Genomic DNA, 111,220 nt, shown 5'->3' on the forward strand with positions numbered 1-111,220 from the left:
CCAACCCGGGGAGCCGGAGCCTCGCCCGGCTCTCGGGGAGAGTGTGCACCCACCACGCCAGGGGCCACGCTCCCCCTCCGGCCGAGCGGAGAGGGAGCCGCTGGGACGCGGCTACTTCGGGTGCTACTTCAGTGCGCTCCCCGCCAGCCACTGGGCCCAGGAGACGTTCCAGTCGCTGTATCCGTTTCCTGGTGCCACCGTCTCCTTCGAGCCGACGACACGCACCACGTCACCGGGGATGACGTCCTGGAAGAAACGGCGTGCCGTACCGTCGTCGGCCAGTCCCACGCATCCGTGGGTGACATTGCTCCGGCCCGCGTAGACGTTCGCCTTGGCGTTCTGGTGGACATAGGTCCCCGATGTCGTCAGGTGGACCGCGTAGTCGTAGTAGCCCTTGTAGGCGTCGCCGTATCCGACGGTCCGTGAGTCCATCAAGACCCGGCGCTGCTTGTCGGAGACCACCATGACGCCGTTCCACGTGTCCATCCCGGGCGCGCCGGCAGTGATGGGGATGCGCCGCTCACCCTCGGCGGTCACGACGGTCATCTCATGGCTGCGGACGTCGACCGTGGCGACCAGCGAGCGCCCTATGGTGACATGCCGGGTGGGCTTCGAGCCGACACGCACGGTGATCCGCGTACCGGGCGCGTGGAAGGTGCGGGGCCGGTAGTCGACCCGCTGTCCGTCGAGCAGACTGCGGTCCTTGACCCAGCTCCACGATCCCTCGACCGAGGGTGTGGACCGTATCGCCAAGGCCCTTTCGACGCGGGCTCGTTCGGCAGGCGGTACCGGCCGGTCGAACGTCACCGACACGGGCATGCCGACGCCGACGACCTGCCCATCCGCGACGTTGACGTGTGCCCCCTTGATCCATTCCGGCTCCGCCGGCCGCGCCTGTCTCGTCGGCTCCGTCGACCCGGTGGGCGCGGCCGACGAAGGCGCCGCGACGCCCTGTCCGGCGCCCTTCGCGGTTCGGGCGTCCGGCCCGTCCTGCTGTCCCGAACATCCCGTCACCGTACCCAGAAGGCAGACAGTCACGATTGCCCAGAAGTACGTGCCGCGGCTGACCCAGCCGCCTGCGACCCCCGTGTTCACGGTCGATCCTTTCGTTGTGCTTCCATGTACACGGCCTGTACGCACGGCGGGACAGCCGGGTTGCAGCGGATGCGGATTTTCTTTCCGGGACTTCCCGGCAGCACCACACGGGGCCGGCGCAGCGCATGACGGAGGAGGAGTTCGACGCCTTCTACGCCTCCACCTTCCCGCGGTTGATCGGGCAGGTGTTCGTCGTAACCGGGGACCTGTCAGAGGCTCAGGATGTCGTCCAAGAGGCGTTCGTGCGCGCGTGGGACAAGCGGCGTGACCTCCTGGCCGACGGGGCGCCGGAGGCCTGGGTCCGCACCGTGGCGGTCCGGCTCGCGGTCAGTCGGTGGCGTCGCGCACGACGCTGGCTGGAACTCGTGCGGCGCACCCCGCCTCCCGAGCACGTTCCGGGCCCCGGCCCTGAGCACACCGCTCTGGTGGAGGCACTGCGCGCGCTCCCGGAGGCGCAACGCATCGCGATCGTCCTGCATCATCTGTGCGACCTGAGCGTGGAGCAGGTAGCCTCCGAGACCGGTGCGGCGGTGGGCACCGTCAAGGCTCGCCTCTCACGCGGCAGAGCCGCCCTCGCTCTGTCCCTGGATCCGGAGCGGGCCGCCGTCCGACGAGACCGAAGCGGTGAGAAGGAGGACGACCGTGTCCGATGACCTCACCGACTCGCTGCGTGCTCTCGAGCAGCGTCATCGCACGGCGCCACCGGTGCGGGGAGCGGAGATCCGCCGACGGGGCGAGCGCCGTGGCCGCCGCCGCCGGGCGGTGTACGCCGCCACGGCGGTGATTGCCGCGCTGGCCTTGGCCGGCGGCATCACGGCGGCCCTCACTGGCCCGGACTCGTCGCACCCCGCACTGCCCGCGGCCACCGCGACACCGCGGGCGACGGCGACACCGCGGGCGTCGGCGACGGTCGACCTCGCGAAACGCGTGATGACCCTGGATGGACGCCAGTTGCCGATCTCCGCCGGCGCCACACACACCCCCACGCCGACCGGCCGTCTGACCGTCACCGCCAAGTACCGGACGAAGGAGATGAGCAGCGAGGACATCGGCTTCGGCGAGAAGTACCGAGTCCGCATGCCCTGGGTGGTCGAGCTACGCGCCCCCGACGGCACCACCACCTACCTCCTGGCCCTGACGTACGACGAAACCGCCCCAGGCAAACGTGACGTCACCCATGGCTGGATAGGTCTGCGCTCGGCCGACGCGAAGTGGTGCTTCCAGCGGCTGCGCCCCGGCGACGTCATCCGGATCGACGGCACCGCCGGGCCGACCGCGGGCTGAGGCCCGGTCCTCTCCCCGACCGCCTACGGCCACTGAGAACATCGGGCCCCATCCAGGCGCGGCCCGGTAAGGCCAGGGTTGTCGCCAGGTCCGGAGCACTCCAGAGAACCCTTCCGGATTGCTGTCACATCTGCGTGGGCCGATCCGTCAGTGCTGTGAAGACGCCAACCAGGCCGAAGCGAAGGAGAGCAGCCATGACGAACACCTCCATCTCCCGGATGCCCAACCCGGCCGAGTTCGTGCCCGAGCTGAACGACATCAGCGCCGCCCTCTTCCGGGCCACGGGCAACCGCTCGGTGCCACGCACCACGATGAACCTCGTCCACCTGCGCGCCGGGCAGATCGTCGGCAACACCTACCTGACGATCCTGAACACCGGCTTCCTGCGCAAGGCCGGGGAGTCCGAGGAGCGCATCACCGCCGTCTCCTCCTGGCAGGACGCCCCCTACTTCACCGACGCCGAGCGCGCCGCCCTCGCCCTGGTGGAAGCCACCCTCCAGCCCGCCCCGCACGGCAAGGAGCGCGTCCCCGACGACCTGTACGCCGAGGTGGCGAAGCACTACGACGAGAAGGCGCTGGCCACCCTGACCATCGCGATCGGCCAGATCAACTTCTTTATCGCCCTGGCCGTCATCGGCAAGCCGCAGCCGGTCAGCTCCCTCGCGGACGAGCAGTGGGACTGACCTGTCTGCCGCGATGGCCGAGTAGACGGAATCGGAGTTGCTGGTCGACCTGCGGGGTCGGTCGATCGCGACGCTCGATGACTTCTGGGACGCCGTCACCAAGTTCGGCGGACTGCGGGAGTGGTTCGGCCGGAGTCAGCGGCGGGTTCACGTCCGGGCAGGACTGAGGTATGTCGGCAGTCGCTTCGAGGGTCTCTACGATGGACCGCTCATGAACTGCAAGGCACTCGAAGGGAGACAGGGTGTGACGAACCAGCGGCAGCGTTCCCGGCGCCGGGGGCACGGCGAGCTGGAGGTGCTGGTCCTGTCGGCCCTGCGTGGCGCGGACGGTCCGGCGAGCGCGGGCTGGGTGCAGGAGCGACTTGGCGGGGACCTCGCCTACACCACCGTGATCACCATCCTCACACGGCTGCTGGCCAAGGGTGCGGTGACCCGTGAGCGTGCGGGTCGGTCCTTCGCATGGACGCCCGTGTCCGACCAGGCCGGGCTCGCCGCGCACAAGATGCGCAAGCTGCTGGACGGCGAGAGCGACCGGGAGGCGGTCCTGGCCAGTTTCGTCACCTCCCTCGAGCCGGACGACGAACGCCTCCTGCGAGAACTGCTCGGCCGGACGGGGGCGGAGAGGGCGGACTGAAGCCTCATAGGGTGTTCGTCCTTCCTCCGCGACCGCGCTGCTGTCCTGCTTCGAACCGGCAGAGCGCCGTGGCCCGCGCGATCGGCAAAGCGGCTCTGGTCTCCCGCAGCACTCCGGTGCCCCCTCCGTGCGGGCTTCGCCACGCCTGGGCCCGTACCGCGCCGGGTGGCCGCCCTCCTCGGCCCAGTGCCCGTGCCGCGCAACTGGCCGTCCGAATTCACGGCTCTGGGGATGGCGGCGTAGGCGGTGGCCGCCAGAATGGCCGTATCAGCGCCATGTCCTCCGCGAACTCCGCCCTGACACTGGCCTTCATCCTGCACACGACGACGCCTCTCTGGAGACCGCCCGAACCGGGCGGCACGTCGGTCCGGTGCCCTGAAGGCAGCGGCCCGACGCGCGTACCGCGCTCACTCAGAGGTCGAACTCGTGCGGCGGCAGGTCGAGGGTGAAGCACGCCTCGCGAACCACAGCCTGTTCGGTCTTGTCGAAGTCACCGTCGGCACCGCCGATGACAATCCCGATCTGGATGACGGCGCGAGCCTCGGCGGGCTTCTTCTTCGCCTTGGCGATCTCCTGCAGCACGCTCACCTTGCCGAAGGCGAAGTCCGCCGTGAGCTTGTTGAGGTTCTCGTCGAAGCGCCGCTGCAGATCTGCCGCGTCGAAGTTCTGCAGCACCTCGTTGGTGGCGATGAGTTGGGCCACGCGCTGCCTCTCCGAGGGGTCGATGGTCCCGTCGGCAGCGGCGACCAGCGCACACATCGCCATGCTCGCGTCTCGGAAGGCGCCACTCTTGAGGTCGTTCTTCTTCGCCACGAGCTGGGTCTGCATCGTCGATGCGGACTCCTTGATGCGGTCCCACAGGGCCATGAGAGCTCCATACAGTCGGTCGAGGGGCCCGGCCCACTCCGTGGCGCGCCGGCGCTCGTTCAGCATCTACAGCAACGTAGAAACTAGTGGCTCGGCAAATAAGTTCCGGTGCTTTCCGGTGAGTCGTCCGTGCCGGTCTCGTGGCCGACGGCGTGCTGCTCCACCCAGAACTTGGCTCCACCCTCACCCGCATCAAGCTGGGGCTGACGCTCGTCCTCACCCTCAACAGCCTCCAGGCCGGGCTCCCCAGGATGCGCACGGAACGAGTGATGCTCAGGCTACCGTCCCCGTCGGCCCTGGGCGGCCGGGGCCGGGCCGCCGAGGTCGGCCTGCCGCAGTGATCACGGTCATCGGACGAGCTGAGGCCGCACTCCCCGCCGCAGGTGGCGGCGATGGTCCGGGCGACCGTCGGTCTCGGTCATTCTCGCGGGATCCCAGCTGGCTGGTGCATCAGGCGGTCGAGCAGGAGGATGCAGAGGCCCTGGCCCGGTTGCTGCCCGTCGGCTCCGATCCCGATGAGGTCTTCAGCAACATGACGCTGCTGACGCACGCAATCGACGTCGTGGGTGACGGTCCGACACCATGCTTGATCAGGGACTTACTGGCGGACAGACTGCTCTCCATGGGATCAGTAGGCATGACCGCCAGAGCGCAGATCGGGAACCGGCGATGAATGCCCGCCTGCCCTCCTTTCGCTATCACCCAGATCCCCTCGCAAGTGGGTCCATCCGCGCGGCCCCCGAGACGTGCGCCTGCTGCAAGCGCAACAGGGGCTGGATCTACACGGCCACCTTCTACACGGCCCAGGACGTCAGCGGACGATTCTGCCCGTGGTGCATCGCAGACGGGAGCGCTGCTGAACGATTCGCGGGTGAATTCACCGACTCCTACGGGCTCAACGGTGTCAGTGAGGACATCTTGCATGAGGTCACCCGCCGCACCCCTGGCTTTCACGCCTGGCAGGATCCGCACTGGCTTGTGCACTGCCAGGACGCGGCCGCCTTCGTGGGCGAAGTCGGGTACACCGAGCTGGCGGCGCATCCCGAAGCCCTCGACCAGCTACGGGCCGACATGCGCATGGCCGGTTGGCACGACGAAAACCAGCTTGAGCACTTCCTGGCCAACCTGGGTGAGGGGGCGACCGCCATGCTGTTCCGCTGCAACGTCTGTGGCGCCCCTCTCGCCTACGCCGACGCATCCTAGAAGTCGTCTGCTTGGGCGAGTCGTCGGTAGCAGATGAGGGTGCAGGCGATGCTGGTGAAGGCCAGGAAGTGGCTGGCCTTGCGTTCGTAGCGGCGGTGGAGGCGTCGGCATCCGGCGAGCCAGGCAATGGTTCGTTCATCGCCGCAAGTGGTTGTAGTCGTAGCCCTTGTCGCCATGGAGCTTGCCGGGCCGGCGTCGCCGTCGGCCGCGCCGGGACCTGATCGGCGGGATTCCCTGGACCAGCGGGATGAGAGCCTGGCTGTCGTGCGTGTTTGCGCCGGAGATGCCGACGGGCAGGGCAGACCGGTCCAGCTCGCCGCGGGAGCCGGGCTCGTCGAGGACCAAGCGGTGGAACTTCGCCCACACCCTGGCCATCGACCACTCCGTGAAGCGCCGTTGAGCTGTCGCTCCCAACGGCCCGAACGAGACGGACGGCAGCTGCTGCCAGGTGCAGCCTGACGTGGCCACGAACACGATCGCAGCCAGCACCTCCCGGTCACCATGCCGACGTCAACCTCCGCCTCACGGTCGGGTCGGCCCCTCCGGCACCACCCGCTGAAACAGCTCCCACAGCTCATTCGGCACCAACGGCACAACGATCCCCACCGCAGCAACCTAGCGACATGCCAAATGAGATGGCCTGTAAGCCTGTCCGACGGTCACTGCTCAGCGAAAGAGTTCCCGGGCCCGGTGTGCGACCTCCTCGGGCGTCAGGTTCTCCAAGCGGGTGAGGAAGATCCAGACATGGCCGTAGGGGTCTCGCAGTATGGTCGTGCGGTCCCCGTGGAACTGGTCGGCCGGTGGCTGCAGTAGTTCCGCGCCCGCCGCGACGGCCCGCCGTGCGAGCGTGTCGACGTCATCGACGAAGACGTGCAGGCCCACTGTGGTGCCGCCTACGGTGGTCGGTGCGCTGAAGGTCGGGCCCTCGGCGTCGCCCAACATGATGGTGGATCCCTGGATGCTGACCTCGGCGTGCACGATACGTCCGTCCGGGCCCGCCATGCGGAACAACTCCTTGGCGCCGAATGCCTCGGCGTAGAAGTCGATCGCGGCAGCCGCACCGTCGAGCATGACATGGGCGATCACGGCGTTGCGGTATGCCTCGGGAACGTTGGTCGTGGTCATGGGGATGTCCTCCTTGGTGGGCTGGCAACGACCTTGAAGGTAGGACCTCAATCAAACTTGAGGTCAAGCGTTGATCGATGGGCAGCCGAGCAGGACCTTGTCCGAAGCCAGAGGCGTATCGCGGCGACGGTGCCCTGTAGGCAGTGCTCGGTGAGCCCGGCACGCTTCGTTGAAAGCAGGTCCGAGGTGGTCGACGGTGCGCCGACTGCTGACTTCGAGACTCCGAACAGTGGCGCGCCAGCTGCCGCAGAGTCAGCGCATCACCAGGCCCGCGCCCTTGCATGGCTTATCTACCGACACGGCCCAGACGTCGTATGAAGGTGGGGGGTGGGGGGACGGTAAGATACCTCCAGTCCCGAGCTGGGTGCCGGGGCCTGTACGACCCACCCCCCATGGCCGCGAGTCCCTCACGATCTCCGTCCGGCCCATCACACCGCACCGTACCCCGAGCCACTGACAACACAGTTGTTCCAGAGGCGAAAGGCTACGAAGTACCTGCACAGCAGCCTGCCCAGGTACCCAATCGAGGCTCCGAGCGCTGTTTGTAGGCGTCGCGGAAGAAAGCTGGCGCCTTGCCGCCGCGGCGTCCCTTGCGAAGTCGGTGGCCGCGCCTTGTCGGCCAGGACCACATTGGGCCGGGTGCGGGGCCACCCCCGTCGGCGGGGAACGCGGAGGCGAGCCATCACGTCGGGGAAGGCAGGTGTGTCGCCAGCCTGCCCGGCAGTCAGCACGAAAGGCCAGCGGCCGGCAGCGGTCGTCGGCTGCGAGGTGGACCTTCGTCGTCAGTCCTCCGCGGGACCGGTCGATGGCACGGTCGTGCGGCTCGCCGACCGTGCGGTTCCGTCACGAACCCAACTGGACGGCGTGACGGGGGACCGCATACCGAGCCACTGCTCGGCGCCCCATGCCTCGAACCGCTCTACCTCGGTGAACCCTAGCTTCGCCGCAAGGCGCATCGAGCCGACGTTGGCGGTCTGAGTGGTGAGCACTACCGGCTCGCCGGGAAGGGCGCCGTCGAACCAGCCGAGTGCCGCCGCGCACGCCTCGGCGGCGTACCCGAATCCCCACGCCCGCGGCAGGAACAGGTAGCCGAGATCGGCCTTCCCCACGGCAGCCGGGCGACGGTGCCCGGTTGCCCTCCTGAGCAGGATCTGGCCGATCATCGCCCCGTCGAGATCAACGACGAAACTCCCGGGCCACCGCTCGGGCACCTCAGGCGTCTCGCGCTCAAGCTCGTCACGAGGGCGGGGACCGCCGAGGTAGGTGTTCACCTCTGGCGAGGCGAGCAGCTCGATGAACGCCGCACGGTCCCGTGCCTCGGGCTCACGGAGCACGAGCCGCTCGGTCCTGATCGGCTCAGGCGGCCAAGCCGCGAGTCCCAGATCTTCCATCCGCGCACGCTAACAGATGGTCAAACCAAGCTCGCCGCTGGACATGTTCATGCAGAGGTTCGTTCCATCGAGCGAGAGTCGTATCCGAGCGACTTGGCGGATGAGCAATGGGCGTTGATCGAGCCGATGATCACGGCGTGGAAGCGGGAGCGGGTCGCACGGTCGGCGACCGGCGATCCCGGGGGTTGCGATCTCCACTTCACGCTGTGGCGCGAGGACGGGCTCGACCAGCAGATCCAGGAACTGCTGCGCTGCCAGGTGCGGGAGAGGGCCCGCCGATTAGAGGACCCGTCCCTCGTGGTTATCGACACGCAGTCCGTGCGCGCGACCGCGGGGGTCCCGAAGGCCACGACGGGGCTGGACGCGAACAAGAGGACTCCGGGCCGCCGCAAGCGGGGACTGGCCGTCGACGTCCTGGAGCGGATCATCGGCGTCGTCGTGCAGGCCGCCTCGGCCCACGACAACGCCGCCGGACATCCACCGCGAACATGGCCCGCCGCCTCACCACGCCCGCACCAGCCTGGCGCGATGACTTCGTGGCAGCCGCGTGAACGTCATCGAACTCCTGGCAGATCTCCAGATCCGGCAGGACGCGGCCGCCACCCCGGCTGGCGAACTGCGCGAGCAGATAGAGCACTTGAACGCTGCTCTGGCCGAGGCCGAATGCGCGTCTGGCGGAACTTGTCACGACCCGGAAGGTCATCGCGGAACTCGCCCCGACCGGGACCGAAACCGAACCGCCTGAGTTGACCACCCCCTACCAGGTCATCCTGAACGCCTTCGGCCCGGAGGGGGTGGTTGCGACCGAGACTCGTGGTGGGCGCAAGCCGTGGGAGGTTGACGATGGGCCGTGGGAGCGTATCGAGCCGCTGTTGCTGGTGATTGAGCGGCGCTTCCGGTACCCGGGGCGTCGTAGGCTCGAAGACCGGCGGGTTCTGTGCGGCATCCTGTTCGTGCTCTACACCGGCATCCCCTGGCGCTACCTCCCGCAGGAACTCGGCTTCGGCTCCGCGATGACCTGATCCGTCCCGGGCGTCGGTCGACTCGAGCCATCTGCGTGCGATGAAAGGTGGTGCGGCCACCGGCCCGTCCCCGGTGGACCGGGGCAAGACCGGCAGCAAGCACCACCTGATCGCCGAGGCCCACGGCATCCCGCTGGCCACCACGCTGACCGGCGGAAACCGCAACGACGTGACCCAGCTGATCCCACTGATCCGAGCCGTCCCGCCGATCCGAGGCAAAGGCGGCCAACCGCTGCGCCGCCCGAAGCACCTCTACGCCGACCCCGGCTACGACCACGAGAGCAACCGCGACCAGGTCCGACGGTTCGAAATCACCCCGCACATCGCCCGACGCGGCACCGAACACGGCTCCGGACTCGGCCTACACCGCTGGGTCGTGGAAGGCGCCATCGCACTACTGCACTGGTTGCGCCGCCCACGCGTCCGCTGGGAGATCCGCGACGACATCCACCAGGCCTTCATCACACTCGGTTGTGCCGTCATCTGCTGGCGACGGCTGAGGCCCCCGCTCGGATTCCAGTCCAAAGTAACGTGGAATCCCAAGTGGCGAACCAGCACCCAGCACAAGGAGGCGGAATGCTCGCTAACTCGTCGGCGCTGGCGGCCGGAAGGCGTCATTCGGTCGGACGGCGCTTGGATGGAACCGTTCTCGCCGTGGGCAATACCGCAGCCGCTGAATGTCGTGTCGAGCGGTGGGAAGACGTCGTCGCGGTAGCAGCTGGCAACGTCCATACCGCGATGAACACGGGCAGGTCTCATACGGTGGGACTCCGGTCGGACGGCACGGTGCTGGCAACGGGGTGGAATGGCGATGGGCAATGTGATGTCGCCGGATGGCGAGGCGTCACGGCCGTGGCGGCGGGCTGGCGCCGCACGCTCGGGCTACTCGCGAATGGCCGCGTGCTAGCAGTTGGCCGGAGTTCAGAGGGACAGTGCGACGTGCAGTCCTGGCGAGAGATGGTCGTCCTCTCGTGTGGTGATTGGCACTCGGTCGGCGTCCGGTCGGACGGTTCTGCACTGGCCGCGGGGAACAACCGACGACGGCAGTGTGCCGTTGAAGGGTGGCGTGACCTATCCGCCATCGCGGCCGGATGTCTCCATACCGTCGGCCTCAGAGCCGACGGGCGGGTAGTGGCGACCGGAGACCCGGCAACCGGGGCGTGCGAGGTCGATGAGTGGGAAGACGTGGTGGCGCTCGGTGCGGGCAGCTACCACACCGTCGGGGCTACTGAGTCCGGACGGGTCCTGGCAGCGGGAGACAACAGCTACGGACAGTGCGAAGTCGGCGATTGGCGCGACATCGTCGCCGTGGCGGCCGGTTCGACGCACACCCTTGGCCTGCGTACCAACGGCACAGTGGTGAGCGCAGGAAACAATGCCGACGGACAGTGCGAAGTCGATGCCTGGTCCGGAGTCCAGCTTCCATAGGCCTCCGGGCCGTCCACCGCGCACTGACGTCCCGTCATTCCCGACCCGCAGACGCCTCATTCTGATTCCAGTCCTCAACGCCGCTCTTCGCGGGCTGGAACCGGCACGGCCGCCGGCCGCCACTCTCGCCTGATCAACCCGAACACCCACGAGTCGGATACCTCGCCGTTCACGATGCAGTCCTCCCGCAACGTCCCTTCACGCATGAATCCGATCTTCTCCAGGACCCGGGCAGATGCCACGTTGCGCGTATCGGTCTCGGCCTGAACTCGATTCAGGTCCAGTGTGTCGAATGCCCACTGCAGCAAGGCGTGCGCGGCCTCCGTCGCACGCGCTGCGGTAGTCCGGGTTCCATCCGGTCAGACCGCACCAGCCGACGAAGGCCCCGTCAGAAGCGCGGTCGATGGCCACCCGGGCCCCGGTGCCTTCCTCCGCCATCTTCCGGCACATGTCGATGAAGCGTTCGGCGCGGGCCCGTTCGTTCCACGGCGGGGAGTCCCAGTAGCGCATCACGTAGGTGCTGCTGTGCAGGGCGAAGAGCAGGTCCGCGTCGGCGTCGGTGAAGGGGCGCAGTCGCAGGCGAGCCGTGTGCAGTATGGGGGTGGCCAAAGTCATGCGCACCATCTTGTGTCCTCATGAGGCGGGCAGAACACCGAATATCCGATCCCGGTCCAATCCTCACGACCAAGGCTCCGTCTACCAGCAGATCGTGCACGACTTGACGACCTCTAACGGCACACCTGAACCAACGATCAGGTGATCCGAACGAAAACGCCCTAGGTCCGTCGTTCTGACGAATAGCCAGCTCAGGCCTCGCCACCGACCCGCTCACCGGTTGGGACGACCGCATCGGCCGGAGCCCGGCGAGTCTCCACGACCAACGGCACATGCAGGAGATCGCTGACGTTCGCCGCCAACTCATGAACAAGCGGCAAGAGCGACACAAACTCCAGAACCAGGTCGATGCAGCCGCTGCGGTCGTTCCGCCTTGCTCGCGGAGAGCGCAGCCCTGTGCGTGCAGGCCACCAAACGAGCAGCCGCCGTCATCCCTCTCGACCGCGCCCTCAGCGCGCAAACTCGGGGGCCTTCTCCCTGGGCAACGTGCGCATTGTTCGCAGCGGTGACAAGAAGTTGGGGAGGACGCTCAGGGTCATACCGGCTGCACCGATCCACAAGGTGCCTGCTGCACCGAACACAGAGCCCGAGGCTCCACCCAGCAGCCCACCGAGAGGAATGCCACCCCAGGAAATGAATCGGGCTGTTGCGCTCATCCGGCCCAGAATCCGATCCGGTGTCAGGGCCTGTTGGATGCTTGATTGAGCCACAACGCGGACCACTCCGCCGAGCGAAAGAGCCACGAGTCCGATCGCGGCCACATAAACGCTCCAACCCGGTCGCGTCAACGGCATGAAGGCAGTCAGCGGACAGGTGATCAGTGACGCGAGCCAGATGACCGGGCCTTGCCCAAGCCGTTTAGCGACCGTGGTTGCCAACAGGGCGCCCAGCAAGGCACCGCACCCCATCCCCGACAGAATGAGGCCAATGCCGAAGGACTGGAGACCTATCTCCCGCTCTAGAAAGACCAGCAACATGGTTTGATACATGACCAGGAAGAGGTTGAATATCGCGTCCCCCAGGATGATTGCACGTAGGGCGGGGTCCCTCAGGACGAACTTCAGCCCCTCCTTGATCTCTCGATCCAATCGAGGGTGTTCACTTGGCTGCGGCTTCTGTTCGCGTTTCCGGATAGTGATCGCGAGCAGCCCGGACACAGCCATCCCGGCTGAACTCACCAAGAGCGTTGCAGGGGCTCCGAACAGACCGACCAGCGGCCCTGCCACCGTCGGCCCGCCGACACTGGTCACCGAGCGTATCGCCGACAGTTTTGAGTTTCCTTCCAGGAGATTGGCGCGTCCCACCAAGTGCGGGAGATAGCTGACGTACGCGACATCGAAGAAAACAGTCAACACTCCATGAACCAAGGCAACCGCGTAGAGCCACCAGAGAGTGAGAAGGTCGGCCCACCACGCCACGGGTATCGTCAGGAGGACCAGCGCACGACCGAGATCAGTGCTGATCATCACCGATCGCTTCCGCCACGCGCCGGCAGGCAGCCCGACCAGGAGCGAGCCTGCCGTAGTCATCGCGGCCAGCAATCCGACCTGGAATTCGTCGGCCTGCAACGCCGCGATAGCGACCAGAGGCAAGGCCAGGAAGATGACGCGGTCACCCAATTGACCGAGCGCGGTGGCGGCAAACAATCGCCCGAAGTCCCGATCGCGTAAGAGGCCGAGCCGGGAGGATTTTGGCATTCGAATACCCTACTGTCGAATTGTGTGAGGTTTCATCAACGACTTCAACGACTACGGACGGTCGACGCCGAACTCGTAGACCACTTCCCGGCGCACGTCCGGAATGACCATGTCGGCCGTTTCGACCGGACGTCCGTCCGTGTCATAGATGGTCCGCTCGATCTGAAGTACGAGGTCCCCCACGCTGATCCCCAGGAGGTTCGCCTGGGCCTGGGTGGCACGAGCCGGGCGCGGCACCTCGACCACAGTCGAGATGGCCACACCGATGGAGCGCATGCGCTCGACCACCCCTTTTCCCGCCAAGGGGCCCGTCTCGGGCAGCACAATCGGCGTTCCACCCGTGATAGCCATCGGCTCCCAGGATTCGGAGAGCTGGACGGGTTGCCCGTCGGCGAGGAACTCGTAGTGCGTATTGACGCAGAGGTCTCCGGGACTGATGGCGAGCCGCTCGGCGATTCCCTCGGGGGCGGGGAGGCGCACCTGGCTGTGTGAATCCCAGGCGTTGGCCCTGCCCCGCTCTCTCCTGTCGGGCCAGAGGGAAAGACCCTCCCGACGTTCGCGGTGCCGCGAGCGGACCAGCCGTAGGCGTTCGCGCGGCATGCGGACGTAGGTGCCCGAGCCGGCGCGTCCTTCGAGGAGACCGTCGATGATCAAACGGTCCATGGCCCTCTGCATGACGTTTCTTCCGACCCCGTACTCCTCGGCGAGCCGCGCCCGGGACGGCAGGCGCTCCCCGATCTCCCATTCGCCCGCGAGAATCCGTGCGCGCAAGACGTCGGCTACTGCGAGGTACGGCGCCTCTCGGGGCATGGGCGATCCTCCGGTTGTACTGCGCTACCGCAGCTGGTGTTCCCAGGGGGTGTTGGCAAGCTACTGCACCAGGTGAAAGCTGCTGGAGTAGAAATACGCTCAGCGCTCATGGGCCGACGGAGGAGGTATGCGGCATCGTGCCGGGGGTCGCCCGCCGCGGCACTCGGCGTCGAGTCGGGCCGGCACCTTCGCTGGATGATCGCTTCGCGGGAGAAGTCCTCGTTAGGGTGCGTCGTGCCTGCTCGTGGGGCTTCGCATGGGGCGGATGACCGCCTTGCCGGAGTCGAGGTCGACAGAGCTGGGCGGTGCACCGGATTCGGCGTCGTCTCGGAGGATGAGTTGGCGTTCCCGCTCCTGTTGGACGTGCCGCTGTGATGGATGGAAGAGCTCACCCCACGCCTCGACGGTTGATGCTCCGCCGCCGCCATGCCTGCGCCGACGCCAGCCGACCCACGCAAAAAGGACCAGCCACAGGGCGATGACGGCACTGCCAATCGTCAGCAGCAAAGGATTCTCGCCTCCCGGGCGCCGATGTTTCCTGCTGACAGTCTGCTGACCAACACAGCTCGTCCGGCCACACGATGCCCCTTGGTAATGTGCGGTGGACGCTGATCATCCGTCCTGGGGGGAACAGAATGACTCGCGCACGTACGGCACTTGTCCTCATTGATCTGCAACGGTGGATCGTCGACATGCCGTGGCAGCCGGTCGGCGGCGATGTCGTGACCGAAGCCTGCGGAAGGCTGCGCGAGCACTTCGTGAACACCGGCTCCTCGACCGTGGTGCTCGTCCGGTACGTACGAGCCGACGGCACCGACGGCGGGATCGGCGCCGCCCCCAACCAGTTGGTCCCCGGTCTTGAACCGCGTACCGGCGAACACCTGGTGACCAAGCACGGCCTCGACGCCTTCGAGGGCACCGACCTCCACGACCGCCTGCGCCGCGAAGGCGTCACCCAGGTCGTGGTCGCCGGACTGTCCACCGCACACGGCGTCGCGGCCACCGCAACGACCGCGGTGCGCCTGGGCTACGAAGTGGTCGTCGTCTCCGACGCCACCGCCAGCGTGGACGAGGCGCAGCACCGCGAGGCGCTCGACCGGCTCACCGCGCTCGGCGCGCGCACCGCCCTGGTCTCGGACCTCGTGGCCGCAAGCGTCAGCGGGAACTGACCTCGCGGCGGCTACCGGGGCCACCGAGGGCCGGAAGCTTCGACCAAGACGGCACTCTTTGGAGAGGCTGCCGAGCGGGTATCGCAGTGAAACCCGCTCGACCTCCTCAACCCGGTGACGAGAACATGGACAGATGCCGTCGACCGAATCAGCAGCCCGCGAGCTTCAGGACCTTGCCGTTCTCTGGAGCATCGGCGAGATCCGTGCGGCAGACGTCGTTGCTGGTGCCTGTGATGCACTCGTGGCAGGCCTCGACAGTCCTGCCCTGCGGATGTTGGCCGCGTGCACACGCGCGGAGGCGGATTACGACGTCCCCGAGCTCCTACCCCCGGCACTCGATGAACTGGGCCTCACCTTCTACCCGGCCGGCAGCGTCGCCGGACGGCAAGCCGTCGTACGAGCACTTGCCGCCCGGATGCTGGCCGGCGAGCTGACCCCACGGGAGCTGGCCTTCCGGATCCACCAGCGCTTCGGCCACGATCTGCCCCTGGCCGAGCGACTCGCCGAACTGGACGACGAGTACGACATCCTCGAATACAGCGACAGGACAATGGCACAGCTCGACGCTGACGTCACGGCCGAAGCCCTTCGGCTCGCTCAGCATTCTCGTGTCACACCCGAACCCATGGATTCGTCGGCCCGGCAGCTCGGTCTACGCGGCGACCAAGACCGCGCTGGAGCTGCTGACCCGCGGCTGGGCGGTCGAGCCGGCACCTCGCGGAATCCGCGTGGTCGCAGGCCGGCGGGCGCCGAAGATCTGTGACCTCGTAGGAGATCCAAGGCCGGGCCCTCGATGACTACGGGCAGTCGTAGCGGTATGTGAAGGGACGCCCTGGGCAAGTGTGGCATTCGAAAAGGTACACACCGCCCAGGTCACCCAGCACCAGACCCGGCCCCTTGTCGGGTGTGGGGCCCTCTTCGACCGGGGTCCAGGCGTGCCGGGACACGGCATCGGCTTCGGTGCTCGCCACTGTCAGCAGGTGTTCCATGCGATTCCCGCATCCAGTGCAGTTCGGCCATTGCGGGTCCTGACACCAGCCGGGGTATCCGACCATCTTTGTGCCGGGCGCGGTGGAGAGGTGGCTCTGGTAGTCCCAGCCCGTCTCCTCGTCCAGCTCCAGGAAGCGGAACTCCAACTCGTCCCACATGTCGTCATGCAGGTCCCAGTAGGGGTACTCCGTCACCAGCTCCGGATGTACTCGGCAAGGACGCGGGACGTAGTTCTCCCGCCTCTCAGCTGGGCTTGGCGGCGCCTCCAGCACCTTCCGGACCGCGCCGGCGTTCCGCCATTGGACGTGAGGAACGACCCAGCGGTAGCCGCTGTGCTTCCGTGGACACCACAGGACTTGGAGCAGATCGCGCCCGTCGGGAAACGGGACGATGTCAGGAACGCTACTGCGGTAGATCTGCACGACCGGCACCATCGGCGACCCTTCGTGCTCGGGACACAGCGGCCAGGCCTCCTCGGCCGGCCACAGCAGCGGGCCTCCGACCGAGCTGTCTCGGCACGTCGGCACACCCGCTCGCGGGTGAAGCCTCACGGTCTCCTTCCGGAGGGGCGCCACCTCGGGAAACAACTGTTCAACATCCACTGGACGCGGCGGTGTATGTCGGGTCACGTCGCCAGGCTACGAGAGAACGGCGCGCCCGAACCGGCCGGTCCCGCGCGTTCCGCGGAGGAGGCTGCTCACCCCTCACCAAGGCCATGAGCTCGCGTGGGTGGGTGATCGAGGAGAGACTGGAAGGGGTATCTGCGCCAGGTCGTGCCGTGGTCCCTGACCGTGGAGAGCGGCTGGGCTGGACTGAGAGCGCCGTCGTTCCTGCCGCGGTTCGAGGAGCACCGGCGTGAGCGCGGGGAGGAAGAAGCATGACTGCCTCGTACGAAACCATCAGCACCAGGTTGGAAGGCAACGTCCTGTCCGCCACCTTCGACGGCCCCGCCGATCAACCTCATCGGTCCCGAGGTCGTGCGCGATCTGGTCGGACTGCTTGGGGAACTCTCCCACCCGGCCTCTGCCCGGGTGGTGGTCTTCGACAGCGCGGATCCCGACTTCTTCTTCCGCACGTCGACCTGACCAAAGTGCCCGAGTACACCGCTGAAGCCGCGAAGGCCGGAAGCCCGGGCGATGCCTCCTTGGGGATGCTGTTCCGCAAGCTGAGCCAGATCCCGGCCGTCACTGTCGCCAAGCTGCGCGGCCGAGCACGGGGGGCGGGCAGCGAGTTCCTCCTCGCCTGCGACATGTGCTTTGCCTCTCGGGAGTACGCCGTCCTGGGCCAGCCCGAAGTCGGCATCGGCGCCCCAGCCCGGCGCCGGAGCGATCCAGCATCTCACCCGTCTGCTGGGCCGGGGCCGAGCGCTCGAAGCCGTACGGACGTCGGCCGACGCGCGGCAGGGCACCGGATCCGGCCTGCCGACCGACGTGTTGCGTGCCTGTCGCCGCCAGCCCGGGGCGGCTGACGTCTAGGTCGTGTTCGCCCGGGACCAGGTCGACTTGGTGCGCAACGGTTCGGCGGACATCGCGCTGACCTGCGACCACAGCGGTCTTAGAACCCCTGACGGAATACCCCCGTGCTGCCCTCCGTTTCCTGGTGGCTCGGTCCGGCCGCGTATGCCAGCGGAGGCGCGATTGCCTGGGCGTCCGCTCCCTCGCCGACCCACAGGGCGATGAACAGCGCGGCAGTAGCTTCCAGGAGTACCGCACGTTCGAGACCGCCGCCGGCCACGGGTTCACAACCCACGTCCCGCACCAACTCACGCACGTGTGCGAGGGCCCTCTCGTCGTCCCCGCAGACCGGAACAGCCAGCGGTCGCCCGTCGAAGACGGGCGACCGCATGCGCCACACGTCCTCGTGGCAGAGGTTGAAAGCCTTGACCACGTGGGCTCCCGGTGCCGCCGCGGCAAGTTGCTGCGCGGCTGAGGGGCCTCCTTCCGTCAGCAGCCGAAAGCCCTGTCCGACTGGGTTGGAGCAGTCGAGCAGCACCTTGCCCTCCAAGGCCGCGTGCAGGTCCCGCGCCACGTCTACTCCCGCCCCGAAGGGCAGCGCGGCCAACACCACCTCCTGAGCGGACTCGGCCGCCGCGCGCAGGCTGGCATGCTTCGCGCTGCCTCCGATGCGCGTCGCGAGCCGCTCCGCCTTGTGTGGGTCCCGCCCCCCGATGATCACCTCGTGCCCCGCCCGCACCCAGTGGGTGGCGAGAGCGTCGGCCATGTTGCCCGTGCCCAGTACACCGATTCTCATCACGCGGTCCCTCTCCGTACCTGCTTCGACCGTTCACACCCACGCTAGACAGCCGTCCGGGCACCATTTGGTACGTGACGACCGACGCCTTCCTCGCCGACTGCCGCGCCCGACTCGCCTTCGACCTGCTCTCCAACACCTGGAATGCCGTGGTGCTCTGGGCGCTGCGCGACGGCCCCAGGCGCCCGATCGAACTGCGGGAGCGGATCGGGGGCATCAGCTCCAAGGTCCTCACCGAGACTCTGCGCCGGCTGCAGTTCAACGGGCTGGTCGACCGGCAGGCACACCCCGACGCACCATCACGGGTCGAGTACCGACTCACCGCCCTGGGCCGGACCTTGCTGGCGCCCATCGACGCCGTCGGCGCATGGGCCTTCGAGCACGGCGATGAGGTTATGGCAGCCCAGGAAGCGGCCTGCACTTCCGCCCCGCAGCCCCCTCCTGCTACTTGCTAGACCGATCAACAGCGTGAACGCAAACGTCGCCAGCAGATGAGCGCACAGCCCAGAGTGAGGAAAGCTTCGTGGATGTCGTCACGGATCTCCCAGCGGATCCGCAGGCGGCGGAACCAGTGCAGGTTGACGAACGCAGCAACGGCTCGATCCGCCCCCACAGGTCATCCGTCACCATCCACGGAGGACCGTTCCCCTTCCCCATGACTCGTTCAACGAGCCAGCCAGGAAGGGGATATGGCTACGACCAGGCTTTCCATTAGGTGCTCTGACTCCCGCAGCTGACGGCCTGGAAAATAGGGTGCGGTCGACTGAGCTGGGGTGATAGGTAAGCGATGTGACAGAGAGTCTTGAGTTTTCCGCCCTGCTGCAACTGATCGACGAGCGGTCGGCCGCGTTCCGGAGTGCGGTTGCCGCCGCGCCCAGCCTTGACGCGCCGGTGCCGTCCTGCCCCGAGTGGACGTTGTTCGATCTGGTGCAGCACCTGGGTACGGGCCAGCGCTGGTGGGCCGCGATCGTCGCCGCGGGCCCGGCCGAGGCTCCGCCGGCCAAGGATGCCGCGGAGGCGCCGCGCGAGCTCGAGGCGCTGCTGGCCTGGTACGCCGAGTCGAACGAGCTGCTGCTGAGTGCGCTGCGCGAGGCGGGCCCGGAGCACAAGTGCTGGACGTGGTGGGGCGCCGGCGTGTCGCCGGCGAATGCCTGGGGCGTTGCCCGGCGCCGGGTGCACGAGGTGCTGGTGCACACCTACGACGCCCAGCTCGCCGCAGGCGCCGTGCAGCCGATGCCGGCGGACATCGCGATCGACGGCGTGGCCGAGTTTCTCGACACCTGCAACTCCACCCCGGCGGCCTGGCCGCACGAGGCCGCCACCATCCACTACCACGCCACCGAGGGCCGCTCCTGGCTCCTCGCGTTGGACGGCACCGGCGCCTGGCCCGCACCCCTCACGGACGACGCCGCGCCCCCCTCCGCTTCGGCCACGGGCACGGCCGAGCAGCTGCTTCTCTTCGTCTGGGGCCGCCTCACGCTGAGCGACCTGCAGATCGAGGGTGACCAGCAGGTGTTCGAGCAGCTGATCGCCTGGGAGCCCGAGGAGTAGCCAGTCAATACCGCCAGCGGACGGCCTTGATGACGTCCGCCTCGGTGAACATCGCGAACAGCGCCGCGTCCGCGCGGCGGACGGCCAGTACGGCCTCGTACAGCTCGGGCCCGAGCGCCTCCCGCAGCACTGCCGACCCAGCCAGGAGGGGGATATGGCTCGTCCGCCGCGCCGTCCGCCCTGGCAATGCCGCCCCGTTCGGCGGCACCGTGCATCGGCCCCGGTGTCCGGCACCGCCGTTGGTCAGTGCCCGAGCGCCCGGCCTATCGTGTACGGCTGCGGTCCACGCCGGGACGGCCCGACAGGAGGGGATGTGGAGTGCCGGACGCGTACGACTTCATGCTGAACGCTGAGCTGGGCAAAGCGTTCGACGTGTGGTCCGGCTATCTGAACGCCCGCACCGGCGAGGACCCTCAGGTCCGTGCCCGACTCCGCGCCATGCTGGAGTCGGCCCGTGCGGCGGTGGACGAGGGGGATCTCGCGGCTGCGCGCGCCTTGGTGGCGGACATGTACGACGAGGCCCGAGAAGCCGGTCTTTCCTGTGCTCCCGCACGCCCCCACCCCTGCGAGGCCGACCGGCAGGCGCGTGACTACGCCAAGGACGAACTGCGGCACGTGTTTCCTGTGGACCTGCGCGAGGAGCTCGAGAGCGTAGCGATCTATCTGCGGGTTACGGGCCGCCGCCTCCAGACCGCTCCCGGGCTCGATGCCGCTACCCGCGAGGACATCCTCTACATCACCGCCCGCGCGGGGATGGCCCTCGACCTCGCTCACCCGGCAGCAGCGCGTCGCGAACTCCAACGCCTCGAGGCAATTGCGCGACGCTGCGACGTGGAGCCCTGAGCATCGAGGACCCTGACGAGTTCCTCGTCTGACGTGGTGCATCCCCCCTCGCGCCCAACACGCTTGCGGGGGCAGGCGCAGTGAAGGCTCGCAAGCGGCTCCGTGACGCGGTGAATGAGGCGTGGGTTACATACCGGCCGCGGGGTGATGAGAAAGCCGCGCGGCCTACGTATTGCCTCCGAGAGAAGAAAAGTGGCCCGTCAGAAACAGGACACGCTGAGGAGGATGCGGTGGGATGCAACGACGCCGACCCTGAACGGACTCCCGCCTCAGACCCTGACATCGCGCAAGAGGTCAGGGATTCCTTCCAAGCCGTGCTGGACGCCTTGGACGCCGCACGCGCAGAGCTCCGCCTCGACGAGCAGCAGGAACTCGTCGAGGGCCCGCCTCAGCCCCGGAGCCGACACGGATCCGGCCGGACACTGCCCGTCAGACATGTGTCGTCAGGTACGCAACCAGAGCGTCCGGGGCCTCCCAGGCCAACTGCCGCCGAATCGCTGCGGACTGACGGCCGACGCCAGGCCGACACCCCGCAGGCTGACGTGGCGGAGCCGACGGGGTTGCCCAGGGGACTGGAGGTCGTCCCGCCTCCGCCGATGGGAAGGCCGCCGACGGCCCCTGGACCGGTCCCGGAGGCCGTCACACCACCAGCGGCCTTCTCAACTCCGGCGCCTCAACAGGTAAGCGCGCAAAGCAGGAGCCCCCAGCCGGACACCTCATGGTCGGACATCCCCCAGCATCCGACCGTCCCGTTCGACCAGCCCGCCACCGCGTCCTCAAAGGGGTCTGCGTCATCCGTCCGCGCGCACGGGAGGAAGGCCAGTGGTAACCGGCGGCGATTCACCAGCCGCAGGGACCTGCGCGTCGCCGCAGTCTTCGGGCTGGGCGCAGCGAGCGGATTGGCCCTCGCCTCTTGGCTGCTGATCTACCACAACGGCGAGCCGACGGCCTCCTCTCCGTCTTCCGGGCACAGGGAAAGCCCCCTGCCGGCGAGTTCCGCGCCGGAGGACCCCTCTCCCCCGGCTCCTGGGCAGACCAACCGGCCGCAGCCCGGAACACCGGATCCGCCGCTCCCGGAAATCCCGGGCACGGGCCTCCTGCGCCAAGGGGACACCGGCCATGGAGTCTACGAGTTGCAGGTACGTCTCCTGCAGATCCCGCACATCTACGACGGCGGGGCGATCGACGGCCGCTACAGCGCGGAGGTCCGAGCGGCCGTGACTCTGTTTCAGGATCGGTACGGTGTCCGCGGCGACGAGAGCGGGGTCTACGGCGACAACACGCGGTTCGCCCTCATGCTGCGGACCAAATAGCAGGCTGAGAAGGTCGGGGTCCGCTCATGACCGGCGTCCTGATCCTCATCTTGTGCGAACCGGCGCTCCACTGTCACGACCATGAGCGGGTCCCAACATCAGTGCTGAGTGGGGCGCGCCGGGCGGTCGCGGCCGACCGTCAGCTGTGCCGGGCGGTACGGGACGTACGCCGCTCCGTCCAGACCGAGAGCGGTGGCGGACCGCTGGAGCGCGGCCGAGGTAGCGACGTCGTCCCAACGGCCGGTGCTGACGCGGTGTTCGAGCGCGTGCAGGGCGGCCACGGTCTCGGCGGTGGTGAACGTGCAGTGACCCTGCCGCTGGACGTACGCCTGCCGCAGCAGAGCACCGTCGCCGGAGGCGCGCACGCGGGCGGCGAAGCGGTTCTCCTGTTCCACCGGAACGAGGCTGTCGGCTGTGGTGTGAATGTCGAGCAAGGGTACGTCGAGTCCCTGGCCGGCGGAGGATGTCTGCTGTGCGGTGCGGACGGCGGCGGGATCGGCGGTGATCGTGGCTCCCTCGGTCAGCGCGTACAGGTCGGCGCGCAGGTCGAGGCCGGCTGCCTGGTAGAGGGCGTGGACCTGGGGTGCGTGTTCGGAACCGGCGAGCAGACGGGCGTAGTCGACGCCCCGGTTCCAGGAGTTGTTGCCGCCGACGGACTGCTCCACGGCGTACCGGCCGCCCTCGACGAACGACAGGATGCCCTGCGCGAACCAGTCGTACTGCTGCTCCTCCTGGCCCGCCCAGTCGGTCGGGGCGGGGCGGTCCTTTCCGGGCGCCCAGGCGGGCAGGTTGAGGAACGCGGCGGCCAGCGCGATCCGGGCGCGGCCCTGCGGGGTGCCTTGGGCGGCGGTGACCGCCTTGGTGAGCAGGTCGGCGGTGGCGGAGGCTTCGGCGGAGCTGCCGAACCGCACGAGTTTGACGTCCTGTCCGGGCAGCAGCAGGTGGGCGATGGTGTACTCGGCGTCCAGCTGGTAGTTGTCCAGGTCCGTGCCGCCCGCGACCAGTCCGCACTGACCGAGCGCTCCGTCGATGCGCCCGCCGCCGTCCCGGGCAAGCTGCGCGTTGACCAGCCCGCCCATCGAATTGCCTATGGCCAGCGTGTGCCGCGGGGTGCCGATCTGCGCGGTGACGGCGTCGAGAGTGGCGAACTGGTCGCGTTCGGCGCTGTTCAGGGCCCACATCGAGCCATGGGGGTCGTACGACGACCCGGCCATCGCATAGCCCTCGGCGAGCAACTCGGTGCGTACGGCGTCGGTGGGGGCGTCCCTGGCGACGGTGGGGCCGAAGCCGTGGCTGAACAGCAGCAGGGTGCCGTTCCAGTGGTCCGGGACATCCGCGACCCAGGTCGCGCCGTCGGAGAGGGTGCCGGTGAGGTGGGTGGGGGCCGCCGTGTCCGCCTGGGCGGCCGGCACGGAGAGAGTGGCGAGGGCTACGGACGCCAGCGTGGCCAGGGCGATGCGCAGACGGGTGCGGGGGGTACGGGGATGGGTGCTGACAGGCATGGGGGCGGCTCCTTGAGGGCGGCGACGTGGGGGTCGGAGCAGATACTCAGTGCACTGAACGAAGGCGTCCCGGAATGTAGGGCATTTTCGTGGCGACCGTCAAGAGAGTGCACAACGTTGGTCGCTTGGAGGCGTGACACGCGCGGCAATCCGCCCCGGCCGAAGTCCCGGTGGCGGCCGATCAGTTCGCGCAGAAACCTGGTGCCGTCAATCAGCGCCTCGCTGGAGGCCGCCCGGCCCCGGCCTGAGCTCGCCACGGTGAACGGCCATGGCCGTTCACGGGGAATCCCCTACAGGGGAGAATTCCCTCGCCCTCACAGCGCGCCCGTCCGCTGCCCTGCTGGCAGCCATGTCTCCGCGATCTCCTTTTCGAGGAGGACCATCACCATGTCCGATTCCGGCCGCCCCAGCGTTGCCGGGAAACACCGCTACAGGGTCCAGAGGTGAAGGGCGTTCTCGGTGTCGGAGACGGTGTACCAGGTGCCGTCGCCGAGGGCCTTGGGCAGACCGGTCACCTCGAAGGGGTAGGTGAGCTGGTCGGTCAGCCGCATGCGGACCGTGCCGACGAGCCAGTGCCGGCCCGTGCCGAACTCCTCGTCGCTCTCGACTGTCCCGACGATGACGGTGTCCTCGTTGAGGAAGCCTCCCTCGTAGTCGAAGAACGCCTGAGTCCCGTCGTCTTCGTAGGTCTCGTCGTCTTCGTAGGTCTCGTCGTCCTCGGGTTCGACCGCGGGATGCCGGGGAACCGCGGACGCGCTCAGCTCCGCTTCCAGCGAGCCGTCGGTGACCCGATGAACGGCAAGAGTGTCCTGGTCGTGGGTCACGGTGAGCAGGCGGTCACCGGTGGGGCTCACCGCCAGCAGGACACGGTCCTCGTCGTCGAAGCGATCGACGGCAAGGGCGTGGCCGTCCCAGCGTCCCCATCGCAGCGGGGAGCCCTCTTGTCCTTCGCCGATGCTCAGACCCATCTGGCCGGGGTCCGGGTGTGGAACGTGGACGGAACCCGCGGCCGCCGTCCGTGTCCGGGCCCGGGCGAGCACCGTACCGTCCACGGCGTTGATGACCAGCCACTCCTCCGCTCCGCGGCCGCGGTCGGGCTCCTCGTGCGCCAAGGGGCCGTGGATGTGGGCCCACACGAGCGCCCCGTCCGCGGAGAAGGCTGCCGAGCCGCTGCTCGCGTACCGATGGTCCCGGTCGTCGCCGTACTCGGTGAAGGCCGCGTGCCCCACGCAGCCCGCCCAGCAGCGGTGCCGCAGCTCCCACCGCACGCTCCCCGCCCGGTCGACGGCGCGCAGCGCGTGCGCTCCCGCGAAGACAGCCAGATCACCGGCGGGAGACACCGCGTATTCCCCGAACCGGCGCGGCCAGGGTGCCGGAAAGCGGACGGTCGAGGGCGCGGCCGACGGCTTGAGTTCCTGCACGATCAGCTCCGTGTCCCCTCGCTGTACGAGCAGCCGCGTTGCGGGCCGCCGCTCCAGGTACGGGGCATCGTCGGCTCCCGAGAAGGCCAGAGGGGCGGCGATCGTGGTCACGAGTCGAGCAAGCTGCGGCACGTAGGACTCCGAAGGGCGGGGGACTCTTGCCGGGACCCTACGGCAAGCTGCTGACAGTGCCGATTCGATGAGTGCCCATGGCGTACCTGGGCCGGGGTGCCCCGGAAGCCGGTCCAGGACGAGCAGCAATCACCCGCCTCAAGCGGCACAGGGCCGTGGCGACCCGGTACGACAAGCTCGCAGTCAGCTACGAAGCCACCGTCCGGATCGCCGCCATGCATGACTGGCTCTGAGCCCGTGAGTCTAAGGGACCCTGGGCCGGGTCAGTATCCGATGGCCTCCCGGAGAAGCAGCACGGTGCCGCGTCCTGGGTGGGGTTCCGCGTTGAGGATGAGCAGGCGGTTGACGGCGCTGGGCATCCCGTACACCGCCTGGGCGCGGGCGTTCTCCAGCGGGAGGGCGTGCTCCTCGACGCGGCGCAGCGCTGTGCTCAGGTCAGGCACCACCTTCTGCGCGCCGACGATCCAGACCGCGTGGGCGGCGCCGCCCGCGTTGGCAGGGAGTTGGCTGCCGCTGCCCGAGGCAAGAACGAGCGAGCCGGTCTCGGTGACCGCGGCGACGCTGTTGACGACGAAATCGGGGCCGGCGAGCAGCTTTCGGATCTCGTCGGCGCCGGTGGCACGGTCGATGGTCTGGACGCGCGGCCTGATGGCGTCGTATCGGCCGCTGGCGTTGATGTCCTCGTCGATGCCGGACAGTCGGAGGGTCTCACTGGCTCCGGTGAGCACGCTGGCGCCCTCGGGGACCAGGTCCTTGATGCGGACGCGCGCTTCTGCGGCGTCGTCGAGGATCTCGGCGGCGAAGCCGCCCGCACGCAGCGCGGCGGCTGCCCGCTCCAGTCTTTCGGGCGATGCCGGGTCGGCGAAGGACGCGGCCGGAGCCGGGGTGTCCGTGGCGTCTGCCGCGCTGGTTCCGGAGCGCCGCGCCGCGTGGGGCGCCGTGCCCGCCAGCGGGGAGGTGTCGAGGTACCTGACCTCGTACACCCGCTCGGCGAACTTCCAGCCCTCCACGGTGCGCTGGTAGCGGTCGTGGTAGACGGCGTAGTTCAGACCCTGGCGTCCGTCCAGGGTGCGCGCGAGTTCTTGGATGTAGGCGCGGCCGGTCGCGGTGTCGCCGTCGAGCAGGATCGTGCCGGGGTGTGTGGTCTGTACGAAGAAGTCCCACTGGCTCTGCAGCCACTCGCCCCCGGCACGGATCTCCTCGCGGCCGACCTGCTCGGCGGGGATGTTGGGCATGCGCAGGGCACCGTCCGGTGTGAACAGCGACGCCAGGCGGGGCCGGTCGCGCATCATCGCCGCGTCGGTGAACTCGCCCCGCAGTGCCTCGATCTCGACGCGGTCCGCGATGGCCTGGAAGTCGTTCATCGGAGTCCCCTGTTTCTCTTGTTGTCATCCTCACCGGTACGACAACGCAGCCCTTCGGAATGTGAGGCGGCGCGTCGGCCTCACATTCCGGTGCGCTGTCTTGTCGTAACGGGTAGAGGCACAAACGCGAGCGAGGGAGACGGCCACACCATGACCACCAGAGCCGAGACCGGCGACGATCAGAGCGATCCGGGCCTCAGCGCGATCAGGAGCGAGCGGCGCCAGCTGATCAACCTCGGCTACCGACTCCTCGGGTCCCTTGCCGACGCCGAGGACGTCGTGCAGGAGACCTACGCCCGCTGGTACGCCATGTCCGCACAGGAGCAGCAGGCCATCGAGTCGCCCGCCGCCTGGCTGATGACGGTCGCCAGCCGCATCTGCCTCAACCTGCTCGGCTCGGCGCGGGCCAGGCGGGAGACATACGTGGGCGACTGGATCCCGGAACCGCTGCCCGAGCCCACGGAGTGGGTCACCGGGCGCTCCGGCGTCGGCGGGATCGACCCGGCCGATCGGGTCACCCTCGACGAGTCAGTGACGATGGCCTTCCTGGTCGTTCTCGATTCGATGACCCCGGCCGAGCGCGTCGCGTTCGTCCTGCACGACGTCTTCCGCTACCCCTTCGGCGAGGTCGCCGAGATCGTCGGCCGCACTCCGGCGGCGTGCCGCCAACTGGCCTCGTCCGCACGCCGTCGCATCCGCACTGCGCAGACCCCGGCGGGCCCGGCTGCCGGGCAGGCCGGCATCGTCAGGCAGTTCAAAACGGCGTGGGAGGCCAAGGACATCGACGCCCTGATCAGCCTGCTCGACCCCGACGCCACCGCGACCGCCGACGGCGGCGGGCTGGCCGTCACCCACCTGAACCCGATCGTGGGCGGTGAGCAGATCGCACATGCCTACGCCGAGATCGCCCGTGTCGCGGGCGAACGCACGTTCCTGGAGTGCACGGTCAACGGCCTGCCCGGCTTGGTAGCGCAGCAGGACGGCCACATCGCGACCGTGTTCGCGTTCGAGATCGCGGGCGACCGGATCAGGCGTATCTGGGCGGTGCGAAACCCCGAGAAGCTGCGTTCCTGGCGGATCAGCTGAGACGCGATCCGACACACCGCAACGATCGGATGCGCCCAGCACCAGCCCGCACCGACGACGGCACACGGCTGCGCTCGCGCTTCCTCGTCGGCTGCGACGGCGGCCGCCGTGGGGTGAGCAAGCTGCTCGGCGCGGGCTGCTGCTCGTCACGTGGCGTGGGTCGGTGAAGACCAGCAGGGTCTGCTCGGTCAGCTGCCCAGGTGGTTCGGCGCTGCCGTCAGCTGAGCGCGCAGTCGCGGCCCGAAGGGACGGGGCCTTGATCGAGACGCTGGGGTGCGCACGGCCTAGGTACGTCCCCGCGTCACAAACGCAACGACCGTCCCGATCCCCGCGATCACCAGCCCGATCCCACCGAAGACCAGCGGCAGCAACCACAGCTCGGCGAACCCGTTGATCCGCGCGTCCTCGGGGGAATCCGCACGGTAGAGGACCTCGACCCGCTCACCCTCCTCGTACGCCGGTGGATTGGACCCCATAGAGCCCCGGAACGTCCTCGGTGTGCCGTCCACCGACGTGAACTCGACGATCGGGTACGCCACGGGCTCGTCGTTCACCCGCTTCTTGCGAGATGCGCCGTCGTGGTCGTCCCGCCACACGAGGGACAGCACCGTGCCCTGGGCACGCTCCGCGTCCGCCAGGAACGAGACCGACATCCCCGCAAGGATCAGCCCGATGACCAAGAACAGCCCCCCGAACGCGATCGCCCCGAACGTGATCCACCGGCGAGCACCCTGCCCACGCACCTTAAGCTGCACTACATCCCTCTCACTTGTCCCGAGTGAGAGGGACGCTATCCCAGACAGCCCGGTCGCCGTGCTCCCGCCCCGGGCGGTTGGACACCGGGCCGCCGTTCAGGAATCGTCCACCCCGGCACCGGAATGGCCGACTACGACGCTCAGGAGGGCAGGGTGGACGCGAGACGTTCGTCGGGAGTACGGCCATTCGATGAGACGACCTGGTGGTGGATTCCGCTCGGCGCCCTTGTCATGCTGGCCTTGAGCTGGGGGATCGCCGGGCTCATCGAGGGCGGTTGCGAACGGGGCCCGAGAGGCGGCTGCATTGCGTCGAACGGCTACAAGTGGCATGGCTGGATCGTTTTTCTCGCGGTGCTGCCCTCGTACGTGGTGGTGATCACCGGGCTGGCCACTGACCGCTGGCCGCCTACGCTTGGCGTCGTCGTAGGCGGTACCGCTGGTGGGACGTATGCACTCACGCAAGGACAGACGATGCCGAGCACGGTCACTGGGGGCGTCATGTTCGCCCTCGCCGTCGCGTCCCCTGTGTTGACATGGCATCGCCGCCGACGTGGAGCTCACTCCCGCACCTAGGTATCCGTGCGCCCGCCCCGGCCTCTCACAGTCCGAACAGCTCGGCCGCGTTGTCGTGGCACACCGCCCGCAGCCACTCCTCTCCGAGGCCCAGCCGCTCCAGGGCGTGGAGCTGATGCACGTACGGGTAGGGGATGTTGGGGAAGTCGGTGCCGAGCAGGATGCGGTCGGCGAGCCCGGCCAGCCGGGGCAGGGCCCGGCGGGGGAACGGCATGAACCCCTCGGAGAAGTCGGTGAACGCCATCGTGGTGTCCAGCCGCACCTCCCCGTACCGCTCGGCGAGGCCGAGGAACTCCTCGTACTCGGGCATCCCCATATGCGCGACGACCAGCCTCAGCCGGGGATGCAGCGCCAGCACCTGTGCGATCGGCTCGGGGCCGGTGTGCTTGCCGGGCGCGGGACCGGAGCCGCAGTGGATCACCACGGGGATCTGGGCCTCGGCCAGCAACCCCCATGCGGGCTGGAGGAGTTCGTCGGCCGGGTCGTACGCCCCCACCTGCACATGCGCCTTGAAGACGCGTGCGCCCGCCTCGACGGCCTCCCGGACGTATGCCTCGACGCCCGGCTCGGGGTGCAGGGTGGCGGTGTGCAGACAGTCGGGGGTGCGGCGGGCGAAGTCGGCCGCCCAGCCGTTCAGCCACCGGGCCATGCCAGGCTTGTGCGGGTACAGCATCGCGGTGAAGGCCCGTACGCCGAACTCCCGGAGCAGAGCCGCTCGTTCGGCCTCCTCATGCCGGTAGGTGATCGGCCACTCGAGCCCACCGGTCAGCGGTCCGAGCGCGTCGAAGTAGTCCCAGACTTTGCGCAGGACGCGCTCGGGCATGAAGTGCGTGTGGACGTCGACCAGCCCGGGAAGACCGAGCCGACCCCAGAACCGGCGCACCTCACCGGCCTCCTCACCCAGAGGGACCTCACTCATGGCCCCCCGCAAACCCGTGGCTGCGCTCGACCTTGGTGACCTGCGTACAGGTACGGTGATCGTTCATGTCGCCCACGATCGGCTGTGGTGAGGTGGCGGGTCCACTCCTTTGCGCAAGGTATCGGTGAGGGATCCATCACCTGGGCCTCCGGCTGTGAGAAGTTCCGGTACGGCGAATAGGTCGGGCGGCGGCGGGCGTGCGGGCGCAGGAGCCTCCAGTGCCGCATCGCCCTGCGTACGTGGGAGCGTCCGTCCTTGTCCTCAGCCGTGATCCCCCGGGCTGTCTGTGACTCCGTGGCACGGCGGGTCCGTTGTCGTACCGCTCCCGGATCCGAGCCTCAGCGGGTGGAGCGGCCGTGCAGGACCAGCGCCCAGGCCAGGCAGCCGAAGGCACTGGTGGAGGCCACGGCGCGGACGATGTTCCAGCCGACCCAGGTGGATTCGAAGCGCTCGCGGACGGTGGCGAGGTCGCCGATACGGTCCGGCCGGCCGGCGTCGGCCAACTCGTCGTTGAGCGGGACGTTGACCGCCGCGGTGATGACGAACATCGCCAGGTACAGCACCAGCGCGGCGATGACGAACGCGAAGACCCCGCGATCGCCGCCGGTCCACTGCGCGGCGGCGGCGAGTCCCAGCGCGACGAGCGCTCCCAGGAAGCAGGTCATGAACCAGCCGTTGAGGATCGCCTTGTTGATCTGCTGCATCGCGGTGACGAACGTGTGGTCGTCGCCGCGGTGCAGGCCGGGCATGACGGCGTAGGAGAAGGCGGCGAACAGACCGGCCATCAGGCCTGTGGCCACTGTGGCCGCCAGCAGGGACGGGGTGGCGAGTACTCTCACGTCATTTCCTCGTGTAGGTGACGATGCTGACGCCGGAGTCGAAGTCGCGGCGCGCGGTCGGCAGAAAGCCGGTGGGGGCGAACGGGCCGTCGAACAGCGGGATGCCGCTGCCGACGACGACCGGATTGTGCTTGATGATCAGTTCGTCGATCTCCTCGCGGAGCGCGGCGGCCAGCTTGCCGCCGCCGGCGAGCCAGATGCCCATGCCGTCCCGCTTCTTCAGGTCGCGCACCAGTGCGGCCGGATCGTCGGCGACGATCTCCACCTCCGGGTCGGCGGAGTCCAGGGTGCGGGAGACGACGTACTGCTTCAGGTGGGCGTATGGGCTGGTGATGCCTGCCTTCAGGGCCGGCTCGTAGGTGCCGCGACCCATGATCACGGTGTCGAAGTGCCGGTGCGGGGTGGCGGTCAGGCCCAGCGGCCCGCGGACGTGCACCGGCATGGTCTCGGGATACTCGGCGAGGATCGCTTCCCGGACCTCCCCCTCGAAGGGGAGGAAGTCGTAACTACCGTCCGGGCCGGCGATGTAGCCGTCGATGCTGGCAGCGACGTAGTAGGTGAGTTTGCGCATTCGGTCCCTCTTCCCTGCGACGACGCGGTGGGGCGGCACCTGTCCGGCCCCTCGATTCCACGTCATTTGATGTACTGTACTTGAAGTGGTTTGAACGTAGTACTGCATCCGCAGTGGTGTCAACGAGATTCTCAGGAGCTGTCGATGCGTCAGAACCCGGCCCGCCGCACCGTCTTGCTCGATGCCGCCATCGAGGTCCTCGCCCGCGAGGGCTCCAGGGGCCTGACACTGCGCGCCGTCGACAAGGAGGCGGCCGTGCCCACCGGGACGGCGTCCAACTACTTCACCAACCGTGCCGACATGCTGGCCCAGGTCATGGGACGCACCCGCGAGCGTCTGACCCCCGATCCGGCCGAGCTGGCCGACACGATGACCGCCGAGCCGTCGCACGAGCTGGTCAGGACCCTGCTGCTGATGCTCGTCGATCGCACGCGCCGTGAGCGCAGCAGCCACCTGGCCATGCTCGAACTACGCCTGGAGGCCACCCGGCGACCCGAACTCCACACGGAGCTGACGCGGTTTTTCACCGCCGAGCTCGACGCCAACATCGACTTCCACCTGCGTTGCGGCCTGCCCGGCGACCGCACCGGGGTGGTCCTGCTCTATCTGGCCATGCTGGGGTTGATCGTCGACGACCTGACCGTCCCGGAACTCCTCACGCCGCACCGGCTCGACGCCCTCATCGACGCGATGGCAACACGCCTCCTCCCGGCAGAAGCCGCCTGAAAAGGCCGCCCAGCAACCCCTGCCCCCGAGGCCGCGTGACCGCGAGCCGCCGGAGCCTTGCCGAATCGGCAAACGCACTCGTCTCGTCCACAGGGTCTTCCGGATGATCGGCGTTGGGCCGACGGAACGGCGGCAGGGCGTCGTCCTGAGGCTCAGCAGACCAACGGTCCTGGAGGAGACGCATGCCGCAGCAACTCACGGAGATGACACATCGGTTCGTCCCGTCGCCGGGAGGCCGGGTCCACCTCGTGGAGCAGGGAGCCGGGCCGCTGGTGCTGCTCGTACACGGCTTCCCGGAATCCTGGTGTTCCTGGCGCCACCAGCTGCCGGTGCTCGCGGCGGCGGGATACCGCGCTGCCGCCATCGACGTCCGCGGCTACGGCCGCTCCTCCAAGCCGGCCGCGACGGATGCGTACCGGATGATCGACCTGGTGGAGGACAACGTCTCGGTGGTGCACGCCCTGGGCGAGGAGTCGGCGGTGATCGTCGGGCACGACTGGGGCGCGGCCATCGCCGCCAACTCGGCTCTGCTCAGGCCGGAGGTGTTCCGGGCAGTGGGGCTGCTGAGCGTTCCTTACACCCCGCGCGGCGGGCTCCGCCCCAGCGACGTCTTCGCTCAGGTGGGCGGGGACGAGGAGTTCTACGTCTCGTACTTCCAGGAGCCGGGCCGCGCCGAGGCCGAGATCGAACCCGATGTACGCGGCTGGCTCGCGGGTTTCTACGCGGCCCTGTCCGCCGACACCATGCCCGCACCCGGCGCTCCCGACCCGCACTTCGTCAGCAAGGCCGGGACGCTGCGTGACCGGTTCCCCATCGGGCGACTGCCTGCCTGGCTCAGCGAGGACCACCTCGACTTCTACGCTGAGGAGTTCGAACGGACCGGTATGACCGGGGCGCTGAACCGCTACCGGAACATGGACCGCGACTGGGAGGACCTCGCCGCCTTCGACGGTGCTCCCATCACTCAGCCGTCCCTGTTCATCGGCGGCGGCCTGGACGCTTCCACGACATGGCTGGCCGACGCGATCAAGGCGTACCCGGTCACGCTGCCGGGCCTGATCTCCTCCCACCTCCTCGACGGCTGCGGCCACTGGATCCAGCAGGAACGCCCCGACGAGGTCAACCGCCTCCTCACCGAGTGGCTCACCCTCCTGCCCGCCTGACGCCACTCGCGCGACATCGCCCCGGACACAGCTGATGCCCGCCAAAGGCGCGGCGGGCATCAGGGGAGGCAGGGGTGTCAGCGGTGGGTGAGCATGCCCTCGCGCAGCCGGGCGAGTGTGCGCGACAGGAGGCGGGAGACGTGCATCTGTGACACGCCCAGGCGCTCACCGATCTGGGCCTGGGTGAGTTCCTCCACGAACCGCATATGGATGATCTGCCGGTCCCGTTCATCGAGCTCGGCGATCAGCGGCGCCAGAGTGTGGAAGTCCTCCACCAGCTCCAGGGCCGTGTCTTCTGCGCCGATGAAGTCCTGAAGGACACTCTCGCCGTCCTCGCTGCCGCTGATCGCGGCGTCCAGGGAGGAGGAGTTGTAGCCGTTGGCGGCCAGGCGGGCCTCCCGCACCTCTTCCTCGGGCAGGCTCATCAGCTCCGACAGTTCCTTCACCGTCGGGGTGCGGCCCAGACGGCTGCGCAGTTCCTCCGTTGCGCGCGCGAGCTGGACGCGGGCTTCCTGCAACCGGCGCGGGACGTGGACCGCCCAGGTCGTGTCACGGAAGAACCGCTTGATCTCACCCACGATGTAGGGGATGGCGAAGGAGGTGAACTCCGCCTCCCGCGACAGGTCGAACCGGTCGATCGCCTTGATCAAGCCGATCATGCCGACCTGGACGATGTCCTCCATCTCCTCCGGCCCGCGACTGCGGAACCGGCCGGCCGCGTAGCGCACCAGGGACATGTTCATCTCGATCAGCGTGTTGCGGGCGTAGCTGTACTCGGGCGTGCCCTCCTCCAGCACCGCCAGCTGATCAAAGAACAACCGCGACAGTTCACGGGCATCCTTCGGCGCCACCTTGGAGGGATCGGCGACCTCCGGCAGCTCAGCTGTCTGCGTGTCCATCGCCGTCGCGCTCATAAGCGCCATGCTGTTCCCCTCCCGAAGTCGATCCCACCGCTGACTGAAGCGGTCGATGACGCACCGCCTACCCCCTCATCCTGCACCCACGCCTGCCATCTGCGTGAATATGCCGGCGCGGGCGAGCCGGGCCATGGACAGCACATCGAACAGCCCGTCTCCGGTTTCCACCTCTTGACGGTGGTGATGTGACCGGTCACAATCCTCACATGGATGTGACCGGTCACACAGGCGGCAGCCGCCCGGGGCACGGACAGGAACCCCGGAAGGCCGCCAGCATTCGTGACGTCGCTCAGGCGGCGGGCGTCTCCTACCAGACCGTTTCGAGGGTCATCAACGACCACCCGAACGTCCGCGAGGAGACGCGCAAGCGGGTCGAGGAAGCCATCGAAACACTGGGCTTCCGTCGCAACGCCACCGCGTTGGCACTGGCCAGCGGCGTGACCAGGTCCGTCACCGTACTGACGTCGAACACGACCCTCTACGGCTATGCGGCCACCCTGCAGGGCCTGGAGGAAGCGGCTCGTGCCGCGGGCTACGCACTCGGGGTGAAGGTGCTGACGCCCGAGGACGACCTGGGCCGCACGATCTCCTCGGCCGCGGCCGACAGCGGTGGCCTGATGGTCATCGGCTTCGACCGGCTCGGCGCGTCGGCTCTGCGCCGGGTCCCGGCGGACGTGCCGTGTGCCGCGGTCGTCGAAGCGCCCCTACACGGCCGGAGACCTCCCCGCCCGGCCGTGTGGGCCGACGACCGTGAGGCGGCCCGCGCCGCCACCGCGTACCTGCTCCAGCTCGGCCACGAGAGCGTTCACTACGTCGCGATCCCGACGTCGGTGGGCACCCGGCGCTCCGAAGGGCCGCGCGCCCAGGGCTGGCGCACGGCCCTGGAGGAGGCCGGCATCACCCCGCCCGACCCCCACGGCGGCAAGGGCTGGGACGCGCAGGCCGGCTACGACGAGGGACGACAACTCGCCGGCGACCCGGGCGTCACGGCGATCCTGTGCGGCAACGACGACCTGGCGCTGGGCGTGCTGCGCGCCCTGCATCACGCCGGGCGGTCCGTGCCCGAAGACGTCAGCGTCATCGGTTTCGACGACGCCCCGCACGCGGGCTTCCTCACGCCGGCCCTGAGCACGGTCCGCATGGACTTCCAGGGACTGGGCCGCGACGCGTTCGCGCTCCTGCGCGGCCAGTTGGAAAGCGGCTACCAACCTCCCGCGCGCACCTTCGCCGGTACCGACCTCGTCGTCCGCGAAAGTACGGGGGGCACAGCGGTATGACACCGACGGCACGATCGGCCACCGGTCCCCGGCCATCGCCCACCTTCACCGCACGGCACTGCCAATGGCCATGCCCACCCGGCCGGTTGCGTCAAGGTTCCGCGCGGGGTCTTGCTCCCTCGGTGGCCCATGTGCACGCTCGCGAAGCTCGATCGATCATCTGGGCTACTTGACCAGCCGGAAGGCGGGGTGCCCCACCCAGGCCCGCAGGAACTCCGCCGTTCCCAGCGCCATCCAGTCGTCGTCCGCGATCCCCAACACCCCCGGAAGGCCGGCGACGACCGACTCCTGTCCGTCCAGCAGCTCGGCTTTGGCCACGCCCCCGATGACGTCCATGACAGCGGCGGTCAGCAGGGCGGTGGCCACGTGGTCGATCTCGCGATTGCAGCCGGCGCTGACATTGACGGCATGGGTCGGCCTGAAGCCGAGGATGGCCTCCACCTCGGGCTCGTCCGCGTGCTCAGCCTCGAAGACGCTCTCGTCGCCGACACCCGGCCCCATCAAGTAGACCAGGAAGGGCCGACGCCAGTCCTCGCGTTGCGGATTGAATCCCACCAGGGCCGTGAGCTCCTCGTCCGCGGAGGTGTTGCCGAGGAGTGGAAGCGGGAACGGCTTTCGCCAGTCCCCGTCTCGCCTGTCCTCGACGCCCAGTCGCTCTGCGGGCACGTTGACGTCGAAGAACCCGGGCCGCTTCTCGTCGAAGTGGGAGGAGAGCTCCACCATCAACGCGCGGAACTCCCGCAGAGCAGCCGGAGAGAGCGGCTCCGCCAACTCGATCACCAACGTCGGACCGGACATGCTGGAAGCCTAGTTCGATCGGCTCCCCACCCCAGTGAACCTATGCGGTCAGAGCACTAGGCAGCCAGGAACCCCTCGACCTTGTGTCGCAGATCAGGCGGCAGGTCGGTCAACCGCGAGACGATCGCGCGAAGCTCTCGGCAGAGCCCAGAAGCCTCGGCCCAGACTGCTGGGCTCCTGGTGAGGACCGCGGACAGCAGATCGCCCTCGTACATGTCTCCCTCTGCCATCGGGTCGTCCCGCAGTACCTCCAGGGCCAGGGGCAGGAGATGGGGCAGCCCCACGTCCTGCCCGATCAACAAGCGAAGGTCCTCGACGGTCAGCTCGCCGACCGGTCGACGCCGCAGGGCGTGCGCGGTGGTAACGAGACGGCTCGCGTCGGCCGGCGGAGCCGGCCAGCGGTCGCGTTCGAGTTCCTCGAGGGAGCGGTCACGATTCAAGGGGCGCGTCACCAGGCGATTGTCCTATGCGGAACAGACTGGGCAGATCGAGGGGGAGATCGAGGGGGGACACCTCCTGGCATGATCAACGGAAGCCGGATCCAGATGCCAGGTGGGAGCCGCCGATGGATATGACCGAGTCAGGACATGCCGTGCGAGTCTCCGCGTACGCGGCCGCGGGCACACGGCTGTCCCTGTTCAGTGACCGTCAGCTCCACAAGGCGGTGGCCGCCGCTCCGAGTCTTGGTTCCGGCATCGGCGGCAGGTCGGCGGAGATGGAAGTCGACGGGATACCGGTCTTCGTCAAACGGGTTCCGCTGACGGACATCGAGTTGCGGCCGGAGCACGTACGGTCGACGGCCAATCTTTTCGAGCTTCCCCTCTTCTACCAGTACGGGGTGGGATCGGCGGGCTTCGGTGCCTGGCGTGAGCTGGCCGCGCACATCATGACCACAGGCTGGGTACTGAAGAACGAGTACGCGGGGTTCCCGCTGCTCTATCACTGGCGGGTTCTGCCCGACACTCCCCCGGCCGGTTTCGTGGACGCGTTCGGGGGCGTTGAAGGGGCCGTCGCGCATTGGGAGGGGGCACCGGCCGTGCGCCGTCGGCTGGAGGCCGTAGGAGGGTCCTCCCACAGCCTGGTTCTCTTCCTGGAGCACCTGCCCCGGACGCTCGCCGCGTGGCTCGGCGACAACCGTGCTACGGCTGGTCCGGAGTCAGGAGGCGAGTCGGCCTATCGCTGGGTCGAGGATGAGTTGCTGCGGGGGACACGGTTCATGAGCGCGCGCGGACTGGTCCACTTCGACGCGCACTTCGCCAACCTGCTCACCGACGGCCGGCAGGTCTATTTCGCGGACTTCGGGCTCGCCCTGAGCCGCGACTTCGAACTCTCGGCGGAGGAGGACGCCTTCCTGACCGATCACCTTGTGTACGACCGCTCCTACGCACCGACGCACCTGCTTCGCCATCACCTGCCCGACGATGTGCGCGGTGGTACCGAACCCGGCACCCTCCTGCGAGCATGGGTCGACGGCCACCGACCCGACCGGATCTCGCCCGGCATCAGCGCGATCATCGACCGCCACGCCCCGCACGCCGTCGTCCTGGACGACTTCCATCATCGACTGCTCACACAGAGCAAGCGCACTCCGTTCCCCGCGGCAGAGATCAAGCGGGCCCTGGCCGGCGCGGCAGACAGGCCTTGAACGCAGGGAGGCCCCTGTCCCACCCGGCGTGAACTGGGTGGGGCAGGGGGCCTCTTTGTGCGGGTGCCTGCGAGGGTCTGGAAGGGCGCCGTCTCCTCACACGTGCGGGCGGCGGCCCTTCTCCTGGTGCGGGAACGTCTGGTCCGCGCCCGGCGGCGTCGGCTTCGGCAGCGTTGCCACCTCTTCCTTCGCCTTCTCGAGCTGCTCCGCCGTGTCGTCGGGCAGACGGGGCGGGCGGGGGCGGGCGTACTGGCCGGGACGCGGAAGCCGCCGCCTATCGGGAGGCCCTCGTCGGCATGATCCACGACACGGTCGGCAAGCGGTCGTTGCCGGCGTCGTCCTCGAAGGTGCCCTCCGGCTGGGGGCGTACGCCCCGCTCGTAGAGGGCCGAGCCCGGCTGCGCGTTCTTGAACGTCGCGAACTGCTCCGGCATGTTGCAGCCGGGTCGTTGCCCCGACTTGGGAGGGGAAACCTGGGAGAGACCCGATGGTCTCACTGCGATGGACACGGCTGATCGCCAAGCGTCCGATCATCATGGCCCCGGCGATCGCCGTCAGCCGGCGGAGGGTGAGGCCGTCAGGTCCTGGTCGGCGGCCCAGGACGACAGGATGCGCAGCCGCTCGTGGGTGGCGGAGCCGGGCAGGGCCGTCCACACGGTCAGGTGCTGGTCGGGGTCCGTGCTGGCGGTGAGGGTGTCCCAGTCCAGGACGAGTTCGCCCACGACCGGGTGGTTGAGGGTCTTCGTCCCGACGGTGCGGGCGGCGACGCGGTGATCGCCCCACCACCGGGCGAACTGCTTGTCCCGCATGGACAGTTCGCCGACCAGCTCGATGAGGCGGGGGTCCTCGGGGTATTTCGCCGCTTCCATCCGCAGCTGGGCCACGGAGATCTGTGCGGAGGTCTCCCAGTCGGCGTACAGGGTGCGCATGGCCGGGTCGGTGAACTGGATCCGGGGATAGTTGCGGTGCTTTTCCGGGATGCGGGAGAAATCGGTGACCAGCGCGGCGGCCAGCGCGTTCCAGGCCAGGATGTCCCCGCGTCGGCCCTGCACGACGGCCGGGGTGGCGGTGAGGTCGTCCAGGACTCGCTGCAGCTGCGGTTGGACCTTCTGCCGGCCGCGGCGGCGGCGCGTGGTGGTCTTGCCGGCGAGCTGGAAGAGGTAGCCGCGCTCGTCGTCGTCCAGGTGGAGCACCCGGGCGAGCGTGTCCAGCACGGGAGCGGATGCCTGCATGCGGCCTTGTTCGAGCCGGGTGTAGTAGTCGGTGCTGATGCTGGCGAGCTGGGCGACCTCCTCGCGGCGCAGTCCGGCGACCCGGCGGGGCCGGCCGGTGTCGGGCAGTCCGACCGTGCGCGGGCTCAGCTCCGAGCGGCGCTTCTTAAGGAATTCTCCCAGTTCGTTGAGGGGGACGTTGCTGGTCATGCTTCCCAGCATGACACCGCTCGCACCCGGGAAAGGGGGGGAGAATTCCTTCCCAGGATGTTCTGTTCCCAGGATGTATTTCTCCGCTTTTCGCGCCCGCTCTCGCATGCAAGGCTCGATTGTGAGCAGCTGTTCCTGACCCAGGCTGCGGTACACGGACCCTCGCACGGAAAGAAGCACCCTCATGCGCGGAGCAGTCATCTACGCCCCCGGCGACGTGCGCTTCGAGAACCTCGACGACCCGAAGATCGTCCAGCCGACCGACGCCGTCATCCGCACGGTCGCCACCTGTGTGTGCGGCTCGGACCTGTGGCCCTACCGCGGCCTGGAGCCCATCGGCGATCCGCACCCGATGGGTCACGAATACGTCGGCATCGTCGAGGAGGTCGGCAGCGAGGTCACCTCGGTCAAGCCGGGCCAGTTCGTGGTCGGCTCCTTCGCCACCTCGGACAACACCTGTCCGAACTGCCGTAACGGCTGGCAGTCCAACTGCCTGCACCGCGAGTTCATGAGCACCTGCCAGGCAGACTACGTCCGCATTCCCAACGCCCACGGCACCCTCGTCGCCACCGACGAGCACCCGGACGGCGACTTCGTGCCCAGCCTGCTCGCCGTTTCCGACGTGATGGGCACCGGCTGGTACGCCGCCCTCGCCGCCGAGGTCAAGCCCGGATCCACCGCCGTCGTCGTCGGCGACGGCGCGGTCGGCCTGTGCGGCGTCATCGCCGCCAAGGAGCTCGGCGCCGAGCGGATCATCGCGATGAGCCGTCACGAAGCCCGCCAGAACCTCGCCCGTGAATTCGGCGCCACCGACATCATCAGCGAACGCGGCGAAGAAGGCATCGCCCGCGTCAAGGACCTCACCGGCGGCATCGGCGCCGATGCCGTGCTGGAGTGCGTCGGGACCGCCGAGGCCATGCGGCAGGCGCTGCACTCGGCCCGGCCCGGCGGCAACGTCGGCTTCGTCGGCGTCCCGCACGAGGTGTCGATCGACGGCCAGGAGCTGTTCTTCTCCCACGTCGGCCTGCGCGGCGGCCCGGCCCCCGTCCGCCGCTACCTCCCCGACCTGATCGACCGGGTCCTCTCCGGCCGGATCAACCCGGGCAGGGTCTTCGACCTCACCCTCCCCCTGGAGCAGGTCGCCGAGGGGTACCGGGCGATGGACGAGCGCCGTGCCGTCAAGGCCCTCCTCACGCCCTGATCGTCGAACCTCCCGTAGCCGGGGCCGGGTGGCGGAAGAGGCGTTCAAAGCGATGCCGCACCTCACGGACGAGACGTGCTCGGCCGGCGATCCTCGGGTCGTCGAGCGGCTCCGTCTGGAGTACGAGGCCTGCCTGGCCGCCGTACACGCCCGTGGCACCGGGGCCGCGGGCGATGATCCGGCGCTGTGCCACGACCATTTCGCGGGGGCGGCGTCGATCTGTCCGCCTCGCGGGGCGCAGTGATCCGGCCGGAGGCGCCACCATGCCGGTCCGGGGTCACGACGGCTCGGACCGTACGATCACGACCGGGCAGCTCGCGTGCTGCGACACGTGCTGGCTGACGGAGCCGAGCAGGGCACGCGCGAATCCGCCCCTGCCCCTGCTGCCCACGACCAGGGCCTCAGCGCCCTCGGCGGCACGCAGCAGGATGTCGGCGGGATTTCCGTGCGCCAGGCGGGTCCGGACCGAACCGGCCGCGTCCGCGCCGAGCACGTCGGTCAGCTCCTGCCGCATCCGCTGCTGGGTTTCGTCCTTGTCGACGTCCACGTCCACGGCGGGCCCCGACCAGCCGTACAGGCCCGGAAGCTCCCATGCGGCCACCGCGTCCACGGTGCCGCCCACGAGACCGGCGTAGCGCACGGCCCAGCGCAGGGCCGCGTACGAGGACGCCGAGCCGTCGATCCCGACCACGATCCTCGGCGTGGAGACATCCCTGTCCATGCGTCCCACCTCTCCTGCGGTGCCTGCGCTCGCCCGGCCGGTGCACCTCTCCTCTCCACGCTGCGCGAGGCATCGCCGGAGCGCCAGAGAAGAGCGTCCAGCGGCATGACGGACCCGATCCGACCGTCTACGACCTCCCCGGCCGGAACATCTAGTCCGGCTCCATGTAGGGGCGGCGAAAGACCGGGGCCTGGCTGACGGCGCGCGGGCGAATCGCTGCCAGTGCCTGGACGACCGCTGCCTCCAGGGAGCCGCTGGTGTCGACCCTGACGGCTTCCGGCCACGGTGGCTCCGTCGCCGCCATGGCCGTGGCCACGTCGCGGTCGGCGTCGGACGCCCCGGGGGCGCGGGTGGCGAGACGGGCGGCCATCGTCCCGCCCGGTACCTGGCAGTGCAGGGCCACCAGGTCGGCGTGGGTGCGTTCGGCCATGCGCAGGGCGGCTTCGCGCTGTCCCGCGTCGTGCCAGGTGGCGTCCAGGACGACGGACTCACCCCGGGACAGCAGGGCTGACGCGCGGTCAAGCAGGGCGGCGTATGTCTTGCCGGTCCATTCGGGTGAGTACAGGCCCTCGCCGTAGGCCGCGGCCGCCGACTGCTCGGCCGGGATGCCCGCCAGCTCCTTGCGGACACGGTCGCTGCTGAGCAATGTGACGCCCAGCCGATCGGCGAGAGCGCCGGAAAGCGTCGACTTGCCGCTGCCCGGAAGACCGCCGACGAGCGTCAGGCCGACAGCGGAAGCGCGCAGGTGACGCGAGGTCGTGGTGATCAGCCGGCGGGCCGCCGCCGCTGCTCCGGGTGTGCTCTGCCGAGCCTGGATCATGGAGACCTTGGCACGGACGAACGCGCGGTAGGCGACGTAGTGGTGACGCAGGGACGGCGGTGCCGGATCCCCGGAGTACTCGCTGTATGCGGCGAGGAAGAACACCGCTGACTCCGGGGCGCCGAGCTGTTCCAGGTCCATGGCCAGGAAGGCGGCGTCGTCGAGGCCGTCGACGTAACGAAGGTGGTCGTCGAACTCCAGGCAGTCCAGGACGCGCGGGCCGTCGTCGAGGCAGAAGATGTCCTCGGCGAGCAGGTCCCCGTGACCGTCGACCACCCGCCCCTGCTCGATGCGCATGTCGAACAGCGACTCGCGGCCGGCCAGATAGCGGCGCACCAGACGCTCGATCTCCGCCACGCCGTCGGGGGCGCCACCGTCTTCGGACAGCGCGCGTACCTGGGCGAAGCTCGCTTCCCAGCGCGACGACAGCGCGTCGCGGGTGCCCTGCTCCACCACGTCCGGGCTCCGGGATGCGCGCGCGTGATGCGCGGCGAGCAGCCGGGCGACGGCCCGGAGAGCATCGTCGACGGCCACGCCTTCCCGCACCAGCTGGGAGAGGCGGCGGTCGATGGGCATGCGGCGCATCACCACGACCGGTTCGGGTACGTCCGTGTCCGGGCTGCGGAATTCGCCCACGCCGAGGTAGACGTCGGGAGCGAAACGGCGGTTGAGGGTGATTTCCCGCTCACACGCGGTGCGCCGCGCCGTCACGGTCGTGTAGTCGAGGAACCCCAGGTCGACCGGCTTCTTCAGCTTGTAGACGCGGTTCCCCGCGAAGAACACCACCGCGGTATGGGTCTCGCGCACCTCCGCGCGCGGGTACGGCGGAATCCCCGGGGCGGTACCCGACTCGGTCATGAGGGACGACGGCGACAGGGCACGACGACCGCGGCGGGGCCGCTCCTGGCCGCACGCACCAGGGTCACGACGTCTCGGGGCATGGGCTCTGCGACTGTGCGGTGATGCATGTTCGCCTCTCGTCCAGGTGGAGAAAGCCGATGATGGTCACCGGTCAAGGGCGTCACGCGATGCGGAGGCATCCCGCGCGTGTCACGGTGACTACAGCAGCATTCTGAGGAAACGGGGGCGATCATGCGAGCTCAACTGGGCGATCTACTCGTTGTCGAAAGCCCTGCCACCGGTGCCACCAGGCGCGACGGTGAAATCGTCGGACTCCATCACGCCGACGGTTCGCCTCCGTACGACGTCCGCTGGTCGGACACGGATGAGGTGACCCTCGTCTTCCCCGGTCCCGACGCGCACATCCGGCATGTCGAGCACGGACCCGCGAGCCCGAGTCCCTCCCGGCCGGACACGGCCGGCGGGACCTCGACGGGCAGGACGCGCAATCCCGGGGACATCGGCCGACGTGTCGCCGCCGAGCGCACCCGCCGGGGTCTGTCGCGGGCCGAGGCAGCCCGCCGCGCCGGAATGGCGCCGGAGTACCTGGCATACCTCGAAGAGCAGCCGGCCGACCCGACGACGGCTACTCTCATCCAGCTGGCCGACGCTCTGGGCACCAGCGTCACAGCCCTTCGCGGGGGCGGCGTCGATCTGCCACCCGGCCAGGGCGAGGCGCTCCGGCACCCCCGGCTGCGGGACCTCGGCACCGACGAGTGCCGCGCCCGGCTCTCCGCGCACGGCGTGGGGCGCGTCGCGGTGTCGACGCCGGACGGCCCGGCGGTGGTGCCGGTGAACTACGACGTCATCGACAACGCGATCGTCTTCCGGACCGCACCGGACTCGGTCCCGGCAGCCGCCGTGGGATCGGAGGTCGCCTTCGAGGTCGACCATGTGGACGAGGTCATGAGCCAGGGCTGGAGCGTGCTCGTCATCGGAACGGCGCGGGTGGTCACCGAGCCCGAGACGGTGCGGAAGTACGCCGACCGCGCCCACACCAAGCCATGGGCCGGGGGCGAACGCGAGATGTGGGTCGCGATCCAGCCCACTCGCATCACGGGACGCGGCATCACTTCGGCCGCGGAGTGAGCGAGGGCGCGCGCCAGGCGCACGGCGGCCGGGACGAGCGAGGTGTCCGACCTTCAGCAGATCGCCACGGCTGACGGTGAGGACGGCGGATGTCGGAGTGGACCTGGGAGTACGAGGGCTACGACCCCGCTGCCGAGCGGCTGCGGGAATCACTGTGCACGCTCGGCAACGGCTACTTCGCCACCCGGGGCGCGGTGCCCGAGAGCAGAGCGAGCCTCGTCCACTACCCGGCCACCTACGCGGCCGGGATCTACAACCGTCTGGAGTCGACCGTAGCGGGACACCGGGTGGTGAACGAGGACCTGGTCAATCTGCCGAACTGGCTGCTCCTCCGGTTCCGCCTCCGCTCGGCCGACGGACGGGCGGGTCCCTGGTTCTCTCCCGACAGACGGCGGCCGTTCGACCACCGGCACACGCTGGACCTGCGCCGCGCCACTCTGACGCGCACGTTCCGCATCCAGGACGAAAAGAGGGGTGTGCTGCGCGTGGAGCAGCACCGGCTGGTGCACATGGCGGATCCTCACCTGGCCGCGCTACGGACCGTCTTCACCGCCGAGGAGTGGTCGGGGGAGATAGAGGTCGAGTCCGTCCTCGACGGTGAGGTGACCAACGGCAACGTGCACCGCTACCGTTGCCTCAACCGTCAGCACCTGGCCGAAGTCAGGACCGGAGTGGCCGGGGCAGGCACCACCTGGCTGCGGTGCCGCACCAGCACGTCCGACATCGGCATCGCCATGGTGGCGCGCACGGTCGTCGTCGGGCGGTCGGCCACCTCGTCGGAACTCCGTCCGTCCGGGCGCCGTGCGGTGCACCGGCTGGTGATACCGATCGCTCCGGGGCGGCCCGCCGTCGTGGAGAAGACCGCGGCCCTGCACACCTCGCGTGACCCGGCGATCAGTGACCCGCTCGGGGCGGCGCTCGACAGGGTGAGCGCGGCACCCTGCTTTCCGGAACTCCTGGAATCCCACGCCGCGGCATGGGCGCGGCTGTGGCGGTGTGCGGACGTCCAGGTGCCCGGGGAAGCGGGCCGAGTGCTGCGCCTGCACCTGTTCCATGTGCTGCAGACGCTGTCGCCGCACACCGCCGAACTGGACGTCGGGGTCCCGGCCCGCGGGCTGCACGGTGAGGCGTATCGGGGGCACGTCTTCTGGGACGAGCTCTTCGTGCTGCCATATCTGAACCTGCACTTTCCGGAAGTCTCGCGGGCGCTGCTGGACTACCGCCACCGGCGCCTGCCGCAGGCGTGCCGCGCGGCCGGCGCGGCGGGCAGGTCGGGGGCCATGTATCCGTGGCAGAGCGGCAGCGACGGGCGTGAGGAAACCCAGCAGCTGCATCTCAACCCCCGTTCGGGTCGCTGGCTGCCGGACAACTCACGGCTTCAGCACCACGTGGGGTCCGCGGTGGCGTACAACGTGTGGCAGTACTGCGAAGCGACCGGCGACACGGAGTACCTGCACACCAAGGGCGCCGAGATGCTGCTGCAGATCGCCCGCTTCTGGGCGGACACCGCGCGGTTCGCCCCCGAGCTGGGCCGCTACCGTATCCGAGGTGTGGTCGGCCCCGACGAGTACCACGACGGGTATCCGGACGCCGAACGGCCGGGCGTCGACGACAACGCCTACACCAACGTCACCGCCGCCTGGGTCCTCGGCCGCGCTCTGGACGTCGTACGGCGCCTCCCCGTATGGCGTCGCCAGGAGCTGTTCGAACGTATCGGGCTGGACGGCGGTGACCTGCCGAAGTGGGACGACATCTCCCGCCGGTTGCTCGTACCGTTCCACCAGGGCGTCATCAGCCAGTTCAACGGCTACGGCGACCTCGCCGAACTGGACTGGGACGCCTACCGCGCCCGCTACGACAGCATCCGGCGGCTGGACCGCATCCTCGAGGCTGAGGGCGACACCGTCAACCGGTTCCAGGCCTCCAAGCAGGCCGACGTCCTGATGCTCGGCTATCTCTTCTCCCCCGGTGAGCTCAGGGAGGTGTTCCTCCGTCTCGGATACGAGCTGGACGACGAGCTCTGGCGCCGGACCGTGGACTACTACCTGCGACGCACCAGCCACGGCTCCACGCTCAGCAGTCTCGTCCACGCCTGGGTTCTCGCCCGGGTCAGCAGGTCCGAGGCCTGGACCTACTGCCAGGAAGCCCTGGAACAGGATGTCGCCGATCTCCAGGGCGGCACGACCGGCGAGGGCATCCACCTCGGTGCCATGGCCGGGACGCTGGACCTGGTGCAGCGCGGCCTGACCGGCCTCGAGACGCGCGAGGATGCCCTGTGGCTGGACCCGGCGCCGCTTCCGGAGCTGTCCGAGTACGGATTCTCACTGCGCTACCGCGGTCATTGGGGCGTAGGTGTGCGGTTGCGGAACGGAGAACTGCGGATCGGCGTCCCCGACTCGGAGGAATCACCGATCCGCGTAGTCCTGACCGATCGGGTCGTGACGATCGCACCGGGGCAGACCCATGTGGGTTCAGGCCGGTAGTCCGCGGGACCGCTGGGAGCTGTTCGTCATGCGCCGCGCGATTGGCCGGACTGCGCGGGTTCGGCGGCGTCGGGCACGGACAGAAGGGACTCGGCACCGCCGTCGAGCATGCGGGCCATCTCGGCCGAGCGCGGGAGCATCGACTTCTCGTAGCTGAGCACGGCGTCGTCGACGGTGGAGGAGTGGACGAGTGCGAGGGCGAGTTCGCTGGCGTCGAGCATGGCGAGGTTGACGCCGACGCCGAGCGGTGGCATGAGGTGGGCGGCGTCTCCCAGAAGTGTCACGCTGGGCGAGTGCTCCCATGTGTGCGGCACCGGCAGGGCGAAGAGCGGACGGTCGACGTAGGCTCCGTCGTTGTCGGTGATCATCCGGAGTATCTGTGGTGACCAGGCCGCGTACTCGCTCAGCAGGTGCGCGCGGATGCCCTCGGTGTCCTCGGGACGGAGTCCGTTCGCCGTGAGCCAGTCCACGGGGACGCGCCGCATGACGTAGACACGCATGTGGTCGCCGCTGTTGCGCTGTGCGAACAGGCCGCGCCGGCCGTCGGCGACGTGGGTGCTGCCCTTGCCGACCAGTTGGGAAAGCTCGGGGTGTGCGGTCTCCATGTCGTCGAACCATGCCTCGAGGAAGCTGACGCCGGTGTAGCGCGGTGTCGCGGGCGACACGGCGGCGCGGACGCGGGAGGAGGCGCCGTCCGCACCGATCACGAGATCCGCCTCGACGGCCGTCCCGTCGGTGAACGTCAGCGTGCGCGGCCCGTCGGCCGGTCCGCTCACCGATTCGAGAGTGCGTCCCCACTGAACCGTCCCCGCCGCGAGTGAGCGCAGCAGAAGATCGCGAAGCTGTCCGCGGTCGATCTCGGGGCTTGCCGTTTCACCCTCCTCCGGCAGATGGTGGGCGAGGACGCGCCCCGCGGAGTCCATGCGGCGCATCTCCTGGCTCTCGAGCCTGGCGAGCGCGAAGAACTCCTCCAGCAATCCCGCTTCACGGAGTGCGAGCTGGCCGTCTTCCTCGTGCAGGTCGAGTGAGCCTCCCTGGTTGCGGGAGCTCGCGTCCGGATCGCGGTCGTACACCGTCACCGCGATGCCGTGCCGCTGCAGGATGCGTGCGCACGTGAGGCCTCCCGGGCCGGCGCCGATGATGCTGATCCGCGCGTTCACGGGCGTCGGAGAGTCCACGGTGGATTCCTTTCGTCGGTGGGGTGCCCGGTGCCGCCACGGCGCGGCGATGCCCGGTGCCGCGCCCCCACGGGGCGGCAACCCCTGCGGAGACCACCAAAACAGAAACGAGTCCATAAGTGCAACCGTTACAGTTTCTGCTCCATTCCACTTGTGGGATAGAGTGGCGGCATGCCCGACTCCCCGCCCATAGGCCGTCGCGAGCGCAAGAAGGCCGCGACGAGGCAGGCCATCGCCGACGCCGCCCTGGAGCTCTTCCTGGAGCACGGTTTCGATCGAGTGAACGTCCGCGACATCGCCGAAAGAGCCGACGTGTCGACGACGACCCTCTTCGCCCACTTCCCGAGCAAGGAAGCACTGGTCTTCGACCGTGAAGAAGTCGTCGACGCGGAACTGGCCGCCGCCGTCCGCGAACGGCCCGCCGGCCAAGACGTGGTCGAGGCGCTCCGCGCCCACGCGCTGAAGTCCTGGGTGCCGATCGCGTCGGACCCACGTCTGGAGCGGTTCACCGCACTGGTGGACCAGACGCCGGCTCTCCGCGAGTACGCGGAGCGCATGTGGATGCGGCACGCGGGCACCCTCAGCGCCGTGATCGCGGAGGAACTCGGCCGAGAAGCGGATGATCTCGCATGCTCGGCACTCGCACGGTTCGTCCTGGAGATCCCGACCTTGGCCAAGGGCCGGCATGATCCACGCGCGACTGTGGAGACGGTGTTCGACCTGCTGATCCACGGTTGGCGGTCGCAGAACGATGCCGGGGGTGCGAACACGGGCTCCTCCTAGCCCGGTTCCGTCGCCATGGCCGACGGAGGCTGCCCGAGCGCAACCGGTGCTTCCGCCCAGTTCATGGCCCCCTCGCGTCCGTACTGTCAGACTGGCCGCATGGCACGTGAGCAGTCGAACGGCAACTGCGGCATGGAACTGGGTGCCTTCCTGCGCGCCCGCCGCGAGGGGAATCACCCCCGAGGAGGCCGGGCTGCCGACCGGGCCGGGAGTGCGGCGCACGCCCGGCCTTCGCCGGGAGGAACTGGCCACGCTCGCCGGCATGAGCGTCGACTACTACGTCCGTCTGGAGCGCGGCCGGGAGACCAACCCCAGCCCCTCCGTCGTCGACGCGCTCGCCCGCGCGCTGCTGCTGGACTCTGCCGAACACGAGCACTTGCGGGCCCTGGTCACCCGGGCCGCGGGCGTCTCCGCGCCGGAGCCGCCGTCGGCGGTTCGTGACCGGGGCTGCCCAGGGCCATGATGGAGACCATGCTGCCCGCCAGGCTGGTGATCTACCCGAACCCAGACCTGGAGATCCGTTTCTCGTGGGCGACGAACACGATGCGCGCGTTCAGGGAGCGGCGAGGCATCGTGCCGGTGCTGGCACTGTCGGTTGGTGGCGATGCACGAGCCGACGCGCTCCTGTCCTCCTCAGGGATGAGCGCTGAATGCTGCGTGGGTATGACAGCGCGGCAGGTCTCGGCGCCGGGCCGCGGCTGCCCCGGCGGTTGGTTCCCCTACCGGTGTTCGGGGTTCTCGTAGTCGTGGCGGCAGCCGGCGTCCCAGGCGGTGCGCTGGTTGCCGTGGGCGGGGATGCCGCCCAGGTCTTTCAGCGCCCGGGCCAGGTGGAGCAGGTTCCAGGTCATGAAGGTGGTGTTGCGGTTGGTGAAGTCGTTGTCCGGGCCGCCCGAGCCGGGGTCGAGGTAGGAGGGGCCGGGGCCCGCCTCGCCGATCCATCCTGCGTCCGCCTGGGGCGGGATGGTGTAGCCCAGGTGCTGCAGGCTGTAGAGGACGTTCATGGCGCAGTGCTTGACGCCATCCTCGTTGCCGGTGATCAGGCAGCCGCCGACGCGGCCGTAATAGGCGTACTGACCGGCTTCGTTGAGCAGGCTGGAGCAGGCGTAGAGGCGTTCGATCACCTGCTTCATCACGGAGCTGTTGTCGCCCAGCCAGATCGGGCCGGCCAGCACGAGGATGTCGGCCGCCATGACCTGCTGGTAGAGGTCCGGCCAGGCGTCCGTCTCCCAGCCGTGCTCCCTCATGTCGGGCCACACACCGGTCGCGATGTCGTGGTCCACCGCCCGTACGACATCGACGTGCACTCCCTGCGCGTCCATGATGGCGGTGCTGCGGTCGATCAGCCCCTGGGTGTTGCTCGTCTCCGGGGAGCGTTTGAGGGTGCAGTTGAGCACGAGGGCACGCAGGTCGTCGTAGCGGGCGGGGGGCGCGTCGTTGGCGGGCGACGAAGCGGTCACACGGTCCTCCCATGGCCCGGCCGCAGCACGGTGCGGCGGCGCGTACACATCCAGACCCACCGTGCGGGACGACTGCGGCGGACGCTATCGCGATGCCTCCGAACGGCCCCGGCATGGCCCCGACGCGACTGCTCGGGCCCGGGTCGATACGGCTGGGGGCGGGGAGGTCGGGTCAGGGTTCTCGCCGCGGAGGCCGGGGCTGTGGGTGGGCGGGGCCGACCGTGTCCGCCGTCCCTGGTGACGGCGTCGGACCGCTCTGGTCGGTTGCCGGGGGCGGGGCGAGTGCCGCAGGGGCCGCGGGGATCAGGCGGTGGGCGGCGAGGCCGCCGAGGACGGCCCAGAACGGTGCGCTGATGCCGAACGCTGTGATCCCCGAGGCGGTGATCACGAAGGTGATGACCGCTGCCTCGCGGCCCTCCGTGTGGGTGAGGGCGGAGGCGAGGGCGGAGCCCAGGGTCGGGAGGAGTGCCAGGCCGGCGATGGCTTGCAGGAGGAGTGGGGGTGCGGCGGTGAGGAATGCGGCGGCGAGACCGGCGCCGAGGCCGAGCACGATGTAGACGATTCCCGTGGTGACGGCCGCCAACCAGCGCCGCTCGCGGTCCGGATGAGCGTCGGGGCCCGCGACGAGAGCGGCTGTGATCGCGGCGAGGTTGACCATGAAGACACCGCCGAGGGAACCGACGGTCGTGGTGAGCCCTGTGCTGACCAGGATGGTGCGCATCTCCGGTCGGTAGCCGAAGTGGCGGAGCACTGCGTGCCCGGGGATGTTCTGGGAGGCCATCGTGATGATGTAGAGCGGCACCGCGATCCCGACGACCGCACCCCAGCCGAAGGCGGGTGGCGTGAGGACCGGGGCGGGTAGCAGATCGGCCGCTGCGCCCGACGGTCCGGAGGACCGTATGAGGAGGCCCGCCACGGCGGTGAGGAGCGCGCCTGGTGTGGCCCAGCGTCTGGCGTAGCGGGTGAGCAGGGCCCAGACCCCGATGACGGGCAGGGCCAGCGCGGGGAGTTGGGCAGCGGCACGTACCGGGGCCAGGCACAACGGAAGCAGGACGCCCGCGAGGAGGGACGTCGCCAAAGGCACGGGTATCGCTGCGATCAGGCGGCCGAGCCGCCCCCACACTCCGGTGAGCAGGACCAGTACACCGCTGATCAGGAAGGCGCCGACGGCATACCGGTAGCCCCCGGCCTGGTGGCCCGCACCGACGAGGAGCGCCGCGCCGGGTGTGGACCAGGCGATGCTGATGGGCTGCCGGTAGCGCAGACTCAGCCAGATGCCGAGCCCGCCCATGGCGAGGCAGAGCAGGAGCAGTCCGGAGACGGCTTGGTGCTGGTCCGCACCGACGGCCCGAAGGCCGCTGAGGACAAGCACGAAGGAGCTGGCGAACCCGACGATGGCGCTGACGAGACCGATGACGAGGGGCTGGCTGCTGGCGGGTAAAGGCATCGAAAGCTCCGTTCCATTTATGGAACACTATGCCTCGTGTTCCGTTTACGGAACAGGGCCTTGGAGGAATACTCGACGCCATGGACAGATCGTGGACAGACGACGCCGCGGAACGGACCGGGGTACGCCTCCGCCAACTGCGCGCCGCTCGGGGGCTGAGTCTGTCCGAGCTGGCCCGCCGGGCAGGGATCGGCAAGGCGACTCTCTCACGACTCGAAAAGGGGACCCAGAACCCCACCGCCGAGACGTTGTACGCGATCGCGGGCCAGCTCGGTGTGCCACTGGCCGCTCTCCTCTCCCCGCCCGGCGCCGACCCCCAAGCCGTTCCCGAGGTACATGGGACAGCAGTGTCCGCGACGCTGCTCGAAGTCTTCCAGGACGCCGGTGTGAGCACAGAGCTCTACCGCTTACACATCAGACCCGGCGCCGTTCAGACATCCCCCGCGCATGCGCCCCGGACAGTCGAGTACCTCACCGTGTTCACCGGCACCGCACGCGTGGGCCCCGCCGACTCACCGCTCACCGTCCGAGCCGGAGAACACACGTCCTGGTCCTCCGACCGCCCGCACATCTACGCGGCACTGGGTGAAGAGGAAGTCGAAGCCAGCCTGCTGATCAGACACCTCCTCAGTGACCCGCATGGCCACTGACGTCGGCTGCGCGTCCCCGGCATCCCCAAGGGCAGGCGCGGACTTACGCTGCGGTCCGGTCAGGCAGTGCGGCCGAGACCGCACGACGGGACCGGCGCACGGTCACATCCGCCGCACATACGCGGCCCGCCACTCCGGCGACGGGTCCGACCCCAGCTCCGTCCAGTACTCCCGGCCATCAACGATCTTCCCGCCCCGGACCGTCCAGAACGACACCGCACGGTGGACCCCCAACGTGTCATGAGGGACTTCCACCTCGGAAACCACCACCTCGCCGTCGGCCACGAGCCGCAGAACCCTGATCGCCCACCCCTCCGGATACTCCGCGTTGACCTTCACGAAGTTTCCGCGGCCCTCGATCCGCTCGCCGCTGACCGGCCACTCCACCACCAAGTCCTCGGCCAGCAACTCACCAAGCCCCTTCCAGTCCCGGGCCTGCATGCGATCCCAAAATCCCTGAACGACCTTCGACGGTTCCATAAACGCATCCTGGCAGGCCCCACTGACAAGCGCCGACCCGTGGGGGCCCGACCACTTCCTGCCTGGGGCGGGATCGCCCACAGCGTGCCGTGCGGTTATGCGGGGATGAAACTCGGCCACCAGGGTGGGACATTCCCCGGGCATCGAGGGGCGGGGTAGGAGTCCGCCATGCCGAGCCACGTCACCAGGAACCACGAGACGCACACGGTGAAGACGAGCCCTGCGGTCAGTGCCGCGCTTCGGTGACGTCTTCCCAGGGTGCCGTACAGGACGGCCCAGGAGACGGCTACGGCGATCCATATGAGAGGGGCGAGAAACAGCAAAGTCATGCTGTTGGCCGATGCGTTGGCGCCGACGTCACACGCCGCCCACACCCTCCCGATCGTGGCGATGGAGACCACGGAGGCCAGCCCCCCGAAGAGGACGCCGCACCGAATTCCTCTGGACCAGGGTCTCGGAGGTCTCGCCGACCCAGCTTCCACCATCGCCAATCTCCCCTCGTCGAAAGGGTGGAGACTACCGAAATGCTTGAAGCGGTGAGTACGCAAGCGAGGGGGGCGCTCGGGCCGACCGGCGACGGTGGGTATGCCGTCGATGCACGGCCTGGTCGAGGAGATGGCGGTCGAGGCCCCGTGTCGGCGGACCGTCGACGGGTCGCCGCGGTCGCTGCCGTCACTGTCCCCGACCGTCCGCTTCTCCCTCGACCGGTTCTCCAGAGCCCGGCCGTTCAGGACGAGCCCGTGGGCCGCGTTGCGGGGATCAGGTCCCTCAGCGGCGTCCCGCTTCCCCAGCGTTCGAGGAGCGGGCCGTCGATGAGCCGGATGTCGTCCTGGCGTCGGGCCCAGTGGGCGTCACGGCGGCTGAAGGTGCCGCGATGCACCACCAGGCGCCAATGAGGGCCAGGCTTCGGCCGTCCCGCGGCGCCCGCGCCGGCCGGAGCGGGTGTGTCCTCGTCCGGCAGGGGCTCGGCAACCGGGCGGAACGCCACTTCGAGACGGCGTCCGCGGGCATCGCGGGCGCACAGCCGGGGCCGGTCCGCCGCCGGCAGGGGCAGCACCCGCCAGCCGTCCCGGCGCAGCATCCGGGAGACGGCCAGTACCAGCCCGGGAGTGTCCAGTTCCGCGATCTCCTCGGGGGTGTAGTAGCCGAGACGGCGACGGGCGAGCGGGCGGTGCCGGCGCCATCCGGCCGCGACCATCACGGTGACCAGACCTACGGCCACCACGAGTCCTCCGATCCCCAGGACCCGGTAGACCGCGGCCAAAGCGGCGACCACGGCGCACACGAGGGTCACGAGAGCGACGAGAGCCGGCAGCACCTCGCGCAGCTCGGGTCCGTACCGTCCTTGCGCCCGCAGTTCCCGGACCGTACGACGACGCCGTGAGAGCCAAGACCCACCCGCTCCGGCCCGCCCCCGCCTACGCGACACCAGGTCCAGCCCCCCAAACCCCCGCGCACCTCGTTTTGAGGGGATGGATACCCGCTCCGGGCGGGCCATCCGCGGCATGGGAGGGATCCGGCCACACTCCGGCCGAACCGCTACCCACCCAGGAGGACTTGGGGTCCCGCCGGGGCGTTCGGCCGTCGTACGGACGTTTCTGCGGGGCATGGTCCGGAGCGGGCCGCCGGAGCGGATTTCGAGGCGCCGCCCCGCCGGTCGCGGGCCCGGGACGCGCCGCTTAGCGTGGAAGTCAGGACGCGTCCGGGCGGGCGACGGCACGGCGGGCGCGGGGCCCTGCTCTGAGAGGTCTCCCAGTGGGTACCGTCTCGTTCCTCCTCATCGTGGTCGTTGCGACGGCCTTGGCCTTCGACTTCACCAACGGGTTCCACGACACGGCCAACTCGATGGCGACGTCGATCGCCACCGGGGCCCTGAGACCGCGCGTGGCCGTCGCCGTCGCGGGGCTGCTGAACCTGGCGGGCGCGTTCCTGTCCACGGCGGTCGCCAGGACCGTCTCCGGCGGCATCGTGGACGACGCCAGAGTGTCCCTGGTGATGATCTTCGCCGGGCTCGTCGGCGCCCTCCTGTGGAACCTGCTGACCTGGCTCGCCGGGCTGCCGTCGAGTTCGTCGCACGCGCTGTTCGGCGGGCTGATCGGCGCCGTGTGGGTCGGCGCCGGCGGATCCGCGGTGCAGTTCGGGGTGATCGTCGAGAAGATCGTGATCCCTGCCGTCCTCTCACCGCTCGTCGCCTGCGCCGTGGCCGTGCTGGCGACCTACTTCGCGTACGTCATCACCCGGCGGGCGGCACCCGGCCAGGCGCGGCGCGGATTCCGCAGGGGGCAGATCGGTTCGGCGTCGCTGGTGGCGCTCGCCCATGGCACCAACGACGCGCAGAAGACGATGGGTGTCATCACCCTGGCCCTCATCTCCGCCGGGGTGCTCACCCACGACGCCGGGCCGCCCTGGTGGGTGGTGGCCACCTCCGGGCTGGCGATCGCGCTCGGTACGTACACCGGCGGCTGGCGGATCATCCGCACCATGGGCAAGGGACTCACCGACATCGAGGCGCCGCAGGGCTTCGCGGCCGAGACCAGCGCGACGGCCGTGATTCTCGCCTCGTCCCACATGGGGTTCCCCCTGTCGACCACGCAGGTGTGCACCGGCAGCATCCTGGGCGCGGGCCTGGGCCGCAGGATGGCCCAGGTGCGGTGGGGCGTGGCTGGGCGCATCGCACTGTCCTGGCTGCTCACGCTGCCCGCGGCGGCGGCCGTCGGCGGCGCGGCGGCCTGGCTCGCCGGTCGTGGCACCGTGGGCGTGGCCCTGGTGGCCGCCGCCGCGGCCGCCTCGGCGGCCGGGTTCTGGGCCCTGTCCCGCCGCCGCCCCGTGACCCCGGACAACGTCAACGAACTGCCCGACCGACTGCCCGAGCCCGCGGCGCGGACCAGGGCGTGAGGGCCGGGCGGCCGTCGCGTCCTGCGGCGAAAGGAGGCGGGACGATGAACATCCACTGGGACACCCTCGGCGGTGTGTTCGGTGTGAGCCTCGGGATCACGCTGCTCACGGTCGTGCTGTTCTCCCTCGGCATCGCCGCCTGGCCCCGCGGCGACGGCGGCGAAGGCGCCCGCGGCTCCAGCCGGTCGGCCGCCACCGTGGCGGCGGTGCTGTGTTTCGGCGCGTGCCTGGCGGTCGCCGCCTACGGGCTCGCCCTGATCGTCGGCGGTTGAGGGGATCACCGCCGGGACCGCAGGACCTGGCAGACGGCAGTCACCGGCATCAGAACCGGCAGCGAAACCGGTCTGCGAGGATGGGGCGTATGGCCGTGCGAAGCAGGAACCAGGTGATGGTGACCGGCCGGGCCGGGGGGCCGGTGGTGATGCTGGCGCACGGGTTCGGGTGTGACCAGAACATGTGGCGGCTGGTCGTGCCGCTGTTGGAGCGCGATTTCACCGTGGTGCTCTTCGACCATGTGGGGGCCGGGCGTTCCGATCTGTCGGCGTGGAGCGCGGAGCGCTATTCCTCGATGGAGGGCTATGCCGAGGATGTGCTGGAGATCTGCCGGGAGCTGGCGCTCGGCCCGGTGACGTTCGTGGGTCACTCGGTGAGCGCCATGATGGGCGTGCTGGCGGCGGCGTGGGAACCGGAGGCGTTCGCAGGACTGGTGCTGCTGGCCCCGTCTCCGTGTTTCATCGACGATCCGGCTGCCGGCTATCGGGGCGGCTTCAGCGCCGAGGACATAGATGAGCTCCTTGACTCGCTGGATGCGAACTATCTGGGCTGGTCGGGCGCCATGGCGCCGGTGATCATGGGCAATCCCGAGCGTCCGGAACTGAGCGAGGAGCTGACCAACAGCTTCTGCCGCACCGACCCGGACATCGCCCGCGTCTTCGCCCGGGTGACGTTCCTGTCCGACAACCGCGAAGACCTCGCCAAGGTCACCGTGCCCACTTTGGTCGCCCAGTGTTCCAGAGACGCGATCGCTCCTGCGGAGGTCGGCGCCTTCGTCCACGCGCGGATTCCCGGAAGCCTGCTGGTCACGCTGAACGCGACCGGGCACTGTCCCCAGCTTGCCGCCCCGGAGGAAACGGCCGCCGCCATCGCCGCCTTCGCTGGAGTGGCGCGATGATGTGCAAGACCAGCGGCGACGAGAGCGGCGAGAGGCCGGGCCCCGAAGAACGGGCTCGTGACGGCCAGGCGGCGTTCTCGGCTCTGCTGGAGGACAGCGTCGAGGAACTGTACGAGCACGCGCCGTGCGGCTACCTCTCCACACTGCTGGACGGCACGATCGCGAAGATCAACTCGACGCTGCTGGGCTGGCTCGGCTACGACCGTGGCGACCTGGTGGGCCGCAAGGCGTTCTCCGACCTGCTCACCGTGGGCGGCCGCCTCTACCACGAGACCCACTTCGCCCCCCTGCTGGGCATGCAGGGCGAGATCAGTGGGATCGCCCTGGAGCTCAAAGCGGCCGACGGCAGCCGCCTGCCGGTGCTGGTGACCTCCAAAGTCAAGAACGGCAGCGACGGGCAGCCGCTGCTGATCCGCACCACCGTCTTCGACGCTCGCGACCGCCGCGCGTACGAGACCGAGCTGCTGCGCGCCCGGCAGGAAGCGGAACGTGAACGCGAGGAACTCAAACGCCTCAACACCGTCCTGCAGCAGACTCTGCTGCCCCCGGCCCTGGCGAATGTCCCCGGCCTGGACGTGGCCGCGCACTATCACATCGCTTCCAGCGACATGGTCGGCGGCGACTTCTACGACCTCTTCCCGCTCGCCGCCGGAACGTGGGGACTGTTCCTGGGCGATGTGTGCGGCAAGGGAGCCGCCGCTGCGGCCGTCACCTCCCTGGCCCGCTACACGCTGCGCGCCGCCGCCGTCTACGATCCCGACCCGGCCGCCGTCCTGAGCAACCTCAACACGGTGCTCAACCACGAGTACAACGGTCACGACCCGCGGTTCTGCACCGTCATCTTCGGACTGCTCACCCCCGACACCGATCAGGGCGGCTTCCGCATCACCCTGGCCAGCGGCGGCCATCCCCCGGCTCTGCTGATGCGCGCCGACGGCAGCGCCGACTACCTGCCCACCCCCGGCGGCCAGCTGATCGGTGTACTGTCCGACGCCCACATCGCCACCACCACCGTCCGCCTCGATGCCGGAGACACCTTGCTGCTCCACACCGACGGCCTCACCGAAGCCCACATCGCCCAGACCGCACAGGCCACCGACGGCACCCGCTACGGCGACGAAGCCCTCCTCGACTTCGCCCGTGCCCTGGCACCGACCACCGCCGCCGACGCCATCACCGCGATCATCGACCTGCTCGACACCTTCGGCACCGGTGTGGAAGACGACACCGCCGTCCTTGCCATCAACGTGCCCCGACCCACCAGTGAAGAGCAGCAGTGAACCAGCTCACCATCCGCACCCGCGCCACCTCCGCCGGGCCCGTCATCGAACTCACCGGAGAGCTCGACTACGACAGCGCCCCCGAAGTACGCGCACTGTTGCCCAGCCTGACACTCCGAGCGGGTCAGCAACTCGTCATCGACCTGGCCGGCATCACCTTCTGCGACTCCAGCGGCATCACCGTCCTGATCGCCGCCCGCAACCACACCCTCGCCGCCCAGGCAGGCATCGCACTGGCCGCCGTACCCGACCGTGTCAGCCGGATCTTCCACCTCGTCGGACTGGAACAGGTCTTCCCCACCCACCCCACCGCACAGGCAGCCGAAGCCGCTTGGACAGCCTCCATCCCCCACCCCTGAACAACACGAGCCGTATGGTCGTCGCCGGGTAGGTCGTCAGGCACGTTCAAGGCGCCGCTCTGGACACACCGTCCTCGCTGAGCCGGGCCGCGGAGATCCGGAAAGAGGCAGGACATAGCCGAAGCGCCTTGACCTCAAGTGAGGTTGAGTTTTTACGGTCGGTCTCCTCGAACCAGCGCAAGCGAAGGCGAAGGGACCAGCCGTGGAGTACTCGCACAGCGACGCCGAACTGATCCAGCAGCCCATCGGCTACTGGAGTTGGGCCGCTTTCCATGCCGTCGTCACCCGCACCCGGGCCGCCCTCGCCGAGATCGGCATCACCCAGCCGCAATGGTGGGTCCTCGCGCAGGTCGCACGAGCCGACACGGTCAAAACTCGCCACGAGGTGTCCAGCCTCCTCCGGAACTACCTCGACACGGGCTCGGCGACCATGGAGTCGGAGATCGACAGGACCATCGCCCAGGCCTGGATCACCGAGGATTCCGAGGGACGCCTGAACATGACGGCCGAGGGCAGGGCGTTCTACGACAGGGCCGCGGCCCTCCAGGACGAGTTGCGGGCGGAACGGAACATCGGCATCTCCGACGAGGAATACCTGACCACCCTCAAGGTGCTCCAGCGATTCATCCACAACACGGGCGGCCAGGCCTGGCACCACTAGGTTCTCGAAGGCCCGTCCAAGGCGAATGTGGCTTGATACCACCGCAGTAAACCGGAAACAGAGGCAACCCGCGCGGACGGCGGCGGCGACTGACAGGTGAAATCCCGACTCCCATCACCATCAAGGGAGTTCACCATGCGCACACCCCTCGGGCGTCTGGTCACCCTCCTCGCCGCCCTGATCGCGTTGGTCGCCGTGCCCGTCACGACGGCGTCCCCGGCGCAGGCCGCCGACGAGTGGAACCCGCCCGCGAATCTCGTGCAGCCCCTCTACGAGGTGTGGAGGCACGTCGAGTCGACATATCCTGACCTCTACGGCTTCCGCAACTACGGCTGGGACCAGGTCATGGCCACCAAGGGAAGCATCAACTACTGCGTCCGCTGGGAGTCCGAGGCCCCGGTCAGCGCCGCCCTGCGCGACCAGATCCACGCCGCGCTGATGAAGCAGTTCGCCAAGTGGACGGCCGCCATGGTGGACAACGGCAAGGGCCACAACGCCTGGCCGTACACGACGGTGCCGGTCAACATCGTCGGCTGGGCGGTGAAGAACCGCTCGACCCTGCAGTGGACCGACAACTCCGTCGACATCTACGCCGGAAACCTGGACGGCGGCGGAGCACCGCAGTGCGCTCCGGACTGCGGCCGCTCTTCCACCAGGAAGGCAACTACGCCAAGTGCCCGGGCGGAGCGGCCCACCACTACGACCAGTCGCTGTGGCTGACCAAGGGCTTCCAGGGCGGCGCCGGCGGGGACTGGGGCCAGCGCGTGGGCCAGGAGTACTTCACCGGCGCGCTCAACCAGGACAACATCCACATCTACCTGCACGAAGTCGGCCACACGTTCGGCCTGGACGACTTCTACGACTGGACCCCCACCGGTCAGTGCTGCTTCCTCATGAACGCCGGCACCGCCACCCGGATCACGGACTTCGACACATGGATGCTCCGCGACTTCTGGCGCCATGTGAAGAACCGCTACGGCCTCTGACGACGGCCGCGGCCGGCCGCGGGTGACCGCGGGCAGGGGCGGCGACCGGAACGCCCCCGGACCGGGAAACCCGCAGCCGCCCCACCCAAGAACCGGAGCACGTCCGGCAAGTCCCCGGCTGCCCCGTACACGCGGACTTGCCGATGCCTTGACGATCCGTTCCATGGACGTTCAACCGGCTGTCCCTGCCTGCGCCGTGTACCGCGCCTAGGTTCCTTCACTGTTGCGAAAGAAGGGACTCATGGACGCACTCCTCGCCATCCGGGCTCGCGGGATCACCAAGTGTTTCGGCGACGTCGTCGCACTCGACGGCATCGATCAGGATGTGGCGCAGGGGCAGATTCACGGCCTGGTCGGGCCGAACGGCGCCGGCAAGACGACACTGCTCGGCCTCCTGCTGGGCCTGGCCGTCACCGACAGCGGCCGTCTCGAAGTCCTGGGTACGCCGGTCGGGCGGGCGCTCGCCGCTCCCGACGGTGTCGCCGGCTTCGTGGACGGCCCCGGACTCTACCCCTCGCTCACCGCCAGGCAGAACCTCGCCGCGCTGGCCGCTCTTCGCGGCAGTGACGCGCGGACAACGGGAATTGACGACGTGCTCGACGAGGTCGGGCTCACCGATGTCGCCGACGACCGGACCCGCGGATTCTCCCTCGGCATGCGCCAGCGGCTCGGGCTCGCCGCCGCCCTGCTCACCAAGCCCCGGCTGCTCGTGCTCGACGAACCCGCCAACGGCCTCGACCCGGCCGGCAAAAGCTCTCCAGCGACCACACCGGTGGCCCGGCGAACGCCACCGCCCAGGTCGCGGACAACGATCTCGCCACCGGCAGGATCGTCGACGAGATCTCGCACAGCAAGTACTGGAAGAACTCGGCGATCTTCGTGGTCGAGGACGACTCCCAGGCCGGCCTCGACCACGTCGACGGCCACCGTGCCCCGATCCAGATCATCAGCCCCTGGGCCCAGCACGGCGCCGTCGACAACCATTAATACTCGCAGATCACGATGATCCGGACCATCGAGCAGATCCTCGGGATCCACCCGATGAACCAGAAGGACAGCGCGGCCAGTCCCATGCGCGGGGCGTTCACCCAGCACGCGGACCTCACGCCGTTCCAGGCGCTGCCCAACCGGATCTCGCTCACCGCGGGCCTGTCGACCCCGCCCGCCTGCGGTGTGGACACCCCGGCACCGCAGGACCCCAGCGCGGCTGCCGTGCCGTCGGCGAAGGTGCCCGCCGACAAGCAGGCGCTCGCGGCCCAATGGGAAACCTGGAAGTCGAAGCAGCGACTGACCGGTCCGGGCGCCGTGCCCGACTACGCGAACCCCGCCCAGATGAACCACTTCACCTGGTACCAGACACACGACTGGAAGAAGCCGTACCCGGGCAAGGACAAGATCCTCGCACCGAAGGACGTGCCCGGCGCCTACATCCCGTCGTCGGAGTCCGACGGCTGACACAAGCTGATCGCGCCAAGGGGTCCCTGGCAGGCTTCACCGCCGGCCGGGGACCCCTTCGAACATAAGCATCGCGAAGTGAGTGTGCGGATGCGGTTGTCACGGGAACATCAGGTGCCAGCCGTGCTGAGTGGTGTCGACGGTCAACTTGCCGACCATGTCAGCGTCTTCGACATGGAAGGTCCAGGTAGGTCGGCTGCTGTTGAAGAGCGTCAACACCCGGCCCAAACCCCTCGACAGCCTAGCCCACACACGGACGACCCAACCCGAATCGCAACCAGTGAGCAGCTCCATGACCCATGTAGTGGGTAGCATCCGGCTCAACACCTCAGGAACAAGGAGTGTGAACCGCCGTGGCTGATGCAAACCCCAGCGCCGCCATCCAGGACAGGTACGCGCAACAGGTCGCAGCCGACCTGGACAAGAACCGTGCGGAACAGCGGGAACTCAACGAGGAGGTGGCAGCCCTGCAGAAGCGGCTGGAGCAGCTCCGCACAGACGAAGGGTGGCTGGCCGACATCCAGGACTCCCTGTCTGCCGCGAAGCCGGCCGGCCCGAACACCGATGTCCCGCAGCCGAGGCAGGAGCAGTCCGAAAGCCCGGCGCCCGCGCGGAAGAAGGCGGCACGGGCGGGAGGAAAGGGCGGTAAGAAGACCACGCAGAGCAAGCCCGCCGCCAAGGCTCCGGCAAAGGCACCGGCAAAGGCACCGGCGGCCAAGAAGACGACTGCCGCAAAGACCCCCGCGGCGAAGGCAACCACGGGGCCTGCTCTCGGTGATCTGCTCAAGGCCATCCTGGACAGTCACGCCGGTCTGCCGCGCACGGCCGGTGAAGTCCGTGACGAGTTGGAGCAGAAGCACCCGGACCGTGCGCGGGACGTCAACGTCGTACGCAACACCCTCGAACGACTCGTCGCCAAGAGCGAAATCGAGCGGACACGGCAGAAGCGCACCGTGCTCTACACCAGCACCCACGGGCCTGAGTCGGCCACCGGTGAGGGTGGAACAGCCGCCCAGGCAGCGGCGACCGACGCAGTCGACGCCAACAAGGCTGCCGCGTCGGCGTAGTTACCGTCACTGTACGGCGGAGCCGAGCACGGGGGTGGTCGTGGCCGGGGGGCCACGACCGTCGGCGGCGTCACATCTTGGCGCCGAAGTCCTGGGTCCACCACGGGCCGCCCGAACCCCTGTGGACACCCACGCCGATGTCCTTGAACGAGCAGTTGAGGATGTTGGCGCGGTGCCCGGGGCTGTTCATCCAGGAGTCCATCACCGCCGCTGGGGTCTGCTGGCCCTTGGCGATGTTCTCCCCGTACGTGGACCAGCGGTAGCTCGCGGCGGTGATGCGCTGCCCCGGGTCGGCGCCGTCCGGATTGCTGTGGTCGAAGAAGTCACGGGCGGCCATGTCGTCGGAGTGGCCCTGCGCGGCCTTCTCCAGTTGCGGGTCCTCCGTGAGCGGACCGCACCCGGCTGCCGCCCGTTCCTTGTTCACCAGCGCGACCACCTGCGCCACGGTGCCCGAGGGCGCCGACTGCGCCGACTGCGCCTGCGGCGTGCTGGACGGACGACGGGTCGGCTGGGCGGATCGTTCGGGGGTCGACGGGCTCTTGCCTGCGGGGCGGGGCGGCTTGGAGACGCTCGTCTTCCTCGGTTTCGACGCGGTCGGCGACGGTGATGCCGACACCGACGGAGAGGTCTCGGCGGCACGGGTTGCCGAGAGGTCGACGACGGGGTCGCCGACGGTTCGCGCGGCGGCCGCCCCCTCGTTGCCGGTCCCGGAGTCCGTGCCGAAGTACCAGAGGCCGCCACCCGCCACACAGGCCGCCACGACGGCGCCGCCGACGGCCCTGCGCCGGATGCGGCGGCGTCGACGGGCCTCGCCGCGGGATGCCGCGCGGCGGACTTGGGCGCGGGTCCCGGTCCGCGGGCCCGGTCCGGCTTGGTCCCCGGTCGCGTCGAGCCGTGACGCCGAGCCGGCCGGGGCCATGTCACCGGCGGCGGAGCGTACCTGCGCGAGCAGCGCGGACGAAGCCGCGACCAGCGCCAGTCCGGCCAGCAGTCCCTCGGCGGGCATCAACCCGCTCCACAGGCCGGAGCAGCGCACGCAGCCGCGGGCGTGCCGGGCTATTCGCTTGCGCCAGAGCGCCGAGGGCCTGCCGTCCCACGCGGCCACCGCATCACGCAGTTCGTCGCACGGCGGCTGTGCGTCGAGCGCCCGCACCACCACCCGGGCCGCCTCCAGCTGTGCCTTCATCCGTTGCACCCGGACCGCCGTGTGCTGGGGCGACAACTCCAGGGCCGCGGCGACCTCGGCCCGGGTCAGCTCGCCGGCGCACTCCAGCCACCACAGCGACAGCAGCCCCCGGTCGTCCGGGTCCAGCCAGCGGGTGGCCCGCGCGGTCTCCTGCCGCTGGCCGGAGAGTTGGAGCCGCAGCATGGTCAGGTCCACGAAGTCGGCGCCCGGATCCGCGAGGTCTCCGGCGTCCTCCACGGCGTCCGGCGCCGGCTGCCGGTCCTGCCAGTGCGCCCGGACCTCGTTCATCGCGATCGCCACGAGCCAGGAGCGGAAACTCTCGGGAGTACGCAGACCGCCCAGCGCGCCGAGGGCGCGGAGCATGGTCTCCTGCACCACGTCGTCGACATCGACCGAGCCGTTCAGAGCCCGCCCCACGATGTTGTAGACGAGCGGGAGGTAGGCGCTGACCAGTGCGTCCTGGGCCTCCGGGTCGCCTGATCGGGCAGCCTTCACCAGTGCCGCCGTGTCCACCGTGTGCTGTGTACTCATCAAAAGCGTCCCTGTCCCTCGACTCCGAACGATGGTGTCCGACACCTGGGAGATCGCTCGGTGAGTCTCGGATAACAGTTCTTCGGACTCCTGTTTCACGAGAGGTTCACCGCACCGACGCAGCGATCACAACGGAGGAGGTTACGTGAGGGGGTTCGTCCGCCGGAGCCGAGGTACGGCGTCCGGGCCGGTATCGGCGGCCGGCTGTGAACGCCGGGGCGGAATGGTCCCGCGCCGTCAGGCGCCGCTCGGGCCGGTGCGGTGGTGGAGGCGGCCGGAGAGCCTGCGGTACGCGGCGCCGAGCACCGCTGCCTGGAACAGGGCGCCGATGACGACGCCGGCCCACGGGAGCGCGTCCGGCAGCGCCAGGAACAGCCAAGAGGTGGGAGCCGTGACCACGAACGCCCACACACCGGCGAAGCTGGCGTCCTGGTGCTCGACGAACAGCAGGTCCACGCCGACCCAGCACAGGACGGCGGCGACCACCGCCAGATAGCCGAGGGCCGCCGGATTGAGCAGGTGATGACGCACGGCTGTGCCGAAGGAGCGCTGCGAACCGTTCATGTCGAACCTCCTGGGATCTCGTCTCCGGTCTCCCACGATCTCGCGCGCCTGCCACGGCGGCGTGAGTAGCCGTACTCATGTTCGCGCGCACGGCTACCCAGCCGAACGATCGTCCCGGTCAGCGGGTGGCCAGGAACTCGAGGGTGTCGATCACACGGTTCGAGAACCCCCACTCGTTGTCGTACCAGGCGACCACCTTCACGTGACGGCCGTCGACACGGGTGAGGGCCGAGTCGAAGATCGACGAGGCCGGATTGCCCGTGATGTCGGAGGACACGAGCGGATCGTCCGAGTACTCGAGGATGCCGGCGAGCGGCCCCGCCGCGGCGGCGCGGTACGCCGCCAGCACCTCGTCGCGCGTCACCTCGCGGGCGACGGTCGTGTTGAGTTCGACGATCGAGCCGACCGGGACCGGTACGCGGATCGAGTCGCCCGACAGCTTGCCGTCGAGGTTGGGCAGCACCAGGCCGATCGCCTTGGCGGCGCCCGTCGTGGTCGGCACGATGTTGACGGCGGCGGCGCGTGCGCGGCGGGCGTCGCGGTGCGGACCGTCCTGCAGGTTCTGCTCCTGCGTGTAGGCGTGGACCGTCGTCATGAAGCCGTGTTCGATGCCGGCGAGTTGGTCGAGCACCGCGGCCAGCGGTGCGAGCGCGTTGGTCGTGCACGAGGCGTTCGAGACGATGGTGTGCAGGGCCGGGTCGTACGCGTCGGTGTTGACGCCGAACGCGAGGGTGACATCGGCGCCGTCCGACGGCGCACCGACGAGTACCTTCCGCGCGCCCGCGTCGAGGTGGGCGCGTGCGGCCTTGGCCGAGGTGAAGCGGCCGGTCGCCTCGAGCACGATGTCGACGCCGAGTTCGGCCCACGGCAGCTGGGCCGGTTCGCGCTCGGCGAGCACCCTGATGCGACGGCCGTCGACGACGAGGGTGTCTCCTTCGGCGGTCACGGGGCGGCCGAGCCGGCCGGCGGTCGTGTCGTAGGCGAGCAGCCGGGCGAGGGTGGCGGACTCGGTGAGGTCGTTGACGGCGACGACCTCGAGATCGCTGTCGCGTTCGAGCAGTGCCCGCAGCACATTGCGTCCGATGCGGCCGAATCCGTTGATGGCGATACGAGTCATGAGTGGTTTTCCCCGTCCTTTCGGTTCACCACCAGGTTCGCGCGCGGCACCCGGCCCTGACAGCGGCGTGATCGCCATGGTTCAAAAGGATCGCGCCACGTGGTGGCGGGCTACTCGCCGTGGGCGAAGGTGCGCCGATACTCGCTCGGTGTGGTGCCGAGGATGCGCTGGAAGTGCAGCCGCAGATTCGCGCCGGTGCCGAGACCGACGTCGGCGGCGATCTGCTCGACGCTGCGCTCCGAACGCTCGAGCAGCTCGCGGGCCATATCGATACGGGCGCGCATGACCCACTGCATCGGCGTGTACCCCGTGTCTTCGGCGAAGCGCCGCGAGAACGTGCGCGGCGACACCGCCGCATGCCGGGCCAGCACCTCCAGGGTGAGCGGCTCGCGAAGCCGGTGCAGCGCCCACTCGCGGGTGGCGGCGAACCGCTCACCGAGCGGCTCGGGCACGCTGCGCGGCACGTACTGCGCCTGGCCGCCGCTGCGATAGGGCGCCGCGACCAGGCGCCGGGCCGCGTGGTTCGACGCGGCCACCCCGAGGTCGCCGCGCAGGACGTGCAGGCACAGGTCGATGCCCGAGGCGGCACCGGCCGACGTCAGCACGCTGCCCTCGTCGACGAACAGGACGTTCGCGTCGACGTGGACGAGCGGATGCTTCGCCGCGAGCGCCCGCGTGTAATGCCAGTGCGTGGTGGCGCGTTTGCCGTCGAGCAGGCCCGTGGCGGCGAGCGCGAAGGCGCCTGTCGAGATGGCGGCGAGCCGCGCGCCCCGGTCGTGGGCGGCGATCAGTGCGTCGATCACGGCCCGCGGCGGGTCGTCGCGGTCCGGGAACCGGTAGCCGGGGATGAAGACGATGTCGGCCCACGCGAGCGCGTCAAGGCCGTCGGCCACGTGGTACGACATGCCGTCGCCGCCGGTCACCGGACCGGGTGCCGCGCCGCACACCCGTACCTCGTACGGCATGCTCGCCCGGGTCGTGAACACCTGCGCGGGAATGCCGACATCGAGCGGCTTCGCTCCCTCGAGCACAAGGACGGCGACACGACGCAGACGGGTGGATGACACGGGGAACAGGGTACGAGGCCCCACGTCCGGCGCGGTGAACTCCCCCGTCGGGCAGGTGCGGTCAGGCCTCGGCCTTCTTCATCAGCTCCACCAGGCTGGAGAAGCTGTCCGTGGCGTGGCCGGCGTCCATGCCGCGCCGGACGAGGTCGACGACCGCGGCCGGAAGGGTGGTGTCGACGCCCGAGTCGGCGTTGGTGTGCAGGACATGCTCGACGCCGGCCATCCCCATGGCCAGTCGGTCCACGTCGCCCAGGTGCTCTCCGGCGTCGATGCGTTCGGCGTAGAAGGTGAAGAACCCGGGAAGCGAGTTCGCGGTGTCGGTGGCGTGCTGCAGGATGTCGGCCGCTGCCAGACCGTTCGCGTGGGCGAGGGCGATCGCCTGCCAGTAGCTCAGCATGGAGGTCCAGAACATGACCATGCCGATCTGGTAGAAGAGCGCGGCCAGTCCCGGGTCCTCCCCCCGGTAGTCGGTCCGGCCTGTGACGACTTCGAGCACCGGCCGGTACTTGTCGAAGGCTTCTCGCGAACCGCTGTAGAAGGTGGACGACGCGGGTCGGCCGATCCCGGAGGGCGGCACGGTGACGCCTCCGGTGAGCTGTACGGCACCTCGCTCGGCCGCCCAGCGGGCGGCGGCCCGGGCCCGCTCGGGGGTATCGGAGCTGAGATTGACCAGGACCCGGCCGGAGAGCGCCGTCGCGGCCGGCTCCAGCACGTCGTACATCGCGGCGTAGTCCGTGAGACTCAGGATCACGACCTCGTTCGCGGCGAGGGCCTCCTCGACGCTCGACGCGAGGACCGCGCCGCGGGCCACCAGGGCGGCCGCGCGAGACGCGGTGCGGTTCCACAAGGTGACCGCGTACCCACGGTCCAGTAAGGCCGCGGCCATGGCCTGGCCCATGGGCCCGAGTCCGACGACGGTGACCGACTGCTTGGTGCTGCTCATGACGAGTTCTCCACCCCTCACTAAAACGATCGCTCTATTTAGAGCGCGACGGCAACGTATCACAGCGCTAGAACGAACGCTCTACCCAGTCGACCGATACGGTGTCCGCATGCAGAACAGCACCCGGGACCGGATCGTCGTCGCCGCATCACGCCTCGTGCAGCGCCAGGGCTACGTCGGCACGGGAATCAAGCAGATCGCCCAGGAGGCACAGGCCACCCTCGGCTCCGTCTACCACTTCTTCCCGGGCGGCAAGGAGGCCGTCGCCGTGGCCGGGATCAAGTACAGCAGTGAGGAATTCGCGACGCTCCTGCGGAAGGCGCTGGACAGCGTCGACGACCCGGCGGAGGCGGTGCTGACCTGCGCCCGGCAACTCGCCGTAGAGCTACGCGAGTCGGGCTGGATCGACGGCTGCCCCGTCACGGCGGCAGCCCTGGAGACGCTCGGAACCGACTCGGAGATCCAGCGGACGTGCGCCGAAGCACTGCGCAGCTGGGAGCAGTTGGTCTTCGACAAGCTGATGCGCTGCGGCTTCCCGGCCGAGAGCGCCCGCGAGCTGGCGACCACGGTCATCGGCGCCCTGGAGGGCGCGGAAGTCACCGCCCAGGTCAACCGCAGCGAGGAACCGCTGCGGGCCACGGGCCGGCAACTCGCCCGCCTTGTGCGCTCGTACGAGGTCTAGCCGGTGACTCCGTCCACGACGGCGGCCGTCAGCCGCCTGCTGCTGCACTATCTGAACGCACCTGTTGCCGCGTACTGCCGCCTGCGCGGAGTCCTGCCCGCCCCCGGCGCCGTACGGATCGCCATCCGCGCCGGAGACGACGAGACCGGCATGAGCTTCCTGTACGAGATCCCCGACAACACGGTGGCCCCCGACCGCATCCCCGGCATTCTGCGCACCGTCCTGACCGGACCCCAGCTCTACAGCAGCAGCGACGTCGGCGAGGCCATGGGGATGACGCTCATCCGCCTCCGCCCGGCGGAGATCACCCCGGCCCCGGAACCCGAGGAGGGCCGGGCACTCACCGTCCTGCGCGCCCTGTCCGACCCCGGCGACGACGAGAACCCCTTCCTGGTCGGCTTCCTGCTGCACGGCGACGGCCTGATGCGCCTGTACGTGCGGCGCCCCGACCGCCCCGGCATCATCGGCACGGACATCCGCCTGGCCCACACGGGCACGGCACTGATCGCCGCAATCCCCACCCTCATCGGGGAAGAGCGGCACCGGCAGCCGGCACCGGACGACCCGCACTGCGATTTCCTCGTGGACCTGACCGACCGGTAGGGCGGTGACGGAGGCGTGGCCGGCCACCGCGCGGGTCAGGTCAGGGACGCGGGGCGGGCGGCAGGTGGACCGTCATGATCAGGTGGCAGGTGTCGGCGCCCGCGCCGCGGTAGGTGTGCGGGGTGTCGCCGTCGAACGTGGCGGTCTGCCCGGCTTCGACGGTGTGCTCGGTGCCGTCGACGACCAGGGTCATCCGGCCGGAGGTGACACTGACGGTTTCGACGACGCCGGCCTGATGGGGGTGGCTGGGGTACTCCTCGTCGGGCTCCAGTCGCCAGCGCCAGACCTCGACCGGGGCCGGGCCTGAGGTCGTCAGCATGAGCCGGGCCTCGCCGCCCCGCTCCCCCGTCCACAGCGGTGCCACGGCGTCGGCGGCCACGACGCGGACGCGGCCTTCGGCGGGCCCCTGCATCAGGGCGGACACCGAGATGCCGAGGGTGTCGGCCAGCCGGACCAGGGTGGCCAGGTTGGGATTGCCCTGGGCCTTCTCCAGCCCCACCAGGGCGCCCTTGCTGACCTGGGCGCGTCGGCTGAGCTCGTCCAGGGACAGGCCCGCGCGGGCGCGGGCGGCCTTGACGTTGTTCGCGACCGTCCGCAGGGCTGCGGCTGCCTCGCCCACCTGATCACCTTCCTCACTGCTGGACCATTCGATTGCACCGTTCGGTCGTTCGGTTGTAACGATCGGTCGGTTCAATGTACGGTGCGGTCGTTCCGTTGAATGGTAAGGGATTGTGCTGTGATCGCTCTGCTGCTGGCCCTCGGTAGCTCACTCGCCTACGGATGCGCCGACTTCCTCGGCGGGCTCGGTGCCCGGAAAGCCCATGTGCTGCGCACCGTGATGGTCGCCGCCCCGGCCAGTCTCGCCGTCGAACTGCTGCTGTGGCCCGTACTCGGTGCCTCGTTCAGCCCCGCGGCCCTGGGCTGGGGCTCCGCGTCCGGGGTCGCCTCGGCCGCCGCGTTCGCGCTGCTCTACAAGACCCTGGCGATCGGTCCGATGAACGTGCTGTCGCCGGTGACCGCGCTGGTGTCCGCCGCGCTGCCGGTCGCGGTGGGGCTGCTGCAGGGCGAGCACCTGGCCACCGCCGGACTGATCGGCCTGCCGCTGGCGCTGGTGGCGGTGGTGCTGGTCAGCGCCGGACACGGCACGGGCTCGGCGCGCCCCTCCCGTACGGCGCTGCTGCTGGCCTTCGGCGCGGGCGCCGCCATCGCCCTCCAGCTCGTCTTCCTGCACCAGGCGCCGTCCGACAGCGGGGTGGCCCCGCTGGTCGTGGGCCGGGCCGTCTCCTCGGTTGTCACCCTGGCCGCGGCCGGGCTGATGCGCCGCAAGCTGGGCGCCGAGCGACCCGCGTACGCCATGTCGGCCGCCGCTGGTGTGCTGGACTCGCTGGCGAACCTGCTGTTCCTGCTCGCCGCCCGCGGCGGGGACCTCACCGTCGTCGCCGTGATCACCGCTCTCTACCCGGCCGGCACGGTCCTGCTCGCCCGCGCCGTGCTCGCCGAACGCATCCACCGCGGTCAGCTCGTCGGCCTGGGTACCGCCGCCGTCGCCGTCGGCCTCCTCGCCCTGACCTGAGCAGGCCCGCAAGAGCGAGGAGAAGCACATGCTGGTCCACCCCTGGGACGCCGGCCTCGACGAAGACGAACGGCAGACCTGGATCGCCGACGGCCATGACTTCGGACAGCTGAGCGTCAACGGCCTGCCCGGCCACCCGCCCACCGTCGTCCCCACCCACTTCACCTGCGACGACCGCCACCTCCTCATCCACCTCGCCCGGCCCAACCCGGTCTGGAAGGCGATCGAGCACGACCCGAACGTCGTCCTCACCGTCATCGGCGACTACGCCTTCATCCCCGGTCCCTGGCGCGCCAGGGCCGACACCCCGCCCACTGACGGCGTACCCACCAGCTACTACGCGGCCGTGCAGTTCGCCTGCCGCGCCGACATCGTCGACGAGCCCGAGGCCAAGGCCGAGCTGCTGCGCCGCCAGCTCGCCCACTTCCAGCCCGACGGCGACCACGCTCCCGTCGCCGTCGACCGGCCGCCCTACGGCCGGACGCTGCCCGGCATCCGCGGTCTGCGCCTGGAAGTCACCGACGCGGTGGCCAAGTTCAAGTACGACGACCACAAACCCGTCGAGCACCGCACCGCCGTCGCCGGCCGCCTCACCGCACGCGGCCGGGGCCTGGACGTACCCACCGCTCGCCAGCAGCTGCGCCGCCTGGACCGCATCGGCCCCTGGAAGCCCTGACTCCCGCACTCACCTAGGGAACGGAAACCCGCTCATGCCCGCCTTCCGCATCGCCCCCGCCGTCGCAGACGCCTTTCCCGACACCCTCATCGCCCTGGTCACCGCCACCGGTCTGCGCGGCCGTGAGCCCTGGTCCGACACCGCCGCCGCCCTTGAGGACCTGGAGCAGCGGCTCGCCGACGGCACCTGGCAGCCCGCCGACGAGACCGATCCCCGTATCGAGGCGTGGCACACCGCCTACCGCTCCTTCGGCACCAACCCCCGCCGCATCCGCCCGAGCGTCGACGCGCTCGGCCGCCGCTTCGCGAAGAAGGAGACGCTGCCGCGCATCAACCCGGCCGTCGACTCCTACAACGCCGTCTCCGTCGCTCACGGCCTGCCCGCCGGCGCCTTCGACCTGGACCATGTCACCGGCGACGTCGAGATCCGCCACGCGGACGGCACCGAGTCCTTCACCCCGCTCGGCGAACCCGACACCGTCGAGAACCCCAAGCCCGGCGAGATCATCTACGCGGACACCACCGGCGTCCTGACCCGCCACTGGAACCACCGCGACGCCCACCGCACCCGCGTCACCGAGGGCTCCACCCACGTCGCCTTCGTCCTCGAAACCCTCCACGCCACCCGTGACGGCGACCTCCTCGAGACCGCCGCGCACGAGTTGCGGAGCCTGCTCATCCCGCACGCCGAACAGACCGCCGTCCACTACCTCGACCCGGCACAACCCCAGGCCACCGCCTGAGGGACCGTCGATGCCCACGGGACCGGCTTCAGGACCCGTGTCGGGAGGGCGGCCGGGCCTGAACGGGACATCGACGGCTTGGCTACGCTTGGCACAAGCGCCCATTACGGGGTATAGCGGACAGTTTGCTAAGGAACCACAGATGGGTCTCGGTACCAGCCTTCCGGCCGTGAAGCGTAGGTCCCTCACCCGTGCGTCTGTGGCGATCGCGGTTGCCGCCTGTGTGACCCTGGCCGGGGCCTGCGGCGGGGACGGCAAGGGCGGGGGTGACAGCCTCACCGTCGGCGTGCTGCTCCCGGGCGGCGGGGCCTCTCGCTTCGGGCAGTTCGACGGGCCCCTGATCGAGAAGAAGCTGAAGCAGCTGTGCCCGCACTGCCCGGCGGCGACCCTCGCCGCCACGCCCGACCCGGCGGTCCAGCGGCAGCAGCTCGAGTCCATGATCACCAGAGGTGTCGATGTCCTGATCGTCGCCGCCATCGACCCCCAGCTGCTGCGCCCGTCGGTCGAGGCCGCGCACCGGGCCGGTATCCCGGTCGTGGCCTATGACCGGCTCGCCCAGGGCCCGATCTCCGGTTACATCACCTTCGACGGTGCGCAGGTCGGCAGGCTTCAGGGCGAGGCGCTCCTGAAGGCCATGGGCGCGAAGGCGGACGGCGGCCAGATCGTCATGATGAACGGCGCCACGATCGACCCCAACGCCGACTGGTTCAAGCGGGGAGCGCTCTCCGTCCTCAAGGGCAAGGTGAAGATCGGCAAGTCGTACGACACCGTCGGATGGCGGCCGGAGAACGCCTTCGTCGACATGAGGGGCGCCATCGCCGCTCTGGGCGCGGGTGCCATCGACGGTGTTCTGGCCGCCAACGACAGCCTGGCCGGCGCCGTGGTCTCCGCCCTCAACGCCGCCGAGGTCAGGCCGCTGCCCCCGATCACCGGCCAGGACGCCGACCTCGCGGGCGTGCAGCGCATCATCCGGGGCGACCAGTACATGACCGTCTACAAGCCTTTCAAGCCCGCGGCCGACGCCGCCGTGGAGATGGCCGTCGCCCTGGCGCGCGGCAAGGCGGTCGGGTCCATCGCCACCGGCACCGTGGACAGCGCCACCACCAAGGACATACCGGCGGTTCTGCTCCCATCGGTCTCGGTGACCGTGGGCGACATCAAGAACACCGTCATCAAGGATGGTATGTACACCATCAATCAGATTTGCACCCCGACGCTCAGGTCCGCCTGCGACAAGGCCGGACTCACCCGATGAGCTCCGCTCGGCCGAAGGAGGTGGCCCCGTGCCGGTTCAGCCCGTGCCGGCGCCGTCCGCGGGCCGGCGGAAGGCCGTCGCGGTCCCCCGCCCGTTACTCGGCGCGCCCGAACCGCCCCTCGGCCGCGGCGACGACAACGGCCTGTTCGACGTGAACACCACCTCCGAGGAACCGATCGTCTCCTCCCCCGCCGGCGCGGCGGACCCTGCCGCCGATCACCGCCCGACACGCCCGGAGACAGCATGGCCATGAAGGCGAGGGGGACCGAGGCACGCACCGCTGACGCCGCGCCCGTCCCCGACAGACGCCTCGACGGACGCCGGTCGTACGCCGGACGTCTCAGGGCGTACGTCGGCGCGGTACGTCACAGAGTGCACGAACGTGAACTCGCCTCGGCCCCGGCCCTGCTCGCCCTCGCCGTGACCTGGATGGTCTTCCAGGGCCTCAACGACCACTTCCTCTCGCCGCGCAACCTGTCCGTGCTCAGCGTGGACATCGTCGGAACCGGCATGGTCGCCGTCGGCATCGTCTTCGTGCTGCTGATCGGCGAGATCGACCTGTCGGTGGGCTCGCTCGCCGGCCTGGCGGGTGCCCTGTTCGCGGCGCTGAACGTGAACCTCGGGATGCCGGAATGGCTCGCCGTGCTCCTCGCGGTGATCTGCGGTGCGACCGCCGGGGCCTTCCAGGGGTTCGCCTTCGCCAAGATCGGCGTACCCGCGTTCGTCGTCACCCTCGCGGGCCTGCTGGCCTGGAACGGCGTGATGCTCTACCTGCTGGGGCCGGACACCTCCGTCAACTTCAGCGAGCAGGGGCTGGTCGCCATGCTGACCAGCCGCTACTTCAACGCCGCCGTCGCCACCTACGGCCTGGCGGCGCTCGGAACGGCCGCCTACCTCCTCGTCTCCTACCACGACCACAGGCGCCGCAGCGCCGCCGGGATGCCGTGCCGGCCGGTGCGGGAAATCTGGGCGCGTACGGCCCTCCTCGCGGTGGCCGCGTTCGCCACCGTCTATGTGCTGGGCCAGTTCGAGGGCCTGCCGCTGGCGCTTCTGCTGTTCCTCGGAGTCATCGTCGCCTCGGACGTCCTCCTGCGCCGCACGCCCTACGGCCGGCAGGTCCTGGCGCTGGGCGGTGACGTGGAGGCGGCCCGGCGGGCCGGCGTCCAGGTGGCACGCGTGCGGATCTCGGTGTTCATGGTGTCGGGGACCTTGGCCGCGGTCGGAGGCCTGTTCGTCGCGTCGCGGCTCACCTCGGCAAGTCAGGTTCCGGGCTCCGGCATACTGCTGATCAACGCCATCGCCGGTGCCCTCATCGGCGGCACCAGCCTGTTCGGCGGACGGGGCTCGACCTGGTCCGCGCTGCTGGGGGTGCTCATCATCCAGTCGATCGCCTCGGGCATGGCGCTGCTGGGAGTCGAGCCCCCGGTCCAGTTCATGATCACCGGCGGGGTGCTGTTCATCGCGGTGGTCTTCGACTCGTTGACACGGCGCGCCGCGGAGTCGCACGGACGGGCCTGAGGGACGTCAGATCACCGGCCACCCGGCCAGGGGTCCGGCGACGACCGAGTGACGAGCTTTCCGGCCCGAGCAGTACCGTCCGGAGTCGGTGTCTCACCCAGAGGTGGGAGCGAGGCCCAGGTCGGCGAGCGCCGCTGAGCCGGCGGCGGCGTGACCGTTCCCGGCGAGCAGCAGGGTGCGCGCCGACTGATAGTGGCAGCCCGCCGCGTCGAAGGCCGCCGCGGCGGCGAGTTGCCGTGTCAGGTCGCCGTCGAGCAGCGCCTGCGCCCGGTCCAGCTGGGCGGTGGCGATCGGGTTGCCGGCGACCATGCTCCGGGCGGCGTCGACCCGGCCTGGGGCGTCGGGGTGCCCGGCGAGCACCGAAGCCTCCGCCCGGAGCGCCACGTACCAGTGCAGCCAGATCCAGGAGACCCACTTCCACACCTGGTCCGGCTCCGGCGAGATCCGCTCCAGGGCCGCGTCCGGGTCCCCGTGGTGCAGCAGGACCATGGTGTCGAAGACCGCACCGTAGCCATGGCGGTACTCCGACGCGGTGCCCGCCTGGCCGACGATCGCGAGCCAGCTTGCCCGGGCGTCGTGATCACCGCGCAAGCCGTGGATCATGGCGACCGAGGCGGCGGCCGGGCCGAGCGAGAACGACCGCTGCCGGCCGCTCCGCTTCCACGCGTCGAGGAATCTCACGCTGCCGGTGAGTACGTCCTCGGCGTTTCCCGCGAACGCATCCGCGACCAGGAGCCAGGACGTGGCGTGGTGGCCCACCTCGGCGAACAGCGGGTGGTCGGCGAGCTCCCTGCCCCACCGGCGGGCCCGCGGCAGCTCACCCACGCCGAGCGCGGTTCCGGCGGCCATGGCGAGGGCGTCCATCCGCTCGTGGGTACTGGCGGGGGTGCGCGGTACCGAAGCCAGGATGTCGATCCGGCGCCGGGCGGCAGCCGCGGCGCCGAAGGGCTCACCGGCCCAGGTCCGGGCGCCGGAGAGCGCGTCGAGGGCGGCGGACTCGGCCACCGGGTCGCCCGCCCGCCGGGCGAGTTCGACGGCCCGTTCGGCGCGCCCGACCGTCTCCCGCACCGTGTTGTCCGAGGCCCCCTGGACCGCGCCGAAGGCATCCGCGATCACCGCCGCCTCGGCGAGCGCGACGGCCGCCTCGGCCGCCGGGTCGTCGTCGCCGGAGAGCTCTCGTGCCTCCGCGAGTACGGCGGTCACCTCCTCCACGGTGGGGATCAGGGTGAACTCACTGGAGAAGCGGTACGCGACGGTGGCGGCGGCCGCCAGGTCGCGGCCGGCGCCGGTGGTGTCGCCTGCCCGGCGGGCGGCCTCTGAGGCGGCGCGGTGCAGGCGGAACATGTCGTCGCCGAGCCTGCGGCAACCGGCCACCCCGGCGGCCTCCCGCAGCGCCGCCGCCGCACCGGCGACGTCACCGGCGAGCGCGGCCGCCTGCTCGAACCGCTGCTGGGCCTCGCCGAGCAGGTTGCGGGTGAAGGTCAGCTCAGCCATGGTCAGGGCGAGACGGTAGGCGTCCACGCGCATCTCCAGCTGGTCAGTGGCCCAGGTCAGGGCGGCGCGGAGGTCCTCTGCCAGCGCGTCGAACCGCGCGCGCCAGTCCCCGCCTTCGGACGCCGTGAGGGCGGTCGCGCCGGCCAGGCACCAGCCCAGGTGACGAGAGCGGACGTCCTTCAGTTCACCGGCGTCGGCGAGCCGCTCCGTACCGTACTGGCGGATGGTCTCCAGGGCCTGGTAACGGGTGCCGCCCGTCGGGGACGGTGTCGCGGTGAGCAGGCTCTGTTCGGCGAGCCTGCCGAGCCCGTCGGCGACCGCGGCCGGATCCAGCGGGGCGAATCCGGCCACCGCGGTGGCCGCGTCAGCGGTGAACGGCATGACGAACCCCGAAATCCGGCGCAGCAGCGCCCGGTCCTCCGGCTGAAGCAGGTCATGGCTCCACTCCAGCGCCGCCCGCACCGACCGATGTCTGTCGTCCGCGCGGGGTCCGCCGGCGAGGATCCGCAGTTGGTCGGATAGGCCGGCCGTGAGCCCGTCCAGTCCCAGCGTGGGCCACCGTGCCGCCGCAAGTTCGATCGCCAGGGCCATGCCGTCGAGCCGTTCGCAGATGGCCGCGATCCGGTCGCGTACCGCCGGTTCCGGCGGCCGGCCGACCGCCGCCGCCCGTTCCATGAACAGGGTCACGGCCTCCGACTCGCCACCGCCCGCCCAGGACAGCGGCGGCACCGGGAAGACCCACTCGTACGGCACCATCATCCGGGCCCGGCTCGTCGCGAGCACCCGTACCCGCGGGCAGGCCACCAGCAGCCGCTCCAGGAACGGCGCCACCCCGTCCCGTATCTGCTCGCAGTTGTCCAGCACCAGCAGCGCCTGGCGGTCCGCCAGCGCGGCCGTCACCGCCTCGTCGACACCGCGTCCGGGCTGCTCGCCCACCCCCACGGCCGCCGCGACCGCGGCCCCCACCCGCCCGGGATCGGTGATCGGGGCCAGGTCGACGAACCACACCCCGTCGGCGAAGTCACCGGCCGCTTCCGCCGCCACCGCCAGCGCGAGCCGGGTCTTGCCCACCCCGCCCGGACCGACCGCGGTCACCTGCCGACGCGCCTTCACCGCCTCGGCCAGCTCGGCGCGCTCCCGTACGCGGCCGACGAACGCTGTCAGCGGTGCCGGGAGGGCGGGTGCCGGACGCGACTGCTCGGCGCGGGCGAGTTCGGCCGCGCGCCGGGAAAGCGCCCGCCGGTCCGGCACCGCGAGCTTGCGCAGCAGCGCGGAGACGTGTGACTCGACCGTGCGTACGGAGATGAACAACTGTGCGGAGATCTCCGCGTTGCTGAGGTGCTCCCCGAGCAGCGCGAGTACTTCCGCTTCCCGGGCCGAGATCACTGGACTGGACACCAAGTCATTATCCGTGGCGGATCCGTGGTGGTTTCCGTGGTCGGCACGGAGGCGGACCGTACCCCGGCCGGGAGAGGCTGTGACCACAGCGACCAAGCCCCGCAGCACACACCGGGGCGATCGTGGCCCACGACCCCAGGAGTGCCCGTTGCAGGACCGAACGAGTACCGGCCCGCGCCCCCGCGCTCTGCGCCGCCGTGACACCGAGCACCGGCTCACCCATGACGTCGATGTCTGGGTGGCCAGTGCCTCGGCGGACGGCGTGCCCTATCTGGTGCCGCTTTCCTTCGACTGGGACGGCGAGACGCTGCTGGTGGCCACCCCGGCCGACAGCCCGACCGGCAGGAACCTGGCCGCCACCCGGACCACGCGGCTGGCGCTGGGCCACACCCGCGACGTGTCCATGATCGAGGGCGAGATCGAGGTCCTGGAGATCGACGCGCTGCCGCGGCGGCGGGGTGACCGGTTCGCCGCACGCACCGGCTTCGACCCGCGCACTCCGGCCACGCCGTACCGCTGGTTCCGTATCACCCCCCGCCGCGTCCAGACCTGGCGCGAGGCGGACGAGTTGCCGGGCCGAGAGCTGATGCGCGACGGCCGCTGGCTCGGCTGACCGCCGTACGAGATTCCCGATCGACCATGCGAGCAAGGAGACATGCCATGACGAACGCGCAGAAGTCCGCCCGGAGCACCGGCACGGCCGACAAGAAGTTCGACGGGTTCACGGCCGAGGAACGCGACGCGATGAAGGAGCACGCCCAGGAACTGAAGGAGTCCGCGCGCCGCAGTCCGCGCACCGCCAAGGCGGACGGGGAGCGCGATGTGCTCGCGAAGATCGCCGAGATGGCGGACGCGGACCGTGTCCTCGCCGAGCGGCTCCACGAGATCATCAGGTCGGCCGCGCCGGACCTCTCGCCGAAGCTCTGGTACGGGATGCCCGCGTACGCCAGGGCCGGCAAGGTCGTCTGCTTCTTCCAGAGCGCGCAGAAGTTCAAGACCCGGTACGCCACGCTGGGCTTCAGCGACCAGGCGAAGCTCGACGAAGGCGCCATGTGGCCCACGGCGTACGCCCTGACGGAGCTGACCGCCGCCACCGAAGCACGGATCGTCGAGCTCATCGGGAAGGCGGCGGGCTGAGTCCGGCCCGGCGGAAGGGGCTCTTGGCGGGTCAGCGGCACGGGCGGGCGTTGAGCCGGGCGGCCTGGCGGGTCAGGTGGTCGCGCTCGGCGAGGTTGGGTGCCTTCCGGGCCGCCTCGGCGTACAGCCGTGCCGCCGTCACCAGGTCGCCGTCGCGCTCGTGGAGGTAGGCCGCCACCGCGGCGTGGCGGGGCAGTGAGGCGTCCAGCTCCGCGAGCGCCGCCAGGCCGGCGCGCGGTCCGTCGGCCTCGCCGACGGCCACCGCGCGGTTGAGCCGGACGACCGGGCTGTCGGTCAGGCGCGCGAGCTCGTCGTACCACTCGACGATCTGCACCCAGTCCGTCTCCTCGGCGGTGGGCGCGTCGGCGTGGAGCGCCGCGATGGCGGCCTGGGCCTGGAACTCGCCCAGCCGGTCGCGCGCGAGGGCCGCCTGGAGGATCTCGACGCCCTCGGCGATCGACTCCGTGTCCCACCGGCCGCGGTCCTGCTCGGCGAGCGGCACCAGGCTGCCGTCGGGCGCGGTCCGGGCGGCGCGCCGGGCATGGTGGAGCAGCATGAGGGCGAGCAGCCCCGCCACCTCGGGGTGGTCGATCGCGGCCGCGAGCTGCCGGGTGAGCCGGATGGCCTCGGCGGCGAGGTCGATGTCGCCCGAGTAGCCCTCGTTGAAGACCAGGTAGAGGACGCGCAGCACGGTCGCGACGTCGCCGGGCTGGTCGAACCGCACGCCGGAGACGGTGCGCTTGGCCCGGCTGATGCGCTGCGCCATGGTGGCCTCGGGCACCAGATAGGCCTGGGCGATCTGGCGGGTGGTCAGCCCGCCGACGGCGCGCAGCGTGAGCGCGACCGCGGACGACGGCGTCAGCTTCGGGTGGGCGCACAGGAAGTAGAGCTGGAGCGTGTCGTCCACCGCGGGCGCGGGCCCGGGCGCCGGTTCCTCGTCGACGAGGTCCTCACGCCGGCGGCGGGCGGCGTCCGCGCGGGTCGCGTCGAGGAACCGGCGCCAGGCCACGGTGACCAGCCAGCCCTTCGGGTCCCGCGGCGGGTCGTCCGGCCAGACGCGGACCGCCTCGACCAGCGCGTCCTGCACGGCGTCCTCGGCCGCCGCGAAGTCGGCTCCGCGGCGGACGAGGATCCCGAGCACGCCCGGTGTGAGGCTCCGGAGCAGGGCGTCGTTCATCGATGAGGTCACTCCGTGATGGTGGGCGGCGCGGCCAGGAACGGACGCACCTCGAGCCACTCGTGGATCGGCTTCCCGCCCGCCCCGGGAGCGGCCGACAGCTCCCCGGCCAGCTCGACGGCGCGCTCGTAGCTGTCGACGTCGATCACCATCCAGCCGGCGATGAGGTCTTTGGTCTCGGCGAACGGGCCGTCGGTCACCGGCGGGCGCCCCTCACCGTCGTACCGGACCCACGCCCCCTCGGGGGCGAGCGCCTGACCGTCGACGAACTCGCCGGTCCCCTCGAGCCGGGCCGCGAAGTCCTGCATGTACTTCACGTGGGCCGAGATCTCCTCCGGCGCCCACTGGTCCATGGGCACGCAGTTGACCGGAGCCGGGGCACCACGGTAGTGCTTGAGCAGCAAGTACTTGGCCATCGTGTTTCTCCTCGGTGCTGGTGCGACCCATTGTGGTCGCGTTCACTACGGGGACGGAGCCGGGCACGGGTTCTCGACATCGCCGCCGAAATTTTTTTGGCCGCTCGATGCCGTGCAGGGTCGCGGGGTCTGCGGCGCCACGCCTGATCGGCGTGAACCGATGTGCGAGGCACCGGCGACGGCACGCTCGCGACAGGGGCCCGCATCGACCCCTCCCAGGGCATGCCGCACACTTTCCGGGTGATCGTTCTGCAGCCCGTCCTGGAGATCCACGCCTGCGAGGGCTTCACACTCTGGCCTGTCGCCGAGTTGGAGCCGTACGGCTTCCTGCCGCTCAGCGGCAGGCTCGATCCCGCCGAGGTCGGCACAGCGGTGATGAGCATCGCCGACTGCAACACCATCGATCCCGAGAACGACGGTGGCCCACCGCGGCCCGCCGACCTGCTCGGGGGCTTCCTGCACGGACTGCTCACCATGGACGACCTCTTCGCCTCCGGCGGCCTGCAGATCACGGACACCGCGACCGGCACCACGCTGCTGCCGGGCTGCTGCAACGGGCTGGACGAGAGGCGCGACTGGCTCGAGGTCGTCGACGGCGACGGCTGGGCCTCCTTCGGTCACGACCCCTCTCCGCTCGCCGAACGGCACGGCGACGTCGTCCGATTGACCGTCGACGCCGAACACGACGACAGCCCGGTGATCGAGCTGCCCGTCACCGACCTGCGTCGCCTCCTCGCCGGCGCAGAGCGCGACCTGAACGACTTCCTCCACCTGGCCGCCGCTTGGGCCGCCCTGCGCCTGCCTGACTACGCCACCCCTGTGACCTCCGCCCTCGGCCGCGCTCTGGACCTGCCCGCACCGGATCTTCACTGGACAGTTCTGGACGGATAGCCGATGCCACCACCTGCAGAGCTCGGAGGTGCGGCGGACTGGGTGGGGCCCCGTTGTTACGGTCGCCGGATGGAGAGCTGGGACGCGGACGGCGTACGCGCGCGGATACGGGAGATGGCGGCACGGGACCCGGGGCGGGAGCGCTTCGGGGCGGACACGCACCGGTACGAGCTGGCGCCTGCGCTGCCCGAGGCGGAGATCCGGGCGTTCGAGGATTCCCACGGCATCGAGCTGCCGACGGAGTACCGGTCCTTCGTCGCGCAGGTGGGCGACGGCCCGGCCGGTCCCTGCCGCGGGTTGATGCCGTTGACCGTGCCCCGCCGGGAGGCCGGCGAGGAGTGGGCCGTGGACGACGAGTGGGAGGAAGACCGGCTGCCGGGCCGACTTGCCCAGCCGTTCCGACTCACCGAACCCCTGCCCGGCCGGATCGGCGCACTGGCCGATGTGCTGCCCCAGGGCACGCTCATGCTCGCCGAACAGGGCTGCGGCATCTTCCTCCGGCTGGTGCTGAACGGCCCGCGGGCCGGCGAGCTCTGGCAACTCGATCCGGACTGGGGCGGCTTCGTCCCGGTGAGCCCGGGTTTCCGCGCCTGGTACACCGAATGGCTGGAGAGCCCGTGAACGCGGGCCCCCTACGCAAAATCGCGCTGACGCGCCCCTGACAAGACAAGATTTCCGTGGCACGCTGCCCCACGCACGTCTATCCGCACCGCTCTTCGTTCCCCCACCCTGCCCGGACCCGACCAGTCCTGGCACGGCAGAAGGAGACATGCGTGAGACGCCATCGCACTGCCGCGGGCATCCTGCTGGCCGTTGGTTCCCTGTTCGCAGGCGGTCTCGCCGCTGCCGGCACGGCCGACGCGGCACCCCACGACACGGCTTCCGGAACATCGGTAGCGGCCCGTACGGTCTCGACCGCCGCGCAGCACAAGTCCCGCACCTTCTGGACCGCCGAGCGGATGCGCGGCGCCACTCCGCTCGATCTGCTGCTGACCCGCAAGGGCGCCCAGAGCCTGAAAGCCCCTGAGAACGGCGGGCGTTCGACGACCGTCGCACCCACCGCCGCGCCCGCCTCATTCCCGCAGGCCGGTGGCCCCTGGACCGGCGGCGGCGCGGTCGTCACGACCTCGGGCCGGGTGTTCTTCACGTTCCAGGGGCGTACCGCCTCCTGCACCGGAAACGCCGTGACCAGTCAGAACGCCAGCACCGTCATCACAGCCGGACACTGTGTGAAGTACCAGGGCAGCTGGCACACCAACTGGGTCTTCGTGCCCGCGTACAACAACGGCACTGCTCCGTACGGCCAGTGGACCGCGTCCACGACACTCACCACCCCGCAGTGGGAAGCGAGCGAGGACATCAACTACGACGTCGGCGCGGCCGTCGTCGCCCCCCTGAACGGCCAGAAGCTCACTTCGGTCGTCGGCGGGCAGGGCATCCAGTTCAACGGTGGTTACAACAAGCAGATGTACTCCTTCGGCTTCCCGGCCGCCTCGCCGTACGACGGTACGAAGCTCATCTACTGCAGTGGGAACAGTTCGAAGGACTTCCTCTTCTCGCAGGACCACAGCCTCGGCTGCAACATGACCGGCGGCTCCAGCGGCGGACCGTGGTTCACCGGCTTCAGCGAGACCACCGGCACCGGTCTGCAGGTCTCCGTGAACAGCTTCGGCTACACGTTCCTGCCGAACCGGATGTTCGGCCCGTACTTCGGCGACGTGGCGAAGGCCCTGTACGACAAGGCCCAGGCCTCCTAGTGACCTTGTCGAAGGACCGTACGATGGCGTGATCGCCCGGCTCACCGGCCGGGGTCCCTTCAGCGGGCCCCGGCCGCGACCGTCTAGCTCGCGTTCCGCCGCTCACGTCCCCAGGCGGCGAGCGGTTCGAGCGCGTCGTTGAGGCGGGCGCCGTTCTCGGTCAGGGAGTACTCGACGCGGGGCGGCACCTCGTCGTAGGAGGCGCGGTGCACGATGCCGTCGGCTTCCATCTCGCGCAGATGGGAGGCGAGCACCTTCTCGGTGATGCCCGGAAGCTGTCGGCGCAGTTCACCGAAGCGGCGGTGAGGGTGCTCGTGGAGCGCCCAGAGGATCAGCACCTTCCACTTGCCGCCGATCACCTCCATCGCGGCGTCGATCCCGCAGATGTGTCCGTCCGGAGCACCCGGCCGGTTCAGCGTCGTCATGAGCCACCCTTCTTCTGACCTGGTCGCTTGCTCAGGGGTAACCACCCACTGGAAAGTGCGTACTTGATCGACTTTGGTCCTCGGACCAGCCTAATCGGCATGACACACACCCCTGTTGAGAAGACCGCCGTCACGCTGCTGGGCCTCGGCGCGATGGGCACCGCACTGGCCCGTACGTGGCTCGCCGCAGGCCACCCGCTCACGGTGTGGAACCGCACTCCCGCCCGTGCCACGGCACTCGCCCCCGAGGGGGCGCGGGTCGCGGAGGACATCGCGGAGGCAGTCGCGGCGAGCACCCTCGTCATCGTCTGCCTGCTGGACGACGCCTCGGTCGACGAGGCACTGGCCGGCGCCGACTTGACCGGAAAGGACCTGGTCAACCTGACCACGAGCACCCCCGCACAGGCGCGTGCCCGTGCGCGGTGGGCCCGCGAGGGCGGTGCCCGCTACCTGGACGGCGGGATCATGGCCGTCCCGCCGATGATCGGTGTCCCCGAGGCCGGCGGCTACGTCTTCTACAGCGGCTCCCGGGAGATGTTCGAGCAGCACCAGCAGACGCTTGGCGTCCCCGCCGGCGCCACCTACGTCGGCGAGAACGCGGGCTACGCGGCACTGCACGACGTGGCCCTGCTCAGCGCCATGTACGGGATGTTCGCCGGCGTCGCGCACGCCTTCGCGCTGATCCGCAAGGAGGACATCGACCCCGCCTCCCTCGCCCCGCTGCTCGCCGACTGGCTCGTCGCGATGACCCCGGCGGTCCATCAGACCGCCGAGCGGCTGCGGAGCGGCGACTACACCAAGGACGTGGTCTCCGATCTCGCCATGCAGGTGGCCGGCACGCCGACCTTCGTGAGCACCGCCGAGCAGCAGGGCGTCAGTCCCGAACTGCTCAGCCCCTTCTTCGCGCTGATGCGCCGTCGCCTGGCCGAGGGCAGCGGCGAGGAGGATCTCACAGGCGTGATCGACCTGTTGGTGCGCTGACCGGCCACTCCCCCGGCGGGGCCTGTCTCTGGCCTTGCGCCCCGCCTAACCGTCCCACGCAGGTCGACAGGTTCATGACCTCCAGGTGTACGCCCCGTGAAGAGGGCGTGCACCTGTACAGCGCGCAAGTATTTGTCACGCACTCCCCAGCATATGGCTGACCTGGGGAAACTCTTGAATGCGAGGGCTTGCTGTATATGCCACTCATGTAGAACACTCTTCAACCACCACGGTGGCGCGGGCACAGCCCGAGGGGGGCACGAGGCCGCCGCGACACCGCTCCATGTCATCCCAGGGGGGATCATGAATCTGTCCAACCGTCCGCAGCGCCCGGCTGACAACCGGCCGATGCGCAAGCGCAAGCGTGTCTGGGTCGCCGGCCTGGCACTGTTCACTCTCGGAGCAGTGGGTGGCACCCAGTCCGCGCACGACGACACAGTCGCCGCACAGGCGGCGGCAGCGAGACCCGCCCCGACCGTGACCGTCACCGCTACGGCCACGGTCACGGCCACCGAAACCGTCCGCCCCAAGCCGGCGCGCACCGTCACCAAGACCGTCAAGACGCCCGGCCCGACCGTCACGGTCACCAAGGCCGCCGCCCAGTCCGGAGGGAACAGCACCAGCCGCAGCAGCGGAACCGGCACCGGCACGTGCTCCATCGTCTCCAACGCGGGCAACTGCTACCAGGCCGGGCAGTTCTGCCGCAACAGCGACCACGGCGCATCGACCACCACCGCCGGCGGGGCGAGCATCACCTGCAGCTACCGCTCCAACGCATGGCGCTGGAGCTATTCCTGACGCCCCATCGGGCATCCATGGTCGAGCCGGATCGCTTGCGGATCTGACCGATACCGTCCGATCTCTTGCGCGCGACGCATGTGCATGTCCGAGTTGCCAGCCATCGTGAACTTCCCCCTCTTCTGCCCGAGCCAGGGACTACGTTCGGGATGCGGCACGGGTGACCGCCGCCGGGACGTGTGAACGAGGGGGAGCGATGGGGAGTCTCGCGCGTATCGCGCTGGACGGTGGTGGGGGTTGTGTCCTGGTGGAGGCCGCGGACGCGGCCGAAGGGCCGGTGAAGGCGTCGCGTTTCGGTGACACCGTCCGGGATCTGCCGCAGAGCCTGCGCACCGCTCTGGTCCCGGTGACGGAGATGGCCCGGACCGCTCTCGATCAACTGCGGCAGGCGGGGCCGGACCACGTCCAGCTCGAGTTCGGGGTCGATCTCTCGGCGCAGGCGGGCGCCGTCATCGCCAGGAGCCAGGCTGCTTTCCATCTGAAGGTCACCGTCTCCTGGGACGCCGAGACCGACCGGCACACGGCCTGACCGGGACGGGAATGTCATACATGTCTTTGGGCAAGGCCGGTGACGACAGCGTCGGCGTCCGAGGCCGGGCGGGCATCCAGTGCGCGGTGGCCCAGGTCGTCTCCGTGGACGGAACGGCGGTCGGCGCCGGGTTCATGGTCGGGGAGGACGTACTCATCACCTGCGCGCATGTGGTGCATGCGGCAGGCAGCGGCCCTGGTCGCCCGGTCACACTGCGCTTTCCCCGAGCACACGGTTCGCCTTCCGTCGAGGGTGTGGTGCTGGAGGACCCCTGGCGGGATCCGCACCGCGAGGACGTCGCGGTGGTCCGGCTGCACGCCGCCCCGGCGGCCACGACCGTGGCGGCCCTCGGCTCGGCCGACGGCTGCCACGGCCACAGCGTGCACTCCTTCGGCTTCCCCGACTCGGCGCCGGACGCGGGCCATTACGGTCATGCCGTGGCCGGACGGCTGCTCGCGGACGCCGGGGACGGTGTCGGCACGCTGCTCCAGCTCACCGCGTCCAATGACCTCGCGCAGGGTTTCAGCGGCGGCCCGGTGGTCGACGATGTGTCCGGGCTCGTCATCGGCATGGTGACGGCGATCACCGCCCCCGACTCGCAGCTGCGCAGCCAGGGCATCACCTACGCCACACCCGCCCAGGTGCTGCGTGAGGTCTGGCCCGAACTGGTCGAGACCGACGCCTGCCCCTACCGGGGACTCGAGCCGTTCACCGAGGAGCACACGGCCCTCTTCCACGGCCGGGACAGCGCGGTGAACGAGGTTCTCACCGCCCTGAGCGGCGCGGGACGTGGCCTCGTACTGCTCGGGCCCTCCGGGTCGGGCAAGTCATCCCTGATGCGGGCCGGAGTTCTGCCCGCCGTAGCCGACGGCAGTCTGCCGGGCAGCGACCAATGGCTCACCGTCCTCGTCCCCAGGCCGGGACAGGACCTGATGGCGGAGATCGAGAGCGCGGGACTCCCCGGTGCGTGCGGCGACGGGCTGGCATCCGCGGTGCACCGCAGACTGGATGCCGAAACCGGGCGCCGACGCGTCCTGCTGGTGGTGGATCAATTCGAGGAGCTCTTCACCCGGCCCCCCGGCAAGGGCAGCGGACCCGTGGCTCCCGGTTCCGCCGCCACCGCGCTGGAGAGACTGACCGAGGCGATGGTCTCGTCCGCCCCGTTGACCGTGGTCCTGATAGCCCGAGACGACTTCTATCCTCAGATGGCCGCCAGCGCGCCGGAGTTGCTGAAGGCCGCCACACTGCTCAACGTACCGGCCACACTCAGTCGGCAGGACCTCCGCGCCGTGATCACGGCTCCGGCACGTGCCGCAGGTGTCTCGTTCGAAGAAGGCCTGGTCGAGCGGCTGGTCTCCGACGTGCTGGCCGCGGACCACAAGTACACCGGAAGCCTGTGCGCCCCCGTCACCCTGCTGGCGCCGTTGGAACTCGCCCTGAGCCAGCTCTGGGAACGCCGCGCGCAGGGCAGACTGCTCCATCACGAGTACGAGAAGATCGGCCGCATCGCCGGAGCCCTGACCACCTGGTGCAACGCCGCGATCGACGAGCTCGGGCCGGAACACCGCGACATCGCCCGGCGGATCCTCACGGCTCTGGTCCGCCCGGCCGACCCCGAACGGCAGGTCCCCGCCACCCGCCAGTCGGTTCTTCTGGCCGAGCTGCGTGAACTCGCCACCACTTCGGCGGCCGACGATCACGCAGCCCCGGGGCCCGCCAGCACCGACAGCACCGACCTCGTCATCGCCTCGCTGATCCGCCACCGGATCGTCACCACCCACGCCCGGGAACCGGCACCCGCGTCGGATGGTCTGATGGCGGAACTCGTGCACGACACCCTCACCCGCGACTGGGCGTTGCTGCGCAAATGGGTCACGGAGGACCAGCAGTTCCAGCAGTGGCTGCTGCGGGCCGACGGTCAGCGCAGGCGCTGGTCGGAGACCGGCCGGCCGGACGACCTCCTGCACGGCACGGACCTGGCCGAGGGTCTCGACTGGGGCCGGCAGCGCGGACTGCCCAGCTCGGCGGCCTCGTTCGTGTCCGCGAGCCACCATCAGCAGCAGGCCGCCCTGCGGCGCACCCGCAGGTTCAACGCCGTACTCGCGGCGACACTGGTCCTGGCGCTCCTCGCGGCAGCCGGTGCCTTCTGGCAACGGCAGACCGCCGTCACCGCCCGGGAGGAAGCCCTGTCGGGGCAGCTCGCCGCCCAGTCGGAGTCGCTCATCAGCACCGACCCGGACCTCGCGGGACTGCTGGCGGTGAAGGCGTACCGGACCAGCCACACCGACGAGGCCCTCGCGAGTCTCTACGCCGCAGCCGCACTCCCCGCACGTCGTACGCTCCCAGGAGGATCTGCCGCGTCGGTGGCGTTCAGCCCCGACGGCCACATCGTGGCCACCGGCGGCTGGAACGGCACCGTCCGGTTGTGGAACCCCGCCAACCGCCGGTCTCTCGCGGTGCTCACCGGCCACCGGGAGTCCGTGTGGGCGATGGCCTTCAGCCCGGACGGCCGGACGCTGGTGACGGGTAGCTACGACGGCACAGTGCGCTGGTGGGACGTGGCTGCCCGGCGACTGGTCAGGAAGACGAAACCCGGGGGCCTCGTCCAGGCAGTGGCGTTCAGCCCCGACGGGACCTCACTGGCCGAGTCCGGCAGCGACGGCAGGATCCGCCTGTACGCGGCGACGACCGGACGCGTGGTGGCCGAGTTCAAGGGGCATACCAAGCCGGTCACCACCCTGGCCTTCAGCCCGGACGGCAAGCAGTTGGTCTCCGGCAGCCAGGACATGACCGCCCGGGTGTGGGACACCGCCGACAGGAAGGAGACCGCTCGGATCAGCGGGAAGGCGCCCGTCTCGGCAGTCGCTTTCGGCCTGGACGGCCGGACACTGGTCACGGGCAGTGGAACCGGCGCGGTGCAGTTGTGGAACCTGGCGACCGGAAACGCGCTGGCCACCGTCACAGATCACACCGGAGTGGTGTGGTCCATCTCCCTCCACGCCGCCGACAACACCCTGATCACAGCCGGGAACGACGGCACTGTCCGCTTCCGCGACCCGACAACCGGCCGCACCCGCGCCACGGTCACCGTCGGTGAAGCGGTCACGGACGCGGAGATCAGTGCCGACGGCAGCACTCTCGTCACCGCCGCGGGAAGCAGCGACGGCTCCGCTCGTCTGTGGGCCACCGGCACCGGGCGGCCCCAGTCGACCCTGACGGACCATGAGGGCCCGGTCGACGCGATGACCTTCAGCCCCGACAACCGCTTCCTCGCCACCGCGGGCTGGGACGGGACCGTCCGTGTGCGCCGCGCCGACGACGGAAGCACCCGGTACACCTTCACGGGTGACTACGGTGCCGACGCACCTGTAAGCATCGCCTTCAGCCCGCACGGGGACACCCTGGTGACGAGCGTGCCGGGTCGGATCGCCCTGCGGGACGCGGCCACGGGGCACACGCGCACCACGATATCGGTCCGCACCACGCTGATGGGTCCCCTGGCCTTCAGCCCCGACGGCCACACGATCGCCACCCGGATCCGACCGCGCAAGGGGAGCAAGGACGACGGTGTGCTGCTGCTCGACGCGACGACAGGGCGCACCCAGGCATCGCTGGGCGGCCATCAGGGCAGTGTCAGCACCCTTGCGTTCTCACACGACGGACGCATGGTGGCCGTCGGCGGCGACGACAGCACCGTACGGCTGTGGGACCTGGACCATCCGAAGAAGCCACGGACCGAGCTGAGCGGACACACGGGGGCCGTGACCAGCGTCGCGTTCGGCCCTCGGGGATCGACGCTCGTCGCCGGCACCACCGACGGCACCGTGCGGCTGTGGGACGTCGGGACCGGCCGGATCCGCAGCTATCTGACCGGTCACACGGGCGTCGTCACCCAGCTGTCATTGAGTCAGGACGGCAGTACGCTCGCGACCGGCAGCTTCGACGGCACGGTGCGGCTGTGGGACACCGCCACGGGCAGGACCCGGCGCGTCCTGAACGGTTCGGGCACCGTGTGGTCCGTCGCACTGAGCCCGGACGGACACAAGCTCGCCGCCGGCAGCGGCTACGGCGTGGTGCGGCTGTGGGACGTCACCCTGCCCTCCCAGCAGGACGCGGTGACCAGCATCTGCCGTTCCGTGGGCCGGGACCTCACCGAGGAGGAGAGACGGCTCTACCTCTCCGACGACTCGTCCGAGCCGGTGTGCTCCAGGTGACGCGCGAAGACCGGGCCGTCCCGGGTATACGTACGCCCACGTGGCGAGCGCTGACAGCGGAGGTCGTACATGGTGCAGCGGTTGACGGAAGCGGACACACGCGTCGAGGACAAGGAGGCCGGGGGCGGCACGGACGGTTCGAGTGCGCGCAAGCAGCGGCTGCGAAGACGCTTGGAGCGGCTCATAGGCATCGCCGCGACGGAAGGGAACGAGCTGAAGCCGTTGCGCAACGGCGATGCGATCTTCCCGGCCATGCTCGACGCCATCCGCTCGGCACGGCACACCGTCGACATGATGACCTTCGTCTACTGGCGGGGCGAGATAGCCCGCGAGTTCGCCGGTGCCCTCGCCGAGCGGGCACGCGCCGGGCTGCGGGTTCGCCTCCTGCTCGACGGTTTCGGTGCCAAGGAGATCGAGCAGAGCCTTCTCGACGCGATGTACGCCGCGGGCGTGCAGGTGGCCTGGTTCCGCAAGCCCGTCCGGCTCTCGCCGCTGAAGCAGAACCACCGCTGCCACCGCAAGGCCCTCATCATCGACGAGACCACCGCTTTCACCGGCGGGGTGGGCATCGCGGAGGAGTGGTGCGGGGACGCCCGCGACCCCAGCGAGTGGCGGGACACTCACGTCCAGGTGCGAGGACCGGCCGTCGACGGCATAGCCGCCGCCTTCGCCCAGAACTGGGCCGAGTGCCACGACACCCTCTACGACGATCGTGACCGTTTCACCGAGCACGATCAGCCGGGCCGGGCCACCGTCCAGGTCGTCCGGGGCTCGGCCAGCTTCGGCTGGCAGGACATGCAGACGCTCATCCGTGTCGTCCTCACGTCGGTGGAAGAGCGGTTCCGGCTCTCCACGGCCTACTTCGCCCCCGACGACTACTTCATCGACCTGCTCGCCGCAACCGCCCGGCGCGGTGTGCAGGTGCAGATACTGCTGCCCGGTCGGCACACCGACCAGCGAGCCTGCCGACTGGCCGGGCAGCAGCACTACGAGAAGCTGCTGCGGGCCGGCGTCGAGATCCACGAGTTCCAGCCGACCATGCTGCACACCAAGATCATGACGGTTGACGGTGTCGCCTCACTGATCGGGTCGACGAACTTCAACAGGCGTTCCCTGGAACACGACGAAGAGGTCATGCTGGCCGTGCTCGACGAGGAGTTCACCGCCGAACTGGACCGCGACTTCGACCGGGACCGGGAGCGGAGCACACCGATCGACCCTGCGCGCTGGCGCAAGCGGTCCCTGTTCCAGCGTGCTCGCGAAGCGTCGGTCACGCCGATCCGCAGGTTCCTTTAGCCGCAGGGTCGATGATGAAGTCCCCCAACCTCGCCCAGGAGTTGACATGGTGCTTACCAAGCGTGCCGCACTGATGACCGGAAGCATCGTCACAGCCGCCTCGGCGGTCATGGGCGCCGCCGCCATCGGCCACGCAGCCGACCGCCCGGCGGCGCACTCGTCCGCCCATGCCCGCGGCGTGACGGTTCCCCCGGAGCTGCGTGTGCCGGACGGCAACGAGAAGCTCGTCGCGCTGGACGCACAGGGGGTGCAGACCTACAGCTGCACCAACGGCGCCTGGACCTTCCTCGAGCCCGCCGCCACCCTGTGGAAGAGAAGCGACCGACGGCACCGCCCTGTGGCCCTGCACAGCAAGGGCCCGGTGTGGATCTCGACGACCGACGGCAGCGCGGTCAACGCCGCAGCCGTGCCCGGCGCGAGCGTCCCTCATCAGGACGCGGTCCCGGAACTGCTGCTCAAGGCGACGGCCACCCGAGGTGACGGACTGTTCGGCTCCGTCTCCTACATCCAGCGCCTCCACACCGCAGGAGGGCTCGCCCCGACCGGATCCTGTACCCAGGGCGCACAGGTCGGTGTCCCCTACTCGGCCACGTACGTCTTCTATGTGCCCGCGCACTGACCGAGAGGACGCGTAGGTGCTGCCGGGGCCGGTGTCGATCTCCGCCCTCCGAGCACCGGTCAGTCGATGACGAGGCGTTTGTCGTCGGCCTGTTCGGTCTGGCGGCGGACGAGGTAGGTGCCGGGGGCGTGGCCCATGGCGCCGTGTTCGGGGTGCAGGACGTAGGCGACGGCGCCCTCGTGGACGGTGAAGCAGCCCACGTCCGCGCCTTCGTCGATGGGTGCCCATGTGACATGGCCGTCGGCCACGAGGAGATGGGTGTGGCCGCCCTGTCCGGCGGAGACCAGGGGGACGCCGGTGGCGGGCACCGGCTCGCCGCCCCTGGGCGGTGCGTAGCCGATGAGGCCGACGGGGATGAGCCCGATGTCGCCCTGGCGCTGCAGACCGGACGAGACGGGGATGGTCGCCTGCCGGTCGAGATGCTGGAGGACGTCTACGCCCGCGAGCGTGGTGACGTCCTGGAGGGTGGGCTGACGCTGGTCCATGGTCTCTCCTTGTTCAGGTGGCGCGGGTGACGGTGAGGTACTGGTCCCGGGTCAGGCCGAGGAGCCCGGCCGCCGCGGTGATGGGGTCGGGGCTGTCGGCGGGCACCGTGAGCCCGTACCGGCGCCGGGTGCCGTCGCGTTCCACGGAGGCGTTGGTGCACAGCAGGACGCGCACGGGCACGTTGTAGAGGCGGGTGGGCACGTCGTACAGGGACAGGTACTGGCCGGGATTGCCCGGGTCGGGCTCGCTGGCGCCGACCTGCCGCAAGCGCGCCGCGGCGATGAACTCGGGCCAGCCCATCCGCTCGATCGCGCACCGGCGGACCTCCGCGTTGCGCTCCCTCAGGATCCTGTCGGTCGTCCAGGCGCCCTCGATCAGGGCGGCCGGGACCCGTACGCCGTGCCAGGCGTGGACCGCCCAGCCGTCCGGCCACAGCGCCGCCGGCCCGTCGGCACAGTGGGGCCGCCCCTCGGCGTCCCGGAGGTAGACGTCCGGGCGGCGGGTGAGGACGGCGTAGTCGCGGAAGGCCCACCACCAGCCGGCCTCCAAGAGGGTCTGCCGCTCACCGTGGCACAGCTCCAGGCCGCGCACGCCGATGCGTTCCATGGCGTCGTCCAGCACGTGGCCGGCCAGGCCCCATTGGCCCAGGGGATTGGCACGCCACCACCGCGAGGGCAACTGGCGCGGTGGCTTCAGCGTGCTCGCGGGGACGCCCGCCTGGGCTGCCACTTGAGCCACGAGCTGAGCGTGCACCCGGGGCCGGACGTCGGGGTCGAACATCACCTGCGCCTGGGTGTACCCCTCGAACTCGCCGTCCGGCTCCCAGACGACCGGTTCACACTGGGCACGCACCTGGTCGGCCACCGCCTCGCGCGCGAGGAGGCGCCAGTCGGTCCGGCGGAGCGGGGCCGTGCGCGCCAGCTCCGTCACCCGGTGCAGAACGGCGTCGGTCACCTGCGCCTCGAACACGGTCCGGCTGCCGGGGAAGAAGCCGCCCAGGCCGACGACCTGGTCGCGCCGTCGGCGGGGCAGCCGGGCCCGCATCCGAGCGGTCCGTCCTCCGGTCACGGCGGCGATGACCCCCGGGAGCAGGGACTGCCCGACCAGGCCCGCCCAAGGAGAGTCGAGCCACACGACGTACCGTGGGGGCGGCACACCCGCGTCCCGGTACGCGACGACGACTCCCTCCTCGGCCGCCGCCCGGTCACCGGGTCCGGTGGCTCCGCCCGCGACCGCCCACTTCGCGCCCACCTCACGCAGCAACGTCTCCTGCTCCGCCGTCAGTTCGGCGATGCGCCCGCCCTCCGCCACACCGTTCCCCCCTCGCACGCCTCGCCACAACGGACGCCCACCGCAAGGGGATCGGTTGCCGTCGCGGCCACATCAGCGTCCTGTTGGCGACGAGCGTCCGCTGTCCGTCCTGGACGCCGAACACCCCCGAACTGGCAGACGGTCAGACGGACTCTCCTTCGACGGAGGTCACTTCGGGTGGGCGGGTGCGAACCTGAAGGTCTTTCGAGCGGTCCGGCCGCGGCGACAGGCGTCGATCACGACTGGCCCCTGCCGACGCGACAGGATCATGGCCGCCATCGCACGCCACCTACGGTTGACTCAGTCCGGCGATGAGGAGTTCGACCAGTCGACGTGCGTCGTAGCGGGGATCGCTGTCCGCGCCGACGCAGAGGTTCCCGACGCCGCGCATGAGTGCGTAGGCGTCCATGTCGGAGCGGATCTCGCCGGTGGCGGCCGCGGCTTCGAGCAGTTGGGCGCACACGGGCACGAGCCGGTCGAGGAAGTAGGCGTGCAGCGTTTCGAAACCGGCGTCGTCCGACTGCAGCACGGCCGCGAGTCCGTGCTTGGTGACCAGGAAATCGACGAAGAGGTCGACCCATCGCCCCAGTGCGGCGTGCGGGGTCGCGCAGGTGGCCAGCAGGGCTGGACCGGCCTCGGCGCAGGCCTCCACCTGATGCCGGTAGACGGCGATGATGAGGTCCGCTCGCGTCGGGAAGTGGCGGTAGATCGTGCCCAGCCCGACGCCGGCCTTGGCCGCGATGTCGCGTACCGGCGCGTCCACGCCCGACGTCACGAAGACCGCGGCGGCGGCGTCGAGCAGAGTCTCCTTGTTACGCCGGGCGTCCGCCCGCTTGGACTGGGCCGCGCGCCCTGCCCCCGCGTCGCTGTCGTTCACCGCGCCGCTCCCTTCACTACCGAGCTTGCCAAACGGAACAAGGTTCCGTATGTTTCCGGAACAAGGTTCCGCTTGCTCATGATGCCAGAGCAGGGGGCCGACGACCAAGTTATGCGTTTTCACCACGCTTCATCCGCAATGGAGGAACACGGTCATGCAGTACCGCACCTTGGGCCGCACCGGTGTACAGGTCAGCTCCCTCGCGCTCGGCGCGATGAACTTCGGCGAGATCGGGCGCACCACCCAGGACGAGGCCACCGCCATCGTCGACGCCGCCCTGGAGGGCGGGATCAACCTCATCGACACCGCCGACATGTACAGCCGCGGCGAGTCGGAGGTGATGGTCGGCAAAGCCATCGCCGGCCGCCGCGACGACATCGTGCTGGCCACGAAGGCCGGCATGCCCATGAGTGACGAGCGCAACCACCAGGGCGGTTCGCGCCGCTGGCTGGTCACCGAGCTGGACAACAGCCTGCGCCGCCTCGGTGTCGATCACGTGGATCTCTACCAGATCCACCGGTGGGACCCGAGCACCAGTGACGAGGAGACCCTGTCGGCCCTGACCGACCTGCAGCGCGCGGGCAAGATCCGTTACTTCGGCTCCTCGACCTTCCCGGCGTACCGCATCGTGCAAGCCCAGTGGGCCGCCCGCGAGCATCACCTGGGCCGTTACGTCACCGAACAGCCCAGCTACTCGATTCTGCAGCGCGGGATCGAGACCCACGTGCTGCCCGTGACCGAGGAGTACGGGCTCGGTGTGCTGGCGTGGAGCCCGCTGGCCTCGGGCTGGCTTTCGGGCGCGATCCGCGAGGGCCGGGAAATCACCACCAGCCGCTCGACGTTCATGCCGCAACGCTTCGACACCACCATCCCCGCCAACCGGGCCAGGCTCGACGCCGTCGAGCAGCTGGCCACGGTCGCCGACCAGGCCGGCCTGACCATGATCCAGCTCGCCCTCGGATTCGTGACCGCGCATCCCGCCGTGACCAGCGCGCTCATCGGTCCCCGCACACTGGACCACCTGCACTCGCAACTCGCCGCCGCCGACACCGTGCTCTCCGCCGACGTGCTCGACGCGATCGACACGATCGTCGCCCCCGGCACCGACCTGGCCGCCCACGAGAAGCACGACACCCCGCCCGCGCTGCTCGACCCGTCACTGCGGCGCCGCTGACCGTCCGAGGGACAGCCTCCACGTCAGCTGCCACGGCTCGTCGCGGGTGAATGCCACGTCTTCGCCTCAAGCGACGCGCTGCTGGGGTTTTCGGGGTCGTGTGTGCCTGAGTTGGGATTCAGGGAGGTGAGGTTGATGACCGCGCTCAAGACCACTGCCGTGCGCGGCGCCCGGTCGATTCTCACGTCCTGGGCGATGGTCTGACCTCGTCCGGATTCGCCCTCGCCGGGAGCGTGAGCTCGCGAGGTGACACCTGCACGAACGCGACCATGAAACGGATCCGTATCCCGTCATGAGCACTCGTACCGACTGGATCACGCGCGCCGAGACCGGCGCCGACCTCTCCGCCATCCGCGAGATCGATCTCGCGGCCTTCGAGACCCCGCTGGAAGCCGACCTCGTGGACGCCCTGCGTACCGACGCCGCCTGGATCGATGGCCTGTCCATCGTCACCGCCGCCCAGGACGGCATGGTGGTAGGCCACGCGCTGCTGACGCGCTGCCATATCGACGACGTCCCGGCCCTGTGTCTGGGCCCCGTCGCCGTACTTCCCGAGCATCAGAAGACCGGCGCCGGATCCGCGGCCGTCCGTGCTTCGCTCGAGGCCGCCAAGGGCATGGGCGAGCACTTCGTCACCGTCCTCGGGCACCCGCCCTACTACCCGCGGTTCGGGTTCACCCGCGCCTCCACCCACGGCATCGGTGTCACCTTCGACGTCCCGGACGAGGCTCTGATGGCGCTCGCCCTCGACGCCGGCCATCCGCTGCCCAGCGGTACCGTCCGCTACGCGGCACCATTCGGCATCTAGCCGGACCCACCGGATGGGAAGGAACTCGCCGCGCGCATCGCCGAAGGCCGTTGTCCGGGCCGCCCGTTGATCTCGGGAGTGATCCCGATCGGGTTACCAAAAGACGTTTTTGGGCAAGTTCGGCCAAATCTGATGCAGTGGCATGTCCTGACCTCCACAAACGGGATCATCCCCACACAAGAACTGCCCATGTGGGAGGGGGAAGGGCTGTGTCGCCACCGGCTCTTGAACATGTGATCGACTTCGTGCAAGCCCTCGACGAACTGGTGACACGGCCGAGCGGCGGACGGGAGCCGCCCGTACTCGTCCTCTGGGACGAGGGGACCGGACCGCGACACGCCAAGGCCTTCGTCTCGGGTTACGGCGACCGGCTCGTGGAGACTCGCGACGGCGACGCGGCCTACCTCGCCCCCCGTGCTGTCGTCGAGTCCCCGCCGACGGCCTCGGATGCCAGGCCGGACGTAGAACTGCTCGACCTCCTCGTCGCGGAGTGGAAGAACACCATGCCGCGACGCACGGGGGCGCTGCGTGTGCCGGCCTTTCAGGTCTGCCGGGACGTCCTCGACGTATGCATGCCCAGCGATGAGCTCGACGACGAGGAGACAGGTGTTCCCCGGGATCCGCACCGCGCCATGGCGCTGGGACTGTGGACTCGCTGGGAGCAGCGCACCCCGGTTCTCAACGCCGTGCGGCAGGCGTTCGACAACGCCGCGATGCCGCGATGGGTGGCGGGCATCTGGACCGTGGTGCTGTCGTGGCCCCTTCAGGTCTGGCACCGGTGGAGGCTCAATCGCACCATGCGGTGGTACCCCCGCCGGCTGACCAATGCCGGACTGGCCTCCCGGGACTTCATTCAGGCCGCGACCCGGTTGCGCGCGGCGGGGACGGAACAGCAGAGGCTCTTGAGGCTGAACCTGCTGCTGGAAGCACTCTTCACGGATCTGTCCCGGGCCGTCGCGCCCAGCCGGTTCCGGCCCTGGCGGCGCCGCAGGCTCTGGCCCTTCGTGCTGCTGGTGCCCGATCTCGGCGGCCCCTGGGCCGCGGTGGTACGGCAGTTCCTCCAAGCGCACCGCGAGCTCGTCGGGCAGGGAGCGCGTCCCCCGCTGGTCATTCTCGCGGGACAACGCGGCGAACCGGAGGACACCGGCACCGGCACCATTCAGTCCGTCGGCCTCGAAGAGGCTGCCACCGTGCTGAGGCGCCCGGGAAGCCGGGCGGCGAACACGCCGGGACCCCGGCGCATCGCCGTGCTGCTCCAGGACGGCCCCGAGCAGCAGGATGTCGCCAGATGGCTGGCGCTCAACGCCAAAGTGACACCCCCTGAGGTGGGCGCGGTCCGGGCCCACGCGGGGTGGGCGGTGCCGGCCCTGCTGCTGGCGATCCTGTGCTCCGCGGGATTCGCGTTCCGGAACGACGCCCCGGCGATCGGCCTTCCCTGGGACGACACGGACGGACGTCGTGTCACGAAGCCCTCCCCCGCACCCGATCCCTGCCCCGGCACCTGGCGGGAGGGAAAGGAGACCGTGGGTGTCGACACCGAGGCGAAGGGCTGTTATTTCACCGGCGCGAAGTCGCAGTCCTTGCTGCGTGATCTGCAGGACCGGATCCGCAGCCAGAACGCCGCGGTGAAGGGAACCCATCGAACGGTGGTGTTCCTGGCACCCCTGACGGCCGATCCCAACGCGCGCAGCGAGCAGATCGTCCCGGCGGGCGTGCTGCAGCTCCAGGGCGCCGTGGCGGCACAGAAGACCTGGAACGAGCGGGCGATGGTGGACCACGACACGCCCATGCTCAAGATCCTGGTGGCGAACACCGGCTTCGCCTTCGGTGAGGGCAAGGCGGTCGCGGACCGGGTCCGGGAGCTGGCGGCGAAGGACAGCAGCGTGTCCGCGGTGATCGGCATCACCCAGAGCCGTCAGGAATCGGTCGACGCCATCAACCGCCTGGGCGACAGCATGCCCGTGATCGGTGCCTCCGTCACCGGCGACTTCATGGCCGAGGAGGCGCGCAACTTCTTCCACACCCAGCCGACCAACGAGCGAATGGCCGAGGTCATGGTGCGGCACGCGGTGGGCCAGGACAGCCAGAAGGCGCTGATCGTGTACGACAGCAAGGACCGCTACAGCCGCGAACTGCGCGACAGCCTCGCCCGGCGGCTCAGAGCCCACGACATCGCCGTCGAGGACCCGTGGTTCGCGCAGGTTCCGGCCCCCAGGCCCGGGAACGGCAGCGCCACCGCGCTGGGGCTGCCGGACCTCGCCGAGCGGATCTGCGCACTGCAGGCTGATCACGGCACGACCTTCTACGCCGCCCGGGGCACCCAGCTCCCGAAGGTGCTCGCACGGGTGCAGGACACCTGCGGCGGGGACGGCGAAACGAGGTCCTCCCCCATCCCGGTCATCGCCTCCGACGTCAACACGCTGATCGAGTACCAGGACGTGCCCGAGTGGGCGCGGCTGCACAAATACACCGCGGTGGACCTGTACTACATCTCCTTCTCCGGCCGGCCGGTCCTGCACAGCCCCGAGGGCGGGAGTGACTACTCCACCGGAGCGGACTCGTTCCGGGCGGCAGCCGCCGCCATCGAACAGGCATCCGCGCAGTCCGGCGGCTCCGCCTCACCGTCGAACGTGCTGCAGGCCCTGCGCAACCACGTCACCGTCCGGGACGGCATCGCCCCCGACCGGGAGTTCACCCTGCCGCTCAGCGAGGAGGAGCGGGCCAAGCGCCCCCTCTTCCTCTGCCTGGCCCCGCACAGCCCGGACGTGGACAGCCATGCGAAGTGCTCGCGGGAAGGCCGCTGAGGGAGTGCCGACCCTGCACAGGGCCGTCAGGGGCGCACGCCGTCGATGCTGATGTTCAGATGGCGCGGACCGCGCAGAACCGCGTTCTTCCGGTACGGCGGCGGGTCCTCGGTCAGACGGGGGTTGTCGATCCTTCGGGCCAGTTCGGCCAGGGCGATCTGTGTCTCCAGGCGGGCCAGCGGCGCGCCGAAACAACTGTGGATGCCGCTGCCGAAGCCCAGGTGCTGGATGTCACGGCGGTCCGGGTCGAACCGGTCGGGGTCCTCGAACCGCTCCGGGTCCCTGTTGCCCGCGGCGAGCACGAGCCAGATCCTGGACCCCTTGGGGATGTTGATGCCGCGCACGTCGATGTCCGCGATGCAGGTGCGCTGGGGCACGAGTTGCACCGGCGGCTCGTAGCGCAGGAGTTCCTCCACGATGTTGACGGCCAAGCCGGGATCGTCGCGCAGCCTCTGCAGGATTTCCGGGTGGCGCAGCAGGGTGAGCATGCCGTTGGTGATGAGGTTGACCGTGGTCTCGTGTCCCGCGATCAGCAGGAGCACGGCGGTGGTGAGTACCTCCATCGTCGTCATGGGGCCGTCCGGTCCGTGGCCGGACACGAGCTGGGACAGCATGTCGTCACGAGGGTCCTTGCTCCGTTCCTCGACCAGCCCGGCCAGGTACATGCCCAGTTGGACCCGCGCCTCCTGCGCGGCCTGCCGGCGCTGGGCGTCGTCCTGCCCCGTGTCCGGGTCCAGGCCGGCCACGAGCGGGTCGACCCAGGCCCGGAAGCGCGGCTCGTCCTCGCGTGGCACGCCGAGCAGCCGGCAGATCACGGTCACCGGGAAGGGGTAGGCGAACTGGTCGACGATGTCGATCTGCCGGGCGTCCCCGAAGCCGTCGATCAGGCCGGAGACGATCTCGGCGAGTTCCTTGCGCATGGAATCGATCCGGTGGGGGCTGTGCGGAGGGCCGAAGGGGCGGTTGGCGATCCGCCGCAGCCGGTCGTGCTCGGGCGGGTCGAGCCGGATGAAGCTGGGCGGCAGCCCGGTGGCCTCCGGCTCGCCCAGTTCGTCGGTGCCCGCGGCGGCGAGATTGGCGGCGTCGGAGCTGATCCGCGGGTCGTGGAGCAGGCTGTGGATGTCCCAGTAGGAGCTGACGAGGTAGGGACCTCCGTCCTCCTCGTGCAGCACCGGCGTCTTGCGGAGCTCCTTGTACAGCGGATACGGGTCGGCGCGGTTGGCGTGATCGGTGATCTGGCGCAGGAGCGAGACTTGCGTCATGAGGGGGTTCCTTGGGGCGTGAAGGGCGCAGGAGGACGCGCCGGCCGGTGGTCAGTGGCGGGCGGGGGCGAAGACCAGCCGCCGGTCGGCCGGTGAGTAACCGCTGAGGGTCACGGTCGGGCCGTGGCTCGGCAGGGACGGGTCGGGGAAGTCCGCCGGGACCGGCCGTCGGCCCTCGGGACGGCGGTCCACCGTCGGGAACTCCAGCGGGAAGGGCGCGGCCGTCTCGATCAGCCGCTGGTAGAACTCCAGCCAGCGCGTGTTGTCGAAGCTCACGGCGCCGATGACACGTCCCTGGTAGCCGTACGCCCCGATGAACCGGCATTCGGCCAGCGACCCCTGCGTGATCATGATCTCTTCGCCCATGGAGGGGACCCCGACCGATTTGATGTTCACGCCGAACTGTGAGGACCAGAAGGCGGGCACCCACATGTGCGGGCGCCGCTCGGCACTTGCGCTGATCATGTTGTGCGCGGCGATCTCGGCCTGGGTGACCGCGTTGCCCCAGTGTTCGAGCGACAGGAACTGGTAGCCGAACAGCGGGTGCGGGGACCGGGCGACGTCACCGGCGACGAAGACGTCGTCGGTCACGATGCCCCGGAAGTCGAAGGCCCGGCAGCCCGCGTCGCAGGCGATGCCCCGGGGGCCCGCTCCGAGCCCGGATCCGGCCAGCCAGTCGGTGTTGCGGAGCGCGCCGAGCGAGACGACCACGATGTCCGTCTCGACGACGGAGCCGTCGGACAGGTGGGCCGCCCGCACCCGTCCCCCGGAATCCCCCTCCAGGGCGGTGACCATGACACCCGTGCGCAGGTCCACGCCGTTCTCGCGCTGCAGCTCGGCGGCCACCGCGCCGACCACCCCGCCGAGGGCGCCCACCAGGGGTGCGTCCGCCCGCTCCGCCACGGTGACGGCGACGCCCTGATCCCGGCACGCGGAGGCGATCTCCGAACCGGTGAACCCGGCGCCGATGACGCACACCCGGCGGGGTGAGGCCTTCAGCCGGCGGTGCAGGTTGACCGCGTCGTCGCGGGTCCGCAGCACGAACACCCCGTCCAGCTGGGCCTCCGCTTCGTTCGGCCAGGGTCGCGCGCGGACGCCGGTCGCGATCAGCAGCCGGTCGTACTCCACCTCGTCCCCGTCGGCCAGCCGCACCCTCTTGGCCGCCAGGTCCAGGCCGGTCGCCGCGACACCGAGTCTCCACTTGGCGTCGATCTCGCGGCGCCGGGGCAGCTCGGTGTGCTGAGGGGACGCCCTGCCCAGCAGGACCGCCTTGGACAGCGGCGGACGGTCGTACGGCTCGTGCGGCTCGTCACCGATCATGGTCAGTGATCCGGCGAAGCCCTCGGCGCGCAGGGTCTCGGCAGCCCGCAGACCCGCCAGCGAGGCTCCGACGATCACGATCCGGCCCTCGCGCCTGAGCCAGTCCAGGAAGGCGTCACCGGCCATGGGCCGCCTCCTGCCCGGTCAGGACGTCCAGTTCGTCGGCCGTGATCGCCTGCACCGGGCAGGCCGCGACGGCACGCGCCACCCTTTCCCGGTGCTCCTGCCCGGGGCGTGGGTTGTAGACGAGCGACTCCTCGCCGTGCATGGCGAAGACATCCGGCGCGAGAAACGCGCACTGGGCATATCCCTGGCACTTGTTGAGATCGACGACAAGCCTCATCAACGTTCCGCCCCTTCGGCGGCCAGGTCCGTCGGCGCGCCGACCGCTAGGGGGGCACCCGCCGGACGGCGGTCATCTCCCCCGGACAACAGCATCGAAGACCGAGCCGGACCGCGCTCGCCGAGGCGCGCCGCAGGGGTGACGGCACGCACCCGCGCGTCCGCGCGTACGGGTGCGGGGTCGGCGTGCGCTGATGAGGCCGAAGGCGCGCCCGAAGGGGGCGCGCGGTTGTAGCGTGACTGGGTGACGGGGAGCGACGTGTACAGGGAACTGGGCGAGGCGGCCTGGTCGTGGGTGCTGAACCAGGTGCGCGAGGACGAAGGACCATGGCTGCCGGAGGTGGTACCGGAGCACGGCCAGGACACCGTGCCGGAGAAGGACCGCGACACGCTGTACTCGGGAATCGCGGGTCTGGCCCCGGTGCTGGCGGAGATCGCGCGGTACCGGGACCTGGACGAGCGTGAACAGACTCTGGTGACGGGGATCGTGACCAGGCTGTCGGCCCAGGCGCGGCACAGGACGGAACCGTCGCTGTACGACGGTCTGGCAGGTGACGCCATGGCGCTTAGGCTGCTCGCCCCGGGCAGGGAGTCGGTCGCACTGCGGCGGCTGGCCGACCTGGCGACCCCCGAGGGCTGGAAGACCACGGTCGAGTTCGTTCCGGGGTCCGACGCACCCCTGAACGACATCATCATGGGTACCGCCGGTGTGGTGATGACAGCGGTCTGGGCGGGCGGTGAGTACGCGGAGGCGATCGCGACGACCGGCTGTGAGGCGCTGCTGCGCGTGGCCGACCGTACGGACGCGGGCCTGGACTGGGGGATCGCGGCGGACACGCGGTGGCGGGCGCCGAACTACTCGCACGGCACCGCCGGGGTGGCGGCGGCACTGGCGGTGGCGGGCGCGGCGCTGCACCGGAAGGACTTCGTCGAGGCGGCGGTGGAGGGAGCCCGACACGTACTGTCCGTGGGCTCGCTGGAGGACGGCGGCTTCATCGTCCCGCACACGATCCCGCCGTCGAAGCGGGAGGTGGAACCGGTGACCTACACGTGGTGCCACGGTCCGGCCGGTACCCAGCACCTGTTCGCGGCGCTGTCGCACGCGGGCGTGGCCGAGGTGGCGGGCCTCGGTACCGACGAGCTGCGGCACCGCTGCCTGACCTCGATCCTGACCTCGGGAGTTCCGCGGCGCCTGCGTCCCGGCTTCTGGGACAACGACGGCCGCTGCTGCGGAACGGCGGGCGTAGGGGACGTACTTCTGGACGCGGCGCAGGGTTGCGGGGCGACGGCGACGGCGACGACCCTCGTGCGGGCGGCGCGCGGGATGGGCGATGCGTTGGTGGAGCGGGCGATCCGGGACGAGGCCGGTGCCCGCTGGCGTTTCCTGGAACACCGCGAGGATCCACCGCTCCTGCCGCCGGGCACGGCGTGGATGCAGGGCGCGGCGGGCATCGCGGCGTACCTTCTCCGCCTCGGGAGGTTCATCGAGACCGGCCCGGACGCGCTGGTGGTGGACCGCCCTGACCAGTGGTGGGCAGTGCCCGGGTATCTGCGCGGTACGGCTTCGTGACAGGGCGGCGGACGGCTCCGGCACGGAGTTCGTGGGCCTCGGCGAGGAGCAGATAGCTCGCGGCGGTCCAGGTGTAAGCGCGGTCGCGCAGGCCCGTGCCAGTGAGGGCGTCGAAGTTCTCCGCGAAGCCGTTGGTCTCGCACAGGGACCGGAAACGGGCGCTGACCTCGTCGGCGAGTCGGTGGTGGCCGCCGCGGCGCAGGCCGTCCTCGACGAGCACGGTGGCGGGCGCCCAGATCGGGCCGCGCCAGTAGCCGTCGGGGCGGTAGTGCGGTGAGGTGGGCAGTTCGGTGGCCAGTCCGTACGGCGTCAGGTGGGCCTCGATCCGGGCGCACAGCGTCCTGGCGACCTTCTCGGGCAGATGCTCGCCCAGGACGATCGGCATCAGGTCGAGCAGGCTGGAACTGCTCCGGGTGTCGCCGCTGTCGGTTCCCCGGGCGACGAAACGCTCCCCCGTCCACAGCTCGTCGAGCATCGCCGCCTGAGTCTCCTCCGCGGCGCGCCGCCACTCCCGGGCCTCCTCGGCGCGTCCGAGTTCCGTTGCCACAGCGGCGAGTTCACGCAACTGCAGGACGAGGAACGCTGCCAGGTCGGCGGTGACGACCACGCGCTCGGGATCGAAGGTCGTGGCGTTGTCCCAGCCGCTGTCGTTGCCGTGCTGGTAGTGGGGCAGGGCCGCACCCGGGGCCTGCCGGGCGGTGCGCCAGAAGTCCGTCCAGCGTCGCAACCCGTCGTAGACCTCCGTGAGTTGGGTGTGTGTGAGCGGCTCGGGCAGGCGCCTGCGCAGGTGGGTGAGGGTCCAGCCGTGGATGGGTGGTTTGACGAAGTTGTACAGGACCTCCGAGTGGGTCACGGAGTCCGGCAGGGCTCCGCGCTCGTCCTGGTGGTCGAACGGCAGCGAGAACTGGTCCCAGGCCAGCGCGGGCGCTCCGGGGGCCAGGGCGAGGGCGTTGAAGCAGTGGTCCCAGCTCCAGACCTTGTCCATCCAGTGTTTGGACATCAGCACCGCGGGCCGGGTGACCAGGCCCGCGGGGCCGGCTGTCGCCGACCACAGGACGTACGCGGCGAGTTCGGCGGCCGGGGTGCCGGAGGAGCGCCAGGGGGCCACCGCGTCGGCGAAGGCGGCGAAGGCCCGCTCCGCCGCCGCCGCGACCTGGCCGAACGTCGACGAGGCGGTGTAGGGGCGGCGTGCGCTGCCGATTTCCTCGACGGCGGCCTCCCAGGTTCCGTCGGCATCCGCGGTGATCGTGAGACCTCGGTCGGCGGCACTCAGGGCCTGGCTGCCGCAGGCCTCTGCCACGATGCCCGAGAGGACGGTGATCCGGTAACGGCGGCCGGTCTCGTACGAGGTGAAGACGTATGCCCCGTCGACCGGGTCGCGGAAGAAGTACGTGCCCGTGAAGGGCGTCAGGGTCCACGCCGCCGCGGCGATGCGCAGGCCCGGTCCTTCCCCGCGCAGACGCACGGTGTCCGGCGACTCGTAGGCGAGGTCGATCCGGCCGCCCGTGTGGGCCCAGCTGAGCAGGCTCGGTGTCGCCGTGATCCGGGTCTCGGCCCTCTCGCCCGTGGTCGCGTCGACGGGGACCAGGCGCAGGACGGCGTGCATGCCGTTCTGGTGGGAGACCAGGTGGAGGTCCTCGGCGTACGTCTTCTCCGCGAGCACCGGGGAGATGCCGAACCAGGAGCCGTGCGTGCTGAACGGGATGTCGTGGACGGAGAAGGCCGGGCCGGGCGGGGCAACGGTCATGAAGGCTTACTCGCTTCTTCTCGGGGGCGCCGGGTACGTGCGGGGTCAGTCCTTCACGGCTCCCGCGGTCACACCGGCGGCGACGTAACGCTGTGCCAGGACGAGGATCACGGCCGCGGGCAGTGAGGCCACGACGGCGGTGGCCATGATCGCGTTCCACTCCTGGTTGTTGTTGCCGATGTAGTGGTAGATGCCGAGGGTGATCGGCTCGTGTGCGCCGCCGCCGGCGAGGGTGCTGGCGAAGACGAAGTCGGACCAGGACCACAGGAACGCGAAGAGCGACACCGTGACGGCGGCGTTGCGGCTCATGGGCAGGACGATCGACCAGAAGGTGCGGACGGGTCCGGCTCCGTCCGTCCTCGCGGCCTGGAGCAGTTCGCCGGGGATGCCGGACATGAACGCGGTGAAGATCAGCACCGCGAAGGGGACGGCCAGCGTGGAGTCGGCGATGATCAGGCCGGGCACCGACTGGAGCAGACCGAGGCTCAGGTAGATGGCGTAGAAGCCCATCGCCATGATGATGCCGGGGATCATCTGGGCGGCCAGGAGGAGGAAGCTGAGCACGCCGCCGCCGCGGGGGCGGAGTTTGGCCAGTGCGTAGCCGGCGGGTGCGGCGAGCGCCACGGTGAGGATCACGGTGCCCAGGCCGATGACGAGGCTGGTGCCGAGGTAGGGCAACTGCTGGTCCAGGACGGCCCGGTAGCCCTCCAGCGTGCCGTGCACGGGGAACAGGTCCGGCGGGGTCTTGCGCATGTCCTGGTCGCGGGTGAAGGACACGTTGAGCATCCAGTAGACCGGGAAGAGCATGACGGCGGTGAGCACGAGACCCGTGGCCGTCTTCCACCAGGTGGTCCGTCCTCGGCGCGGCCGGGGTGTGCGGTCGACGGTCATGAGGCGTACTGCTTTCGCTGGACCCTCAGATACACCAGGCCGAAGAGCAGGGCGGCGACGACGAGCAGGTTCCCGACGGCGGCTCCGGGGCCGAAGGCGGGGAGCAGGTTGCCGAAGCCGAGCCGGTAGGACCAGGTGGCGAAGGTGGTGGAGGAGTCGGCGGGGCCGCCCTTGGTCATGATCCAGATGATGTCGAAGACCTTGAGCGTGTAGACCAGGCCCAGCAGCAGGGTGATGGCGGAGACCGGGCGCAGCAGCGGGAAGGTGATGTGCCAGAAGCGCCGCCAGGCGTTCGCGCCGTCCATGGCGGCGGCCTCGTACAGGCTGCCGGGGATCGACTGCAGACCGCTGTGCAGCACGACCAGGTTGAACGGGACACCGATCCAGATGTTGGCGATGATCACCGAGGTGAGCGACCACGACGGTGACGTCAGCCAGTTCACCGGGCCGATGCCCACGATGTGCAGGGCCGCGTTGACGACGCCCGAGTCGGTGTTGAGCATCCACGACCAGGTGGAGGCCGACACGATCAGCGGCAGCAGCCACGGCACCAGGAACAGGGCGCGCAGGGTCGCGGAGAGCCGGAAGTGCTGGTTGAAGAAGACCGCGAGGGCCAGGCCGATGGCGTACTGGAAGAACAGGCAGACGGCGGTGAACACCACGGTGTGGGTGAGTGCCGGGCCGAACGTCGGGTCGTCGAGGGCGGTCCGGTAGTTGGCGAGGCCGGTGAAGGGTGCGTCGCCCTGGACGAAGGAGCGGACGGTGTAGTGGCGCAGGCTCAGGTCGAGGTTGCGGTAAAGCGGATAGGCGTAGAAGAGGCCGAGGTAGAGGGTGACGGGTGTGAGGAAGGCCCAGGCGGCCCACTGCTGCGAGCGGGGGCGGCGGCGTGGCGCCGGGCGGGCCGGGGGCTGGGCGGCGGTGGCCGTCCCGGTCCGGTCGAGCGCGGGCCGGTGGTCCGGCAGGTGTGTCGTGTGGTTCATCAACGGCCCTTGTGGTCCGGCTACTTGAGGGCGTTCTGGGCTGTCGCGAGGGCGTCCTTCGGGGACTTCGCCCCGCTCAGGGCGGTCTGGACCGCCTTCCACATCTGTTCCGAGATCTTGGGGTACTTGGTGCCGAGGTCGTCGCTGGTGCGCCCCTTGGCCGCCTTGACCGCCTCCACCCAGGGCTTGAGCTTGGCGTCGGCCGCCACCTGCTTGGCCTGCACCTCACCGGTGGGTGCCACGTAGGACAGGGTGGTGTCGGTGTCGTACAGACTCGCGGTGCTGGTCAGGCAGGACACCAGCTTGCGTGTGGTGGCATAGCGGCCGGTGTCGCCCTGCACGGGGACGGTGACGAACTCGCCGCCGGTCGGGGCCGCGGCGTTGCCTCCCTCGGCGCCGGGGACGGGGACGACACCGTACTCGAAGCCGGCCTTCTCGGCGTTGGCCAGCTGCCAGGTGCCGTTCTCGGCGAACGCGTAGTCGCCGGTCGCGAACTCCTGCCAGCTGGTGGTCTGGGTGTTGTTGAGCACCGAGTTGGGGGTGTAGCCCTTCTTCGTCCAGCCGGTCCACAGGGACAGCGCCGACTCAGCCTGGGCGGAGTCCAGTCGGGTCAGTTCGGCGCCTGCGCCCCAGAACCACGGCAGGAACTGGAAGCTGCCCTCCTCCGTGCCGATCGCGGAGAAGGTGATGCCTTTCTTGCCCGCCTTCTTCACCTTCTCCAGAGCCGCCGTCAGGGACGCCCAGTCCTTGACGGAGGCGATGTCGACGCCCGCGGCTTCGAGGACCTTCTTGTTGTAGTAGAGGGCGAGGGTGTTGGCGCCGATGGGGGTGCCGTACGTCTTTCCGTCCGACTGTCCGGCCGCGAGCAGGTTGGGGTCGGCCTTGGAGGTGTCCACCTTGTTGTCGGCGGTCGTGGTGAGTACCCCCGCCTCGGCCAGGGTCGACACCACGGGGTTGTCGACGATGAGCACGTCCGGGGAGTTGTCCTGCTGGGCCGCCAGCAGCGCCTTGTTCGCCAGGTCGCTGGTGTCGAACGCCGTCCGCTTGATCTTGACCCCGGCCTTGTTCCCACAGCCGTCCAGCAGCTTCGTCCAGGCCGAGCCCTTGGCGAACTGCGGGTAGGGGTCCCAGATGGTGTAGGTGCCGTTGTCCGCGCCCTTGTTCGACGTGCTGCCGCTCGACGAGCAGGCGGTGGTGCCGGTGGCGAGGGCTACGACGGTCAGGGCCGCGGCGGTGAGTCGCCGTGGGGTGGATCTGTTCATGGCGCGTTCCTTAGTGGTGTGGGCGCGGGCATGCCGAGGAAGCCGTCCTGCTCCGGGGCATGCCGAGGAAGCCGTCGGGCGAGGAAAGAGGCGGTGACGGGTGGTGTACGGGGCTGCGGGACACGCGGGACCGCGCGCCGTGTCAGGTGGTGGCGCCGGGATCGGGGGCCGGGTGGGAGTGGGCGGGCCCGGTGCTGGCCCGGAGGGAGATGGGCGGGGCGAGAAGGTGGTGGCGGGGTGCTGCCTCGGGGTGGCCGAGTCGCTCGACGAGCAGGTCGACGGCGAGCCGCCCCAGTTGCTCCGCCGGCACGTCGGCCGCCGTGAGCTGCGGGGTCACCGTCTCCGCCCAGCGGCTGGCCACGATCCCGGTGACGGAGAAGTCGCGCGGCACATGGCGGCCCGCCATGGCGAGGCCCCGGTAGAGGCCGCCCAGCGCGGCCTCGTTCAGCGTGACCAGCGCGGTGGTGGCCGGGTCGTCGTGCAGGATCTGCTCCAGGCAGACCTGTCCGGAGGGGGCGTCGTCGCCGCAGCAGTACGTCCGTACGGTCAGCCCGCGCTCCGCCGCGGCCTTGGTGAAACCGTCCAGCCCGCGGTGCGCCGACTCGTACCCGGCCCGCAGGAGGCGCTCGGGCCGGTTCACGAAGGCGATCCTGCGGTGGCCCAGGTCGGCGAGGTGATGGACGCAGGCCGCCGCCAGCGCGGTGTGGTCCAGGCCGACCCACCAGTCACCGTCCGGGCGGGCGGTACGGCCGATGCAGACTGCGGGGAAGTCCTCGGCCACCAGATGGTCGACGCGGTCGTCCTGAAGCCTGATCTCCATCAGGATCGCGCCGTCGACCCGGCGCTCGGCCAGCAGCCGCTGGAACGAGCGGTCGCTGTCCACACCGCTCGGCGAGAGCAGTACGTCGTAGTCGTAGGCCGCCGCGGCCTCCACCACGCTGCCGATGAAGTCGAGCTGCATCCCGGTGAAGTGGTTGCCGGCAGGCGGGAAGACCAGACCGATGGTGCTGGTCCGGCCGTTGGCCAGGGCACGGGCGCTGGCGTTGGGCCGGTAGCCCAGTTCGTCGATCACCCGTTGGATCTTCTGCCGGGTGTCGTCCGACACCGGGCGCTTGCCGCTCAACGCGTACGACACGGTGCTCCGCGAGACACCGGCCCGCTTGGCGATCTCACCGATGTTCACGGGGACTCCTTCGTCGAACCGGTTCGAGAGCGAGCCGATCGTCGAACCGGTTCGCGTGAGGGGAAAGTAGGAGCGAGTCGGAGCGGGTGTCAATGCCTTGCGCGCGATTGCCCAAGTCTTGCCTCCGATCCACGTCGTGGGTGTTGCTGACCCTTTCCGGCGGTGCTAGCTTCCGGCGAACCGGTTCGACGAAGCCGTAGAAGTCCCTGAACTCCATCGAGCAGACCCCTTACAGCTCGGGGCCGATGTGAGCCGGGCGCGATCGAACCGGTTCGTCATCCTGGGCAACCCTTCGACCATCGGGAGAGCCGCCGATGCACCTGCGATCACCACGCCCGCTGTCCAGAGCCGCCGTCCTGCTGGCGGCCCTCGCGGCGAGCCTGCTGCCCGCCACCACCGCGCACGCCGCCGACACCAGCGTCACGGTGGACTTCGCCACCGCGGGAGGGGCACCGACGTACCACGCCTCGGGAACGATCTACGGGATGACCCCGGACGGCTCGCTGCCCCAGGACCACTTCTTCAAGGACGTCAAGTGGCACTTCATGCGGGCCGGCGGCGCCCAGCTCAACAGCGGCGGCTACGCGACCAGCCTCGCCGACTACCAGACCCGCTGGAAGTCCACCCTGGCCCAGTACAAGCGGACCGTCGCGCTCGGCGGCACGTTCGTCCTGCTCCCCCACGACCTGTGGGGCGCCGACGGCACCACCAGCCAGGGCTGGCCCGGCGACAACGGTGACTGGACGCAGTTCGACAACTTCGTCACCCAGCTCGTCAACGACGTACGCGCCAACAACATGTCCGTCCAGTGGGACCTGTGGAACGAGCCCGACGGCAGCAACTTCTGGGGCGCCTCGCAGAGTCAGTACCTGCAGATGTGGTCGCGGTTCTACGCCCGGGTGCGGGCCGCGTTCCCGAACCAGCTGATCGTCGGACCCAGCACCGCGAGCCAGCCGAACTCGTCCAACACCTGGTGGACGACCTTCCTGTCCTACGCCAAGACCAACAACGTGGCGCCCGACATATGGAGTTGGCACGACGAGCCGGGTGACCCCGTCACCGACGTCGGCCGCGCCAACTCGACCCTCGCCGCGGCGGGCCTGGCCAACACCCGCCCGTACCAGATCAACGAGTACGCCACCCTGTCCATGCAGTCCCCGGGCGGCGGCGCCTGGTTCATCGGCCGCCTGGAGCGCGCCGGCGCCGACGGCTTGCGCGGCAACTGGGCCTCGGGCACGAAACTGCACGACTACGAGGCCAACCTGCTCACCAAGAACAGCGCGGGCCAGTATCTGCCACTCGGCGAGTGGTTCATGTACCGCTACTACGGCTCCCAGACCGGCAACATCGTGAACCTGGTCCCGGGCACCGGCACCGACGGCCTGGCCACCAAGGACAACACCGCGAAGAACGCCAAGGTGCTGCTCGGCAGCAGCGGCAACACCGGCACGGT

107 protein-coding genes and 13 pseudogenes (1 of these 120 only partly in view) are annotated in these 111,220 nt (G+C 69.9%); 65 read left to right on the top strand and 55 right to left on the bottom strand.

The features are described 5' to 3' along the window. Positions 1-123: 123 nt before the first annotated feature. Entirely contained in the window at positions 124-1,095 is a 972-nt protein-coding gene (locus ACZ7L0_RS17945; protein ID WP_471243417.1) for a L,D-transpeptidase, read from the bottom strand. 125 nt (positions 1,096-1,220) lie between these two features. On the opposite strand from ACZ7L0_RS17945, the gene ACZ7L0_RS17950 reads away from it, so the two are divergent. The 5 genes and pseudogenes from ACZ7L0_RS17950 to ACZ7L0_RS17970 form a co-directional block, all read left to right on the top strand. Then, entirely contained in the window at positions 1,221-1,748 is a 528-nt protein-coding gene (locus ACZ7L0_RS17950; RefSeq protein WP_471243418.1) for a SigE family RNA polymerase sigma factor, read from the top strand. Next, positions 1,738-2,379, top strand: a complete 642-nt coding sequence (locus tag ACZ7L0_RS17955; RefSeq protein WP_471243419.1) for a L,D-transpeptidase — start codon at positions 1,738-1,740, stop codon at positions 2,377-2,379. The genes ACZ7L0_RS17950 and ACZ7L0_RS17955 overlap by 11 nt, the downstream gene beginning before the upstream one ends. A gap of 194 nt (positions 2,380-2,573) precedes the next feature. Continuing rightward, positions 2,574-3,062, top strand: coding sequence for a carboxymuconolactone decarboxylase family protein (locus ACZ7L0_RS17960; protein WP_471243420.1), 489 nt, complete (start codon positions 2,574-2,576; stop codon positions 3,060-3,062). Between the two features lie 211 nt (positions 3,063-3,273). Continuing rightward, on the top strand, positions 3,274-3,696 hold the full coding sequence (locus ACZ7L0_RS17965; protein ID WP_471243421.1) for a BlaI/MecI/CopY family transcriptional regulator: 423 nt from the start codon (positions 3,274-3,276) through the stop codon (positions 3,694-3,696). A 68-nt stretch (positions 3,697-3,764) separates the two neighbouring features. Continuing rightward, positions 3,765-4,031: pseudogene (locus tag ACZ7L0_RS17970) on the top strand (M56 family peptidase); the annotation flags it as partial. Positions 4,032-4,107: 76 nt separating this feature from the next. Here the strand turns inward: ACZ7L0_RS17970 and ACZ7L0_RS17975 are convergent. After that, a complete protein-coding gene (locus ACZ7L0_RS17975; RefSeq protein ID WP_471243422.1) occupies positions 4,108-4,563 on the bottom strand; it encodes a tellurite resistance TerB family protein in 456 nt (151 codons plus the stop codon). Positions 4,564-4,715: 152 nt separating this feature from the next. Here ACZ7L0_RS17975 and ACZ7L0_RS17980 point away from each other — a divergent pair, with 152 nt between their 5' ends. From ACZ7L0_RS17980 to ACZ7L0_RS17990, 3 genes and pseudogenes are all read left to right on the top strand, one after another. Beyond that, the gene (locus tag ACZ7L0_RS17980) at positions 4,716-4,904 is read left to right on the top strand and encodes a hypothetical protein (protein ID WP_471243423.1); all 189 of its coding nucleotides are present in this window, start codon (positions 4,716-4,718) and stop codon (positions 4,902-4,904) included. 101 nt (positions 4,905-5,005) lie between these two features. Next, positions 5,006-5,137, top strand: a pseudogene (locus tag ACZ7L0_RS17985) (ankyrin repeat domain-containing protein); the annotation flags it as partial. Positions 5,138-5,232: 95 nt separating this feature from the next. Continuing rightward, positions 5,233-5,766 (top strand): CbrC family protein, encoded by a 534-nt coding sequence (locus ACZ7L0_RS17990; RefSeq protein ID WP_471243424.1) that lies wholly within the window; start codon positions 5,233-5,235, stop codon positions 5,764-5,766. Here the strand turns inward: ACZ7L0_RS17990 and ACZ7L0_RS17995 are convergent. The 4 genes and pseudogenes from ACZ7L0_RS17995 to ACZ7L0_RS18010 all read right to left on the bottom strand — a co-directional run bounded on the left by ACZ7L0_RS17995 (position 5,763) and on the right by ACZ7L0_RS18010 (position 8,282). After that, positions 5,763-6,372 (bottom strand): annotated as a pseudogene (locus ACZ7L0_RS17995) (transposase). The gene ACZ7L0_RS17990 and the pseudogene ACZ7L0_RS17995 overlap by 4 nt on opposite strands. A gap of 60 nt (positions 6,373-6,432) precedes the next feature. After that, entirely contained in the window at positions 6,433-6,891 is a 459-nt protein-coding gene (locus tag ACZ7L0_RS18000; RefSeq protein ID WP_471243425.1) for a VOC family protein, read from the bottom strand. A 608-nt stretch (positions 6,892-7,499) separates the two neighbouring features. After that, positions 7,500-7,698 (bottom strand): annotated as a pseudogene (locus tag ACZ7L0_RS18005) (IS5/IS1182 family transposase); the annotation flags it as partial. Further along, the gene (locus ACZ7L0_RS18010) at positions 7,674-8,282 is read right to left on the bottom strand and encodes a GNAT family N-acetyltransferase (protein WP_471243426.1); all 609 of its coding nucleotides are present in this window, start codon (positions 8,280-8,282) and stop codon (positions 7,674-7,676) included. The gene ACZ7L0_RS18010 and the pseudogene ACZ7L0_RS18005, both read right to left, overlap by 25 nt. A gap of 66 nt (positions 8,283-8,348) precedes the next feature. Between ACZ7L0_RS18010 and ACZ7L0_RS18015 the strand changes: the two are divergent. From ACZ7L0_RS18015 to ACZ7L0_RS18030, 4 genes and pseudogenes are all read left to right on the top strand, one after another. Then, positions 8,349-8,756, top strand: a pseudogene (locus ACZ7L0_RS18015) (transposase family protein); the annotation flags it as partial. Positions 8,757-9,076: 320 nt separating this feature from the next. Continuing rightward, positions 9,077-9,806: pseudogene (locus ACZ7L0_RS18020) on the top strand (IS5 family transposase); the annotation flags it as partial. A 236-nt stretch (positions 9,807-10,042) separates the two neighbouring features. Then, positions 10,043-10,339, top strand: a pseudogene (locus ACZ7L0_RS18025) (chromosome condensation regulator); the annotation flags it as partial. Positions 10,340-10,435: 96 nt separating this feature from the next. Beyond that, positions 10,436-10,732 (top strand): hypothetical protein, encoded by a 297-nt coding sequence (locus ACZ7L0_RS18030; protein WP_471243608.1) that lies wholly within the window; start codon positions 10,436-10,438, stop codon positions 10,730-10,732. A gap of 74 nt (positions 10,733-10,806) precedes the next feature. Here the strand turns inward: ACZ7L0_RS18030 and ACZ7L0_RS18035 are convergent. The 4 genes and pseudogenes from ACZ7L0_RS18035 to ACZ7L0_RS18050 form a co-directional block, all read right to left on the bottom strand. Continuing rightward, positions 10,807-11,347 (bottom strand): annotated as a pseudogene (locus ACZ7L0_RS18035) (GNAT family N-acetyltransferase). Positions 11,348-11,796: 449 nt separating this feature from the next. Next, positions 11,797-13,044 (bottom strand): MFS transporter, encoded by a 1,248-nt coding sequence (locus tag ACZ7L0_RS18040; RefSeq protein ID WP_471243427.1) that lies wholly within the window; start codon positions 13,042-13,044, stop codon positions 11,797-11,799. Between the two features lie 51 nt (positions 13,045-13,095). Next, the gene (locus ACZ7L0_RS18045; protein WP_471243428.1) at positions 13,096-13,854 is read right to left on the bottom strand and encodes a GntR family transcriptional regulator; all 759 of its coding nucleotides are present in this window, start codon (positions 13,852-13,854) and stop codon (positions 13,096-13,098) included. Between the two features lie 222 nt (positions 13,855-14,076). After that, positions 14,077-14,361: a DUF6191 domain-containing protein gene (locus ACZ7L0_RS18050; RefSeq protein WP_471243429.1), complete on the bottom strand. Its 285-nt coding sequence runs from the start codon at positions 14,359-14,361 to the stop codon at positions 14,077-14,079. A 128-nt stretch (positions 14,362-14,489) separates the two neighbouring features. Here ACZ7L0_RS18050 and ACZ7L0_RS18055 point away from each other — a divergent pair, with 128 nt between their 5' ends. After that, the gene (locus ACZ7L0_RS18055; RefSeq protein WP_471243430.1) at positions 14,490-15,023 is read left to right on the top strand and encodes a cysteine hydrolase family protein; all 534 of its coding nucleotides are present in this window, start codon (positions 14,490-14,492) and stop codon (positions 15,021-15,023) included. A gap of 322 nt (positions 15,024-15,345) precedes the next feature. On the opposite strand, the gene ACZ7L0_RS18060 is transcribed toward ACZ7L0_RS18055, so the two are convergent. Next, on the bottom strand, positions 15,346-15,627 hold the full coding sequence (locus ACZ7L0_RS18060; RefSeq protein WP_471243431.1) for a hypothetical protein: 282 nt from the start codon (positions 15,625-15,627) through the stop codon (positions 15,346-15,348). Positions 15,628-15,661: 34 nt separating this feature from the next. Here ACZ7L0_RS18060 and ACZ7L0_RS18065 point away from each other — a divergent pair. Then, positions 15,662-15,760, top strand: a pseudogene (locus ACZ7L0_RS18065) (SDR family oxidoreductase); the annotation flags it as partial. A 60-nt stretch (positions 15,761-15,820) separates the two neighbouring features. On the opposite strand, the gene ACZ7L0_RS18070 reads toward ACZ7L0_RS18065, so the two are convergent. Beyond that, positions 15,821-16,207 carry a hypothetical protein gene (locus ACZ7L0_RS18070; protein ID WP_471243432.1) on the bottom strand — a complete coding sequence of 129 codons (387 nt, stop codon included), beginning with the start codon at positions 16,205-16,207 and terminating at the stop codon, positions 15,821-15,823. Between the two features lie 956 nt (positions 16,208-17,163). On the opposite strand from ACZ7L0_RS18070, the gene ACZ7L0_RS18075 reads away from it, so the two are divergent. Continuing rightward, complete coding sequence (locus ACZ7L0_RS18075) at positions 17,164-17,481, top strand: enoyl-CoA hydratase-related protein (protein WP_471243609.1); 318 nt, start codon at positions 17,164-17,166, stop codon at positions 17,479-17,481. A gap of 86 nt (positions 17,482-17,567) precedes the next feature. Here ACZ7L0_RS18075 and ACZ7L0_RS18080 read toward each other — a convergent pair whose 3' ends face one another. Then, entirely contained in the window at positions 17,568-18,263 is a 696-nt protein-coding gene (locus ACZ7L0_RS18080; RefSeq protein ID WP_471243433.1) for an NADPH-dependent F420 reductase, read from the bottom strand. Positions 18,264-18,337: 74 nt separating this feature from the next. Between ACZ7L0_RS18080 and ACZ7L0_RS18085 the strand changes: the two genes are divergently transcribed. Continuing rightward, a complete protein-coding gene (locus ACZ7L0_RS18085) occupies positions 18,338-18,718 on the top strand; it encodes a winged helix-turn-helix transcriptional regulator (protein ID WP_471243434.1) in 381 nt (126 codons plus the stop codon). 5 nt (positions 18,719-18,723) lie between these two features. Here ACZ7L0_RS18085 and ACZ7L0_RS18090 read toward each other — a convergent pair. Further along, positions 18,724-18,840: pseudogene (locus ACZ7L0_RS18090) on the bottom strand (IS5/IS1182 family transposase); the annotation flags it as partial. A gap of 212 nt (positions 18,841-19,052) precedes the next feature. Between ACZ7L0_RS18090 and ACZ7L0_RS18095 the strand changes: the two are divergent. After that, a complete protein-coding gene (locus tag ACZ7L0_RS18095; protein WP_471243435.1) occupies positions 19,053-19,814 on the top strand; it encodes a maleylpyruvate isomerase family mycothiol-dependent enzyme in 762 nt (253 codons plus the stop codon). A gap of 4 nt (positions 19,815-19,818) precedes the next feature. Here ACZ7L0_RS18095 and ACZ7L0_RS18100 read toward each other — a convergent pair whose 3' ends face one another. Next, entirely contained in the window at positions 19,819-19,944 is a 126-nt protein-coding gene (locus ACZ7L0_RS18100; protein WP_471243436.1) for a hypothetical protein, read from the bottom strand. A gap of 188 nt (positions 19,945-20,132) precedes the next feature. Here ACZ7L0_RS18100 and ACZ7L0_RS18105 point away from each other — a divergent pair, with 188 nt between their 5' ends. Both ACZ7L0_RS18105 and ACZ7L0_RS18110 read left to right on the top strand, forming a co-directional pair. Continuing rightward, on the top strand, positions 20,133-20,657 hold the full coding sequence (locus ACZ7L0_RS18105) for a hypothetical protein (protein ID WP_471243437.1): 525 nt from the start codon (positions 20,133-20,135) through the stop codon (positions 20,655-20,657). A 596-nt stretch (positions 20,658-21,253) separates the two neighbouring features. Beyond that, positions 21,254-21,970: a peptidoglycan-binding domain-containing protein gene (locus tag ACZ7L0_RS18110; RefSeq protein ID WP_471243610.1), complete on the top strand. Its 717-nt coding sequence runs from the start codon at positions 21,254-21,256 to the stop codon at positions 21,968-21,970. A 98-nt stretch (positions 21,971-22,068) separates the two neighbouring features. Here the strand turns inward: ACZ7L0_RS18110 and ACZ7L0_RS18115 are convergent, their stop codons facing one another. The 3 genes from ACZ7L0_RS18115 to ACZ7L0_RS18125 all read right to left on the bottom strand — a co-directional run bounded on the left by ACZ7L0_RS18115 (position 22,069) and on the right by ACZ7L0_RS18125 (position 26,389). Next, positions 22,069-23,472, bottom strand: a complete 1,404-nt coding sequence (locus ACZ7L0_RS18115; protein ID WP_471243438.1) for an alpha/beta hydrolase — start codon at positions 23,470-23,472, stop codon at positions 22,069-22,071. A gap of 428 nt (positions 23,473-23,900) precedes the next feature. Further along, positions 23,901-25,004 (bottom strand): hypothetical protein, encoded by a 1,104-nt coding sequence (locus tag ACZ7L0_RS18120; RefSeq protein ID WP_471243439.1) that lies wholly within the window; start codon positions 25,002-25,004, stop codon positions 23,901-23,903. Between the two features lie 284 nt (positions 25,005-25,288). Next, the gene (locus ACZ7L0_RS18125; RefSeq protein ID WP_471243440.1) at positions 25,289-26,389 is read right to left on the bottom strand and encodes an LUD domain-containing protein; all 1,101 of its coding nucleotides are present in this window, start codon (positions 26,387-26,389) and stop codon (positions 25,289-25,291) included. Between the two features lie 150 nt (positions 26,390-26,539). On the opposite strand from ACZ7L0_RS18125, the gene sigJ reads away from it, so the two are divergent. After that, entirely contained in the window at positions 26,540-27,475 is a 936-nt protein-coding gene (gene sigJ, locus ACZ7L0_RS18130) for an RNA polymerase sigma factor SigJ (protein ID WP_471243441.1), read from the top strand. Between the two features lie 284 nt (positions 27,476-27,759). On the opposite strand, the gene ACZ7L0_RS18135 is transcribed toward sigJ, so the two are convergent. The 4 genes from ACZ7L0_RS18135 to ACZ7L0_RS18150 form a co-directional block, all read right to left on the bottom strand. After that, entirely contained in the window at positions 27,760-28,128 is a 369-nt protein-coding gene (locus ACZ7L0_RS18135) for a DUF3592 domain-containing protein (protein WP_471243442.1), read from the bottom strand. Positions 28,129-28,828: 700 nt separating this feature from the next. Continuing rightward, a complete protein-coding gene (locus tag ACZ7L0_RS18140) occupies positions 28,829-29,722 on the bottom strand; it encodes an amidohydrolase family protein (protein ID WP_471243443.1) in 894 nt (297 codons plus the stop codon). A 338-nt stretch (positions 29,723-30,060) separates the two neighbouring features. Continuing rightward, the gene (locus tag ACZ7L0_RS18145; protein WP_471243611.1) at positions 30,061-30,507 is read right to left on the bottom strand and encodes an anthrone oxygenase family protein; all 447 of its coding nucleotides are present in this window, start codon (positions 30,505-30,507) and stop codon (positions 30,061-30,063) included. A gap of 55 nt (positions 30,508-30,562) precedes the next feature. Further along, complete coding sequence (locus tag ACZ7L0_RS18150) at positions 30,563-31,132, bottom strand: dihydrofolate reductase family protein (protein WP_471243444.1); 570 nt, start codon at positions 31,130-31,132, stop codon at positions 30,563-30,565. 144 nt (positions 31,133-31,276) lie between these two features. Between ACZ7L0_RS18150 and ACZ7L0_RS18155 the strand changes: the two genes are divergently transcribed. Both ACZ7L0_RS18155 and ACZ7L0_RS18160 read left to right on the top strand, forming a co-directional pair. After that, positions 31,277-31,858, top strand: coding sequence for a TetR/AcrR family transcriptional regulator (locus ACZ7L0_RS18155; protein ID WP_471243445.1), 582 nt, complete (start codon positions 31,277-31,279; stop codon positions 31,856-31,858). Positions 31,859-32,040: 182 nt separating this feature from the next. Then, on the top strand, positions 32,041-33,021 hold the full coding sequence (locus tag ACZ7L0_RS18160) for an alpha/beta fold hydrolase (protein WP_471243446.1): 981 nt from the start codon (positions 32,041-32,043) through the stop codon (positions 33,019-33,021). A 77-nt stretch (positions 33,022-33,098) separates the two neighbouring features. Here ACZ7L0_RS18160 and ACZ7L0_RS18165 read toward each other — a convergent pair whose 3' ends face one another. After that, the gene (locus ACZ7L0_RS18165; RefSeq protein WP_471243447.1) at positions 33,099-33,944 is read right to left on the bottom strand and encodes an RNA polymerase sigma factor SigF; all 846 of its coding nucleotides are present in this window, start codon (positions 33,942-33,944) and stop codon (positions 33,099-33,101) included. A 200-nt stretch (positions 33,945-34,144) separates the two neighbouring features. Between ACZ7L0_RS18165 and ACZ7L0_RS18170 the strand changes: the two genes are divergently transcribed. Continuing rightward, positions 34,145-35,215, top strand: a complete 1,071-nt coding sequence (locus tag ACZ7L0_RS18170) for a LacI family DNA-binding transcriptional regulator (protein ID WP_471243448.1) — start codon at positions 34,145-34,147, stop codon at positions 35,213-35,215. 165 nt (positions 35,216-35,380) lie between these two features. On the opposite strand, the gene ACZ7L0_RS18175 is transcribed toward ACZ7L0_RS18170, so the two are convergent. Beyond that, a complete protein-coding gene (locus tag ACZ7L0_RS18175) occupies positions 35,381-36,013 on the bottom strand; it encodes a DUF6368 family protein (protein WP_471243449.1) in 633 nt (210 codons plus the stop codon). A gap of 56 nt (positions 36,014-36,069) precedes the next feature. Further along, complete coding sequence (locus ACZ7L0_RS18180) at positions 36,070-36,465, bottom strand: contact-dependent growth inhibition system immunity protein (protein WP_471243450.1); 396 nt, start codon at positions 36,463-36,465, stop codon at positions 36,070-36,072. A 113-nt stretch (positions 36,466-36,578) separates the two neighbouring features. Between ACZ7L0_RS18180 and ACZ7L0_RS18185 the strand changes: the two genes are divergently transcribed. Continuing rightward, a complete protein-coding gene (locus ACZ7L0_RS18185) occupies positions 36,579-37,658 on the top strand; it encodes a protein kinase family protein (RefSeq protein WP_471243451.1) in 1,080 nt (359 codons plus the stop codon). A gap of 96 nt (positions 37,659-37,754) precedes the next feature. Here ACZ7L0_RS18185 and ACZ7L0_RS18190 read toward each other — a convergent pair. Further along, positions 37,755-38,100, bottom strand: a pseudogene (locus ACZ7L0_RS18190) (hypothetical protein); the annotation flags it as partial. 111 nt (positions 38,101-38,211) lie between these two features. Then, positions 38,212-39,090: a helix-turn-helix domain-containing protein gene (locus ACZ7L0_RS18195; RefSeq protein WP_471243452.1), complete on the bottom strand. Its 879-nt coding sequence runs from the start codon at positions 39,088-39,090 to the stop codon at positions 38,212-38,214. A gap of 172 nt (positions 39,091-39,262) precedes the next feature. Between ACZ7L0_RS18195 and ACZ7L0_RS18200 the strand changes: the two genes are divergently transcribed. Both ACZ7L0_RS18200 and ACZ7L0_RS18205 read left to right on the top strand, forming a co-directional pair. Then, positions 39,263-40,279 carry a zinc-dependent alcohol dehydrogenase family protein gene (locus tag ACZ7L0_RS18200; RefSeq protein ID WP_471243453.1) on the top strand — a complete coding sequence of 339 codons (1,017 nt, stop codon included), beginning with the start codon at positions 39,263-39,265 and terminating at the stop codon, positions 40,277-40,279. 52 nt (positions 40,280-40,331) lie between these two features. Further along, entirely contained in the window at positions 40,332-40,523 is a 192-nt protein-coding gene (locus tag ACZ7L0_RS18205) for a hypothetical protein (RefSeq protein WP_471243454.1), read from the top strand. Positions 40,524-40,556: 33 nt separating this feature from the next. On the opposite strand, the gene ACZ7L0_RS18210 is transcribed toward ACZ7L0_RS18205, so the two are convergent. Then, complete coding sequence (locus ACZ7L0_RS18210) at positions 40,557-41,000, bottom strand: universal stress protein (protein ID WP_471243455.1); 444 nt, start codon at positions 40,998-41,000, stop codon at positions 40,557-40,559. 151 nt (positions 41,001-41,151) lie between these two features. After that, positions 41,152-42,678 carry a bifunctional aminoglycoside phosphotransferase/ATP-binding protein gene (locus ACZ7L0_RS18215; RefSeq protein ID WP_471243456.1) on the bottom strand — a complete coding sequence of 509 codons (1,527 nt, stop codon included), beginning with the start codon at positions 42,676-42,678 and terminating at the stop codon, positions 41,152-41,154. 234 nt (positions 42,679-42,912) lie between these two features. Between ACZ7L0_RS18215 and ACZ7L0_RS18220 the strand changes: the two genes are divergently transcribed. Both ACZ7L0_RS18220 and ACZ7L0_RS18225 read left to right on the top strand, forming a co-directional pair. After that, positions 42,913-43,809: a pyridoxamine 5'-phosphate oxidase family protein gene (locus ACZ7L0_RS18220; protein ID WP_471243457.1), complete on the top strand. Its 897-nt coding sequence runs from the start codon at positions 42,913-42,915 to the stop codon at positions 43,807-43,809. An 89-nt stretch (positions 43,810-43,898) separates the two neighbouring features. Beyond that, complete coding sequence (locus ACZ7L0_RS18225; protein WP_471243458.1) at positions 43,899-46,292, top strand: glycoside hydrolase family 65 protein; 2,394 nt, start codon at positions 43,899-43,901, stop codon at positions 46,290-46,292. A 26-nt stretch (positions 46,293-46,318) separates the two neighbouring features. On the opposite strand, the gene ACZ7L0_RS18230 is transcribed toward ACZ7L0_RS18225, so the two are convergent. After that, positions 46,319-47,470 (bottom strand): FAD-dependent oxidoreductase, encoded by a 1,152-nt coding sequence (locus tag ACZ7L0_RS18230; protein ID WP_471243459.1) that lies wholly within the window; start codon positions 47,468-47,470, stop codon positions 46,319-46,321. 171 nt (positions 47,471-47,641) lie between these two features. On the opposite strand from ACZ7L0_RS18230, the gene ACZ7L0_RS18235 reads away from it, so the two are divergent. Together ACZ7L0_RS18235 and ACZ7L0_RS18240 are read left to right on the top strand one after the other, a co-directional pair. Then, the gene (locus ACZ7L0_RS18235; RefSeq protein ID WP_471243460.1) at positions 47,642-48,253 is read left to right on the top strand and encodes a TetR/AcrR family transcriptional regulator; all 612 of its coding nucleotides are present in this window, start codon (positions 47,642-47,644) and stop codon (positions 48,251-48,253) included. Positions 48,254-48,352: 99 nt separating this feature from the next. Then, positions 48,353-48,686: pseudogene (locus ACZ7L0_RS18240) on the top strand (helix-turn-helix domain-containing protein); the annotation flags it as partial. Between the two features lie 286 nt (positions 48,687-48,972). Here the strand turns inward: ACZ7L0_RS18240 and ACZ7L0_RS18245 are convergent. Both ACZ7L0_RS18245 and ACZ7L0_RS18250 read right to left on the bottom strand, forming a co-directional pair. Further along, positions 48,973-49,710: a flavodoxin family protein gene (locus ACZ7L0_RS18245; RefSeq protein ID WP_471243461.1), complete on the bottom strand. Its 738-nt coding sequence runs from the start codon at positions 49,708-49,710 to the stop codon at positions 48,973-48,975. Positions 49,711-49,882: 172 nt separating this feature from the next. Then, positions 49,883-51,157 carry a benzoate/H(+) symporter BenE family transporter gene (locus ACZ7L0_RS18250; protein WP_471243462.1) on the bottom strand — a complete coding sequence of 425 codons (1,275 nt, stop codon included), beginning with the start codon at positions 51,155-51,157 and terminating at the stop codon, positions 49,883-49,885. Between the two features lie 29 nt (positions 51,158-51,186). On the opposite strand from ACZ7L0_RS18250, the gene ACZ7L0_RS18255 reads away from it, so the two are divergent. Further along, positions 51,187-51,807, top strand: coding sequence for a helix-turn-helix domain-containing protein (locus ACZ7L0_RS18255; protein WP_471243463.1), 621 nt, complete (start codon positions 51,187-51,189; stop codon positions 51,805-51,807). A 102-nt stretch (positions 51,808-51,909) separates the two neighbouring features. On the opposite strand, the gene ACZ7L0_RS18260 is transcribed toward ACZ7L0_RS18255, so the two are convergent. Together ACZ7L0_RS18260 and ACZ7L0_RS18265 are read right to left on the bottom strand one after the other, a co-directional pair. After that, complete coding sequence (locus ACZ7L0_RS18260; protein WP_471243464.1) at positions 51,910-52,287, bottom strand: nuclear transport factor 2 family protein; 378 nt, start codon at positions 52,285-52,287, stop codon at positions 51,910-51,912. 727 nt (positions 52,288-53,014) lie between these two features. Then, complete coding sequence (locus tag ACZ7L0_RS18265) at positions 53,015-53,581, bottom strand: hypothetical protein (protein WP_471243465.1); 567 nt, start codon at positions 53,579-53,581, stop codon at positions 53,015-53,017. A 461-nt stretch (positions 53,582-54,042) separates the two neighbouring features. Between ACZ7L0_RS18265 and ACZ7L0_RS18270 the strand changes: the two genes are divergently transcribed. From ACZ7L0_RS18270 to ACZ7L0_RS18315, 10 genes and pseudogenes are all read left to right on the top strand, one after another. Next, positions 54,043-55,182, top strand: a complete 1,140-nt coding sequence (locus ACZ7L0_RS18270) for an inorganic phosphate transporter (protein WP_471243466.1) — start codon at positions 54,043-54,045, stop codon at positions 55,180-55,182. 44 nt (positions 55,183-55,226) lie between these two features. Further along, the gene (locus tag ACZ7L0_RS18275; protein WP_471243467.1) at positions 55,227-55,454 is read left to right on the top strand and encodes a hypothetical protein; all 228 of its coding nucleotides are present in this window, start codon (positions 55,227-55,229) and stop codon (positions 55,452-55,454) included. Between the two features lie 89 nt (positions 55,455-55,543). After that, positions 55,544-56,353 (top strand): alpha/beta fold hydrolase, encoded by an 810-nt coding sequence (locus ACZ7L0_RS18280; RefSeq protein ID WP_471243468.1) that lies wholly within the window; start codon positions 55,544-55,546, stop codon positions 56,351-56,353. Further along, positions 56,353-57,633 carry a SpoIIE family protein phosphatase gene (locus ACZ7L0_RS18285; RefSeq protein ID WP_471243612.1) on the top strand — a complete coding sequence of 427 codons (1,281 nt, stop codon included), beginning with the start codon at positions 56,353-56,355 and terminating at the stop codon, positions 57,631-57,633. The genes ACZ7L0_RS18280 and ACZ7L0_RS18285 overlap by 1 nt, the downstream gene beginning before the upstream one ends. Then, positions 57,630-57,992, top strand: coding sequence for an STAS domain-containing protein (locus ACZ7L0_RS18290; RefSeq protein WP_471243469.1), 363 nt, complete (start codon positions 57,630-57,632; stop codon positions 57,990-57,992). The genes ACZ7L0_RS18285 and ACZ7L0_RS18290 overlap by 4 nt, the downstream gene beginning before the upstream one ends. A 202-nt stretch (positions 57,993-58,194) precedes the next feature. Next, a complete protein-coding gene (locus ACZ7L0_RS18295) occupies positions 58,195-58,653 on the top strand; it encodes a MarR family winged helix-turn-helix transcriptional regulator (protein ID WP_471243470.1) in 459 nt (152 codons plus the stop codon). 135 nt (positions 58,654-58,788) lie between these two features. Then, a pseudogene (locus ACZ7L0_RS18300) lies at positions 58,789-59,639 on the top strand (hypothetical protein). A gap of 241 nt (positions 59,640-59,880) precedes the next feature. Beyond that, positions 59,881-60,645: an ABC transporter ATP-binding protein gene (locus tag ACZ7L0_RS18305; RefSeq protein ID WP_471243471.1), complete on the top strand. Its 765-nt coding sequence runs from the start codon at positions 59,881-59,883 to the stop codon at positions 60,643-60,645. Beyond that, a complete protein-coding gene (locus tag ACZ7L0_RS18310) occupies positions 60,642-61,094 on the top strand; it encodes a hypothetical protein (protein WP_471243472.1) in 453 nt (150 codons plus the stop codon). The genes ACZ7L0_RS18305 and ACZ7L0_RS18310 overlap by 4 nt, the downstream gene beginning before the upstream one ends. 353 nt (positions 61,095-61,447) lie before the next feature. Next, complete coding sequence (locus ACZ7L0_RS18315; protein WP_471243473.1) at positions 61,448-62,161, top strand: hypothetical protein; 714 nt, start codon at positions 61,448-61,450, stop codon at positions 62,159-62,161. A 70-nt stretch (positions 62,162-62,231) separates the two neighbouring features. Here ACZ7L0_RS18315 and ACZ7L0_RS18320 read toward each other — a convergent pair whose 3' ends face one another. The 5 genes from ACZ7L0_RS18320 to ACZ7L0_RS18340 all read right to left on the bottom strand — a co-directional run bounded on the left by ACZ7L0_RS18320 (position 62,232) and on the right by ACZ7L0_RS18340 (position 67,569). Beyond that, positions 62,232-63,878: a sigma-70 family RNA polymerase sigma factor gene (locus ACZ7L0_RS18320; RefSeq protein ID WP_471243474.1), complete on the bottom strand. Its 1,647-nt coding sequence runs from the start codon at positions 63,876-63,878 to the stop codon at positions 62,232-62,234. 237 nt (positions 63,879-64,115) lie between these two features. Beyond that, on the bottom strand, positions 64,116-64,442 hold the full coding sequence (locus ACZ7L0_RS18325; protein ID WP_471243475.1) for an SCO4225 family membrane protein: 327 nt from the start codon (positions 64,440-64,442) through the stop codon (positions 64,116-64,118). Positions 64,443-64,560: 118 nt separating this feature from the next. After that, positions 64,561-65,559, bottom strand: coding sequence for a type I glyceraldehyde-3-phosphate dehydrogenase (gene gap / locus ACZ7L0_RS18330; RefSeq protein WP_471243476.1), 999 nt, complete (start codon positions 65,557-65,559; stop codon positions 64,561-64,563). Positions 65,560-65,669: 110 nt separating this feature from the next. Then, complete coding sequence (locus ACZ7L0_RS18335; protein WP_471243477.1) at positions 65,670-66,626, bottom strand: GlxA family transcriptional regulator; 957 nt, start codon at positions 66,624-66,626, stop codon at positions 65,670-65,672. Between the two features lie 61 nt (positions 66,627-66,687). Continuing rightward, positions 66,688-67,569 (bottom strand): NAD(P)-dependent oxidoreductase, encoded by an 882-nt coding sequence (locus ACZ7L0_RS18340; protein ID WP_471243478.1) that lies wholly within the window; start codon positions 67,567-67,569, stop codon positions 66,688-66,690. A gap of 109 nt (positions 67,570-67,678) precedes the next feature. Between ACZ7L0_RS18340 and ACZ7L0_RS18345 the strand changes: the two genes are divergently transcribed. Both ACZ7L0_RS18345 and ACZ7L0_RS18350 read left to right on the top strand, forming a co-directional pair. Next, the gene (locus ACZ7L0_RS18345; RefSeq protein ID WP_471243479.1) at positions 67,679-68,251 is read left to right on the top strand and encodes a TetR/AcrR family transcriptional regulator; all 573 of its coding nucleotides are present in this window, start codon (positions 67,679-67,681) and stop codon (positions 68,249-68,251) included. Positions 68,252-68,254: 3 nt separating this feature from the next. Next, positions 68,255-68,854, top strand: a complete 600-nt coding sequence (locus ACZ7L0_RS18350; protein ID WP_471243480.1) for a hypothetical protein — start codon at positions 68,255-68,257, stop codon at positions 68,852-68,854. Between the two features lie 40 nt (positions 68,855-68,894). On the opposite strand, the gene ACZ7L0_RS18355 is transcribed toward ACZ7L0_RS18350, so the two are convergent. Continuing rightward, positions 68,895-69,473 carry a helix-turn-helix domain-containing protein gene (locus ACZ7L0_RS18355; protein WP_471243481.1) on the bottom strand — a complete coding sequence of 193 codons (579 nt, stop codon included), beginning with the start codon at positions 69,471-69,473 and terminating at the stop codon, positions 68,895-68,897. A 117-nt stretch (positions 69,474-69,590) separates the two neighbouring features. Between ACZ7L0_RS18355 and ACZ7L0_RS18360 the strand changes: the two genes are divergently transcribed. The 6 genes from ACZ7L0_RS18360 (at position 69,591) to ACZ7L0_RS18385 (ending at position 74,618) form a co-directional block, all read left to right on the top strand. After that, positions 69,591-70,427 carry an EamA family transporter gene (locus ACZ7L0_RS18360; protein ID WP_471243482.1) on the top strand — a complete coding sequence of 279 codons (837 nt, stop codon included), beginning with the start codon at positions 69,591-69,593 and terminating at the stop codon, positions 70,425-70,427. A 28-nt stretch (positions 70,428-70,455) separates the two neighbouring features. After that, positions 70,456-71,103, top strand: coding sequence for an FMN-binding negative transcriptional regulator (locus ACZ7L0_RS18365; protein WP_471243483.1), 648 nt, complete (start codon positions 70,456-70,458; stop codon positions 71,101-71,103). A gap of 34 nt (positions 71,104-71,137) precedes the next feature. Next, positions 71,138-71,845, top strand: coding sequence for a B3/B4 domain-containing protein (locus ACZ7L0_RS18370; RefSeq protein WP_471243484.1), 708 nt, complete (start codon positions 71,138-71,140; stop codon positions 71,843-71,845). A gap of 142 nt (positions 71,846-71,987) precedes the next feature. Further along, entirely contained in the window at positions 71,988-73,100 is a 1,113-nt protein-coding gene (locus ACZ7L0_RS18375) for a sugar ABC transporter substrate-binding protein (RefSeq protein ID WP_471243485.1), read from the top strand. Positions 73,101-73,128: 28 nt separating this feature from the next. Beyond that, complete coding sequence (locus tag ACZ7L0_RS18380) at positions 73,129-73,353, top strand: hypothetical protein (RefSeq protein ID WP_471243486.1); 225 nt, start codon at positions 73,129-73,131, stop codon at positions 73,351-73,353. Then, positions 73,350-74,618: a sugar ABC transporter permease gene (locus tag ACZ7L0_RS18385; protein WP_471243613.1), complete on the top strand. Its 1,269-nt coding sequence runs from the start codon at positions 73,350-73,352 to the stop codon at positions 74,616-74,618. The genes ACZ7L0_RS18380 and ACZ7L0_RS18385 overlap by 4 nt, the downstream gene beginning before the upstream one ends. A gap of 93 nt (positions 74,619-74,711) precedes the next feature. Here the strand turns inward: ACZ7L0_RS18385 and ACZ7L0_RS18390 are convergent, their stop codons facing one another. Next, entirely contained in the window at positions 74,712-77,510 is a 2,799-nt protein-coding gene (locus ACZ7L0_RS18390) for an ATP-binding protein (RefSeq protein ID WP_471243487.1), read from the bottom strand. A 148-nt stretch (positions 77,511-77,658) separates the two neighbouring features. Between ACZ7L0_RS18390 and ACZ7L0_RS18395 the strand changes: the two genes are divergently transcribed. Then, positions 77,659-78,123, top strand: coding sequence for a pyridoxamine 5'-phosphate oxidase family protein (locus tag ACZ7L0_RS18395; RefSeq protein WP_471243488.1), 465 nt, complete (start codon positions 77,659-77,661; stop codon positions 78,121-78,123). A 47-nt stretch (positions 78,124-78,170) separates the two neighbouring features. Further along, positions 78,171-78,647, top strand: a complete 477-nt coding sequence (locus ACZ7L0_RS18400) for an iron chaperone (RefSeq protein ID WP_471243489.1) — start codon at positions 78,171-78,173, stop codon at positions 78,645-78,647. Positions 78,648-78,678: 31 nt separating this feature from the next. Here the strand turns inward: ACZ7L0_RS18400 and ACZ7L0_RS18405 are convergent, their stop codons facing one another. Together ACZ7L0_RS18405 and ACZ7L0_RS18410 are read right to left on the bottom strand one after the other, a co-directional pair. Beyond that, positions 78,679-79,824 carry an RNA polymerase sigma factor gene (locus ACZ7L0_RS18405; protein WP_471243614.1) on the bottom strand — a complete coding sequence of 382 codons (1,146 nt, stop codon included), beginning with the start codon at positions 79,822-79,824 and terminating at the stop codon, positions 78,679-78,681. A gap of 8 nt (positions 79,825-79,832) precedes the next feature. Beyond that, positions 79,833-80,240, bottom strand: a complete 408-nt coding sequence (locus tag ACZ7L0_RS18410) for a YciI family protein (protein ID WP_471243490.1) — start codon at positions 80,238-80,240, stop codon at positions 79,833-79,835. A 240-nt stretch (positions 80,241-80,480) separates the two neighbouring features. Between ACZ7L0_RS18410 and ACZ7L0_RS18415 the strand changes: the two genes are divergently transcribed. The 3 genes from ACZ7L0_RS18415 (at position 80,481) to ACZ7L0_RS18425 (ending at position 82,888) form a co-directional block, all read left to right on the top strand. Next, positions 80,481-81,131, top strand: coding sequence for a hypothetical protein (locus ACZ7L0_RS18415; protein WP_471243491.1), 651 nt, complete (start codon positions 80,481-80,483; stop codon positions 81,129-81,131). Between the two features lie 69 nt (positions 81,132-81,200). Then, positions 81,201-81,752 carry an SMI1/KNR4 family protein gene (locus tag ACZ7L0_RS18420; RefSeq protein ID WP_471243492.1) on the top strand — a complete coding sequence of 184 codons (552 nt, stop codon included), beginning with the start codon at positions 81,201-81,203 and terminating at the stop codon, positions 81,750-81,752. 152 nt (positions 81,753-81,904) lie between these two features. After that, the gene (locus ACZ7L0_RS18425) at positions 81,905-82,888 is read left to right on the top strand and encodes a trypsin-like serine peptidase (RefSeq protein ID WP_471243493.1); all 984 of its coding nucleotides are present in this window, start codon (positions 81,905-81,907) and stop codon (positions 82,886-82,888) included. Positions 82,889-82,971: 83 nt separating this feature from the next. Here the strand turns inward: ACZ7L0_RS18425 and ACZ7L0_RS18430 are convergent, their stop codons facing one another. Further along, on the bottom strand, positions 82,972-83,313 hold the full coding sequence (locus tag ACZ7L0_RS18430) for a winged helix-turn-helix transcriptional regulator (RefSeq protein WP_471243494.1): 342 nt from the start codon (positions 83,311-83,313) through the stop codon (positions 82,972-82,974). Between the two features lie 99 nt (positions 83,314-83,412). On the opposite strand from ACZ7L0_RS18430, the gene ACZ7L0_RS18435 reads away from it, so the two are divergent. The 6 genes from ACZ7L0_RS18435 to ACZ7L0_RS18460 all read left to right on the top strand — a co-directional run bounded on the left by ACZ7L0_RS18435 (position 83,413) and on the right by ACZ7L0_RS18460 (position 91,750). Further along, positions 83,413-84,294 carry an NAD(P)-dependent oxidoreductase gene (locus tag ACZ7L0_RS18435; RefSeq protein WP_471243495.1) on the top strand — a complete coding sequence of 294 codons (882 nt, stop codon included), beginning with the start codon at positions 83,413-83,415 and terminating at the stop codon, positions 84,292-84,294. A 303-nt stretch (positions 84,295-84,597) separates the two neighbouring features. Then, positions 84,598-85,092 (top strand): hypothetical protein, encoded by a 495-nt coding sequence (locus ACZ7L0_RS18440; protein ID WP_471243496.1) that lies wholly within the window; start codon positions 84,598-84,600, stop codon positions 85,090-85,092. Positions 85,093-85,288: 196 nt separating this feature from the next. After that, complete coding sequence (locus tag ACZ7L0_RS18445; protein ID WP_471243497.1) at positions 85,289-85,621, top strand: CU044_2847 family protein; 333 nt, start codon at positions 85,289-85,291, stop codon at positions 85,619-85,621. 20 nt (positions 85,622-85,641) lie between these two features. Further along, the gene (locus ACZ7L0_RS18450) at positions 85,642-89,835 is read left to right on the top strand and encodes an nSTAND1 domain-containing NTPase (protein ID WP_471243498.1); all 4,194 of its coding nucleotides are present in this window, start codon (positions 85,642-85,644) and stop codon (positions 89,833-89,835) included. 69 nt (positions 89,836-89,904) lie between these two features. After that, the gene (locus tag ACZ7L0_RS18455; RefSeq protein WP_471243499.1) at positions 89,905-91,131 is read left to right on the top strand and encodes a phospholipase D-like domain-containing protein; all 1,227 of its coding nucleotides are present in this window, start codon (positions 89,905-89,907) and stop codon (positions 91,129-91,131) included. 46 nt (positions 91,132-91,177) lie between these two features. Further along, positions 91,178-91,750 (top strand): DUF3455 domain-containing protein, encoded by a 573-nt coding sequence (locus tag ACZ7L0_RS18460; protein WP_471243500.1) that lies wholly within the window; start codon positions 91,178-91,180, stop codon positions 91,748-91,750. Positions 91,751-91,809: 59 nt separating this feature from the next. On the opposite strand, the gene ACZ7L0_RS18465 is transcribed toward ACZ7L0_RS18460, so the two are convergent. The 3 genes from ACZ7L0_RS18465 to ACZ7L0_RS18475 form a co-directional block, all read right to left on the bottom strand. Next, positions 91,810-92,235, bottom strand: coding sequence for a hypothetical protein (locus ACZ7L0_RS18465; RefSeq protein WP_471243501.1), 426 nt, complete (start codon positions 92,233-92,235; stop codon positions 91,810-91,812). A gap of 13 nt (positions 92,236-92,248) precedes the next feature. Beyond that, a complete protein-coding gene (locus tag ACZ7L0_RS18470) occupies positions 92,249-93,547 on the bottom strand; it encodes a DUF6745 domain-containing protein (protein WP_471243502.1) in 1,299 nt (432 codons plus the stop codon). A 289-nt stretch (positions 93,548-93,836) separates the two neighbouring features. Then, positions 93,837-94,424: a TetR/AcrR family transcriptional regulator gene (locus tag ACZ7L0_RS18475; protein ID WP_471243503.1), complete on the bottom strand. Its 588-nt coding sequence runs from the start codon at positions 94,422-94,424 to the stop codon at positions 93,837-93,839. Between the two features lie 154 nt (positions 94,425-94,578). Between ACZ7L0_RS18475 and ACZ7L0_RS18480 the strand changes: the two genes are divergently transcribed. The 3 genes from ACZ7L0_RS18480 to ACZ7L0_RS18490 all read left to right on the top strand — a co-directional run bounded on the left by ACZ7L0_RS18480 (position 94,579) and on the right by ACZ7L0_RS18490 (position 99,210). Beyond that, positions 94,579-95,598 carry an aldo/keto reductase gene (locus ACZ7L0_RS18480; RefSeq protein WP_471243504.1) on the top strand — a complete coding sequence of 340 codons (1,020 nt, stop codon included), beginning with the start codon at positions 94,579-94,581 and terminating at the stop codon, positions 95,596-95,598. 292 nt (positions 95,599-95,890) lie between these two features. Further along, positions 95,891-96,406 carry a GNAT family N-acetyltransferase gene (locus tag ACZ7L0_RS18485; RefSeq protein WP_471243505.1) on the top strand — a complete coding sequence of 172 codons (516 nt, stop codon included), beginning with the start codon at positions 95,891-95,893 and terminating at the stop codon, positions 96,404-96,406. Positions 96,407-96,651: 245 nt separating this feature from the next. Further along, positions 96,652-99,210, top strand: a complete 2,559-nt coding sequence (locus ACZ7L0_RS18490) for an ABC transporter substrate-binding protein (protein WP_471243506.1) — start codon at positions 96,652-96,654, stop codon at positions 99,208-99,210. Positions 99,211-99,236: 26 nt separating this feature from the next. On the opposite strand, the gene ACZ7L0_RS18495 is transcribed toward ACZ7L0_RS18490, so the two are convergent. Genes ACZ7L0_RS18495 through ACZ7L0_RS18505 form a run of 3 tightly spaced genes read right to left on the bottom strand, consistent with a single transcriptional unit; the run spans position 99,237 to position 102,135 of the window. Further along, positions 99,237-100,472, bottom strand: coding sequence for a cytochrome P450 (locus ACZ7L0_RS18495; RefSeq protein ID WP_471243507.1), 1,236 nt, complete (start codon positions 100,470-100,472; stop codon positions 99,237-99,239). Between the two features lie 51 nt (positions 100,473-100,523). Then, a complete protein-coding gene (locus ACZ7L0_RS18500; protein WP_471243508.1) occupies positions 100,524-101,918 on the bottom strand; it encodes an NAD(P)/FAD-dependent oxidoreductase in 1,395 nt (464 codons plus the stop codon). Beyond that, a complete protein-coding gene (locus ACZ7L0_RS18505; RefSeq protein WP_471243509.1) occupies positions 101,908-102,135 on the bottom strand; it encodes a ferredoxin in 228 nt (75 codons plus the stop codon). The genes ACZ7L0_RS18500 and ACZ7L0_RS18505 overlap by 11 nt, the downstream gene beginning before the upstream one ends. 243 nt (positions 102,136-102,378) lie before the next feature. Between ACZ7L0_RS18505 and ACZ7L0_RS18510 the strand changes: the two genes are divergently transcribed. After that, positions 102,379-103,704 (top strand): lanthionine synthetase LanC family protein, encoded by a 1,326-nt coding sequence (locus ACZ7L0_RS18510; RefSeq protein ID WP_471243510.1) that lies wholly within the window; start codon positions 102,379-102,381, stop codon positions 103,702-103,704. On the opposite strand, the gene ACZ7L0_RS18515 is transcribed toward ACZ7L0_RS18510, so the two are convergent. The 5 genes from ACZ7L0_RS18515 to ACZ7L0_RS18535 all read right to left on the bottom strand — a co-directional run bounded on the left by ACZ7L0_RS18515 (position 103,616) and on the right by ACZ7L0_RS18535 (position 109,767). Next, complete coding sequence (locus ACZ7L0_RS18515) at positions 103,616-105,451, bottom strand: amylo-alpha-1,6-glucosidase (RefSeq protein WP_471243511.1); 1,836 nt, start codon at positions 105,449-105,451, stop codon at positions 103,616-103,618. The two genes, ACZ7L0_RS18510 and ACZ7L0_RS18515, sit on opposite strands and share 89 nt — an antisense overlap. Before the next feature lie 45 nt (positions 105,452-105,496). Next, on the bottom strand, positions 105,497-106,342 hold the full coding sequence (locus ACZ7L0_RS18520; RefSeq protein WP_471243512.1) for a carbohydrate ABC transporter permease: 846 nt from the start codon (positions 106,340-106,342) through the stop codon (positions 105,497-105,499). Then, on the bottom strand, positions 106,339-107,322 hold the full coding sequence (locus tag ACZ7L0_RS18525; protein WP_471243513.1) for a carbohydrate ABC transporter permease: 984 nt from the start codon (positions 107,320-107,322) through the stop codon (positions 106,339-106,341). Before ACZ7L0_RS18525 ends, ACZ7L0_RS18520 begins: the two co-directional genes overlap by 4 nt. A gap of 20 nt (positions 107,323-107,342) precedes the next feature. Then, complete coding sequence (locus tag ACZ7L0_RS18530) at positions 107,343-108,584, bottom strand: sugar ABC transporter substrate-binding protein (protein ID WP_471243514.1); 1,242 nt, start codon at positions 108,582-108,584, stop codon at positions 107,343-107,345. Positions 108,585-108,726: 142 nt separating this feature from the next. Further along, positions 108,727-109,767 carry a LacI family DNA-binding transcriptional regulator gene (locus ACZ7L0_RS18535; RefSeq protein ID WP_471243515.1) on the bottom strand — a complete coding sequence of 347 codons (1,041 nt, stop codon included), beginning with the start codon at positions 109,765-109,767 and terminating at the stop codon, positions 108,727-108,729. A gap of 314 nt (positions 109,768-110,081) precedes the next feature. Between ACZ7L0_RS18535 and ACZ7L0_RS18540 the strand changes: the two genes are divergently transcribed. Beyond that, positions 110,082-111,220, top strand: partial view of an RICIN domain-containing protein gene (locus ACZ7L0_RS18540; RefSeq protein WP_471243516.1) — the 5' portion only. 685 nt of this gene lie beyond the right edge of the window; the window shows 1,139 of its 1,824 coding nt (coding positions 1-1,139); its start codon is at positions 110,082-110,084; its stop codon lies off the right edge, out of view.

It is taken from the genome of Streptomyces sp. NPDC039424, assembly GCF_055639495.1.

Coding starts and splice junctions, on each gene's coding strand:
- ACZ7L0_RS17950 (WP_471243418.1), top strand. CDS start 1,221: ATGACGGAGGAGGAGTTCGACGCCTTCTACGCCTCCACCTTCCCGCGG.
- ACZ7L0_RS17960 (WP_471243420.1), top strand. CDS start 2,574: ATGACGAACACCTCCATCTCCCGGATGCCCAACCCGGCCGAGTTCGTG.
- ACZ7L0_RS17965 (WP_471243421.1), top strand. CDS start 3,274: ATGAACTGCAAGGCACTCGAAGGGAGACAGGGTGTGACGAACCAGCGG.
- ACZ7L0_RS17975 (WP_471243422.1), bottom strand. CDS start 4,563: ATGGCCCTGTGGGACCGCATCAAGGAGTCCGCATCGACGATGCAGACC.
- ACZ7L0_RS17990 (WP_471243424.1), top strand. CDS start 5,233: ATGAATGCCCGCCTGCCCTCCTTTCGCTATCACCCAGATCCCCTCGCA.
- ACZ7L0_RS18000 (WP_471243425.1), bottom strand. CDS start 6,891: ATGACCACGACCAACGTTCCCGAGGCATACCGCAACGCCGTGATCGCC.
- ACZ7L0_RS18010 (WP_471243426.1), bottom strand. CDS start 8,282: ATGGAAGATCTGGGACTCGCGGCTTGGCCGCCTGAGCCGATCAGGACC.
- ACZ7L0_RS18040 (WP_471243427.1), bottom strand. CDS start 13,044: ATGCCAAAATCCTCCCGGCTCGGCCTCTTACGCGATCGGGACTTCGGG.
- ACZ7L0_RS18045 (WP_471243428.1), bottom strand. CDS start 13,854: ATGCCCCGAGAGGCGCCGTACCTCGCAGTAGCCGACGTCTTGCGCGCA.
- ACZ7L0_RS18055 (WP_471243430.1), top strand. CDS start 14,490: ATGACTCGCGCACGTACGGCACTTGTCCTCATTGATCTGCAACGGTGG.
- ACZ7L0_RS18060 (WP_471243431.1), bottom strand. CDS start 15,627: ATGCTGAGCGAGCCGAAGGGCTTCGGCCGTGACGTCAGCGTCGAGCTG.
- ACZ7L0_RS18075 (WP_471243609.1), top strand. CDS start 17,164: ATGCTGTTCCGCAAGCTGAGCCAGATCCCGGCCGTCACTGTCGCCAAG.
- ACZ7L0_RS18080 (WP_471243433.1), bottom strand. CDS start 18,263: ATGAGAATCGGTGTACTGGGCACGGGCAACATGGCCGACGCTCTCGCC.
- ACZ7L0_RS18110 (WP_471243610.1), top strand. CDS start 21,254: ATGGGAAGGCCGCCGACGGCCCCTGGACCGGTCCCGGAGGCCGTCACA.
- ACZ7L0_RS18115 (WP_471243438.1), bottom strand. CDS start 23,472: ATGCCTGTCAGCACCCATCCCCGTACCCCCCGCACCCGTCTGCGCATC.
- ACZ7L0_RS18125 (WP_471243440.1), bottom strand. CDS start 26,389: ATGAACGACTTCCAGGCCATCGCGGACCGCGTCGAGATCGAGGCACTG.
- sigJ (WP_471243441.1), top strand. CDS start 26,540: ATGACCACCAGAGCCGAGACCGGCGACGATCAGAGCGATCCGGGCCTC.
- ACZ7L0_RS18135 (WP_471243442.1), bottom strand. CDS start 28,128: ATGTCGGTCTCGTTCCTGGCGGACGCGGAGCGTGCCCAGGGCACGGTG.
- ACZ7L0_RS18140 (WP_471243443.1), bottom strand. CDS start 29,722: ATGAGTGAGGTCCCTCTGGGTGAGGAGGCCGGTGAGGTGCGCCGGTTC.
- ACZ7L0_RS18145 (WP_471243611.1), bottom strand. CDS start 30,507: ATGGCCGGTCTGTTCGCCGCCTTCTCCTACGCCGTCATGCCCGGCCTG.
- ACZ7L0_RS18150 (WP_471243444.1), bottom strand. CDS start 31,132: ATGCGCAAACTCACCTACTACGTCGCTGCCAGCATCGACGGCTACATC.
- ACZ7L0_RS18155 (WP_471243445.1), top strand. CDS start 31,277: ATGCGTCAGAACCCGGCCCGCCGCACCGTCTTGCTCGATGCCGCCATC.
- ACZ7L0_RS18160 (WP_471243446.1), top strand. CDS start 32,041: ATGCCGCAGCAACTCACGGAGATGACACATCGGTTCGTCCCGTCGCCG.
- ACZ7L0_RS18165 (WP_471243447.1), bottom strand. CDS start 33,944: ATGGCGCTTATGAGCGCGACGGCGATGGACACGCAGACAGCTGAGCTG.
- ACZ7L0_RS18170 (WP_471243448.1), top strand. CDS start 34,145: ATGGATGTGACCGGTCACACAGGCGGCAGCCGCCCGGGGCACGGACAG.
- ACZ7L0_RS18175 (WP_471243449.1), bottom strand. CDS start 36,013: ATGTCCGGTCCGACGTTGGTGATCGAGTTGGCGGAGCCGCTCTCTCCG.
- ACZ7L0_RS18185 (WP_471243451.1), top strand. CDS start 36,579: ATGGATATGACCGAGTCAGGACATGCCGTGCGAGTCTCCGCGTACGCG.
- ACZ7L0_RS18195 (WP_471243452.1), bottom strand. CDS start 39,090: ATGCTGGGAAGCATGACCAGCAACGTCCCCCTCAACGAACTGGGAGAA.
- ACZ7L0_RS18200 (WP_471243453.1), top strand. CDS start 39,263: ATGCGCGGAGCAGTCATCTACGCCCCCGGCGACGTGCGCTTCGAGAAC.
- ACZ7L0_RS18205 (WP_471243454.1), top strand. CDS start 40,332: ATGCCGCACCTCACGGACGAGACGTGCTCGGCCGGCGATCCTCGGGTC.
- ACZ7L0_RS18210 (WP_471243455.1), bottom strand. CDS start 41,000: ATGGACAGGGATGTCTCCACGCCGAGGATCGTGGTCGGGATCGACGGC.
- ACZ7L0_RS18215 (WP_471243456.1), bottom strand. CDS start 42,678: ATGACCGAGTCGGGTACCGCCCCGGGGATTCCGCCGTACCCGCGCGCG.
- ACZ7L0_RS18220 (WP_471243457.1), top strand. CDS start 42,913: ATGCGAGCTCAACTGGGCGATCTACTCGTTGTCGAAAGCCCTGCCACC.
- ACZ7L0_RS18225 (WP_471243458.1), top strand. CDS start 43,899: ATGTCGGAGTGGACCTGGGAGTACGAGGGCTACGACCCCGCTGCCGAG.
- ACZ7L0_RS18235 (WP_471243460.1), top strand. CDS start 47,642: ATGCCCGACTCCCCGCCCATAGGCCGTCGCGAGCGCAAGAAGGCCGCG.
- ACZ7L0_RS18250 (WP_471243462.1), bottom strand. CDS start 51,157: ATGCCTTTACCCGCCAGCAGCCAGCCCCTCGTCATCGGTCTCGTCAGC.
- ACZ7L0_RS18255 (WP_471243463.1), top strand. CDS start 51,187: ATGCCTCGTGTTCCGTTTACGGAACAGGGCCTTGGAGGAATACTCGAC.
- ACZ7L0_RS18260 (WP_471243464.1), bottom strand. CDS start 52,287: ATGGAACCGTCGAAGGTCGTTCAGGGATTTTGGGATCGCATGCAGGCC.
- ACZ7L0_RS18275 (WP_471243467.1), top strand. CDS start 55,227: ATGAACATCCACTGGGACACCCTCGGCGGTGTGTTCGGTGTGAGCCTC.
- ACZ7L0_RS18280 (WP_471243468.1), top strand. CDS start 55,544: ATGGCCGTGCGAAGCAGGAACCAGGTGATGGTGACCGGCCGGGCCGGG.
- ACZ7L0_RS18285 (WP_471243612.1), top strand. CDS start 56,353: ATGTGCAAGACCAGCGGCGACGAGAGCGGCGAGAGGCCGGGCCCCGAA.
- ACZ7L0_RS18305 (WP_471243471.1), top strand. CDS start 59,881: ATGGACGCACTCCTCGCCATCCGGGCTCGCGGGATCACCAAGTGTTTC.
- ACZ7L0_RS18310 (WP_471243472.1), top strand. CDS start 60,642: ATGATCCGGACCATCGAGCAGATCCTCGGGATCCACCCGATGAACCAG.
- ACZ7L0_RS18320 (WP_471243474.1), bottom strand. CDS start 63,878: ATGAGTACACAGCACACGGTGGACACGGCGGCACTGGTGAAGGCTGCC.
- ACZ7L0_RS18325 (WP_471243475.1), bottom strand. CDS start 64,442: ATGAACGGTTCGCAGCGCTCCTTCGGCACAGCCGTGCGTCATCACCTG.
- gap (WP_471243476.1), bottom strand. CDS start 65,559: ATGACTCGTATCGCCATCAACGGATTCGGCCGCATCGGACGCAATGTG.
- ACZ7L0_RS18340 (WP_471243478.1), bottom strand. CDS start 67,569: ATGAGCAGCACCAAGCAGTCGGTCACCGTCGTCGGACTCGGGCCCATG.
- ACZ7L0_RS18345 (WP_471243479.1), top strand. CDS start 67,679: ATGCAGAACAGCACCCGGGACCGGATCGTCGTCGCCGCATCACGCCTC.
- ACZ7L0_RS18365 (WP_471243483.1), top strand. CDS start 70,456: ATGCTGGTCCACCCCTGGGACGCCGGCCTCGACGAAGACGAACGGCAG.
- ACZ7L0_RS18370 (WP_471243484.1), top strand. CDS start 71,138: ATGCCCGCCTTCCGCATCGCCCCCGCCGTCGCAGACGCCTTTCCCGAC.
- ACZ7L0_RS18375 (WP_471243485.1), top strand. CDS start 71,988: ATGGGTCTCGGTACCAGCCTTCCGGCCGTGAAGCGTAGGTCCCTCACC.
- ACZ7L0_RS18385 (WP_471243613.1), top strand. CDS start 73,350: ATGAAGGCGAGGGGGACCGAGGCACGCACCGCTGACGCCGCGCCCGTC.
- ACZ7L0_RS18400 (WP_471243489.1), top strand. CDS start 78,171: ATGACGAACGCGCAGAAGTCCGCCCGGAGCACCGGCACGGCCGACAAG.
- ACZ7L0_RS18405 (WP_471243614.1), bottom strand. CDS start 79,824: ATGAACGACGCCCTGCTCCGGAGCCTCACACCGGGCGTGCTCGGGATC.
- ACZ7L0_RS18410 (WP_471243490.1), bottom strand. CDS start 80,240: ATGGCCAAGTACTTGCTGCTCAAGCACTACCGTGGTGCCCCGGCTCCG.
- ACZ7L0_RS18420 (WP_471243492.1), top strand. CDS start 81,201: ATGGAGAGCTGGGACGCGGACGGCGTACGCGCGCGGATACGGGAGATG.
- ACZ7L0_RS18430 (WP_471243494.1), bottom strand. CDS start 83,313: ATGACGACGCTGAACCGGCCGGGTGCTCCGGACGGACACATCTGCGGG.
- ACZ7L0_RS18435 (WP_471243495.1), top strand. CDS start 83,413: ATGACACACACCCCTGTTGAGAAGACCGCCGTCACGCTGCTGGGCCTC.
- ACZ7L0_RS18440 (WP_471243496.1), top strand. CDS start 84,598: ATGAATCTGTCCAACCGTCCGCAGCGCCCGGCTGACAACCGGCCGATG.
- ACZ7L0_RS18445 (WP_471243497.1), top strand. CDS start 85,289: ATGGGGAGTCTCGCGCGTATCGCGCTGGACGGTGGTGGGGGTTGTGTC.
- ACZ7L0_RS18450 (WP_471243498.1), top strand. CDS start 85,642: ATGTCTTTGGGCAAGGCCGGTGACGACAGCGTCGGCGTCCGAGGCCGG.
- ACZ7L0_RS18455 (WP_471243499.1), top strand. CDS start 89,905: ATGGTGCAGCGGTTGACGGAAGCGGACACACGCGTCGAGGACAAGGAG.
- ACZ7L0_RS18460 (WP_471243500.1), top strand. CDS start 91,178: ATGGTGCTTACCAAGCGTGCCGCACTGATGACCGGAAGCATCGTCACA.
- ACZ7L0_RS18465 (WP_471243501.1), bottom strand. CDS start 92,235: ATGGACCAGCGTCAGCCCACCCTCCAGGACGTCACCACGCTCGCGGGC.
- ACZ7L0_RS18480 (WP_471243504.1), top strand. CDS start 94,579: ATGCAGTACCGCACCTTGGGCCGCACCGGTGTACAGGTCAGCTCCCTC.
- ACZ7L0_RS18485 (WP_471243505.1), top strand. CDS start 95,891: ATGAGCACTCGTACCGACTGGATCACGCGCGCCGAGACCGGCGCCGAC.
- ACZ7L0_RS18495 (WP_471243507.1), bottom strand. CDS start 100,472: ATGACGCAAGTCTCGCTCCTGCGCCAGATCACCGATCACGCCAACCGC.
- ACZ7L0_RS18500 (WP_471243508.1), bottom strand. CDS start 101,918: ATGGCCGGTGACGCCTTCCTGGACTGGCTCAGGCGCGAGGGCCGGATC.
- ACZ7L0_RS18505 (WP_471243509.1), bottom strand. CDS start 102,135: ATGAGGCTTGTCGTCGATCTCAACAAGTGCCAGGGATATGCCCAGTGC.
- ACZ7L0_RS18515 (WP_471243511.1), bottom strand. CDS start 105,451: ATGACCGTTGCCCCGCCCGGCCCGGCCTTCTCCGTCCACGACATCCCG.
- ACZ7L0_RS18520 (WP_471243512.1), bottom strand. CDS start 106,342: ATGACCGTCGACCGCACACCCCGGCCGCGCCGAGGACGGACCACCTGG.
- ACZ7L0_RS18525 (WP_471243513.1), bottom strand. CDS start 107,322: ATGAACCACACGACACACCTGCCGGACCACCGGCCCGCGCTCGACCGG.
- ACZ7L0_RS18530 (WP_471243514.1), bottom strand. CDS start 108,584: ATGAACAGATCCACCCCACGGCGACTCACCGCCGCGGCCCTGACCGTC.